This window comes from Lysinibacillus sp. UBA5990, assembly GCF_002429815.1.
Lineage (GTDB): Bacteria > Bacillota > Bacilli > Bacillales_A > Planococcaceae > Lysinibacillus > Lysinibacillus fusiformis.
Genome location: NZ_DJAY01000015.1, coordinates 927,461 through 1,038,362 on the forward strand (window position 1 = coordinate 927,461; position 110,902 = coordinate 1,038,362).

The window sequence follows — 110,902 nt, forward strand, 5'->3', positions numbered from 1 at the left end:
AGGTGCAATTATTTCTAAAGGTGCTGTTTCCTACACAATTACTCGTGGTCAAAAAGAATATGGCTATAATAAAGCGATTCGCCAATTTGACGTAGCACCTGCTTTATTAGAGAATGGTAAAACATATGTGCCGGTTGAATTTGTTGAAGAATTAATGAAATAAAGACGTTGAAGTATCTAGCAAATCGCTAGGTACTTCTTTTTTATATTTTCTTCCAATACAAAATTCAGTACAATAATTAAGAAAAAGTCGCAAATAAAGGAGAATCCTATGAAACAAGCTCTAATCATTATCGATATACAAGAAGCCTTCTTTTTAGACAGCCAACAAAATCTATGGAATGACGAAATGGTCATCAATACTATTAATTCGTTAATTGCATGGGCGCGCTACAATGAAGTACCTATTATTTTTATTCAGCATACGGATGCCGAGGATGTAGACTTCGCTTACGGTCAACCTGGATGGGAGCTATATCATGGTCTTCAACGACAAGCGGAGGATAAGGTGATTCAAAAACCAACATGGGACGCCTTTTATCAAACTGAACTTGCCCAATACTTGCAGGAGCAACATATTGAGCAATTAATATTTGCTGGTGCACAAACGGAGTTTTGCCTTGATACAACGATTCGTAGTGCTTTCAGTCATGGCTATCATCACAATATTTTAGTGGAGGAGGCTCATAGTACATTATCTAATAATGTTCTCGCAGCGCCACAAATCATTCAGCACCATGAATGTATTTGGCGCAATCGATTTGTACGAATTCAGCCAGTTGCGGAGTTCCAGCATGCTGATTAATAGGAGAGACTATCAATATAAAGAATTGTCCTATACGGTCCGCTGTGCCGAACCGGACGATGCACAAGCCTTGTCAGATTTACGTTTACAATTAGATGGTGAAACGGAAAACTTTGACCGAGCACAAGGGGAGGGATTCATTGATCGAGCAGGATTCGAGCAGCTCATTTCCAATGACCTGGCAAGCCCTAAAAATCTATGTTTAGTAGCAGTCGTTGGTGATCAACTTGTAGGATACTCAAGGTGTGAAGGCTCTACATTCATAAAGCTTGCCCATAAGGTTATTTTTGGTGTCGGTGTCAGAAAGGATTTTTGGGGGTACGGCATTGGTAAAGCCCTGATGCAAGTATCTATCGACTGGGCAGATGCTAATGGTATTCAAAAAATGGCACTAGAAGTGTTAGAATCCAATGACAAGGCTGTTCAGCTTTATCAAAAATGTGGCTTTGAGGTGGAAGGTATTTTGAAAAATGATAAGCGCCTTTCAGATGGACAATACTATCACACTATCTTGATGGGCAGATGGAAGGCATAGGGAAGTTAAAGGAATTTACAGTATGACGAATTTTATGTATATATTTTGTTTAATCGTTTGGGGTCTTAATTTTATTGCCGTAAAAATACAAGGGACCCCAGTTAGTTTAGAATTATCGTTAACCTATCGTTTAGTCATAACAGCTCTATTATTTTTAATCCTTGCTTGGTTGATGAAACCACAGGGTAAACCACAAAAGCAGGATATGCCCTTTATCATTGTTTTTGGAGTTTGTAATTTTGCATTCAGTTATTTATGTTTGTATTACGCGACGATGCTAAGCTCAGCAGCCATTGTCACGTTAATATTTTCATTAAAAGTGATATTAACGCCCATTGCTTTACGAATTTTTCTGAAAGAGCCGTTACATCGCCGTGTTCTTCTTGGCGGTATTTTAGGCGTTATAGGCGTGGGTGTATTAATCTATCCAACTTTACATAGTTTTTCAGGATTAGCTGATTTCAAAGGGATTCTCATTGCGTTTTTAGGGACACTACTGACAGCAATCGGTGATGCTAGTTCTGCTAGAAATGCGAAGCGCCATATTGACCCGGTTTATGCCAATGCGATTGGTTTTGCTGTAGGTAGTGTGGTCATGTGTGGGATTGTCTGGATGGAGGGGCAAAGAATGATGATTCCGACATCCTTTACCTATTTATCGGCATTGCTGTATTTAACAGTAATCGCCTCGTTTCTCGCCTGGCTATTTTATTTAAAGCTAGTCGAAAGAATTGGAGGAGCGAAAAGTGGCTATATGGTCGCTTTATTTCCTGTTATTGGCGGCATTGCCTCTGTTCTGATTGGTGAATCTACAGTAAGCATCTATTTGATCGTGGGCTGTCTATCCAGTTGTATCGGAGCGGCGATTGCCTTAGGTTTTAAAATTAAGCCTATTTTACGATGAACGAAAACCCTTATCTTTTCATAAACTAGATAAGAACGTTTGAAAAGGGTGAGGGAGTTGGCATTCGTTCAGAGAAGCACAGAAAAAGATCAGGATCATTGGGATATCGATCGTTGGGAAAATGATGGTGGTAGCAGTTTAGGGGGGAAAGGGAGGCAAATTTGTCTCCCTAAAAATAGTTGAAACCTTTTTCATTTCTGTTCGTATGAATAAGTAGATACGGATTAGATTTGAAAAGGGAGAACTGAAATTTTTGAGCCATTGAACAAAACGATTACTTTTAATTATTTACTTGATTGTCATTGCGGATGCGTACTACACATCATTGTATATTGAACCCAAAACACCACCGCAACATCAAACGATCAAAGCAACGGCTATTTCCGTTAACATACTACGGTAGCAAGCCAAATAAAAAGAAACGGACAACCCGTCGTTTAAAGCCGATGACCATTCTGCCATTTCAAAAGAAATTGATGGACAAAATGGTTATGTTCACAAATAGTTTAGACGTACGTCCATCAGTACTTATATTTTTACGATATCAACAGCTTCGTTGCTGACGCCCTGTCCACTGACAGGGTTTTTTTATGATAAGCATCAGTATGGCATGAATCAAGGGGGAGATGGGCATGACGAAAATTTATTTGATGACCATTACAAAAGGGAATGATGAGCAGGATTACGAGCAACTGATGAACGAAAAAATATTTGAGAAAAAATCAGATCTAAAAGAGTATTTAAACAAAGAAGGCTATTTGGAGGAATCTACCTATCAATATGTGAAAATAGCGGAAGAATCTATATTTGTTGCTGAAATTCAAAAAATTAAACTTAAATAAGAAATTTAGTTTATAGTAACTAAAAAATAGATAGAGCAATCTTCGCTCTTTTCATGTAAAATATGGAAGATATAACATACTTGAAAGAGGTGGCCACATGTTCCCTACTTTAAATACTGATCGATTAGTGTTACGAGAAATTACAGCAAATGACGCGCAAGCTATTTTAAATTGCTTTTCTAACCCTGACGTATTACGTCATTACGGTCAAAATCCATTAACTAGTTTAGAGCAAGTTAAACAAATCATTAATCGTTTTTCAAAAAATTATGAGGAAAGACAAGGTATTAAATGGGGGATAGAACTAAAGGGGCGAGAAGGCCTAATAGGTACTATTGGATTTCAAGAATGGTCAACAGAGCATAAGAAAGCTGAAATAAGCTATGCGCTTTTCCCTGACAGTTGGGGAAAAGGCTATGCACGAGAGGCACTGGATCAAGTAATTTCGTTTGGCTTTCAAGAGATGGAGTTATTGCGGATAGGAGCCATAGTTTTCACAGAAAATGATGCTTCTAACAAGCTATTAACAAAAGTAGGCTTCGAAAAAGAAGGTTTATTAAAGAAATATATGCATCAAAATAATGTGCCATATGATACATATATTTATTCTCTAATCAATATTGAAAAATCATAATCAACGTTCATGAAAAATAAAAGGATTGGGGACATAACCCCCAATCCTTTTACCCATTTAGCCCCAAACGGTAGCTATTTAGCTACACTTCCATCATTTTACGTTCGGATAAATCATTGTAGCTGGATCTACATATTCATCGAACTGTTCTTCTGTTAACAGGCCACTTGCGATAGCTGCTGCTTTTAAAGTAGTACCTTCTTTATGAGCTTTTTTCGCAATTTTTGCTGCGTTTTCATAGCCAATATACGGATTTAATGCTGTTACAAGCATTAATGAGTTTTGTAAGTTATGATCGAGCACTTCTTTATTTGGCTCAATGCCAATCGCACAATGGTCATTAAATGATTTCATTGTATCTGCTAATAGGCGAGTTGATTGTAAGAAGTTATAAATGATTACTGGCTTAAAGACGTTTAGTTCAAAATTCCCTTGAGATGCTGCGAAAGCAATCGTTGCGTCATTACCTACTACTTGTGTAACTACCATTGTCATCGCTTCACTTTGGGTAGGGTTTACTTTACCAGGCATAATGGAAGAGCCGGGTTCATTTTCTGGAATCGTGATTTCACCAATCCCTGAACGAGGCCCACTGGCAAGCCAACGAACATCATTGGCAATTTTCATTAAATCAGCCGCTAAAGCTTTAAGAGCACCATGCGCAACAACGGCTTCATCATGGCTTGTTAAGGCATGGAATTTATTCGCTGCAGAGGTGAATTGTTTGCCTGTTAGCTCACTAATTTCCGCTGCAACACGATCCCCAAATTCTGGATGAGCATTGATGCCAGTACCAACCGCTGTGCCACCAATCGCAAGCTCCTTCATATAGTCAATATTTTGAATAATCATGTGCTCCGATTTTGCCAGCATGGCTGCCCAGCCGCTAATTTCCTGACCTAATGTAAGAGGGGTTGCATCCTGTAAATGCGTACGGCCAATTTTAATAATATCTTTAAATTGAGCTGCTTTGTCTTCCAAAGTAGATTTTAATAATCGAAGTCGTGGTAATAAGTAATCTTCCACTTTTAAAACTGCCGCAATATGCAATGCAGTTGGGAATGTATCATTCGAGCTTTGCGATTTATTGACATCATCATTTGGATGAATGCGATCTGCCTCTCCAGCGTCTTGTAATAGTTGGTTCGCACGGTGTGCAATGACCTCATTAACGTTCATATTTGATTGTGTACCACTACCAGTTTGCCAAACAACTAATGGGAATTGATCGTCCCATTGTCCATTTAAAACTTCATCTGCAGCCTGTACGATTGCATTCGCTTTAATAGCTGAAAGTTTGCCTAATTTGTTGTTCGCGATTGCTGCACTTTTCTTTAAAATAGCCATGGCCTGCACAAGCTCAATTGGCATGTGTTCCGTACCAATTTGGAAATTTTCTTTACTGCGCTGTGTTTGCGCACCCCAAATTTTATCAGCAGGTACTTTAATTTCACCCATAGTGTCTTTTTCAATACGATAATCCATGTCAAACAGCTCCTTTAGTATGTAAAAATCCTCCACATATACAGATAAAAACGGATACTCTTAGTCTGATGTAAGAATATCCGTTTGATACATGCTTATTCAAAAAAGAGGGGGATTCTGAAATAAGCAATTTGGAGAAAAGAAATAATCTATTGATAATGATAATTGTTATCAATTAAAATGTCAACAAATTTGTTTGTAGAAATAATATGGTGAGAATAATTCGCAATAGTAGTATTTATATTCCCGGTTTTGGTGGAAATAAACGTTATTGATTATCTCTTTTTCTTTCCTAAATCTTTAAGAGGTTGCTTTTTAGGAACTTTCTCAAAAATAATCTTCACATGATAATGATTGTCGTCAATTTGAAGCACTTCAGTTACCTTGGCTTTACGCCCTTTAATTCGAATATCCTCTTCGATGGTAGGGAGTTTGACGAGCAATTGGCTTAATACGGACGTTTTATTTTCATAATAATGAGTAACAAACATCGTTCTTCTCCTTCTAACATTTGATTGTTACTCAATTTATGAAAGGAGCCTAGTTTATAGAACTTTTCATGGATGGAAATAGGAACACGGAGCAAATTGTTACTCCAACAGCATGTAACGGAACCATGCCTGCAAGAAAGCTGATTATCTTGGGCGTAATCATAGAACTCCGTTGAATATTGCTGGGAAATTACACTCTTCACAATTGGAAAATTTCATTCATACGAGAGTTGCGCTGCCACTTAATTTTATGAAAATCAAAAATATGACATAATTTTACGAAATGAAATTGCAACTTTCGACATGTTTCTTATTTATTTCTCGGGAAATATCTCTTACATAATGGTGGTGTTGAGTGGGACTACGAGCGTTCGATTTTGCACTATTCCTACTTTGGACTTTCATTGAAAAAATAATGACTTTATGATTTGTTTGACTATTCTTAATTATTTTTCATAAAAGAGGTAGTGCGCTGACGTTTCAGGAGAGGTGTTGTTCGTTATAATAAGAGAAAGGAGGAAATAAAATGTATTTAAAATCATGTAAGATGCTACAGGATACTATTCCTAATAAACAAATGTATCCTTTTAATATCCCAAGCTTGCAGGATTTACAGGAGTTGGAGTTTCCGACAAATGTGACGTTCTTCGTTGGGGAAAATGGTTCGGGAAAATCAACATTACTCGAGGCCATTGCGGATCGGTGCGATTTTAATACGGCAGGTGGTGGCCGCCAAAATCTGTATGAAGTACATAAGGCAGAATCTTCACTGGGTGAATATATCCGTTTGTCATGGATGCCGAAAATTTCAAATGGTTTTTTTCTTCGATCCGAAACATTTTATCAATTTGCTAGTCATATTGATTTGATAGAAGATCCAAGGAGATATAACGCTTTTGGTGGGAAATCTCTACATCATCAATCCCATGGGGAGTCTTTTCTTGCTTTATTTATGAATCGCTTTAAGGGTAAAGCCATTTATTTATTGGATGAGCCTGAGGCAGCATTGTCTCCAACAAGGCAATTAAGCTTGTTAAAAATTATGAAGGACCTTGAGCATGAGGCACAATTTATTATTGCCACACATTCACCTATTTTACTGGGTTATCCAAATGCAACGATTTATAGCTTTGACAATGGAGAAATTGAAACGATTCGCTATAAGGACTCCATTCATTACATTGTCACCAAGCGGTTTTTAGATGCACCACAAACTATTTTAAGTGAGTTATTTGATGAGGAGAGGGAATCATGAATCAACGAAAAGGCTTAGTCATGCGAGAAATTCGATTGGATGAAATGGCACAATCCATTGATTTATTGAATTATGTCTTTCAAATGTCGATGTCTATTCATAAGGACCGTCGTTTTGTGAATGCAAAAAGTAGGCAATTTAATGAGGGACATGCTATCGGATGGTTTGATGGCTCACATTTAGTATCGCAAATTTTAAGTTTGCCTTTTGAGGTCAATGTCCATGGGAAGATTTATGAAATGGGGGGGATTACAGCAGTTGGCACTTACCCAGAGTATTCGGGTCATGGCTTGATGGAGAGCTTGATTATTGAAAGCCTACAAAGTATGCGCAACGAGGGACAATGTATATCCTATTTATTCCCATATTCGATTCCTTATTACCGAAAAAAGGGATGGGAAATTATGAGTGATATCGTAGAATTTCAGGTGAAGGATACACAGCTTCCGCATTATTCCGGACTCAATGGAAAAATTCGTCGTGTCGATCCGAAACATCAGGATGTTGTGGATATATACGCTCGTTATGCGGAAAAAACACATGGTGTGATGGTGCGAAATAGTATTGCGTGGAATGAGAAATTTCAGGAGGATTTCTGGGAAGAGAAATTCATTGACAGTGATGTTAACCTTCAGGCTGCCGTCTACTACGATGAAGGGGATGTGGCGCAAGGCTACATGTTTTATCGTATTATGGAGGAAAATTATTATATTGATGAAATCGTCTATCTACAGGAAGAAGCACGTAAAGGGTTATGGAATTTTGTCTCTGCCCATAGTTCCATGATTTATAATGTCTATGGGAAAACGACAGGTAATGAAGCAGTAGCGTTTCTATTAGAGGATAGTGAGATTATTCAAAAGGTCTCACCTTATTTTATGGCGAGAATTGTGGATGTTAAAGAGTTTTTATTACGCTATCCATTTATCAGTCAGAACTTTGAGCTTCAGCTAGCCGTAACGGATCGGATTGTAGCTTGGAATAATGGTACATTCATCATCAAAATGGTGGATGGTAAGCTGTCTGTCCAAAAGGTGAGCGAGACATTAAATGATAATGCTGTCCATTTAACGGTGCAAACCTTGGCCACGATGCTGCTAGGCTATAAACGCCCAAGGTATTTAGAGAAAATCGAACGGTTACAGGGACGTGCGGAGGAAATTGCCTTACTAGAGGACATATTACCCGTAGGCATACCGACATTCATTGATTATTTCTAGGCACGTAGAACAGGTAATGGAGCTGAACTAATTTTTACTTTAGTTCAGCTTTTAATCATCATACAGATACTCCATATTTGAACAAGGATGTAACTTTATATACATAGATAAACTTGGATTTAGAAGGGGGAATATGAAATGAATTTATTAGTCGGAGTAGCTATTGTACTCATAGTGTTTTTCTCTTCAAGTATAATTGAAAAAAGGTTGAAGTCTATTGAACAACAAAACAATGTGTTATTGAAATACTGGAAGAAATTAGAGATAAAAAATAAAGGGATATACCAATTTGGGGATTTTACTTCAAGTAAAGGGTAAATCCTATTGGAATGGAGTTTATATTACATGGATATATATATTGAAAGATTACAAGTGGCAGATGCCGAAGGATTGTATAAATTCGAACTTGAAAACAGAAAATTTTTCGAAGAAATGGTACCTACTCGTGGAGATGAATACTATAACCCTGAGATTTTTAAAAAAAGACACGAAGCTTTACTTGAAGAACAAGCTCAGGGAAGGTCATATTTCTATTTAATTAAAGATCAAGATAGTTCTATTCTAGGAAGAATAAATTTAGTGGATATTGATAGCTTTCATAAAATCGGTCATCTCGGTTATAGGGTGGGTCAAGAACATACTGGAAAAGGAATTGCTAATAAAGCATTGAAAAAATTAATCGACACAATAACTGATGAAGACATAAAACAAATTAAGGCGGAAACAACAACAAATAACATAGCTTCTCAAAGAGTTTTAGAGAAAAATGGTTTTGAGAAAATATCTACTAGTAGTGAAAATATCGAAATGAATGGTCAGAAATTAAATTTCATTTATTATGCTCTGACTATTTCGCCTTGTTAAACTAACCGAGTGCCTTATTTAAAGATTATAGAGCTGTTTAGACAGCTCTTTTTTATATATTGAACAAATGGAGCAGCTTAGCTTAAGAAGGATTAGTTATGGAAAAAATTTATAATATGGTAATAATTTACTGTGGATGTGTAATATTAAAATAAACAATGCTATAATTCAATTAAAATTTGTATGGATGATAAAAAACTTGCGATAAATCGATATCTCCCCGCATATTTGAGCAAGGGAGTAACTTTATATACATAAACAAACATGGTTATAGAAGGGGGAATAGAAATGAATTTATTAGTCGGAATAGCTATTGTACTCATAGTGTTTTTCTCTTCAAGTATAATTGAAAAAAGGTTGAAGTCTATTGAACAACAAAATAATCGTGTTATTGAAATACTGGAAGAAATTAGAGATAAAAAATAAAGGGATATACCAATATGGGGATTTTACTTCAAGTCAAATTAAAGGGAGAAATAAAATGAGAAATATCGATGTAGATTTAGTTTCGAAGTTAATTAAAAGCCAATTTCCAGAGTGGTCTAATTTGGAAATTAAGCCTGTGAAAAAAGGTGGAAATGATAATAAAACTTTTCACTTAGGCAACAGGATGAGTGTTAGATTACCGAGTGCTGAAGCATATGTCCCTCAGGTTGAAAAAGAGCAGGAATGGTTACCCATTTTAGCCACGCATCTTTCTACACCAATATCTGAACCATTAGCTAAAGGAGAACCAAGTGAGGATTACCCATATCCTTGGTCAGTGAACAAATGGCTAGTTGGAGAGGTATTAACTATGGAAAATATAGAAGATCCAAATCAATTTGCGCATGAACTGGGGAGATTTTTAGTTGATTTACAATCTATTAACGCCAGTGGAGGCCCTTTAGCTGGGGAGCATAATTTTTATAGAGGCGGTGATATAGTTGTTTACGACGATGAATGTAGAGAGGCCATTCATAATAATGAAACGACTTTTAATAAATACCTGTTGAATGAAATTTGGGAATCGGCGTTAACTTCAAAGTGGGTTGGTGAACCAGTTTGGGTCCACGGTGATATAGCACCAGGAAATATATTAATTAAAAATGGTAGCTTAAGTGCGGTTATTGATTTTGGAATATTGGGAGTAGGCGATCCTTCTTGCGATGCTGCCATGGCTTGGACCTTTTTTGATGAAAGTAGCAGAAAAACATTTAAGAATGTTTTGAATTTTGATGAACAAACTTGGAATAGAGCTAGGGGTTGGGCTTTATGGAAGGCTTTAATTACCTACGACTATCATAAACAATCGAACAAAGCAAGTGCAGATGAACAATGGAATATTATTAACGTCATCATGAAGGATTATGAAACTGAAAAATAAAGATTTTTCATAAATTGGTTTTATGTATTAGGAAGAAAGATCACTGCCTTAGTTTTCCTAGATCTTGGCGAACACGCCCCATGGTTAGCAGCTCGACCCCGCCCACGGAAAGCGTCCGCCCGTAGTGGAAATCAACGGCTTTACTTTATTTCATTGTAAAAGAAAAAAGACTATAGGCAAACTCAAAATTCACCGAGTTTGTCTACAGTCTGAGAGCTGTTTAGACAGCTCCTTTTTTTATTTATTGTACAAATGGAGCGGCTTAGCTTAAGAAGGATTGGTTACTGAGTAAACATAAAATATGGTAAAAATTACTATGGGCGTGTAATGTTTAAACAAACAATGGTATAATTCATTTAAATATGAATAGATGATAAAAAACTTGTGATAAATCGATATCCCCCAGATTTATCCGCTAGATGATAGGAGTCAAATTTTAATGAATAGTCCAATCTAATATTCCCCGATTAAGCCAAAAATTGAGTAAAATATCGGGGGATCTATAATGAAATTGAATAGAAATTTTTCTTTATTACTATTAGGTCAGTCACTCGCTAATATAGGCGATGTATTATATATAGTCAGTGTTATAAGTACGATTTTTTTGTTAACAGGTTCTGCAATTGCAGCATCGTTCGTGCCATTTACGATTGCTTCCTCTATGTTTATATCCAGTCTGCTGACACCTCTTTTGGTGGAAAAACTAAATCTTAAATGGTTACTTGCTGGGTCACAAATCGCAAAAACGATTTTACTCTTTATTCTAGGATTTATGGTAATGGGTTTATCAGCAGCTAATTATTATTTTATCTTTTTAATAATAGGATGGATTGCTTTTTTTGATGGATGTGCAAATCCAATAAGACAGACATTGACTCCACACTATGTTAAACCTGAACAGCTACTTCAAGCTAATGGAATTTCCGAAACTATTACGCAGGTCATTCAAGCAGGTATGTGGTTCGTAGGAAGTTCATTGTTAATGATTATGAGCCCTCAACAACTGATTTGGTTAGTAGGATGTTTATTTGTAATGGCAAGCCTACTCCTTAGCCTTTTAGAAAATGTAAACAGTCATGATTCGACGGAGACAAAAGGGAAACTAGAAAAGATTAAAGAGGGTTGGCAAACTTTATCTAATACGCCAGTTTTAAAAAGGATTGCTTGGATAGAATTTTTAGAAACCATCGCTGCAACAGTTTGGATAGCCGCTATTTTATATGTGTTTGTCAACGACGCTTTGAACGTTGATGAAAAGTGGTGGGGATTTATTAATGGAGCCAACTTTTTAGGTCTGATTTTAGGGAGTGCTTATTGTATAAAATTTTCTTCTGTTATAGAAAAGAAAATTGGAACCTATATTTTTGTAGGTTCCTTCGCAAGTTTCATATTGACAATATTATTTAGCATAAACAGCATTGCAATGATTTCCTTACTTTTATCATTTTGTGTAGGGCTTTTTGGACAAATTAAACAAATTCCTCAACAAACAGTGATACAAACTAGTGTGTCAAAAGAACAGTTGTCAACTGTTTATACGTCATTAGGTGCTATCGGAACTGGAATTTTCGGCATTGGCTCTCTTGTTATGGGGGTAATAGCAGATTTAGTAGGAATTAGACTGGTTTTCGTGATTTCGGGGCTATTACTGGCGACAGTCAGTGTAATCGCTCACAAAAATAAGCAATTGTTTGTTAGAAATGCTTTGAAACAATCCAATTAAAGAAGACGTAGGACCATCATATTTGATGGTCCTTTTTATTGAACTAATTGTACTTAAAAGGTGCTACTTTGAGGATCATGGCTTTTATGAAGACCAGGCTTTTTTTAGTAGTTGGACTCCTAATTTAATTTCTTCCATTGTTAACTTGCTAAAGCCTAGCTGTAGCATCGGTTCTATACTTGCTTGATGGAGAAAAAACGGGCTGGTTGGATAAACTTTTATCCCGTGGGACTCTGCTTGGTGGATTAGCTGTTGTTCCGAGAGGGGTAACTTTATTTTCACCAAAATATAGAGTCCTGATTGTTCACCTAAAATCGTGATTTTCTCCCCAAATTGTTGTTGTAGCTCCTGCACAAGGCAATGCATTTTTTGTTTATAGGTCAGGCGCATTCGTTTAATATGGCGGGTCCATTCACCTTGGGCCATAAATTGGGCCATTGTGCGTTGATGTAGGGTGGATGCATTTTGTTCAAAATGAGCAAATTTTTCTTTATAAGGCTGCACAAGGGCAGTCGGTAACACCATATAGCTAATTCGAATGCCTGGTAAAAAGGATTTCGAAAATGTGCCTAAATAAATTACCCGAGAGGGGTCGATGGAAGCAAGAGCAGGGAATGGCTGTTGTGTATAACGAAATTCACCATCATAATCATCTTCGAGTATATAGCCATTCACTTTTTGGGCCCATCGTATAAGTGCTTGTCGTTGTTGAATATTCATCGAGGCACCGTATGGGAAATGGTGTGATGGTGTGACATACAATAGGCGTGAGCGACAAGTTGTCAAGACATCAAGCTGTGCACCTGCTTCGAAAACAGGCAAGGCCTCAATGTCAAAGTTATGTAATTGGAATGCCTCCCGAGCCCCATCATAGCCTGGGTCCTCCAGTAGTATACTAGGGAAATTTTTCTTTAATAAAAACCCAAGATACAGAAGCATTTGCTGTGTACTACTGCCAATAATGATATTTTCATTATTGGTATATAGCCCTCTTGCCTGAAGTAAGTATTGGGCAAGCTGCTCTTTTAGCATAGGTTCTCCAAACAGTTCACCATATTGATAGCAAGTTGGTTCCTGTAAAACCTGATTGGCGATTTGACGCCACATCTTGATGGGAAAGTGTTGTTGATCGACAGCCCCTGCTTGGAAGTTCACAAGTAATGCAGAAGTATCCTTTAGTGGCTTCGATCGAATGGGCTGTGGCTGCTCTTGTAAGAAAACTTGCTCCAACGCATTCACAAAATACCCTTTCCGACCTTCACCACGAATATATCCCTCAGCCACAAGCTGATCATAGGCCGTTAAGGTCGTATTGCGGCTCACCTGTAATGTTTCTGCTAGCTTCCGAATAGAAGGCAGGGAATCATTTTTTTCCAATGTACCTTCCATAATGAGAGTCTTCATTTGCTGATAGATTTGTTTATATTTGGCCTCTTTGTCGGTTAATAAAAAGATGAAATCGTCCATAATGCACCTCTTCGACATGTTGAAATGTTTGAAACTGTCTCTTTTGGAATGTCAGATAATCTACTACCATCATACTAGAATGACAAATAAATTGAAATGGGGAGTGGAATATGAATATTTGTACTGTGTCACTGGCAACAATTAGGGAAGTGGTCCCGTTATTTAATGCCTATCGTGAGTTTTATGGACAACCGACTGATTTAATACAAGCCGAGCAGTTTATCCAAGAACGTGTGGAAAAGGAGCAATCCATTATTTTTCTCGCATACTTGGATGGGGAAGCAGTAGGTTTTGCGCAGTTATTTCCTATCTTTTCATCCGTTGCTATGAAAGGGGCATTTATTTTAAATGATTTATTTGTGGCTGGGCATGCCAGAAAACAAGGGGTGGCAAAGGCATTAATCGAACAATGCTACGTCTATTGCCAGCAGGAGAACGCTCGTTACATGATGCTTGAAACCGCAAAGGACAATGTCAATGCCCAAAAGCTCTATGAAAAAGTAGGGATGACCATAGATGATCATGTGTATTATTACAGTATTTATTGGTGAAAAACGGGGCTGTAGTTTTTAAAAGTCTTTGTTTGTATGAAATTTATATTCACCTGTTGAAAGACCCCGCCATTTAGCTAAATGGTGGGGTCTTACGGTTAGGCGTGGCTCATCCAGCCGGCAAAAAGACCTGAATTGAAAAAGCGTGTAATCTGCTTAAATCCAGCCTCTTTCAATAATTCTTGAATGTCATGATCGGATAGAAAAGAGATATTCATAATGACTTTCCCCATATCCTCGACCTTTGATTTTTTGTATCCTGCATCTAAAAAGAAGCTTTGCCAGATTTTAATGCGATCTTGCAGTTCGTTACTATTTCGATCTCCATAGGCACAAGCGAGGACAAAAGGTTTGCCGGGCTTTAATTGCGCATGAATGTTGTGCAGTAAGTTAAGTTTTTGCTGTCTATCTTCAATAAAATGCAGCACAAGGATACAACTAGCCGCATCATAGGTGAATGGAGAGGGGGGCAAGGTATCAATGGTTCCTTGGAGAAGCTGAACTCGGCTTTCTATAGCTAATTGCTGTGCTTTATACTGAGCAATTTGCAGCATCTCTTCAGACGGGTCTATACCTGTAAATGTCCAGTTTGGATTAGATGGTCCCCATGCAGATAGCTCATTACCGCCCCCAGCTCCTACTACTAGCAGGGAAGTTTCTTGCTCACCTAAATGAGCTCGGAAATAAGCTTGTGTCATGGCGAATAGAGTGTCATAAGCTGGTACAGAGATACGAGTACTTTGTTCATAAATGCGAGCCTTTTCTAATAAATGTGTATTCATCGTCATTACCTCCAACGTATATTGTATATATTACAGACCTTAATTATCTGTAATTGAGTATATAGGAAATTTAACCGAAGCACAATATAGAAACCTCAACCTATTATAATTAAAGTAAAACGATTAATAATTAATAATAAAGATTAATGATTTAACGATTATCATTAAATTATTATTGAATTTAGTAGCTCTTTCTTCTACACTTAACGTAATGAATAGGGGGAGAAAATATGATTAATGCAATTGTGCAAGTGATGTTATTTTCAGTCATACCGTTTGTTTGGTGGAGTTTTACAGCTAAAAAGGAACAACCCTTCCTCAAATGGTTAGGATTTCACAGGCCTGTTATTGTTGATAAGGGGAAATATGCCATATTTTATATGCTTTCTATTGTCGTATTAGTGGTGCCTAATTTCGCTCTTGTCTTTTTTTACATGGATGTTTCCATATTAGCGTCCCATCAATTTGCTGGCCTTGGCTTAGCGGGGGTCATTCCAGCTATTCTATATGCTATGATTCAGACCGGCTTATCTGAGGAGCTATTGTTCCGTGGCTTTTTCTTGAAAAGGCTGGCAAAGTCATTTGGTTTCCAGGTCGGAAATTTGCTACAAAGCCTCGTTTTTGGCTGTATCCATGGGGCTATGTTATGGACGGGATTACCATTTCCAATCATCTTGTTAGTTGTACTATCTACAGGGCTAGCAGGCTATGTGATGGGATGGATGAATGAGCGAGTTGGCGGGGGTTCCATTGTAACGAGCTGGAGTATTCATAGTTTGACTAATTTAATGACTGCTTGCTTATCCATGTTTCAAATTCTATCTTTTTGACTTATTTGCATTTCTTTGTCGTCACTTGCATAATAGGGCAGAGAAGAATTTTCGTGAAGGGAAGTGCAAACATGACAGAATGGCCAAAGGGAGTAGCTAAACCTGCAATTCGTGCATTACAAGCAGCAGGCTATACACAATTGAAACAGCTGGAAAACGTTGACCTTTCCACTTTAGCTCATTTACATGGAATGGGGCCAAAAGCGCTTGCCGCGATTGAGGCGGCATTAAAGGAAAGTAGGGAGCCGCGTGAATAAGCTGACATTATTTTTACTGGCAATGGTGGTCTATTATATAGTCGTTGTCTTCCTCATCAGTAAGCTTTTTATCATTCCTATCATGAAAGTAATGGCACTTGTCTTCTTTATAGGAGCGGGTTTCATCTTTTCACGTAAGATGCGCAGGAAATTGCAGTAGGAGGTATTATGAAAATTGTTCAATTAACAGTCATTTATTTAGCCATTATTTTGCTAGCTATGGTGCTATCTTTATCAGGTGTTCGGCTATCCTTTTCACTCGGTATAATCGCTGTGTTCGTGGTAGCTATTATTTATCGTCATGTACATATTTTATATCGAACAAACAATATGGAAGTTGTAGATAAATGGGTGAAGCGCCGTCAAAAAGAACCAATATTTGCGGCTCTCTATGCATCCGCTTATGGGACGGTAGATGAACATATTTGTGCTATCGATGTCATCATCCACCATTATAAACAGCCAGCCATCAAATATAATTATCTATTTACGAAAGCAATTATGGAGAAAAATCTTGGAGCGGCAAAGGCTGCTGCCCAGCAAATTAATAAGGAGCCGTTATCAAGCTATGCCCTATGCTATATTGCAGCGATGGAAGGTCAAACGGCTGCTATGAGAAGTGACAAGCTGACACAGCCCTGGATGCAACCCGCTGTAGAGGCAGTATACGCCCATAGTCAAAAAAATCAAGAATTATTCCGCCAATGGGCTGATGCTAGCATCGAACAAGCGCGTGGTGTACAAAAATATGGTTTAATACATAATTTTAGACAAATGGAAAGTGAATTGGATAGTGAATAACTATCTAGTATACCAAACAATAGTAATTTCATGTTCGTAAGACGTATTAAAGATCTACTCTTTAATACGTCTTTTTTACCGCTTTTTATTCAATAAAATCCCTCGTACGATCCCCATACTGAAAATACCACAGAGCAAGAAAAGAAAAAGATACGCATGCCATTGTTGTAAAATGCGATCGCGTCCTAATGCAATCGAAAGATCGTTGAAAAGGGAGTAAGTAAAGTACAATAAAATACTATTTTTTATGAGACAAAAAGTCATGATGCCATTTTGACGCTGGCTATGGGACAGCGGCGGTTTATTTCTTCTCATCACAGGATAGGCTGCTTTCATCTCTAAATAATGTAAAAGTAAAAATAGCATGAGTGCGATAAAAGGTAAATAAAAAATAGCTATTTTTGGTCCAAACTGTGCATGGTCACTTGTGAAGCTTTGTAATACGGGAATCGTTGCAGGAAGCTTTCGATATTGAATTAGTGTAGCTGTGAAGCCAGCTAAAAAAATGGTGGCCACGATGACCGTCAGCTGGTGACAAAAGCGTGGTGTTGGTGTTTTTTGTTGTGTTTGCATCCTTGCCCCTCATTTCCATCATCATTCAAAATTACAATCTGTTATACTGTATCATAGAATGATTGCTTTTGTGAGAGAGAAAGAAGGATATGATGGAATACTTGTTATTTTTATTCATTGGCATCATTGGGAATGTCATTGGAACGTTAGTGGGTGGGGGTGGTTTAATCACCTTGCCAACGATGATGTTAATGGGGGTGCCAGTCCATTCTGCAATTGGGGCAAATAAAGTATCCAATATGGTAAGTGCATTTTCGAGCTTTTATACGATCTATAAACGAAAGGAATTAGCATGGTCAGAAATGAGACCAGTCTTATGGGTATCCCTAATTGGTGGAACATTGGGTGGACTTTTTGCTTCATTTATGAGTAGTCAAGCATTGACGTTTATCGCCATCATTTTACTAGGCTTTGCGTTAATTATGTCCTTTATGGGTGGGGCTGATTTTGGCGATAAGGAACTCTTTATTATGAATCGAAAAAATGGTCCAATTCTCCTTGGGGTTGGTTTTTATGATGGTATGTTTGGGCCTGGCAGTAGTACACTAGCCCTTTATACATATGCTCATGAGAAAATTTCTTATATTAAAGCAGTAGGACTCTCAAGGGTAGGGGTATTCGCCATGTGCTCAGGAGCAGCGATTACCTATATCGCTACCGGGAAAATTGAATGGCCACTGACGTTGATTTTAATGGTAGGGTCTACGATTGGTGCGCAAATTGGCATTGTTTTAGCAAGAAAGGTAAAAGCAAATCAAGTCAAACTGCTACTCCGTATTGTAACCATTGTTCTGATCGTACAGCTTGTTTATGATTTTATCCAGCAGCTATAGGAGGCGATTGTCGTGTTTGAAATTACACCGTACCCCACGTTTTCATGGTCACTATCACGTCATAAAACGCTAACAAGCTGTGCCCGTAAATATGGCTATGAATATTATTTTTCCCATAACGGGTGGCTAAGCTACAATGTGGAGCCTTATCATCAACTTGTGTATCGTTTAAAAAAGCTACAACCCATGCCTATTTTATTTGGGCAAATTGTTCACCGCTTTATTGAACAGGCTATTAATGATTATTTACAAACAGGGAAGCCCCCCACACTAGAGGAGCTAATTCATTGGGCTAGAGGACAGCTGAATGCGGCTTTTATTGATTCTACCCGCCATCTTGAATCATGGAGGCAAAAGCCAAATAAATATTATATGATGCAGGAAATATACTATTCCGGCAAACTTCCATCCGATCTAGTACAAGACTATAAAGAACGAATTAAGCTTGTTTTTGAGCATTTTTTGATGAGTGAAACATTTCAACAAATTACATCACAAAAAGGTTCTTTACGTATTGGGGAGCCAGAACAATTTCGCTCGATGAAAATCAACGATATCCAAGTGTTCGTTGTAATGGATTTTCATTATTTTAATGAACTAACTGATAAATGGGTAATTGTGGACTGGAAAACGGGGGGAGAGTCAGATGATGATCGCCAGCAATTAGCTCTCTATGCCTATTATATACAGCAAAAATATGGGGTACCACTTGAGCAAATCGAGGTCTATAATGAATATTTACTAACCGGAAAACGGAAGAAATATAGCTTCTCTGATTTTGATATGGACAATATTTTACATACATTTCAGTATAGTGTTTTAGAGATGAAAAAGTATCAAGCCGATATTTTTTCTAACGAGCCTGTGGAACTGGAAGATTTCGAACAAACACAAGAAAAATGGCATTGTCGAGGATGTAATTTTAGAGAATTATGTGCGCAAAAGTAGAAATGGAGCATCGCCTATTTAAATTTCTACAAGAGGAGGGAGAAAATGATAAAAAATAAAGTGTCGTTTGTTACTTCCATCATCCTTTTAGGAATTTGTATGTGTTTATTTTTCCCATTTCCTAACTATCAAATGGTGAATACTCGAATTTCCTTTATGTCGTTTCCTATCCTCACTGATGATGGCTATGTGTTGCTTGGGTTATTTGGTTCAGCTCTCTTTATCCTTGCTTTGATTTTACTTGTCGAGGGGATGAAAAAATATCACCTCCTATCAATTGGTGTAGTGCTAATCACCTTTACCTTTTTACCTATTCTTTTGATGACAATCTATCAAGAGACTTTCGCTCGTGGCATTATGGCGATTTCCTATACAAAGAATGGTGAATGCCAATTTGATGTAGTAAGCAAGCATGTATTACAGGGGGAATGTCATCTTGAATTACAAAATCGAAGTAATGAAGCAGTGTCATTTGAGCTAGAGTTTTTAGATGATCATTTAACGGGAAAAGGACCCCGTATAGAGTCTCTGATGAATGTAGCTGGCCCTTATTATGTGACAATTGAGCCTAATCGTAATAAGTTCATTCACATAAAGGAATTACTTGATTTATCTGACGTGCCCAATCATATTCAAGGAGGCGGTTCGTCGTTTATACATATTAAAATAATCGACGGGGAGGCTGCACGAATTTTATAAAAAAAGGTATTCAAGTAGGAGAACTTTAAAACAGTTGAAGTGTAGGTAGTAGCTTATGAGTTGCATTAGCAACTCTTTTTTTTATTTAACTTATGAGTAGTTTAGTTGAATAAGAAATAAAATGATTTATGTTAAAATAATGGAAAAAAGAACCAAAGGAGGTGAAGTAATTGTGTTAAGAAAATATTTAAGTATGATTTCATTGTTATTATTTTCTTTGTTCATTGTCTTTGCTTTTATTACCCCCATTGTCGTGAATGGGAACTCTGAAATTGGGGATATTGTGGTCATTTCGTTAATAATAGCGTCATTTCTAGCTGCCCTTTTTAGCCAAAAGGGGAAGCTAAGAATATTGGCTTTAATTGTTTCCTTGATTCCAGTGCTTTTGCTAGTAGGGTTCATGTTACTTCCGATATTTTATTTACTACAGCAATGAATGGGTTTCCTTATGGAAGAATAGACTAGTGGATTAATTCGATAGACAGGTAGCTTTTTCAAAGCAAATGAAAGTTCTAGGTATAAAGATGTCTCTATTTTTTCCGGTAGTATAAAATCAAGCTATTAAACATATATAAGAAAAGCAGCCAATAGAGTGTACAATACCTTTTAAGAATCAAAAAGGGGGATGAAATTGGATAAACAATTAACCATGTTTGAACTTTTGATAACTCCTATGAAAAAAACTTCAGATGATCGTATGAAAAGTGTTGAAAAGCAAAACGTAGTGGCACCACGTAAGGTGGGATATATTGTACACAGATAAAGTACTAATCACCTAACTTCACATGATCGGTTGTAACCCTAAATGAATGTGAAAGCAGAAAACTGAGTTTGCTTTTTTGATAATTTTGTATTAAATTATATTGTATTGATATTTCGAGAGGAGGCAAAAGGTTATGGAAACTGTTTTCAGAATGGCTGCAATTGAAGTAAAGACATTTTTACAATTAACTGATTTCAATTCAACGGGACCAGTCTGTCGTTTTTTAGAAAAACTTCATATAGAATTCAGCAACCGGAAGCTTTTTGCCTTTGTATTTAATAGATAAAGAAGAACCTTTATGTTTGTTCTTTTTAAATACTTTATGCATGTTCTGACGCCGGTTACCTGGCGTCTTTTTGTGTTGTTCAAGAAGATTAATTGAAAATAAAACTTTTGAAAGGGTGAGACGATTGCTTAAAAAGTTAAGACAATTTAGGAATGTTTCAGTGTGCCACGCGCTTCTAATTTAAAAGATTAATTAGAAGCGAGGAATTTTAACATGCAAAAACAAACCATTTTTACTTCAGCATTTCTTTTTTTATTTATTAGTAACTTTTTAACTTTTATAGGATTTGAAATGTTACTACCTATTCTCCCAGCCTATTTAATTAGCATACATGCTTCTCCTTTTCAGGTAGGGTTGGTTACTACAGTATTTACAATAGGCGCGATTATCATTAGACCTTTTGTAGGCTATTATTTAGTCGATCACAAAAGAAAAGGTTTAGCTATTGGTGCAGGGGTTATGTTATTGATGATTACAATCATGTATCCCTTTTTAAACACGATCTGGCTCTTCCTACTATTACGGTTTTTCCATGGAGCAACATGGGGAGTGTCAACAACTGCGAATAGTACAATGGCGGTGGATTTAATTCCAAAAACACGATTAGGTGAAGGTATAGGCTACTTTTCAATATCAACAACAGTGGGAGCAATCATTGCCCCTAGCTTAGGCATCCTAATCTATCATTCTTTTTCTTTCCAACTATTAATCTATTCTTCCGTTATTCTTTGCCTTATGGCAGTGATAGCACTTCAATTTGTTTATTCGGCTGAACCAATTAAGCATGAGAAGCAGCCATTTCGATTTATGGAAGCAGTTTTTGAGAGAGAAGTATGGTTTCAAGCATTACTGACTGTTATGACAACGCTTGGCTTTGGTGCAATCATTACCTTCCTTGTGCTGTACGGTGAACAAAGAGGGTTAGATCAAATTTTTTTATTTTTCCTTATCAATGCGATTGTTTCCACTTTACTACGTCCATTTACAGGAAAATGGTTTGATAAAACCGGGCCATGGTCGATTATCATTGTGTCAGCAGTAGTAGGGTTTTTATCATTGATTGTGTTATCATACGCGACAAATAATGGGTTGCTTATTATCGCAGCCATCCTATTCGGAGCAGGCTATGGAACCGTTATGCCTTGTTTACAAACATGGACTGTTCAAAAAGTAAGTGAGGCAAAAAGTGGTGCAGCTAATGCAACATTTCTTTCTAGTTTTGATATTGGGGTAGGTATTAGCGCATTTATATTAGGGCTTTTAGCTGAATGGATTAGTTTAGAGATGATTTTCCGTGTTGTTAGTATAAGCTTTCTTCTTGTTGCTCTGTTCGTTTATAAAGATGCTAAGAGAACAAGAAAAAATAAACATATGTAGACAATAAAATTTTAGTCTCTGATAGGGATGGCAGGAAATTTTAGGCTGAAAGCAGAAACTAAAATAGGATCACTATTATCTTTTCATGTTGGGCAAAGGGGGCGAATGCTATAGAAATAACAAAAGGTGTAAAGGTACTGGAACTGAATTATCAAGGATTTATTATTCATCCAACGCTTTTGTGGGACCAAGACATGGCTGTTTTAATAGACGCAGGTTTTCCTGGACAAATGGAAGAATTGCGAGAGGCGATGGCACAGGTTGGTGTTTCATTGGACCAGCTAAGGGCGGTCATTCTCACGCATCAGGATGTGGATCATATTGGTTGCCTGCCAGAATTAATACAGACATGTGGACAGCATATGCGAGTATATGCACATGCACTGGAGCAACCGTATATTCAAGGGGAACTACCATTATTAAAAGATGCGCATTTAGAAAGTCCACCAAAGGGACGAGTGGATGTAACCGTGAGTGATGGAGAGGAATTGCCGTTTTGTGGTGGTATTCAAATCATCCATACACCAGGACATTCGCCAGGCCATCTCAGTCTTTATTTGACACAAAGCAAAACATTAATTGCCGGTGACTCACTATACAGTGTAGAAGGCAATATTGCGGGTATCCATGAGCCGTCTGTATTAGATTTAGCGGAAGCACAGGAGTCTTTAAAAAAATACCTAGATCTCGATATTGAAACGGTTATTTGCTATCACGGGGGAATAAGTAGGGGAGCTGTCCTTGATCAGCTTCATCAAGCATTATCATAAACAAGAGACCACTCCAGTAAAAGGGGTGGTCTCTTATTATTATTCGGTAATAGTTTCTTCAAACGATTTTCGCCCAGGGCTTACTTTGTTAATATGAATATCGATTTTACTAATGGATTCCTTGGTTAAAGGGATTTTACCATCCTTCTGTATTTTTTTCCATACCTTTACATTGTCGCGATAGAGATATTCTGACAATCGATAGACGTCTACATCTATGTTTAAGCCTGCCTCAAAAGTAGCCATAATTTCTTTTTTGACTTCACTCTCTACTTTTTTTCTGACCTGACTCGGTGTCACTTTTCCTTTAAAGCCATTCAAAATGGTGTTAAATTTTAAATATACTTCAAATTTTACTTGATTGTTTTGAACAATTGGTTTGACATTGACATCTAATTTTTTAATATCAACGGTTAAGTAATCGCGCTCCTCCGTATTGTCTAATTTAATCGTGATTTCTCCTTGCTTCGTTGCATCATTCATCCATTCAATCCCTCGCGCTGTTTTGCCTTTAATAAAGCCTTTGAAGCTGTTCTTTGACAGAATACCAACACCTGCAAAAACAGTTTCAGTTCGGGATTCCTTTGCTGTTTCCCAGTCTTGATTGATGGAAATGAATGGGACCTTCATTTCGTGGTTCGGCTCATTTAAACCAATGACTAGCTGTCTCAAGTTCACCGGCTCTACAAATGATTCTTGTTTCGAGGTATTTTTAGGATTACTCAATTTAGTCGCAGTTGGCGATTTTTCAAGAATAGGAGATACTAATAAAACTTCCTCGATGGGGTCTTGTGTACAATAAACCCAAATATGATATCTTGTTTCTCGGAAGCGTAGAAAAGTGTCGATAATGGGAATGGCATGCTCACTTTCCATAGCTTTTTCCGAGAAAAGGAGAAAGGTCATATGTCCCCAAAAGACTTCTTGGTCCATTGAACGATACAATTTATAGATAGCTTCTTCAATTGTTTTTCCTGTAGCTTTACCGACTTCAGTTGGTGCAGCTTGTGGGTTCGATTGTTCTGTTTTTGCTACATTGGCAAAGTTCATAAGTTGGATGTACGCTATATATTCATTATCCTTAAAATCAACACCAACACCTTGCACATAATACATACGTTGGGGTTCTGTTACATCCCAACAGCCTGACAAGAGTAGTGTAGTCGTAAGCATTAAAATAACAAGTATTATATTTTTTTGGCTCATATATCTCCCTACTTTTTAAAGTTCCTATTATTTATTTTGCACAACTAATAGGTGTATTATAAGTAGATATTATAAGTATGTAAGGAAAACCAAATAAGAAAGTGCTGCTCGCAATGTGTTTTTGCGACAGCACTTCATTATTAATGAAAATATTTTTCGACACGTTGAACGACGTCATTAGCTGTAAGCCCATTCGCATCAATGACAGGACCTTCTATAACTGGATCACTAATCCCCATGACGTCTCGGTCTTGTCCTGTAATGATACAGGCATCACATTTTTTGGCATCCTCTTCATTGCGAAGCTGGATGACTTCATAGCCTTTCGCTTTTAAAGCCTCTTCAATATTAGATAATGACTCTTCAACACCAATAATTCTAGACATAATTTGTCCACCTCCTACAAGTAATGTGCCATTTCATGTTGTGCATTATTCATATTAATATTATTTTTTTGAAGGTGGATAATGACTGTACAAGTAACAGACAATTATTAAGATAAATCCTCTCTTACTAATGGCTGCGTACTACATCTAAAGGAAGCACCGAAGCTTCGAAAAATTGTAAAATCGATATATATTCTACCGTGATTCCTCTTGTGCTAATTGGTTCCAATCGAAATAAGCGGAATTTCGATGACCGTATAGACGAAGTTCTTCACGAATTGACGAAGCCATTGAATTGCGTTTTTATTCGAAGCTAATCCAGAATTCCCGACGAAAATAGTTTTATCTAACACTAATACATCTCCGCCTTACACGGTACGGCTTCAGAATCTGTCCCTCTGATGAATCAGACTTTGGGATAGAGACATAAAAACACGAATTATGATTGGATTCCTGTACTAATATATGACGCACTGGTAAAATTTCATTGCGCCGATGTGGAAAGCGAAGTGAACCTTCGATTAAAAACGGACCAATCGTGAAAAAAGGGCCTCTTACGAAGAAATTACTATTGCCATTTTCTTTTCCCACTTCTTTTTCATAGGCTGTTAAGCGTCTTGGCATGTACTTCAACACCGTATTTCTCCAACACTTCTTTTAAATTTGTTCGTTTTAATTCCTACAAAGGTGGTGAAGAGATGGGTATGGCAGAAGTATTGACCATTGTTTTTGTCCTATTAAAGCTAACGGATATTATTACTTGGTCATGGTGGCTTGTTTTATTACCGGCCTTATTATCATTTAGCTTGTATGTCATCATAATTGTGGTGAAGCTCATCATGGTAATGGTAGCTGTATTTGCGGTGAAAAAACGAGACGTGGCAAGATAAAAATGAAAAGGGTTGTAAGATTAGTCGAGTATGAGTATGACTAATCTTACCACCTGATTATTTGCTAAGCTCGTAGGTTTTTATAGCTGGAGGTACAAAGCTTTGACATTGATCTAAAAGTGCTGCCGCCTCTGCATCAACGATTAATGCTTCTCGATATTGCGCTTTTAAAAATTGTTCCTGTTGCATATGATCAAAAAATGAAATTAGTAAATCGAAATACTGTTCAATATTGAAAATGGCACAAGGTTTTTGAATGAGGCCGATTTGATTCCAAGTAAACACTTCAAAAAATTCCTCTAATGTACCGGGACCACCAGGTAGGGCAATAAAGCCGTCTGCTTGTTCCATCATTTTACTTTTGCGTTCATGCATTGTCTTGACAACGATCAGCTCTGTTAGCTGTTGATGAGCAATTTCACGCTCCTCTAACAAGGTAGGAATTACGCCAATAACCTTTCCACCTTCTTGCAGCACAGTATTCGCTACTGTTGCCATAATACCAACGCTTGCCCCACCATAAATAAGGGTAATTTGACGTTTGGCTAATTCTTTTCCTAGTTGAATTGCGCCTTCACGATAGGCGTTTGAAGCGCCGATGCTAGATCCACAAAATACTGCGATACTGTTCATTGTTGATTCCTCCATATCTGATGAGATTCTTTTATAGTATAATTTAATTTAAATAGGAAAGAAATGGAGGAAGAGCGAAAATGGAATTAAATGAGTTCCAACAATGGGTAAAGGGCTACTATGAAAGCCGTGGATGGTCAGAGCTCAACATATTTACACGAATTGGCTTTTTAGCAGAAGAAACTGGCGAGGTTGCTAGAGCTATACGAGCATTAGAAATTGGCCGAGATCGACCTGATGAAATAACACAATCGTATGAGGAAAATAAGCATGAGCTTATTGAAGAGCTAGGTGATGTAATAGGGAATATTATTGTTATTGCCAATCACTATGATATACCACTTGAGGAAATTTTCGTGGCGCATCAAGGCAAACTATTGAAACGTTATCAGGATTAGGAGGAACCCTATATCGATACGCACATTTCGATTTTATATGAACAGCATGATGATTTTACGAATTTTTTAAGTGAAAAAATTCGTAGCTATAATAACGAGCATTCACTTCACCATCGGGAAAGTAGGCAGAAGGGAGCCGTTCGTCCTCTCCATTTGATCGTTACTGATCAACATCAGCAATGGGTTGGGGGGCTAACCGCTGAAGTTTATTGGGGATGGGTGGAAATACATAAATTTTGGTTTCATGAAGAGTATCGAGGAAAAGGCTTAGGCAGTAAGTTGCTGGCACAAGCAGAAATAGCTGCACAGGAAATGGGCGCAAAGAAGGCTCTGCTTACAACCTATTCGTTCCAAGCTCGTACATTTTATGAAGAAAGAGGCTATCAAGTGGTGGGAGAAATAAAAGATTATCCGCCTGGCAGTAGCTATTATACGATGGTAAAACTATTTGATGCTGAAGAAGGCTGTCTATAAAAATAGGCAACCGTTTCTAATTGATGTCACCTAAATAAATAGTCGTTTCCAGCCCTTGCTCATATCGCTGAAGTTGTGGAATTAATGCTTTCGGATAAAGTTGGAACTCATGGAGTCTTGCCACCGAGACCCATTCTGTCCCAATTTGGTGACTATCTGGATTAGAGGGCTGGTGCAACTGTTCATGAAGCTGACATAGAAAATAATATTCTACTTGATGAACTTCTGCGTCAAAGGCAGCATGCTCATGATTTTTTCCAATATATTCTCGGATGAAAAGAAGTTCTCCGATATGAACAGATGCACCAATTTCCTCAAGGCATTCTCGTTGAAGTGTCTCATGAAATGTTTCACCATGCTCTTGTCCACCACCAGGACAAATATAAAAATATTCCTCCGAAATTTTATTTTTGATCAGCAATATTTCACCATCAACGAGAATGATGGCTTTGACAGAATTTCTTATCATAGGAACCTCCCTAGGTTTGTTAATTTTTTATGATTATGACTAAAACGCTTCATGAATGTCTACCTTAATAAAAAGGGGAGATGAAGCGTGTATTCAATGTCCAATTTTAAAATACTTGTTGAAAAACAGACTGAGATTGATACAATTTATCAAAATTGTGATAATCTAATCCAATCAACGGTCACGCCGAAACTAGATGCTGAGGTCGATCAGTTTCTACAGCTCGTTGAACAACATTTGACAGAGCAAGGCTTTAACATTACACAAACTTCTACAGGCTTAGTCGCCCATTTTCAAAAGGCGGTCATTAATGTCGATAAACATTCTAAGCATTTGGAACAATGCTTTTTTATCAATTTAAATAGCTACGCAGAGGATCAGGTGTCAATTGTGTTAGACATCTCACCTATCATGCTACCTAAAATTTCAAATCAACTAGATGGCTATACGGATATTATTGAGCAAATGACGGATAAGCTAAAGCAAGCTAAAAGTCTTGAGAAAGCCTGTACGAATCCTAAATTCCTTTATAAGACACAAAGTAATAAAGTGTTTCAATCCGCACAGGAAGTGGTGGATCACTATTTTCAATAAAAGGAGAAGCCACCCTAAGTAAACAGGGTGGCATTTTTGTTTAATTTAGATAAGATGCCCGCTAGCATCCATTATCGAATATATTTTTTTGCACTAAACCACATCATGATCGTTAACACCAAGAAATAAAGTGGCATCGTCAGCAAGGATTCATTGTGAAGCAAACTCATACCAAATGTGATAACACTGACAAGCAAGTAATAGCCGAGACTAAAGATGGCACCGGCTGTTCCAATGACGTCGTGAAAGTCTACCAATGCTAGACTTAAACAATTAGGAAGGGCAATGCCCGTGCCTAACAGCAAGATAAAAACGGTAACCATGATGCTCATGGGTAGCATACTAGTAGGCAATGGTAAAGTACAGACAATCATTAAAAGGAAAGCGCCAATCACCATCACGGAACAACCTACATAAATAATTTGTTGAGGTGGATGCGTGGTGATAAGTCGCTTAGAGATCATAGCCCCTATAATTGAGGCTAGCGCTACGATGATGCCAAGAAAACCAAAGAGACCAGGCGTCATCTGAAAGTGATCAATGAAAATAAAAGGTGCCTCCGCATAATAGCTAAATAACACACCGTTAATGCCCCCAATGAGCAAACCATAGACAAGAACGGTCGGCGAAGCAAAAATGCGTTTGGCGACTGGCCAAATCGCTATTCTTTGCCTAACAGCTGGTTGCGTTGTTTCAGGTAGTCTGGCATAGGCATAGATGAACAACCATATACTCATGACCACTAGGACAAAAAATACTGCCCGAAAGCCAAGTACTTGATCCACCCAGCCCCCAATTAAAGGACCTACCGCAGGTGTAAACGCAATGACTGCGGAAATTTGTGCGAACATTACATGTCGTTTATTACCGGTTACACTTTCACGCAAAATGGTCTGCGTAATAATAGAGCCAGTAGCAGCACCGAATGCTTGAATAAAACGACTTATGATTAGAATGGAGATAGTGTCCGCATAAAAACATAATGCGCTCCCCATTCCATAAAAAACTAAACCGCCTAACATGGCAGGTCTACGGCCAATAATATCAGAAATCCATCCCCAGCAAAAAACACCTAATGCAAATCCAATAAAATAGATGCTTAAGGTTAATTGGACAGAACTATTGGATACACCAAGTGCATCTGCAATGTCCGGTAGAGATGGTGTATAAATGGTTTCACTAATTTGTGGGAACGCCACAAGAACAATCATTAACAATAAAGATGGTACTGCCTGTTTTTTCAACATATTGCCCTCCTACAAGCAAATTCTACTTTGTTAGTTACAAGTAGAAAGCGTAGCTAGGGAACCGGCGGGACCATTATTAGAATACGTTCATAAGATAGCATGTTGAAATCACCTTTTTATGCTTTAAGTAGGAGTGCATAGTCAGCTTTCTATTATAAGCTATTTTTTAATTTTTATATAGTAATAATTGTTATTTCTATTAAAATTTAAGAGAAATAGCTTGTGAAGAAAATGGGAATTTCATAAGATGGAATAAATAGGTTTTCTATAATAGGTAGATGAAATGGGAAAGCTTATGAACAGTGTAGAGATTTATTGTAGGGGAAGGCGCCATTATACTTGATGGTAAAGGATAAGAAATTGTGAGGGGGGAAGACCGATGTTTCCAATGTTAGAAACGGACCGACTTAAGCTAAGAGAACTGACGCAGGCTGATGTACCTGCCATTTTTCATTGCCTTTCAAATGAGGAGCTAACACGCTATTATGGGCAGGAACCTTTTATTGAAAAACAACAGGCTGAACAGTTAATTAAGCATTTTGACAAAAACTACGAGGAAAAAAGAGGTATACGGTGGGGTATTGAGCGTAAAGAAACAGGAGAAGTCATTGGTACGATTGGTTTTCATTTATGGTCTGCTCCACATAAACGGGCAGAAATCGGCTATGAAATCCATCCAGATTACTGGCGTCGGGGGTATATAAAAGAAGCAATTCAGCAAGTAATCGCTTATGGCTTTGAGCACATGAATTTACAGCGTATTGGGGCTGTCGTGTATTTAGAAAATGAAGCATCCAATCAACTGCTACTGAAACTAGGGTTTCAGCAAGAGGGAATTCTAAGAGACTATATGGTGCAAAAGGAAAAACCATATGATACGTTTATCTATTCTTTATTAAAAAAGAACAGCCACATTAACTTCATTTAAATTAGAATCAGTGAGAAATCGAAAGAACAGTTTGTTCATCTATGGGATGTTTCATGGAATAAATAGGGATTGATATGTAACGCTTTCTGGGGGTGATGCTAAAAATGTTTGATATAATTGTAGTCATTATTTTAGCGATGCCATAATATGGGGTATTAATTTGGAGTTATTTCTACCCTCAAGAAAGCTTATTATGGGGAAAGCGATAGATATACAAAGAAGAACTAGAAATAGCAGATGGTGCAATTCGTTATATAAAAGTTGCATCTTTCATCAGTATTATCGGATTGACGCTAGTTTTCATTATTTTAATACTACCTCAATTTAGAAGGTGATTCTTCGTTGAGATTGTGATATGGATGAATAGGAATGTCAAAAGGCTTAAATTGAATAGCAACTCTCAACAATAAGGCGCTTTCCTTGAATAAGGAAAGTGTCCAAAAATTATTTTTCTGTCATATATTCCAATACTAATTATCGTATTATTTCATTTTGATATTGATAGCCGAATTATAATCTCTATGGAGATTTTTAGTAACCATAAAGTTGTTTATTCAACAAACGGGCCATTTAATTGAATAACACTTCTAAATTAAAAATAAGATTTTATGTTAATCTTGATGTGAATTGTGAAACAATGTACTTAAGCTAACGGAGCAGTTTAGTTGAAGAAGTGGAAGATTATTTTAAGCAGGTATACCAAAGTGGAATTTTAAATTTCATCTCTATATTGAATGAATTTTTGATAAAAAATGTACAGTAAAAGATATTTCCTAGAAACTCAGTCATGTTGAAAAATCCCCAGTTTTATACTGGGGAACTAATTATTTGACGGTTTAATCAGGTTTAATAAATACTTATTATTTTTCTGGATGATCTACATGTTATTAAGGCGTAATAGTTTGGCGCCATGCTGTTGCGGATTAAATTGAAGAAAAGCTGCAGCTGTCAACTAGCGCCGCAGCTAAGTGCGTGCGATACACTCAATATTAATATGTGCAATTTAAGGTTATCTATACATAAAAAAGCCGCAGCGAGGGAAGTAGCTGAAGCATAGATATTAACTGAACAATATGAGGAAATTAATAAATATGGTAATCCTCTACCTATTACGAATAACCAAGAATTTGTGAAGAATCATACTTTAACTAACGGAGAGCGATTGCCCAATAAATAGTGGTTGATGATCTCTACGAAATAGTGTTAAGAATCCCCAACACTCATCTTTGTAATTCTTAATTAGTATAGGTTTCGGGAAAGTTACGCAGTTAATCAATAACATGAAGAAAACGGCAACCAGCTCAAAAAAGTTTGGTTTTTTGTCTAAACCTATATAGCCTTTCTCACATTTTGTGGAAGCGGCTTGATGCTTGATCCCTAGAACATGATTTTTTTAACCGATGACCGTCAGAGATAGGAAGATAACATGTAATATACGGATTTTCCCTATGCCTTTTATACGAAAACCCTCTACATTTTAAGATAACATAAGGACTAACAATATCGCAGTAATTCCACTTTTGAATAGTCGTCTTGAAAGTATGTAAAGTAACCACTGTGAAACGTTCAAAAGCGGAGAAAAGTAAATGTATCACTTTTCTCTGTTTTATTTCCGTATAATTTCTGTTGCTTTATAAATTAAATATATTATTTCGTTTTTTCCCGTATTCACATGAAATGAAACTTAATCAGTGGGGCATTCTTCATCACCCATTGATTATTTAAGGAACTTTGGTACGCGGGATAAAAAGACACTTTACTTAAATTTATGAGTTACCATTTTTTCGAGCAGCCGCTTCATCTAAAATCTCTTTTCGAAAACCACTCATACTTTCTTCCCTACGTGCATTTTTATGCTTAAGTGCCTTTCGTTCGTTTTCATCAACGTAAGCCATCATTTCTTCTGCAGCTTCCATATTTTCCTTAGTATTTTTCATCATATCTTGAAGCTTTTCAACATTATCTGATCGATCATCTGGCTTTGGGGTATTTTTCTCCATTTTACTTCCTCCTTCTTTTTTTTTTTATTAAGTCACAAGATTTATCGTCCCCGATTCAACTAAAAATATTCAGTGCAATAAGTGGAATTTTCTTCAAAAACAAATCTTTGTAAGTAATAGGTCCTTACGTTAAGTTGTAAAGAATATAATTCACGATAAATGGATATAATCAGCATGAATAAACGGAAAAAATTATGACTAGATAAAAAGAAAATGAGGCGGTAGTGACATGTCTATGGAATGGTTTAACAGAGTAACTGGTGAGCTTCAAGATCATTTGAAATCGATTTGCGAAGAATATGACCAAATCGGTCATATGAATATCAATCGAGGTTCAAAACATCCCCGAATTGAATTTTTTATCTCGACAGAAGATGACGAGAGGGTTTACTTTTGCACCCTCCTCTTTGATCCGTATAATGAAGAATTTTACTTAGAAAGCTTTGATATGACGCTTCAACAACCTACAAGAATTATTTTGGATGATATTACTGATGTGGTTGAAGCTGTTCATGAAAGTTTTCATGAATTTATTGACGAAGATAGTGAAGTCTTTTATGTAGATGATGAAGAAGAATATGAAGTTCTAGATGATGAAATTACTCTTGAAGAAATTGAAGTGGAATGGGAAACTCCGGAAGTCACGGCTTATCAAATTGAAGATAATCTTGAAGTAACCTATCAGTTTGGGGTAGATAGAGCTAATGGAGATGGCGTTCTGCGAAGAGTCAATCGGATCTGGACAGAAGACGGGGAACTATTCGAAGATGAAAGTACCTTGTCATTTAAAAAAGAAGAGGCAAGTACCATTATCGCCATGATTGCGAGCCATATGGATACTATGACTGGGTATGAAGAAATTATAAACGAATAAGAATAACTGGGCAAAAAGTTGCCCGGTCCTTTTTTGTCTATTTGACTTCAGAGCTTCATCGTTTAAAGACTTAAGGAAAATAGGTCAACAAGGGAAATTGGATAGCTCTTAGACAAGACAATAAGATATATCTTTACTCACCGAATGAAGAAGTAAATAATTTTGAAACTACAAGTACATTTTATCACTTATCTGAAGTTGAGATAGTTATTGGAAACATAGACATGAAAGAACGTAATGATCTTTCATTTTCTGTGGTGTAGTGTTGATTTTTACGCGACATGTGTGGCTAACGGGCGCTTTCCTGGAATATGGAAAGTGCTTTATTCATTAAAGGGCCTTTTAATTGAATAACACATCTAAATTAAAAATGGGGTTTTATGTTAATCTTGATGTGAGTTTGTCAAACAATGTACTTAAGCTAACACAGCTGATTAACATAGACAAAAAAACGAAGAACATTCTAGAGAAGTAAACGAAATGACAATAGAGGAATGGCGAGGGAAACTTGAAGAAAAAGCGAAAAAAGGGGCGAAGAAAAATAAAAAGCGATATAAGAAAATAAATAGCAAAGTAATATACGGCACGACTGCTGAAGAACGATTTAAAGAAATTCACGGAGTAACAATTGAGGAATGGAATGCAAAAAACGAAGAAGAGTTTATAACTAAAACAGGAATGAGTTACGACGAATGGTATATAAAACAGGTTAATTCTTTAACACCAATTGATTATCTTGAAAATTGCAATGGTGCTGTTTCTCAGGACGATGTAGAACTGGTGAAGGATTTACAAAAGTTAGGTTTAAATGATGGTGTAATAAATGTATTACTGGATTATGTGAACATTTTTAATAAAATTGGCTTTATTCACTCGTTGGTAAGAGAAATGGGTGAAAGTTGGCTTAAGAAAAATGTCTTAACTATTGAAAGTGCAATAGCCTTTGTTAGGGAAGAATGTAAGAACTAGAGTCCCATAAATAGATTCTCCAACATCAAATTCCTTATTGAACGGGTGCTTTAGTTCAGCTTTTTATGCAAGGTAAATACATAATTATCATCAATCTTCCATTATATGTATAATTGAGGTGTGTTGATTTTTTTAATGATGTAAGGAGTGAATACAAATGGAAATTTATCCTGATTGCCGTGTTATTACTAAGTCAATTGAGGTTGGTGGACTAACGAAATGGCAGCTTATTAAAAAGTTACAAGAACATTCAATCTCAATGAATCCGTATGGAGAGAAATTATTATCTAATGATAAATTTATTACTTCTGAAACAAAGTACAGCCTAAAAACTGTTGAACTTGCTGTTAGGAATCTTGGTTTTCCTGATGGAGCTACTATGCCTCAGCTTATTAAACAAGCAAACAAACTTGGTTTAGAATTATGTCCACTTGAGGTTGGACCTTACTTAAGACTTGAATATTTAGACCAAGCTGAGGGCGATTCAGGGAATTCTCTACAACAAAATCAAGCTCCTTCTGGGTCCATCACAATAGCATCAGAGATAGTAAGTGATGATGATAATTTTCCTAAAGGATTTTACCTTAGAAAAATAGATGGCGTACTATGGCTACGTGGTTATCTTGCTGACGACTTGCATAGTTGGAATCCTGATGATCAATTTATCTTTAGTAAATCAGAGAAAATGAATAGGAGGGGAGATAAAAATGATGGAATTACGAAAAATAACCGGGAAAAACATAGAAGAAGTCATAGCACTTGAGGTTGGAGAAAACCAGAAAACTTTTTTAGAAACTACGAACCTCAAAAGCTTTGCAGACGCTCATATGTTGAACACGGACGGGATACCAGCGACTCCCGGTTGCCATTTATGTCGATGAAATTGCTGTTGGATTTATGATGTATATTTATGATCCGTTAGATCATGAATCATTTGAAAATGAAGATTTTTACTGAAAGAAGAGCTATTTTATATGGCATATGATGATTGACAAAAGGTATCAGGGGAAAGGATATGGCAAACTTGCCTTTGAAAAAATGTTGATGGATATTGAAAAGATGCCATATGGGGAAGCAAAGTATGTAACGCTCTTTTATCATACAAGCCATGACAAAGCAAAAGCATTATACGCTTCCTTTGGTTTTGTAGATACAGGCATCATTCAGGATCATTCCATGTTGGCGATTAAACATTTAGATGATAAGCAATAACCTTAGCTATCGGAGAGTAATGAAGCTTTCAACGTCTCGACCCATCACCAAGTTTAATATTTATACCCCAATCGGATGCTTTTTGAAAAAGAAAGCATCTTTCTTTTTGAAAAAGGCTCTAAAAACGTCCGCTGACCCATTTTACAATATTTACAGCTATTTCAGTCTAATTACCGATAGCATTTTAAGGGATTATCCTTTATTGTTAATAGGTCGTAAAAGACACTATCAGGAATATCCTGCAAATATTGAAATGATAGGTGGAAAACAATGAATTATCAAGTTTTATTATATTACCATTACACGAAGATTGAAGATCCAGCTGTGTTTTCAGCAACGCATTTAGAAATGTGTAAAGAAATCGGTTTAAAAGGTCGTATTTTAGTAGCCAATGAAGGCATAAACGGTACAGTTTCGGGTACGATTGAGCAAACAGAGCAATACATGGCAAACATGCAAGCTGACCCATTATTTGAAGGCATTGTCTTCAAAATTGATGCGGCAGATGATCATGCATTCAAAAAAATGCACGTACGCCCACGACCTGAGTTAGTAAACTTAGGCTTAGAAGAAGACGTAAATCCGCATGAATTAACAGGTCGCTACCTGTCACCAGAACAATTCCTTGCAGAAATGCAAGATGAAAATACAGTAGTATTAGATGTGCGTAACACGTATGAATACGATGTCGGCCATTTTCGTGGCGCGATTCGACCAGATGTAAAAAACTTCCGTGATACACCGGAATGGGTACGTGCAAACCGCGAGCTATTCGAAGGGAAAAATGTTTTAACATATTGCACGGGTGGCATTCGTTGTGAGAAGTTTTCAGGTTGGATGAAACGTGAAGGCTTTGGCGAAGTCGGTCAATTACATGGCGGTGTTGCAACATACGGAAAAGACCCTGTTGCGAAAGGTCAATTATGGGACGGACAAATGTATGTATTTGATGAGCGCTTAACGGTGCCAATCAATCAAGTAGAGCATGTAATTATTGGTCGTGATCATTATGACGGTGAGCCTTGTGAACGTTACATTAACTGTGCAAACCCTGAATGTAACAAACAAATCATCGCATCTGAAGAAAATGAAGCCAAGCATCTGGGTGGCTGTACAATTGAATGTACAAAGCATGCGCGCAACCGCTACATCGTGCGTCATAATTTAACAGAAGAACAAGTAGCCCAAACGATTGAGGCATTACAAGCATAAGCATGAATAGCTATCTAAACGTATAAAAAATTAAATTTCTTTCATAACCTCTAAAACTATATAGAGGGCGCTTAAAACACTCTATGTAAGTGTTCGAACTATCCATTTCAAAATTGGACTAGTTTGCTCGCTTACATCGGGTGTTTTTTCTTTTGTAGGGAAAAAGGAAGGGGGTTATAGATCTGAAGCTGTTTAGAGTAAATGATCACAGGGTATTCAAAAAAATGTAATGGCATTTAATTAGTCCAAGCTCACAACGTGTTTTTTAATAATTAAACAAAATAGGAGATGATTTATAATGGTAAACCCACATCTAACCGACCCACGTAAGAAATTTCATACGGAAAAATTCCCAGATCAAGAACAGAACACTCCAGCGTTACAGAATGAAATGAGCCCCAAACCTGACTGTGGAGAAGAATCATATAAAGGATACAATCGTCTGGAAGGGCGCAATGCCTTGATTACCGGAGGAGATTCTGGAATTGGTCGTGCTGCTGCTATTGCCTACGCACGCGAAGGAGCAAATGTGGCCATTCAATTCTTCCCGGGTGAAGAGGAAGATGCCAACGAGGTCAAAGAACTAATTGAAAAAGAAGGCAGAAAAGCACTACTGCTACCGTACGATTTGCGGGAAGATGGCACTCCGACAGAGATTGTTACAAAAACAGTGGAAGCCTTTGGTGGATTGGACCTGCTGGTATTAAATGCTGCGCAACAAATCGCACAGCCATCCCTAAGTGACTTAACAATCAACCAGGTGCAAGACACTTTTAAAGTAAACATCATCAGTATGTTCGAGACCGTCAAAGCTGCTGAAGAACATCTGGAACCAGGAAGTGCGATTATTACCACCACATCAGTTCAATCTTTCGATCCGTCCTCTTCTTTAATGGATTATGCCGCTACAAAAGGTGCGATAAGCAACTTTATGGTATCCCTGTCCTCGTACTTTGCTTCTAAAGGTGTACGTGTCAATGGTGTCGCACCTGGGCCAATTTGGACGCCCCTTCAACTGGATAACGGAAAATTAGAAGGAGAAATACCTGAGTTTGGCCAAAATACTCCTCTCGGCCGTGCGGGACAGCCGGTAGAGCTTGCACCCGTGTATGTTCTTCTAGCCTCGGATGAAGGAAGCTATATCACCGGTCAGATATATGGGGTGACCGGCGGCAAGCCGATAGATTTATAAGCTTAAGTAGTTGATAAATAGCCTCCCTCGGAATCAGTGATGTTCCACTGACTACTCCTTAAAGAAAGCAAGGGAATGGGTAATAGATGGTGTCCAAACAGGTAAGATACTATAAAATCCCTCAAAATGGACCATGTGTATTTGTGTTGAAGAAAGTAGTCAAATACGGTAGCTGCTGTTATCAGCGAACTCCGTCTCCTATATGAGACGGAGTTTTTTAATCTTTTGAAAATGGATAATTTACTTATAATTGGAACTTATACTCATTTTGAACGTATTAGAGTAAACGGACTATGTCAGTTCGAAAAGCTACATATAAAAAAAGGAGAAAATGAAATGAATATTTATTTAGTACTATTACCAATGGTTAGTATGTTGATAGGTTTGTATTTAGTTTGTTTGGGACTTTGGGAATTAAGAGTGGGCATAGATAGGAAAAGATTTATAACCTTCTCATTTACAGGGCTATTTTTGATTTTTATATTACCGAATATGTTTAGTTTTTTAAATGTAATGGTTAGTAACTTCTAATAAGTATCTATTAGAGAATTGATTTAAGTAAAAATAGCGGAGCAGGATAGTTGGCAAATGTAAATAATCTTAAAGACATTATTTAGATAGACATGCCAATAAATAGGGGGAGAAATGAGTAATTTTAGAGGGATCATCTTAGAAGGCTACTCGAATGCTGGAAAAACATCAGTCTTAAAAGCGTTGAAACAACTTCACGCAAATGAAGGTGCGGAACGTAGTGTCATAGTTCTCAGTGAGCATTATTCGCAAGTATTACACAAAATAAATAATGAATTAAAGTGGTTAAGTCGAGATGAACACTTACAAGTCTTAAGAGAAAGAGTCACGATGCTAAAAATGTTAAATAAATGGTCAAGAGAAGTAGGACAAACCCAACGTTCAAAAGGTTTATACTTTATATTGGAAAGGTTTCATTTAAATCATCGGGTAGCATTTTCTCATTCAATATCAGATGAAATTAAGGAATTAGAAGCCCAGTTATTTGAAATGGGGGCGAAATGTACTTTATTAACTGTGTCACCAGAGAATTTAGAGCAAAGAATAAGTAGTAGAAATCCCCATGAATGGGAGGGGAAAACCTTGAAAGAAATGAAATTGGCATGTGAATTATTATTAGAACAACAACAAGCGTATAGGAGGCAAGCAGGAAATTCAATCATTCCTACACTTGAAATAAATACTGATAATAAAGATTGGGAATCCTACGCAAAACAAATTTTCTTATTTAACGAATTGGTGCTTTAGTGCGGCAAGCATTTCGAGAACCTTCCCAAAAGGAGCTTAAGAAGGTTTGTGCTTTGTGCTTTGACAACAAATAAATTTGTTAAATGAAACACTATAGGGGCGAGATATGGTTAATATAATAAAACAACTAGCTGAATTGGAAAGTGAATTAAAAAAGCCATTTCCTACTAGGGATATTAATAAAATATGTGAGGATTATCGAACAGATTTTTTGAATTTATCTGTTGACGTAGATTTCTTTGAAGATTTTCGTTACTACTGTGTGAACATATCAGGAACGTTAAGTTATGTTTTAGGCGATGTAATAAATCAAATTCCAGAGGGACAAATTGATATGCTATTTAAGTCTTTTTTCGAATACTATAATCAATATGAATTTTTGGAAGGCCAAATAGCAAACTATCATCATTTTTTTCAAGAATATAAAACCCATGAACAAACGAGAAAACTGTTATTACAACTGTTGTCAAATAACCACTATCCATTTAAACGACAGAATCTATACACAAAAATAAATCTGACCTTTTAGAAATGAACGTGAATTTTAAGTTTAAGTTATCACATTATAGGGAGCGACAATGGAATAAACATTAGATTTTTAAACGATTTTATTGTTATATTCGTTATTGAAAGAAGGGTATTTTGATGAAGTTTGTGAAGTAGTATGGGCATTAGTGAAGCCTGAATAATAAGGAGTATAACACTAGTGATTTGATAAAATCTGGATTATGTTTCCTAAAGCAAAACCCGTGGACATATGATAAACACCCTCATAGTTGTAATGATGAGGGTGTGGCTAATTATTTGACCAATGCTAGTAAAAACTGGTCTCGATCCGTTTCTTCCTGCATTTTACTATCTACTAACATTGCACCTGATTGAACTTTTGTCCTATCATTGTCCACAAGGAATTGCATATTGACCTTTACAACTTTATGATCAATGGAGCAATCTCCTTCGAACTCGACTACATCCTGTCTTTTTTGTGTTTCAAAATAAACCCAATACGGATTTTCACAGGCAGCAGCAAAGCCATTTTCTAAAGTTTTTGTCCTATTTTCATAAGAATAGTTTTTTACATATGTAATATATTCATTGTCTGTAATATCCTTTTGTGGACCATAGAAGTACCAAAACACCCCTAAAATACCGATGGGTACAATCCACAATATATTCCTTTTACTTAATTTCCCCATACCTTGCCTCCCCCTTTATGAGAATATTTTAACATCTTCCTCTGCATTTTTGCTAGCTTACGATAATATTTTCTAAAGTGAGAGTGGTTTCTGTTGATTTCACATATTTTGAATTCATACGTTAGATATGATAACGTTAGCTGGTAGAATGATATGCTACGACTAATGGTTGGATTGAGGAGGTTTTTTCATGCATAAAAGAAGACGTGGCTTTCTCGTATTTCTTGTGCTGATTTTAATGGGTTTGCTCTTTTTTATCGGTATGAAGATGAGACCAGCCACACAAACGACTAGAAATTCGGAGTCACCCCCAGTCCAAGAGCATAGCGATACTGCTACTGAGGGCGGCGATACCGGAAATCTTGACGTAGTCATTCAGGAAATTGTCAGCCTAGCGGGAGAAGGGAAAGTTCCTGATGTGCCATTTACCGCAGGGGAATCAGATAGCCGTACGGTTCATCAGCAATGGGGGGACCCTCAGCAAGTAATGGAGACCACTAATGCACAATACGAAGATTTTCTTCAACGAGAGATAACGATTGGCTTTCAACGTACAAAAGCTTTCGATATCCGTTCGTTTAAAGCAAATATAAGGACTATTCATTTAGCAGATATTAAAAATAAGTTGGGCGAGCCTGATGAGGTCCGCTATTATCAGGATACAAAGACCGATCAAATAATTTTGGTGTATCAAGTGAACGCCAACTATCAACTAAAGTGGATTTTGCCAAAGCCGACTGACAATGATGCCAATCCGGCTGTTCATCACATCTCCGTCTATACAGAAATAACGGATGAAATAGCAGAGACGATCAACCAGATGACATTGGATGAAAAGCTTGGTCAAATGATGTTTGCGGGTGTTTCAGGCACATCCCTTCAGCAAGAGACTAAAAGTTTGATTCGTGATTACAAGGTTGGAGGATTGATTCTTTATGCCAATAATCTTGAAACACCACAGCAAACGGTCTCACTGATGAATGATTTGATGACAGCGAATGGGACTAATCGACTGCCACTATTCTTGGGAACTGATCAAGAAGGGGGAAAAGTAGTCAGATTGCCAGGACCGTTAAAAAATTTCCCGACGAACCAAAAGATTGGGCAAATCAATCAACCGCAATTCTCCTATGAGGTTGGAAAATTGTTAGGGGAACAATTAAAGGCATTTGGCTTCAACCTAGACTTTGCCCCTGTCATGGATGTGAACAGCAATCCGAATAATCCGATTATTGGGGATCGCTCGTTTTCTAATAAGCCTGAAATCGTTAGTCAATTAGGCATTCAGACCATGCAAGGTTTAGAAAGTCAGCAGGTGATTCCAGTCATCAAGCATTTCCCTGGTCATGGTGATACATCAGTAGATTCTCACTTAGAGCTTCCTAAAGTGTCGAAAAGTCTAGACGATTTAAATAAGCTGGAACTTATTCCATTTAAAGCGGCCATTGATAAAGGTGTTGATGTGGTGATGGTCGGCCATATTTTATTACCTAAAATCGATCAACAATACCCTTCATCGATGTCGAAGGAAATTATCACGGGGCTATTAAGAAATCAGCTTGGCTTTGATGGGGTTGTAATGACCGACGATATGACGATGAAAGCCATTACGAATCATTTTAGTATTGGGCAAGCTACTGTAGATTCTGTGAAGGCGGGTAATGATATTATTTTAATTGCCCATGAATTCGCCAATGTCACAGCGGCCATAGACGCATTGAAGGCTGCCGTAAAGAACGGAGAAATTTCAGAGCAGCAAATTAATGACAGTGTCCGTCGAATCATTCAGCTGAAAGAAAAATATCAGCTTGTCAATCAGCCGGTATCAGCAGTTGATCTAAACAAGCTCAATGCACATATGGACCAAGTAATAAATACGTATATGAAATAAGAGAGAAAGGGACATACATATCGATATGTATGTTCTTTTTTGTGAATGGTAGAAAAGGGTGAAGGCATGGATAAGGAATTCAAATTAGCTAGCCAATTATTAACTTTGCTAGATGCTGAGCAAAGATGGTTTACCTTAGCAGAGGTTGAACAAAGCTTACATATTTCTGATAAAACGATACGCAAGTTAGTGGAGGAGATTAGTACGCAATTGCCATCTGCGATGACCATTGACGTGTCTAGAGGAAAGGGCATTTTTCTACAACGTGATGGCCGCAGTACGACGGTTAGTGAAGTGATTGCCAGCATGTTCAGGCAAACGACCTTTTATCGACTCATGGATGTATTGTTTACAAATGAGGAGCAGTGCTCAATGGAGGAGCTTGCAGAAGCCATGTTTATGAGCACCTCCTCTTTGAAGAAATTGATTATGCAATTAAATAATGATGATTTGAAGCCATATCAATTACGAATTTCATACTCGACGCCAGCAGTAAAAGGAAATGAATTGAATATCCGCTATTTTTATTGGAAATTTTATGGGGATGCTTACGAGTTTACGGGATGGCCATTTACGAATAGTGACTTTGAGGATATTCAACAATTAATCACCACTATAGAGAATGAAAAAAATATTGTTTATTTCATCAATTCCAAAAGGAAATTATCCTTTTTAGTAGCCATTGTTCTGGAACGAATGAAAAAAGGGAACTACGTAAAAATGAATGACGGTCATTACCTGTGGGAAAAAGGTATATTCTATTTGCCCGTAAAAAAACTGGCGAAGACACTGGAAGAAAGATTTTCAATGGAATTGCCAAATAGTGAATTGTTTTTCCTGCAAGCGCTATTTAGTCTAAGCCAATACCATTATTATGAAGGATCAGAGATGACCCCAAAGAAAGAAATCGAATTATACAAGAATAGAGAAGAAGATCAAATGGGCCAGCAGTTATTAGCTTTACTGGCAAAGGCTTACCCAAACTTAGATAGGAATGAGCGGTTTATTTTGGAAGTATATGAGTTCCTTGACAAGCTTTTAATCGATAATGCTATTCCTGAATGGATGCTGATTTCAAAAAGTAATTTAACCGCGTATGTTCAACATGAGTGTCAGCAAATTTATCAAGATATGGAGACGTGTCTGCACAAGTGGCAATCAACCTATCCTACTGTTCGATATAATGATTATCATCTAACAAAATTAACATTACTTGTTCGTTCTGGCCTTAACTATAAAAGTAAAAGAGCTTTTTTGGTCATTGGAGAAGAGTTTTCAATCCGCCATTATATAGCGAATCTAATAAAAAATGAAATAGGGGATCAGCTGATTATTAATACGTCCATTTTGAAAGGACTTACTGACGAAATGGTCCAGCAGCAACATATTGATTTTGTTATTAGTAATTTCCCTGTTGACCTAAAGACTGTGCCGGTTGTTATTATTTCAACGATTCCGTCCAAAAGAGATTTAGATAATATACGGAGAGAATTACTTCAGTAATTTGGTCAAATATTTTCCGTACACAACGTAATAATCTGGTCTAGTTCGTCATCGTAAAAAAATCTTATACTCATAGTAGTTTCTGGACGGATTCCTTTTAAGAGGAGTCGGTTAGGAAATGGCTATGGGTATTTTTTTGATGGTAAATGAAAACGGTTACCTAATGGATTGTAGATAAATTTTATGATTTGGAGGAATAGAGATGAGTAGGCATTTAAGTGCAAAAAAGGGAGAGATAGCTGAAAGGGTATTACTTCCTGGTGATCCTTTACGTGCAAGGTTTGTAGCGGAGCATTTTTTAGAAAATGCATTTTGCTATAACGAAGTAAGAGGGATGTATGGCTACACGGGGATGTACAAAGGTGTGCCGATATCTGTTCAAGGGACAGGGATGGGCAATCCATCGATGAGTATTTATGGAACTGAACTGGTAAACGATTATGGCGTGAAGCAAATGATTCGTATCGGCACATGTGGTGCGATGCAAAAGGAAATTAATATCCGGGATATCATCCTCGCCCAAGCAGTATCCTCAGACAGTAATTTGACGGAGAAAATTTTCTTAGGCAATAATTATGCGCCTACAGCAGATTTTTCTTTATTAATGAAGGCATATCAGCAGGCACAAGGTAAAAAAGGAAATGTCTTTGTAGGCAATATATATAACTCGGATGAATTTTATCGTGAAACATTAGACAGGCTTCACAAGTTTATGGAATTCGGTGTGTTAGGGGTAGAAATGGAAAGCACAGCGCTCTATACGCTAGCGGCTAAATATGGGGTAAAAGCATTATCCATTTTGACGGTAGGTAGTCAATTACTAACAAATGAATGCTTAACACATGAGGAAAGTGAAAAGTCCTTTTATGAAATGGTGGACGTTGCTTTGACTACCATTATCGATGAATAGTGCCGTGTAAATGGGAAGAAGAACAGCAAGAAGTGATGGTTGCCATTTTGTCTGGATAGCAGTGGAGGGTATTGATGCTGGTAGCTCCATTGTTATGGCAGATTTTTCTAATTTAACGCCCGAAAAACATCTAGGCTGATCCAGTGGACAAGCTAGGGTTCGTTAAATGTTGATGGTACACATGGAAAGATACGGAGGGGAATAGATGCATTATTTAATTTCTATTGTAGGTTTACTGTTAGTTCTATTTTTAGCATGGGTTGCGAGTAATAATAGGAAAAAGATTAAGTATCGTCCAATCATTGTGATGATAGTCATCCAGCTTATACTAGGATTTCTTCTGCTTAAAACAAGTATCGGAGAATTATTAATTAAAGGATTTGCTGATAGTTTTGCAAAATTACTAGAGTATGCAAACGAAGGGACCAATTTTGTATTCGGTGGGATAGCTAATGAAGGAGCGCATACTTTTTTCCTGTATGTGTTAATGCCCATTGTTTTTATGTCTGCAATAATCGGAATATTGCAACATTATAAAATCCTTCCGTTTATTATCAAGTATATTGGTCTAGTACTAAGTAAAATAAATGGAATGGGAAAACTAGAATCTTATAATGCGGTCGCTGCAGCTATAGTAGGACAAAATGAAGTATTCATTTCGGTGAAAAACCAAATTGGATTTTTACCGAAGCACCGTCTCTATACATTATGTGCTTCTGCGATGTCAACTGTATCGATGTCAATTGTTGGCTCCTATATGACGATGCTAGAGCCAAAGTATGTAGTAGCCGCCTTACTATTAAACTTATTCGGTGGTTTTATTGTGGCCTCTATCATTAACCCGTATGAAGTGAAGGCGGAGGAAGATATAATTGAAGTGCAAGAAGGCGAAAAGCAAACATTTTTTGAAATGCTAGGCGAATACATTATGGATGGTTTTAAAGTAGCCATTATAGTTGGCGTTATGTTAGTAGGCTTTGTTGGGTTAATTGCCCTTATTAATGGTCTGTTTAATGGCATATTCGGCATCTCGTTCCAAGGTATCCTAGGGTATGTTTTCGCGCCAATTGCCTTTCTTATGGGTGTACCTTGGCATGAAGCAGTTAATGCGGGTAGTATTATGGCGACAAAGCTTGTGGCCAATGAATTTGTTGCTATGCTGGACTTCGTTAAAATCCAAGATAGCTTTAGTGAGCGTACAGCAGCCATTGTATCTGTATTCCTTATATCCTTTGCTAACTTTGGCTCCATTGGGACCATCGTAGGTGCCGTAAAAGGATTACATGAAAAGCAAGGAAATGTGGTGGCTCGCTTTGGATTAAAATTGCTCTATGGTGCTTCATTAGTCAGTGTTTTATCGGCAATCATTATCGGTATTGTATTTTGATTGACAAACTATAAAATTAATGAAGGCTTTAAGACGAGACACACCTTGATAGTTAACTATTAAGGTGTTTTTATTTTGGTGGCGTACGATTGAACATAGAAGTGTTTAATACTTAATGAATATGTAAGGAATGAGTAAGAAAAAAGTGATGTTTGACAGCTACAATGAAAATAGATTGAAAGATTGATGAGAAGATAAGGAGGCTATAGGAAATGGGCATGATGATAGGGATTATGACTGGTGCAATAATAGGGGTTGTTTTATTATTCATCAGCTTCATATTATTTTGGATAGGGAAGAGAAAGCAAGAAGAAAACCGATATGCAATATGGGTGATGGTTGCAGGTTTATTAGCGTTAATTACTTCTGGGAGCAATGCTTTAAATTATTTCTTATGAGGAAGTGGGACAAAAAGGGCGGTATCTATGTATCGCCCTTTGATGTGTACCACCTAACATGCTCTATTATTGAGGGAATTTAAAATGTACCTTATGTTCTTTTTCATCCCAAATAAGTTGCGCATTGAAGGTTTTTTGTCCCTTTTTAAACCCTTTGATCATGTCTGTTTCACCAGTGGCAAGTAGCTTTCTTACATTTGTCTGTGAAATGGTTTTACTGAGAATTTTCTTTGAAACTGAAAATTTACAGTTGGCAGTTTTATAGTTGGAACAGCCGTAAAAAGTACCATGATCTATGATAGAGCCGTCGCAAAGAATACACTTTCCGACAACGGTTTTTTCTTTTTTATATTTCTTTTGATAAGGATTATTGGCACTGATTTTTTCGACTTCCTTTTGATCGAATGCCCATACTTTTTCGCGTTCATGCGCATCTGTAATCAATTTATAGGTGAGCTTTTTTACTTGCTCCATAAAGGCTTGAGGAGAAGCATGTCCTTCACCAATTTCAGATAGTCGCTGCTCCCATTTTGCCGTCATCGATGGTGATGTCAGTAGGCTGTTTTCACCTAGTGCTTCAATTAATAACATACCTTTAGATGTAGCAAATACTTGGTTTTTCTTTATTTCAATATAGTTTCTATCTTTGAGTGTACCTATAATGCCGGCTCGTGTTGCTTCAGTTCCTAATCCTTCCGTTTTAGACAAAACCTTTTCTAACTCTGCATCATCTAGATGTTTACCGGCTGTTTTCATTACTGTAATTAAATGACCTTCTGTATATCTATTAGGTGGCTGTGTTGCCCCTTTTTTAACGGTAGCTTGAGCCACAGTCCCGAGCTCATTTTCATGAAGAAGCGGAAGCATTTCTTCTTCTTCTTGAGATGAATTTTCTTTAGCAAGATAAATGACTTTACGCCAACCCTCCTCTATTTGCTCCTTCCCCTTCGAAATGAACTCAGCTCGTTTATCGACAAGCGAATGAATCGTTGTGTACGCAAAAATGGCGTGGTTATAATGTGCTGCAATGACTTGTCTAGCTACTAAATCGTAAATCTTCTCTTCTTCCATGCTTAGCTTAGCAAGATTGGGTATTTGATCTGTCACAATAATCGCATGGTGGTCCGTAACCTTTTTCTCGTTGACATATCTTTTGTTATTCATAATTGAGTTTGTTGGGGGAGGAAGAAGGTTTTTATATTTATCTATTTTGCACAAATTGTTTAATATAGTTGGTAGTGTTTTGGCTTCTTCGCTTGTTAAAAATTGTGAATCAGATCTTGGGTATGAAACTAAACCTTTTACATAAAGCTTTTGTAAAATATCAAGAGTTTTTTGTGGAGAAAACTTAAAAGACTTATTTGCTGTAGCCTGTAACGCGGACAAATTAAATAACAGAGGCGGTGCGTATTCCTTCGTCTCTTTATTTATTTTCGCTATTTCTACATTTTTATGTAGACAGAAATTAGCAATCGCTATCGCTTGTTTTTCCTCCGATACTCTTGACATATTATTTTTATGCCATTTTGCTTTTAACACCTTACCTGCGAAATGAAAGAATGCTTCGACTTCCCAAAAAGGTTCTGATTTAAAATTCGCGATTTCATGTTCTCGATGAACAATTAACGCAAGGGTTGGGGTCTGTACTCTGCCAATGGAAAAGACATCTTTGACACCGTTTTTCTTAAGTAGGACGGTATATAGTCTCGATGTATTCATGCCGATTAACCAATCTGCACAGGAACGACTTAATGCTTCGTAATAAATATCTTTCGTTTTCGCTTCGGGTAGTAAATTAGAGAAGCCGTTTTTGACCGAGTTTTCAGTTAAGGACGATATCCATAATCGTTTCATCGGTTTGTTTACACCACATACCCGTAAAATGGTACGAATGATTAATTCTCCTTCACGCCCCGCATCTCCACCGATTATAATTTCTTGAATGTCTGGTCTTTTAACTAGATTTTTGATGATAGTAAATTGTTTATACTTAGATTTAGAAACTTTATATTCAAATCGATCGGGAATAATGGGCAATGTTTCCAATTTCCACTTTTTCCATGTTGGATCATATTCTTCTGGTGTTTTTAATTCACATAGATGCCCAATTGCCCATGTGATAATTGCTCCATTTGGAAAATATGAGTTGGCTTTGACCTCAAAATATCCTGTCTTTTTAGTAAAAGAAAAGGGAGCAGCTAACTTGGCAGCTTGGTCTGGTTTTTCTGCAATTACTATTTTCATCTATCATTCTCCTGTAACTAATCATTCCAACTCTTGTCATATCATTATAAATTAATATTCAGTATAACTGTTATAACAAGGATTGTGTCGATCTATTTGCTATTTGTCATGAAATCCATATTGAGTGGGTAAATCTTTTATGAAAAATAGTTGTTCCTTTAAGGAGAGGGGATTTATTTTCCCTTCTCTTTTCATTTTGGACTGCCACGAATAATCCATGCTAGTAAAAAAATGCCTACTGCACGAATTTTAAAAGATGAATCGTATTATGAAAAGAAGGAGGCTCGATAGGAAATATGAAAAAGTTTGCTGGCTTATGTGTTCAAGAAATCGTTCAAACATATAGTGACACCTTAATCCGAATTGCTGTGCATCAGACAAAAAATATGGCTGAGGCGGAGGATATTGTACAAGAGGTTTATCTGACTCTTATGAAACAGAGAAAGCCTTTCGATCATGAAGATCATTTAAAGGCTTGGCTCATCAAAGTAACTTTTAATAAATGTAAGGATTACTTTAAGTCTTCCCGTGTGAAGAAGACGGTACCCATTACCGAAGAAATGTCCTTTATCGCCAAAGAGGAGCAGATAATTCTTACGGAAATTTTTGAGCTTAATCCAAAAGAGAGAGTCATTGTTTATTTACATTATTATGAAGGCTATACAACTGCAGAAATCGCCGATCTATTAGGAATGAATGTTAACACGATTGGCTCAAAGCTAAGACGGGCACGAATGAAATTGAAAATTATGTTAGAAGAAGGGAGTAAGGTCTGATGAATGCTTATAAAAACGTGATGAAGCAGATTCATGCTTCCGAAGAATTTAAGATAAAGATGCAAAACGAGATGATGGAATTTCAACAAAAAGAAAAGAGGGTCTTTATGAAAAAAGTACGAATAAGTGTGGGAAGTTTAGTTGCCTGTGCAGTAATAGCTGTAGTCTCTTCTTTAGTCAATGTTAACAATGACACAACAATCGATTTAACAGATAGAATTGTGGTGGACCATGCAGCTCCTGCGGCAAGTGCAGTAGTCAATATCGAAGGAGTGATCACCGAAGTTGGAGAAGATGGACTGAGCTTTACGTTGGAGAACGGCATGGAAGTAGTTGTTACAGATGAGACGAAATTGGGCATAGATGGTCCAACCGCCCCCCCTAAGGAAGAACAATTTTTTGAGCCGACATTTAGAGTAGGCAACCTAATAGGCGGTTTCACAGAAGATACGACTACAGAGCCAGTAACTGCGGCTGTCATTTATACGAACTGGAATTTTGAGAAACCTATCCGCTGAGGTACAGCCAAAATAACCCCCTTTAGAAATCGATCTAAAGGGGGTTAATCATTTAAGGTGCAACGCATATTAGGCTAGGCCACCATTAACGAAGATTATTTGGCCGTTGATCCACCGTGCTGGGCCAGCTAAAAATGCGACGACTTCTGAAATATCATTAGGCTCACCTAGTCTTTCTAATGGCACGGCATTTGCTAAATGCTGAATTTGATGTTCATCTTTTCCATTTAAGAATAAAGGGGTTGCTGTAGGGCCGGGTGCTACTGTATTAACAGTAATATCCTTACCTCTTAGTTCACGAGCTAAAATCATAGAAATCGATTCAATTGCTGCTTTACTGGCTACATAGGCGCCATAGTTCGGAAACTGGCTACGAGTAACAGAGGTTGAAAAATTAATAATGGCGCCTCCTTTGCTAACTCGTTGTGCTGCTAATTGAGAGACAACAAAGGCACCTCGAATATTTGTCCGATGCATCCTATCTAAATCATTTAAATCTAATTCGGCTATTGGGCTAAGTAACATGATTCCAGCCGTATTAATGACAACATCTATACTTCCAAAGGCTTTTTCCACCAGCTCAAAGGCCATACTCATTTCAATTTCATTTGCTACATCGCCACCGACAGATATTGCCTGACCTCCACGCGCCACAATAGATGCCTCTAATTGTTTGGCATTTGTTTTACTTGAAGAATAGTGAATACCAATGGCATAGCCTTCCTCTGCTAATTTTTCTACGACTGAACGGCCGATCCCACCAGATCCACCTAATACTAAAGCAACGCGTTTATCCATCTCTTTTCCCATAAAATAAATCCTCCTAAGCATATGTTTTAGTTACAAAAATTAAATTTTGTAACTTTGTTGTTTTATAGTACACGTGTTATAGTTACATTGTCAACAAAATGTAACCACGAACATGGATTGGGGAGATGAATATGGCCATTCTTTCAGAAGAGAAGATTTTTTCAACAGCAGAGGCAATTATTCTAAGTAAGGGTATAAATAAAACAACATTATTAGATATTGCGAAGAGGCTTGGCGTAACTCACGCGGCACTATATAAACACTTTAAGAATAAAGAAGACTTGTTACAGAAGTTGGCTCTTAAATGGTTGGAAAATACTTCGCGACCATTATTGGAGTGGAGTCCTAAAGAACATGAGGATGCTGAAACTGCTCTACATCATTGGCTATGGCTCCTTAATCTGACAAAGAAAGATCTTTATATCAATCATCAGAAAATGTTTTTATTGTATACAAACTACATCGAAACCAATAGTAGCCTTGTTAGTAATCATTTAAATCATCTAGCTAAAAAGGTGGAGGAAATTAGCGGGTGGGAAAATCAAGGGATGGCAGTTATGACAGCATTTACGTACTTCCACAACCCGTATTTTGCTGAAAGATGGAGCAATAGTGACCATCAAGCATTATTTGAACAGGTATGGTCCGTTATTTGCAAAGCACAATCCAATGTATAGGACAAATAATACGTAGTGAACCAATAAAGCTGGCATATAGGAAATGCCAGCTTTTAAGATTGCTGAAAGGGGTTATCCAAGTAGGGTCCTTTAATGGTAATACGCATTAACTGAGTCGCCATAAATTTTGGCGTATAGGGCATATCATTTTCTAACCACCAGACGATTACCTCCAGAAAGGCAGCGGCATAAAAACGGATAGCCATCTCACGCGGTACGGTTAATTTTTGATCATCAGGCTCCATCAATTGAATGCCACTTGATACAAAATCGATAATTATCTTTTTTAAGCCTGCAGAAAAATAAGGGATATCTTTTTCTGTGAGGTAGACTTTGTAAAGCTTACTATTCAGCGCAATTTGTTCAAACAAATGCATAAATGTCTCATGAGGCTGATCATAATGAGGTAATAAATCAAAATCTCTCTTCTCTTCAAATGTTGGGTGAATACTTCCTACTAATTCATGTAAGATTTCCTCAGAGCTCTGGTACAGTAAATCTAATTTGTCACGGTAATGTAAATAGAAAGTGGCACGGTTCAAGGTTGCTCGTTGAGTAATATCTTGCACAGTAATCTTCTCATAGCCTTGTTCATCAATTAATTCCACAAGTGCATCTCTCAATAGCTGGCGTGTTCTTATGACGCGAGGGTCCATCTTTTTCGACATTTTTAAGCTCCTTGTATTAAATTTATCGTTTACACAACATAGTAGCCTTGCATGTTGTCAATGCATCAATTCATGCTCTTATGTTGTTTGCCCTTTTTGAACAGACAGTTATAATTATATTAACGACACGGTGTCGATAATACAACTAGTTGTTAACGTGTTCACGAATTATTCATTTATCTGATTCAGCTATTTTATATCAAACATACGGAAATGTCCCTTTTCTATGGGGGAGGATGTATGCTTGTGATGCTCTTTTTAGAAGGTGTTCATATATCTGCTGAATCAAAATGAAGCCTCTAGCTTTTATCACGGATTCAAAATATCTGCTGGCATTTGCACAGAGGGAATGGATTAATAAAAGAAAGGGAGTTTTATAGATGGGACGTTTAAATGGGAAAGTAGCCATTATTACGGGAGCAGCGATGGGCATGGGCGCTTCTGAGGCAAAATTATTTGCACAAGAAGGGGCAAAGGTGATTGCAACAGATGTGCAAATCGAGCCATTGAATAACTTAGTGAAAGAAATTAAAGAAAATGGTGGAGATATTATTGGTCTTTCACATAATGTAACGTCTGAGGACGAGTGGAAAGCCGTTATTGCAGAGGCAGTGAAGGCATATGGTAAAGTCGATGTACTCGTCAACAATGCAGGAATTTCATCACCCAAAACGATTGCCAACATGGAAATGGACGAATGGAATAAAGTAATGGACATTAACTTAAATGGCTGTATCATTGGTATGAAATATGTGATTCCAGAAATGCAAAAGGCTGGTGGCGGTTCTATTGTCAATATTTCTTCCATTGGTGGAATCGTGGGAATGGCAGGGACAAGTCCTTATACAGCAGCAAAAGGAGCACTTCGTGTGTTGTCTAAATCGGCTGCGGTAGAGTATGGGAAAGATCATATTCGTGTAAATTCTGTTCACCCAGGCATTATTGTTACGCCTATGACAGCGCCAACGATGGAAGAAGGGGGCGCTTTACCTTTCTACAAAACCTATACACAGCTACCATACTTTGGTGCACCAGAGGACGTAGCCTATGGAGTGGTCTTCCTTGCTTCTGACGAATCACGCTTTATGACAGGCGCGGAACTAGTCATTGACGGCGGATGGACTGCGATTTAAACGAAAATAGCTTGAGAAAACTAGGTTTCACTAAATATATGTGATCCTAGTTTTTTTTGCATGGAAGCGAGAGATTGATAAATTAATCCCCAGTTCAAGTATTTTCGTAATGGAGTTTTACATAGCTGGCAAAAAAGTGATGCAACAATTTTCTTGAAAAACCACTACCCAGAAGTATTCGCCTTCCTACTCAAAACCCTCCTTTCGCCTGCAAATTAGCACAAACACCGAGGATGTTTGTGCATATCATAGTGGGGAGTAAGCGTTTTCCTCTTTATATAGAAGAAAGTCAAAACGGAAAATTTCACGAATCTGTGAATATCACGAAAAAAAATTCATAAAAACCTTAACTATTTCATACGAAATCCGTATAATAAATCAAACAGTACGAAAATTGTCCATATTTCTCAGTAAATTGCGCGAATTTTTTAAATTGTATTGACGTAGGAATCGATAATTTGTACACTGTGTACAGTCAATTGTTTTTTGGAGGAATACAATTAATTTGAAAAAGTTAGGATTTGATAGATATGATCGTGTGTAAATTTGGTGGAACATCTGTAGCAAACGCAGAACAAATTCAAAAAGTAGCAAATATTGTGAAATCTAATCCGGCACGTAAAATCGTTGCCGTTTCAGCACCAGGTAAACGATCTGGTGACGATATAAAAGTAACCGATCTATTAATACAATTAGCAACTGCCGCGTTACAACATGAAGATACCGAAGACAAATTGCATATTGTAGTCGATCGTTTTCGAGCAATTGCAGATGGCTTAGGGTTAGATGATGCCATTTGTGACGTGATTGCGGAAGATTTACGTGAACGTGTACAAGGTGACAAAACAAACGTGGAATTATTCATCGATAGCATTAAAGCAGCTGGTGAAGATAATAACGCCAAACTTATTGCCGCTTATTTTAATGCAATTGGAATGCCCGCACGCTATGTAAGCCCTAAGGATGGTTTAGTGGTCAATGATTTGCCTGAACGAACATTTGCTTTACCCGAAGCGTATGCTAATTTAGCCCCTTTAAAACACACAAAAGAAATTATTGTGTTCCCAGGGTTCTTCGGTTACACTAAAGCGGGCGTATTGCGAACATTTGACCGCGGAGGCTCTGATATTACTGGCTCCATTTTAGCAGCAGCTGTTGAAGCGGAGTTATATGAAAACTTTACGGATGTGGATTGTGTGTTCTCCGCGAATCCGAAAGTAGTCAATGATCCAGTGGAAATTAAAGAAATTACGTATCGCGAAATGCGCGAATTATCATATGCAGGCTTTTCAGTGTTCCATGACGAAGCATTAATGCCTGTCTACAAGATTGGGGTGCCCGTTAACATAAAAAATACAAATAATCCATCAGCCCCAGGTACTCGTATCGTACCAAGTCGTCCTGCAACAGGTCGTCCCGTTACAGGTATCTCGGCAGACAGTGGTTTTTCAACTTTATATGTCTCTAAATATTTGATGAATCGTGAAGTAGGCTTTGGACGAAAGCTACTACAAATTTTAGAAGATGAAAATATTTCTTATGAACACACACCTTCTGGCTTAGACGATATTTCAGTCATTATGCGTTCGAATCAGATATCACCAGATAATGAAGAGCGTATTATTAGTCGAGTGAAAGAAGAGCTACATGCTGAGTATGTAGAAATGCGTCATGGTTTTTCGATGATCGTGATTGTTGGCGAAGGTATGCGCCATAATACAGGTTTAGCTGCCCGTGCTGCTACAGCGATTTCAAAAACTGGTGCAAACATTGAAATGATCAATCAAGGCTCTTCTGAAGTAAGTCTCGTTTTTGGTGTACTTCAGGAATTTGAAAACCGCATTTTACAGGCGTTATATGAAGAATTTTTTGCCCATGCGAAAGCTTAATGACACAATTATCACTAATCCAAGGGTTCTATACTTGGATTAGTGTTTTCTTTTTGCTAAGAATACGGTAAAATCGAGGGCGTACATAGTTGGGAGGGTTTTTCGTGAAGAATTTAACGATTGGTATGCTTTTTTCGGTTGTTGGGATACTTTTTGTCTGTTTAACGATTATGGATATTTTACCATCATCGACAAAAACAATGAAAGTGGTTTACATAGCTATCGGTTGGGTCTTTATCATCATTGGCTCCGTGATCCGCTTTAAAAATCTCAAACAAAAGCAGTAACAACACGTCAAAATGGAATTGTGGCAATAGGCAAACTTATGATACAATTTCAAAGAAAATAAATAATTTGAGTATTATGAAGTTGTTATTCTGTACAAACGTTCAGAAGGTTCAAATTTTAAATAAAGAATCGACAGTACAAATTCTTCTTTGTAAGAATTTGTTTTTTTATGTTCATAATCTATTTATCGTCAGGAGGCGATTGAATGCCCATACTTTCGAAGGATCATATTCAAATTTCTGACCAATATGTAGCACTTCAAGCTGTTTCACCTATGAAGGTTGTATCCTCTGCCATGCATAATCCAGGCTTTGGTTATTTTACTCATCTGATGAATCGGACTGTGCCCATTACTTATGATGATCGACAGCCACATCGTGATTTACAGCATTTTTTGCAGGCGCATGATTTTCCAATCGATCACACAGTGGCGATGATGACGGCTGTCCAAGCAAACTTTGCGACCATTCGTGAATTTACATATGAAGGTATTCATCTAGTTATTATGATTACTGCAGGTCTAGGTAATGCCGTAGATATTACACGTGCTTTTCATCGTGTGGAGCAATACCATGCAGGTACGATTAATACATGGGTGCTTATTAACGGAAAATTGTCTGATGAAGCGTTATTTCAGGCTATGATTTCGACAACGGAGGCGAAGGTGAAAGCGTTAACGGATGAAGGCATAACTGATCCTACAACAGGCACGCAAGCAACCGGAACATCCACTGATAGTTTGCTCATTGCTTCTACAGAAGAAGGGGATTACCATCAATATGCTGGTCCTATCACAATGTTAGGCAAGGTCATTGGCTACGGTGTCTATGAAACGATGCGTGAGGCTATTCGTAAATACAAAAAGGATAAAGAGGAGAAGGCGTTATGATTGCCATAGTGATTGCCTGTATCATAGGGATTATTTTCGATATTTTAGTAGGAGATCCTCCAAAGCTTCCGCATCCCGTGCGATGGATTGGTAAGCTGATTCAATCACAAACAGCTTTATGGAATCAAGGCAAATGGCGGAAATTGCGTGGTATGGTGATGGCACTTGCAGTCGTAGGGACAACGATGTTTGTGGTCACACTTATTTTACTACTCAGCTATCAGGTAAGCTTGATTTTTGGCGTTTTGGTTGAAGGCCTTCTAATTGGCATTGGGCTGGCGCAGCGTAGTTTGAAGGAGGCAGCACTGGCAGTTTATGAGCCCCTTGTAAAAGGTGATTTTGCAGAAGCGCGCGTCAAATTATCATGGATTGTTGGGCGTGATACTGAAAAGCTGGGCGAAGATGAGATTGTGCGTGGTGTAGTAGAGACCGTTTCTGAAAATACAAGTGATGGAGTGACCGCCCCCCTATTTTATGCCTTTTTATTTGGTGCTATCGGTTTATGGGGCTACAAGGCTGTCAATACGTTAGATTCCATGGTCGGCTATAAAAATGAAACATTCAAAGATTTTGGCATGTTTTCTGCCAAACTTGATGATGTCCTGAATTTTATTCCAAGTCGTATCACAGGCTTTCTTATCGTGCTAGGTACAAAAAATGTAACGAGTTACTCATTTGGACAACGATTAAAGCGTTGGGCCCAAGACGCTAAAAAGCATCCAAGTCCTAATAGTGGTTATTTAGAGGCGGCAACAGCAGTGCAGCTTGGCGTCCAACTAGGTGGGAAAAATACTTATCAAGGCGTTGTTTCTCATCGAGCGATTATGGGAGAAAAATTAGTTCCTTTAACAAAGGAGCATATAATGGCATCTATTATTCATATGCGTATTGCCATGGTGCTCTTTACGCTTGTCATGTTAGCAGTGGAGGTGTTCATTTATGCTATTACCTAATCACGGAGCAAATCCGCAAAATGTTTATCAGCAATTAGGTTTAACGATGCCTGAAGAAGTATATGATTTTAGTGAAAATGTCAATGCGGCAGGACCACCATCTTTTGTCGAGGCGCGTTGGCGTACATTTTACCCGCTTATTCAACGCTATCCCGATCCGGATGGAGAGCCCTTTCTAACAAAGGTCGCTGCTTTCCATCAAGTAGCGAAGGAGATGGTTTTACTAGGCAACGGGGCGTCAGAACTCTTTAGTGTTATTGCGAGACGTTATGCGCAAAAGCGCGTCATTGTCGTACATCCTACCTTTTCAGAATATGAGCGAACATTGCGAGCCGCGGGTGCTATTATTATTCCGATTTTGGTGACGGACTTTATCCAATACACGTTGCCAATGGAACGACTTAAACAAGAAATGGTGGAGGCAGACGCTCTCTATATTTGTACACCGAACAATCCAACAGGTGTATTGCCAGAGAAGGAAGATTTACTAGCCTTATTGGAGCATGGTCGAGCTGTCAAATGTGAGCTTGTCATTGATGAAGCCTTCATGGATTGGGTTGATGAGGCGAATTCCCTCATTCATGAAAGTATGGAGAATTCACATGTCCTCGTTGTGCGTTCGATGACTAAAATGTACGCAATACCTGGCTTACGTCTTGGCTATTTAGTTGCTCATGCCTCTATTGTCAGTGAGCTAAAGGACATGCTGCCGCATTGGAATTTAAATGCCTTTGCACTGGTCATTGGTGCAGGCTGTTTGGATGAGCAGCAATATAGTCAGCAGGCAATTGCCTATGCGACAACGCAAAGAGAGCGGTTGCATCGTTATTTACAAGAAAACGGCTGTCTTGTCACTAATAGTGTGACGAATTATGTGTGCTTTTCATTGCCGAAGGAACAGCAGGCGGACGCCTTTTTTACGTATTGTTTAGCACAGGGAGTTGTCCTGCGTCATACGAAAAACTTTAAAGGATTACAGGGCGAATGGTTCCGTATTGGGATTAAAGATATTGCGGCCATGACGTATTTACATAATTGTCTGCAGGCGTGGTTTTACGCAAATAAGGGGAGAGAAAAGTGACAACTTTTTATCTAGTAAGGCATGGGGAAACACAATGGAATCAAGAGCAAAGACTACAAGGATGGTTGGACTCTCCGTTAACGGACAATGGTAGAGAAGCGGCTACAAGATTACAGTTACAACTACAGTCAATCCCATTTGCGGCAGCTTATTGTAGTTCAAGTGGTCGTGCGAAGGAGACGATGGATATTCTGACGGCTCATCGCCAATTACCCGTTTATTATGAGGATAATTTACGGGAAATCTTTTTAGGGAATTGGCAAGGTAAGAGAATTAAGGACATTTTGATGACAAATGGGCTTGATTATGAATTGTATACGAAATACCCAGCGCAATTTATCGCAACCCATACGGAAAGTTTTGGCGCTGTCACAGAAAGAGCGATGTATACGTTGAAAAAAATAGCGGAGCAGCATCGAGATGAGCCTATTTTGATCGTTTCCCATGCAGTGACGATTAAATGCATGATTAATGCTATTTTACAACGCAATATTAGTGAGCTTTGGACAGCTCCTTATATTCATGGGACAAGTGTCACCGTTATTGAACGTCAGGGACAGCAGTGGGTAATCCAAGAAATTGGTACTTTACATCATTTACAATAGGAGGTATTACAAATGCCCCTCATTTTTATTACAGGTGGTGTGCGTAGTGGCAAATCTCATTTTGCAGAACAAGCCGCTATACAGCATTACCAAGTGCAGCCTAGTACAGAAAAACGTTTAATATATATGGCTTCTGGTATTGCTTTGGATGATGAAATGGGCAAGCGAATTGATCGTCATCAAGCCGATCGTCTAGCCCAGCCAATAAAATGGTTAACAGTGGAGGCCCCTTATGACGTTCCCCCGGTATTTGAGACACTCAAGGATGGGGATGTGGTGCTATGGGATTGCGTCACTACTTGGCTGACGAATGCTTTTTATGAAGGCTATGATCGTGGAGCACCCTGTGTAACGCAGCCTGACTGTTTAGCATCCAAGCTAAAGACTGTTAAACAGGCCATCCAATCTCTGCAAACGAAGAACGTGACATTATTAGTGGTGTCGAATGAGCTGTTTGATGAGCCTCCTTATCAGAACGAAGAGGTGGAGCTGTATCGAAGAACTTTAGGACAATTCCACCAATGGTTCGTAGGGGCAGCTCAAGAGGCGTATGAAATGAATTATGGTATCGTAAAGAGATGGAAATAATCGAGAAGGAAGGCAAGACGATGAAAAATTTTTGGCATAGTCTGCTGTTGGCATTTCAATTTTTTACGGTTTTGCCCGTACATAAGGAATTACCTTTAACAAGGTTAACGATTACAGGAATGTTCGCTTACTTGCCATGGGTAGGGGCCTTGATGGGTACTACAGTAGCTGGAGCCCTCTACAGTCTCACACAATGGACTGCCAGTAGCGAGGTCATGCTTGCCTTTATCGTCATCGGGCTGTTTGCTTTATGGACAGGCGGTTTACATTTGGATGGCTTTATTGATATGGGGGATGCGTATTTTTCTTATCGAGATCGGGATAAACGACTTGAGATTTTAGATGATCCTCGGGTTGGTGCTTTCGGAGTGCTATCCATACTATTTTTGTTATTTGGGAAATTTGTCGTTTTACATGAGCTTTTTGTGCAAAACAAATTTGCATTATGGATGGTCGTATTCATTCCTTTTTTAACAAGGGTCGGCATGAGCTTTTATTTTATGTCACTTAACTGTTCAAAGGAAAAAGGACTTGCCTATTTCTTTCAATCGCATATTAACGCGAAACTATTAAAAATGATTATGCTACTGTCTCTTTTATTGGCCATGCCGATTGTACTGATCATCACAAAATTCTCAATGCTACCAATATTATTAGTGATCGTTTTAGCGTTTGCACTTGTTATTTTTCGTCAATTTACATTGCGTAATTTTGGCGGTGTCTCGGGTGATTTACTAGGTGCATCTATTGAAGGGATGGAGGTTGTACTATGGGTGACATTGTTACTGTGTGCTTAATGCGGCATGCGCCCACAAAGGCCAATTTAGAAAAACGTTATCTGGGATGGACGGACGCACCATTAGCTAATATCTCCAAGCTCTCTGTAGTGGATGCAGGTGTCGAAAAGGTTTATGGCAGTGATTTACAACGCTGTCGAGTCACGGCCGCCCATTATTTTCCGAATGCTAGCTATGAAGCAGATGAACGGTTTCGTGAATCAAATTTTGGTGAATTTGAGGGGAAAACCTATGAGGATTTAAAGAAGGATACTCGTTACCGTGCCTGGTTGGACGACCCTATTCATTCTCCACCACCACAAGGAGAGGCTTTTGATGATTTTGTGGCAAGAGTTGTAAAAGGTTTCAAGCTATTGCCGAAGAATGAGGATAGCTATTACTTAGTCGTTCACGGTGGGGTGATTCGTGCCTTACTCGTTGCCTATGCGCCAACAGAGCAGCCGTTTTGGTCATACCAAGTGCCACATGATCATCAATTTAATTTAACATTTACTAGAAAGGCTTGGGAGGAGGGAGCAAGATGCATGTATTTATCGGAGGCGCCTATAGCGGAAAAACCGATTATGTAATGCGTTTATATGAACAGCACGAGGTGGTACTTATTGATGGCGATCTACCGGATGTTGCACCAGCCTGTGAAATCCTAGTCATTCAACATGTGGAAAAATGGCTTATGACACAAAATCTTGAGGAAGATGAGCTTGTGGTACAATCGGTCCTCACCAAATTAACAGCCCTTGCCCAACATTGTTCGCTGGCACTTATTGTGACAGATATGGGCCGCGGTGTTGTACCGATGGAAAAACAAGCACGTTTATTACGTGATACGTGTGGCCGCCTATATCAAGCATTATTTGCTGAAGCGGAGCAAGTCGTACGTATTTGGTACGGGATTGGCGAGCAACTCAAGTGAGGTCAACATACTAACGGAAATGAGGAAATGCAATGGATCGACAAAAATTAATGAAATGGATACTAACGGCAATGGTTGCGGCCATCTGTGCAGTAGGAGCAGCCATTAAAGTACCCGCTTTTATTTCAACGGCAGCTCTTGATTCAGCACCTGCCTTTTTAGGTGTTGTTTTTCTATCGCCATTATTTGCTGGCGTAGCTGGTCTCATTGGTCATTTTATTAGCGCATTAACTGCTGGCTTCCCACTTGGCCCACTCCATGTAATTATTGCTGTAGAGATGTTTATCGTTGTCTGGATTTTTGGGGTCATGCATAAAAAAGGCATGCATGTTTGGAAATGGCCAGTTGCCCTAGTATTAAACGGCATCGTTGCCCCACTGCCATTTTATTTTATTATTAGTCCTGCCTTTTTCTGGGGTGCTTTAGCGAGTATTTTCATAGCAACCGCTATTAATTTAATGATTGTCGCGGTGGTCATGCCCATTTTGTCAAAAGTTTTTGTGCGTAAGGCAGGTCGAGTTTAGTGAGAAATGCTATGAAAGTGGGCACGTTTATTGCGACAATGGATAATGCGGCAGCCATCGGGGAGAAGCCACAAGATGCTGTGCTAGCATCCGATCAATTGACTGCCTATATGACAGCCCGTGTGACATTTCTAGAGCAGCTGGCTGCACAGGCACTTCCTATTCAAATTCTACTCGCTAATTTTTCAGGGGATGCTGCATGGTCAAGCTATGAAAGCGGAATTCAGCAAGTGTTCGAGGAAACGGGCCTTTCCTGCCCAGCCATTGCTGGTAGTTCGGAATCCAATATGCCTACTTTACAGTCTGGTATAGCGATTACTATGCTTGGGGAAATACAACAGCGAAAAGCATTGGAGCTTACACAGCTTAGTTGGTACACATATGGCTTACCACTTGTTGGCGAGGAACTATTAGCACACCCTGGTGATGTGGCGCAGCTGCAACCTGTTTATCAGGCATGGCTGGCGGAAATCGTTCAGCAAGTGTGGCCTGTCGGATCAAAGGGACTTCATGGTGAATGTGTGCGCCTTTTTGGCCAGCAAAAAGTTGAATGTTCACATGATATGACCAAATCAGCCGGACCAAGTACAGTTATTTTACTTGGTGTTAATCCCGAGAAAGAGCAGTTGGCCCACCAAATTTTCCAAAGAAATTTTGAAAAACTACAGATAAGTTCAATGCAATAGGGCTTGTTTTGAGCAAAACGACTGCTTTGAAAATAATCCAACGAGCGGTACAAGAATTATTTAAAGCGACCTCCATGAATAGACGAGGGCACTGAAAAACTTATGTTTTCATAAAAGCGAACCTTTTTCAGATAAAAATAAGGCACTTCTTGTTCAATTTTGAACAGGAAGTGCCTTATTTCTGTCTCACTGGATCTTCTGGTGTCATATCCAAGAAATAGTTGAATGACATATCATACTTTGAGCGCTCTACTAGGTAGACGTCTGATACATCATTAATCGCTTTTAATAATAAGTACTTAAACATGCGAATTGGAGGAATGGCATTACGTCCATTGTCTAAACAATATTTTGTTTTTAGCTCTTCTAAAATGAATGAAAAATCAACAAGTTCATTGATCTGGCGAAGCATATTATCTTTTGGCACAACAATATCGTAGATTGCCATGTATGGACTTAAATTAAGGGTTTCCTGATTTGAAATCATTGGGGCACCACCTGCATATTAATTCTTTTATTATAAAGGAAAGCGTGCCTAAAATAAGAGTATGATACATTGCGTTGTTTGGTGAAGCATCGCTCGACTCCTGCGGGAAAGCGAGACCGACGAGACCCCGCACGAAGCGAAGCGTAGGAGGAGACTCGGCGCTCGCCCGCGGAAAAGCGAGCGGAATGCTTCGGAAAACAACAATAGAGCCACAGTGCCAAATGAAAAAAAGATATGGACTTTTTCAGTGCCCTTTGTATAGGCATGGGGTTTTTTATTTGGACGGATGTCTGCCATAAGCTCCATGATATCTCCTCAATTAGTTAAATCTCAAAGTATTACGAGTCTCGAAAAAATAGTGCCAAATGGGAATAGTTTTCAGTTATAATGAGGAACGAATGGGATTTAAATAGAACGGAGACGAATGTATGCAGGCAATAAAACAATTAGGGCAGTATTTGGAGCCCTATAAATTTTTCACCTTAATAGCGCCCCTTCTAATGGTGCTGGAGGTGACAATGGATTTAATTCAGCCGACGATCATGCAGCATATGATTGATACAGGGATTGCTAATGGAGATCATGCTTATGTAGTAAGCATGTTTGTATGGATGCTAGCAAGTGCGGTACTTGGGCTTGTTGGTGGGATTGGTTGCTCGTATTATAGCTCGAAGGCAGCGATTCATTTTGCTTCGGATGTGCGACAGGCTCTCTATCAAAAAATGATGTCCTATTCAGCTAAAGAGCGTGATGCCTTTACGACTGGCAAGCTAATTACCATTTTAACGAGTGATGTGGAAAGTATTCAACGCGCGTTTATGATGACGTTGCGTATTTTTGTGCGTGGGCCACTACTCTTTATCGGGGCAGTCATTATCGTCTTTGTAACAGCACGGGAGCTTTTTTCAATACTTCTTATCATTGTGCCGATTTTGATTGTGGCTATGTATTTTTTCACGAAGTACTCGGGGGTGCTGTATCGCCGCGTCCAAGAGGCTATTGATGCAGTGAATACGAAGCTACAGGAAAATTTAGCGGGTATCCGTGTCGTTAAAGCCTTTCGCCGTGAAACCCAACAGGTATCCCAATTTAGTGAGCTGAATGATGGGCTGACAAAACGCTTCATCACTGCAGAACAAATTGTAGGGGTGCTTGTGCCATTTACGATGTTCGTCGTTAACCTAGGGATTGTCGCAGCACTTTGGCTTGGGGCCATTAAGGTTGAGGCAGGGACATTACAGGTAGGGGTTATTCTCGCGTTTATTAATTACTTAACGATTATCTTAAATGGTTTAATGTCTTCCAGTATGGTGCTGATGCAAATTGCGCGTGCATTGCCTTCGGGAGAACGAATTGTGGATGTCTTAAATAAGGACATTGCCGTTAAGGAAGCAGAACTTGCATGGACAGATCCTATAAAAGGAGCAATTGAATTTGATCATGTAAGTTATCGTTATTATGAAACGGCAGAGGATGTTCTTAAAAACATTTCATTTTCAGTGAAGCCAGGGGAAACAGTGGGCATCATTGGGAAAACAGGTAGCGGTAAATCAACCCTTGTAAAGCTATTACCGCGCCTATTCGATCCAACAGGTGGAGCCATTTACTTGGATGACAAACCGCTTTCAGCGTACTCTTTATCCACGTTACGGGACCATATTGGATTTACCTCACAAAAGGCTTTATTGTTTTCTGGGGCGATAGAAAAAAATATACGCCTTGGTAATGAACATGCAACGGCAGAGGAAATACAACAGGCATTGGATGCTGCCTGTGCTAGTGAATTTGTAGAGCGGCTCGATAAGGGTATAGCACATGAGCTGTCACAGGGGGCTACGAATCTCTCCGGAGGGCAAAAGCAACGCTTGGCTTTAAGTCGGGCATTCGTTCGAAAGCCAGCTATTCTCGTGCTGGATGATACTACCTCAGCCCTTGATAGTGCTTCAGAAAAACATGTGCAGCAGGCCATAGCCGCCCATTTTCAAGACACGACGACATTGATTGTAGCTTCGAAAATTGCCTCGATACAGCAGGCAAATGTCATTCTTGTCCTAGAGGATGGCGAGATAGTTGGGCAAGGGACCCATCAACAGCTACTTCAAAACAATGTACATTACCAAGCAATTTACGCGTCACAGCAAAAGGCTGGTGAAGAAGGATGAGTCAAAATCAACCAAAGCAAATGAATTTTGGACGTGGACCTCGTATGGGAGGGCCAGCCGAAAAGGCGAAAAATCAAAGGGCAACACTGACAAGAGTTTGGCGCTATGTCAAACAGCAAAAAATAGGCCTGTATATTTCCATCTTCTTTGTCATCGCTTCTACGTTTTTAAGTTTAGCGGGGCCTTATATGATAGGCCATATCATTGATGATTACATGATGAAAAAGGATATTGATGGGACAATCCGACTAGGAATCCTATTAGCCGTGATTTTTACTGTAGCGTCTATTCTGACATGGCTGCAAACCTATGTCATGATTCATGTGGCGATGAAAACGATTCGGATATTGCGTCTGGAACTGTTTCAAAAACTACAAACGCTCACTTTAAGATTTTTTGATCAGCGTGCGCTCGGTGATTTAATGAGTCGTGTCACAAACGATATCGATAATTTAAATACAGCGCTTGCTCAAAGTGTGACGCAAATTGTATCGTCCATCTTAACTGTTGTTGGTGTTAGTATTGCCATGTTCACATTAAGCTGGCCATTAGCGATTGTGACCTTGATCATTATTCCGCTTATCGTTTTCACCACTAAGCAAATTATTAAACGCAGCAGTAAAAATTATGCGGCGCGTCAACGAGATCTTGGTAAGCTAAATGGCTATATTGAGGAAATGATTACAGGCGCAGAGGTACTCACGCTTTTTGGCAAGGAACAGCAATCCATCGATACGTTCCATCAGCAAAATGAAAACTTGCGAAACTCCGCACAACGCGCAGAGATTACGTCAGGCTTATTAGGACCCATCAATAACTTTATGAATAACCTAGGCCTAGCGATAGTCATCGGGACAGGAGCTCTATTAGCGGTGAAAGGTTTTGTGACAGTTGGTATTATCGCTGCATTTGTCACTTATACAAGGCAATTTTTCCGCCCGCTCAATCAATTATCTAATCTGTTAAACACCTTTCAATCAGCTATAGCTGGAGCAGAGCGTGTTTTTGAAATACTAGATGAACCGTCAGAGGTAGCTGATCGTCCTCAGGCTATTGAGGCACCGTCATTAAAAGGCGATGTCGTTTTCAAGCAAGTATCGTTTAGCTATGAGCAAGGGAAGCCAGTTCTTCAAAACATTAACTTCCAAGCAAAGGCGGGGGAAACGATAGCTCTTGTTGGTCCTACTGGCTCAGGGAAAACAACTATTATTAATTTACTAACACGTTTTTATGATGTGGATCAGGGTGAAATTTTAATTGATGGGCACCATATTGAACACTATAAAATGTCTACAATTCGCCAACGGGTAGGTGTGGTTTTACAGGATACCTATTTGTTCTCTGGCACTATTCGTGAAAACATTCGCTTTGGTAAGCTGGATGCGACGGATGAAGAGGTTGTGGATGCGGCAAAAATTGCGAATGCCCATCATTTTATAAAATATTTACCTACACAATACGATACGCCGGTTCAAGCGGGTGGCGCTAATTTAAGTCAGGGACAACGGCAGCTCATTGCTATTGCTCGTGCCATTTTGGAGAACGCGGATATTTTAATTTTAGATGAAGCGACATCCAGTGTGGATACGCAAACGGAAGTCGATATTCAAAAAGGCTTACAGCATTTAATGCAGGGTCGCACAAGCTTTGTTATCGCCCATCGTTTGAAAACCATTGAGAAAGCAGACCAAATACTCGTTATACAACATGGTGAAATTATTGAAAAAGGCAATCATCAAGAGTTGATGGAACAACAAGGGATGTATCGACAACTCCAACAAAAACTATTGTTAGAGCAGGCGGAATAGGGAATAATAGGGATGAACAATCCGATTTTGTGAAGGCGAGGGATACACATGTATGAATTAAAGACGAAAGAAACCGATGCAAGTGTCATTGAATTTATTGAAAGTGTTGATCATCCAAAAAAGCGGGAAGATGCTTATCGACTATTGGACATTTTTACAGAGGTTTCAGGCTATGAGGCTAAAATGTGGGGTCCAAGTATAATTGGGTTTGGTCATTACCACTATAAATATCAAACAGGCCATGAAGGCGATGCACCACTTGTCGGATTTTCCCCTCGCAAGGCAAAAATTAGTTTATACTTTGCCCCAGGTGATCGTGAGCGAGAGCAGCTATTACAGCAATTTGGTAAACACACAACAGGGAAAGCCTGCGTTTATATTAATAAACTCGCTGATGTTGAAGAAGTTATTTTAAAGGCTCTTATTCAACAGTCTATCGTCTTTTTACAGAAAACCTATCCAAATGCATGACTCTAAAAAAGCTCCTACATTATGTAGGAGCTTTTTTCTGTTCATTGATTAGCCTCTCAGCTCATCAAGTAAACATTTCTTCAAAAATTAAGTAGTTATTAATTTTTCACATGTATCCTTACAAGTATCAACGGAGAGGAGAGGCGTATGAAAAAAATCATAAAGAAAATGTTTATTTATTTGGGGGTCATCGTATCGATCGGCATCGTAGCGGTCAGTATGTACCACAATCGTTTGATCCAAAAGGAGGAGGCCATTTTACGAAATGACGGCATGATAGTGAACGTTAATGGTCAAAGCATGAATGTCTATCGAGAGGGGGCTGGGGAGGATACATATGTTTTTATGGCAGGGTCAGGCATTGCAGCTCCTGTTTATGAGTTAAAGGGGCTTTATAGTAAGTTTTCGCAGCACCATCAAATTGCTGTAGTGGACCGAGCTGGCTATGGTTTTAGTGAGATCGCCCATGATGAAAGAGATATTGATACCATTCTTATGCAAACAAGGGAGTCACTTCTGGCAAGTGGGCTTCAGCCGCCCTATATTCTTGTCCCTCATTCTATATCAGGACTTGAAGCGATTTACTGGGCACAAAAATACCCAGAAGAAGTAAAAGGAATTATCGCTCTAGATATTGGCTTGCCTAGTCAGTATGTAAAGCATAAGATGGGTACCTTGGATAGATGGATGGTGAAGGGAATGAGTCTAGCTACTAAGGTAGGTTTACACCGCTTAGTACCCTCGCAGGTGTATAATCCGCAAGTTCTGAGTATGTCCTTTTTAACGACTGAAGAAAAGGAACTCTATCAAGCTTTGTCCTTTAAGCAATTTTTTAATGAAGATATGAAAAATGAGCTGTTACACGTCTATGAAAATAGTTTACAATCAGAACAGCTTCCATTACCACAAGACACCTCAATTATAATAGTTGATGCTATTGCGAAGGAAAATGAACATTCAAAGTATACAGAGCAAAATCGCCAAGATTACGCAGACTTCGCGAAGCAATTCACGCACGCAGAAGTGAAAGAGGTAAGTGGCACTCATAGTATATATCTTTATCAACCAGAGGAAATCTATCAACTAGCGATAGAGTTTATGAAAACGAATGCTGATTAGAGAGGTCGTTAACATGAAAGGATTTAGAATTTTAATTGTAGAAGATGATCCCATGATTGGTGATTTACTTCAAAAGATAATGCAAAGAGAAGGCTATGAAGCCATATGGAAAACAGATGGCAGAGATATAATGAGGCTCATTCAGGAAGTAGATTTAGTCATTATGGATATTATGCTACCAGGAGAGGATGGCTATCAATTAAGCAAAAACATTAAACAATTAGGCTTAAATATTCCTATCATTTTTTTATCAGCACGTAGTGATATTGAAAGCAAGCTAGAAGGTTTAACAGTTGGGGAAGATTATTTGACAAAGCCGTTTGACCCACGAGAACTATTGCTAAGAATCCAAAAAATGCTAGTACAACAATATGGGACGTTTACGCAAATTCAGCATTTATTCATTGATGGAGAGCATCGTAAAGTATTTCATCACCATCTTCAAAACGAAATTTCGTTGACGGCCATAGAACGAAAAATTTTCTTTTATCTATTTGATAACCGTGACAGAGTTTTAACAAAGGACCACTTTTTTGATTATTTATGGCCGTTAGATGAGCGTAACCATAATATTCTCAATGTCTACATAAAAAAGATTCGGACAAAGCTGAACGATTCAACAGGCATTATTTTACAAAATATTTATGGAGAGGGGTATCGTCTAAATACCCATATAAAGAAATGACGTTAAAAACTAAATATAGAACACTGTTGTTGGTAGCGATTGGGAGTGTACCCATCGTATTATTAGGTATTAGTGTGTTCATGTCCATCCTTTATGACAAGGCTTTTAAAACGAAAAATAATGGCATCCCGTTCCATGAATCCTTTGCATATCCTGTTATGCTGCTTGCCTTTGTGCTGTCTTTAGGGATTCTTGCCTTACTATTTTCCACATCCATCCATTCCTTATTAGCTAGAATTACAATGCTCAACCAAACAATACGGGAACTAGCGAGTAATGAACGGATACCCAATACGTTAACGGTAAATAGCGAGGATGAAATAGGACAGTTAATTCAATCTGTCAATCTTTTAATTGAGCGCACGACTTATCGGGAATTAGAGTTAGCTCAACAGCAGGAGCTCCAAAAAGAGCTGCTTCAAAAATTAAGACATGATATCCATACACCATTGACAGCGATACGTTTGCAATTGTTTTACTTAGAAGATCAACTACAAGAGCAACCAAAATTGGTGGAATCGTTAAACGCACAAATTCACTATATTGCGAATTTAACGAATGAACTGCAATACCAGTCTATTGATACGAGCGAAAATGCCTTTGTCGTTCAGGAGGAAGTTCAGCTAGCTTTCCTATTAGAGACGATGATTAAGAAATGGAGTTACTTATACCGCATGCAAAATATTGCACTCCATTTTCATCCAAAAGATGCAGAGGCAATTTGGACAAGTAATGAATTATGGTTACAACGTTTATTTGATAATGTCTTTCAAAATACGTTAAAGCATGCCCAAGCAACAAAACTAATGGTGACGATTAAAGCGGGAGAGGTACTGATGTGTGATGATGGCATCGGCTTTCAGTCAGACGTCAAACATAGTGGTCTTGGATTGAAAATTATCCAAGATATTGCTAGAACATTGAATATTGAAGTCTCTTTACAATCCAGCAAGGATGGTACGACCTTTCGCTTTACTCAGCCATAAAAAAACAACGGCCGTCTTTTGCCGTTGTTTTTTTATTATGCAGACTTTCGTTGTTGGAGTAAAAAGAGGGCAAGTCCTAGTAATATGACGATTATGCCAATCCCTTGTTGAACGGAAATCATTTCATCTAAAATAAAATAAGCTAAAATACATGTGCCAATTGTTTCTCCTAAAATACTCATAGAGATGACTGTTGTACTTAACCATTTTAATAGCCAATTAAATATCGTTTGCCCAAAAATCGTTGCAATCACAGCCAATCCTAGTAGGGACCACCATGTGGATGCAGGATAGTCGAAAAACGATTCCTGCATAAAGAGGGCGTAAATGGCTAAGAAGATTGAGCTACTGCCATATCCGATAATCGAATAGGTAATAAGGGATAAATCCTTCCGTACAGATTGCCCGATAAAAAAGTAGGCTGTAATAATGCCTGCCGCGATAAATGCGAGAATATCGCCATAAAGCGCTTGTCCGCTAATTTGAAAATCCTGCCAGCCGATGATGAAACAGCCGATGATCGCTACCAAACAGCCAATAATTGCCCCTTTTGAAAAGCGCTCTTTAAATAAAAAATAGCTACCTACTAAAGAGAATAACGGCTGTAGTGTGACGATAACCGTTGAACTGGCCACGGATGTGTAGTTTAATGATTCAAACCATAAAACATAATGACAGGACAGAAATAGACCTGATAGAATACCCAGTCCCCACTGTTTTTTAGACAGGTTAGCTAGCTCTTGTCGTAGTCCCCTTTGTGCTAACAAAAAGGGGAGGAGCACGAGCATCGCAAAAAATAATCGATAAAAAGCCGTAATAGCCGGCGGGGCATCAGCAAGCTTAACAAAAATAGCTGATGTAGATAAAGCAAATACTGCCAAAAACAATGAGATGTAATAAAACATGATGTACTCCTATGTATTTAATAATATCAAACCTATTATATTGCAGTATGCGTGAATAATATAGGCTTTTTAAAATATTCGCATAAAGAGCAACCTGAGCTAACGATCATCCAGTTCATTCCTTTCAAGCAAGGATTCTATTACCTGCTTTAATTGCAGTATAGAAGACTGCTTATAGTTTTCCTTCTTATAAATAAAGACAGTCTCAATGACCTTGTTTAACGTCTCCATTTCATAAAAGTGCAGGTCAGGACATGGGTAGAGTGCAAGTAACTTCGTATTTAATACTGCCAAGGTATGCTCGATTTCTAGAAAATCAAGGATACTACTTACGGATTTAATTTCCTTCATCGTAAACGGGACTTTCTTGTGCGTAAGCCATTCAGCTAAGGCCTTTGAATACATACAACCTTTACTTAAAACTAGGAGTGTCACAGGTGTTGGCTTGTCAAAATCGATGATATGGGCAGGGCTCGAGATGACTTCAAATGTTTCTGTTGTCATTAAATCATAGTGTAAATCCGCATAATGTTTTAATGGATTACTCGTTAATGCACAGTCTAATTCCGCCTGATGTACTTTGTGATTTAACGATGTACTCGATTCGACTGTGAAATCCACATCGATCGGACTATGACTGGTTTGTAGCGCATTCATGATGGACGCCCCATATATTTTAATCGTCGTATGGGAGGTTCCAAATTGAATATGGGCTTGAGTGAATCCTACGGTTTGTAAAAATTCTTCATATTCTTGGGCAACCTGCTTTAAAAATTGTAAATAGTGGTCACCTACTTCTGTTAGCTTTAAGCCTTGAGGTGTTCGTTTAAAGACTTCCTGTCCAATTTCACTTTCCATCTTCTTTACCTTCGATGTTAAGGCCGATTGTGTATAGTTGGTGATTTCGGCAGATTTACTTAAATTTTGCCTTTCTAAAAGCTCAATTTTAATGGAAATTTCTTCAATGTTCATGTTATTCGTCACACACCTATTAAATTTTTTGATAGCCGCTATCATTTTCCTCCATTTTACGTAAGCTAGCTGTCAACGTAAACTCAAGATATCTAAGTGTACCGCATAAATAGAGCGGTATATAGCTATGGAGGGTTTACATGCATACATATTATAAATGGATCATTTTACTGGTGGCTACGCTTTCGCAAACAGCTTCCACCTTTGTCACATACGGGATGGGGCCGGTTGCTTCCTTTTATCAAATGGAATGGCACTTAACGTCATTCCAAACGGGATTAATTGTTTCTGCCGTGAATATTGGACCGATTTTCTCAATGCTTTTCTTTGGCTATCTCATGGATAAAAAAGGAGAAAAACAAATTATTGGATGGGGCTCTATTTTACTTGGCGTCTGTACGTTCCTCTTAATTCCTGTGAATCATTATACGACATTGCTAGTCGTATTAATAGTTGTTGGCTTTTGGTATGGTAGTGCCCAAACGGGAGGTAGTACGGCCATCGTGAAATGGTTCCCAGACAAGCATCGGGGTTTAGCGATCGGAATTCGCCAAACCGGTATTCCAATCGGAGGGGCTCTCGCTTCCTTCATTCTTACCTATTTATATCATCATTTCCATCTGTCAGCTGTGCATTGGACACAAGGTGTCATAGCAATCGGTGGCGGTTTCCTATTTTTGTTCATGTATCAGGAGCCAAAACAGCATAATACGGCTGTAGTAACACCGATACCGTTTAAAGAAAAGATGAAGGCTATTAAAGACAATCAAGCGCTCTATCCCATTTTTTTTGTGGGCATTGTGATGATGTCTTTACAGATGATCCTCATCGCCCATTTGATGAGTTATTTACATCAGGAAGGTGGCTATTCCTTAACAGCAGCTGGGAAGTATTTAAGTTTGGTCCTGCTTGGAGGGATGGTAGGAAGAATTGCCCTTGCTTGGCTGAGTGACCGATATTTCGCTCAGAAACGCGAGCACTTACTAATAATTGTTATGCTTGCCACATTTGTGATGGTCGCTTGTATGCCTGTTGTTTTACAGGCTAAGAGCTTAATGATGTTATTTTGCTGTGTGATGGGCTTTTTCGCACTAGGCTGGTATTCCTTATATATAGCCAGTGTAACGGAGCAGTCCGATCCTCAATCTGTGGGACTTACTGTTAGTGCCGCTTTAACGATTAATCAATTCTTTATTGTTTTGGCTCCGGCTATCTATGGTTTACTCGTTACCATTTTTTCAAGTCATCAAATGGCTCTGGATATAGTAGCTATGATGGTCATTGTAGGAGCGTTTTATTTATGGAGAACAACCAATAGTAGCCTCTCTTCGGAAAGTTCAGTAAAATAATAGAAAAACAGGAAATGAGGATGTTGCGGATGAGCAGTTCAATTTGGATTCAAACGGCAGTAGAAAATGTATGGCAAGCGATCACTGAGGAGCAAGCCCTCTCACAATGGTATGCGCCAGACTCAACCTGGGACATCCCTAAACTGGCTGAAGGGGAGAAGATGACCTTTACTTTAATGCCTAATGACCATAATCAGCTAGCAGATCCACTGCCAATGCAGTTAACGATCCAGCAAGTCAAAAAATATGAGATTTTTTCATTTTACTTGGAAGTTCCAGAATCGGTGATCGCGATGTCTTTAGCAGAACAGGACAACGGCACAACGGTTAGCTTCAATATGCAGGGCTATGATGCGTCCCTTGCTAATTTAAAAGGATTGCTAGAGGGTGATGATATTCCACACCAATCGTAACTACTACGTCTCAGGTCTTAGAGGAATTTCAAACGCAAGGTCGTATTTTATATGTTCCACTCCTATATAATGAAATTATTGGTAGAATATATAGCGGGAGGAAATTAAATTGAAAAAATTAGTTGGGTTAGGTGTCATGATGGGCACATCAGTATTCGTCTTGTCGGGGTGCTTTTCGTTTATGCCAAACAAAATGCAAGAAGAGACCATCTTAGTAGAAAAGGATAAAGCGAAGACACTAGAGGTAGATATTGATTTAGGTGTCGGAGAAATGAATCTAACTGGTGGCGCCAAGGAGTGGGTTGAGGGCAAGGCGGACTATAATATTAAAAAGCTAGCCCCTCAAGTTAACTATGATGTTAGTGGCGATACAGGAGAAGTTGAAATTAAACATAAAGGCTCGACGAAGCTAGGCATCTCCAATATTAAAAACAATTGGGCAATCCAATTAAATGACGATATCCCGATGGATTTGACGGTAGAAACAGGAGCTTCCTTAGCCAATCTAGATTTACAGGGACTGCAGCTAGAAAAATTAGATATTGAAGCAGGTGTCGGCGATCTCACAGTCAACTTAGGTGGCGATTGGAAAAAAAGCTTTAAAGCGAATATTGAAACTGGGGTAGGTCAAACGACGGTCATTGTACCTTCAAAGGTTGGTGTCAAATTAACGACAGAAAAGGGCATAGGTTCATCCAATTTCGAGGGCCTTATTTCTAAGGGCAAAGGTGTCTATGTCAATGAAGCGTATGATAAAGCAGATGTTGTGCTAGAAATCACATCAGAAATAGGCGTAGGAGACATTACGTTTAAATTAGATAAATAAAGAAAATCCGGTAGGCTACTATGAAAGAAGTAGTCTACTTTTTGTATGTAATAAAATGCTGCTAAGCACTGACCATTAAGCTTTTGAAATTGAGAAAGGCAAATTTATGATACCGCACAATCTGACGTTTACATTCTTTGAATTGGGCATATATTTTATGTTAGTTTAAAGGAAGCAATTGTTTTGAAGGAGCGAGTCGATTGAAAACCTATACATATAAACAGCCAATGGAAATAGATTCTACAGAGGTGGTCTCTATTTTAAATGAATTAGGAGAGACATCATCAACGGTTCAACGTGTTTATTCTAATGCTCTTAAAAAAGCATTCGATAAGACGATGGATTTTCGTTATTTTGTTCGTTTTGACGTCCATGATCATCATGGCCGACCTTTATTTACTTGTAAAAAAGTATCCCGTCGTGGTCGTGTGCATTTTCGAGGAAAGGATCTAGTGACGGGAAAAGACTATATGATTGCCTATGATGGCTGGCAAATTATGATTCCTGATTTACTTATTACAGATGGAGAGCATCAAATTAAGCTCAGCAAAGAAATGGAAGACTGGTCGATCTTTACATGGAATGAGGAGCCGATAGCACGTTGGCAAGCAACTTTTTGCGAAACTCATTTTGACATTACACTAGAAATTGAAGACAACAGTCCTATTCAGCATGAGGCCTTTTTTATTGCGATTGGCCAGGCGGTATTATTTGTGGGAGCCTAGCAGCAATAAAAATTCGGCATGATATGATGCTGTAGTCAGTGGCATATGTCTTTCGATTATGCTATAAATACAACAAGAAGGTAGCCTTAAATGAGGCTACCTTCTATTATGATGTACGTGAAGAAAGGTTCTGATGTTGTGCTAACTATTTTACCGGCTAAAGAAATATACTTGAAAGGAAATGAACGGGCAGTCTTGCTTTTACATTCCTTTACAAGTCATACAAGAGATATGAAGAAAGTGGCGACGAAGCTACACGAAAAGGGCTTTACCTGTTATGTACCTCTTTACAGAGGACACGGCCATAAGCCAGAACTGTTAGTAAAGTACAAAGTTGAGGACTGGTGGCAAGATGTGGTGAAAGCGCACCAATTTTTGCTGAATGAAGGCTATCAAAAAATTTCTGTTATCGGCTTATCCATCGGTGGTATTTTTACATTGAAACTTGCACAATTAGAAAAGCTAGAGCAAATCATTGTGTTATCGGTACCGATTGATAAGGAACCTGCACAACTAAAACAAAGAATCATTGACTATGCTTATAATTATAAACATATCGAGGGTAAATCAGAGCCGCAAGTTACAAATGAAATGAAGCCGTTTAACGACATGCCATTGGACGCGATGATTGGATTTCAGCAGTTTATTAAAGAAACGATGCAACAGCTTGAGAAGATCATGATGCCAATTGCTATTTTCTACGGCAAAAGAGACGAGGACTTATACGCGCACAGTGCCGACACTATTTATCAGCGAGTTCATTCTGTGAAGAAGCTAAAAAAAGGATTTGAAAACTCCAAGCATTTAATGACATTAGGTCGGGAGCAAGATGAAATTCTTCAGGAAATCATGCAATTTTTAATGTGAAGAACTGACGATTAAAGGGTATTGACTACCTATTAAAAATCGTGTTATTATTATCTCGAATTAGAGATAAATTAAATCGAGATAATAATTTCGTAATAGTACTTAAACAAACACAAACATGTTTTCGCAGTTGAACAAGCATTAATTTAAAAGCATAACAGATAGGAGAATATTCTATGTTAAAGATCGCAGGACACCATCATATTTCAATGATTACGAAAAATGCTCATGAAAATCATCAGTTTTACAACCATATTTTAGGACTTCGTCGTGTGAAAAAAACAGTTAACCAAGATGATCCCAGTATGTATCATGTATTTTACGGTGATTTGATAGGTAGTCCTGGTACAGGCTTAACATTTTTTGAATTATCGCACGCTGGACGGACACATCGTGGTACTGATGCGATTACAAGAATTGGTTTACTCATACCTTCCTATGACAGCTTAATGTACTGGAAAAATCGATTGGATGAATTTCAGATCGAGCACAGTGATATAACAACATAGCACGGATGCGATCTATTTTGAGGACCCAGACGGACTACGCCTAGTGTTATTAAATAATCAGGACAAGCCTATTCCACAAGAATGGACAAAGTGGCAACATTCATCCGTTGAGATGGCTCATCAAATTTTAGGGATGGGCCCCGTGGAACTAACTGTAAGCTCTTTAGAGGATGCTGCGAAAACAATCGTACAATTATTTGGCTACAAAGAACGATCAAAAACTTTAACTGAAGCTGTTTTTCAAGCAGAGGAAGACCAATTACAAGGACAGATCGTCATTGTCGAGCAAAAGGGTCCTAAAGAGAAACCTGGAAGAGGTAGTGTTCACCATTTAGCCATCCGCGTGAGCGATAAGGAGGAGCTTGAGCAGTGGGAACAACGAATAAAAGACTTTGGTTTTCCTATTATTAGGAAAGCAGATCGTTACTATTTTTCAAGTATTTACATGAAAGAAACACATGGCATAATAGTTGAACTAGCGACAGACGGACCAGGCTTTACCGTAGATACGGCTGTGGAGGATTTAGGAACACGTTTAGATTTGCCACCATTTTTAGAGGAACGGCGGCAGGAAATTGAAGAAAAATTAACACCAATTGAATAATAAACTTTCTGTGAGGGGCGTGTTAGGTATGGGGTACCGTGAATATAGAGGAAAAGAGATAACAGTTTATTTCGATAAGGACATGTGTCAACATGCGGCTGAATGTGTAAAGGGCTTGCCAGAGGTGTTTAATGTTAAAGCAAAGCCTTGGATTGCACCAGATGAAGCAGCTGTCAAAAATGTAGTAGAAGTTATCAATCGATGTCCAAGTGGCGCATTAAAATACAAAATTTAAAAGGAGCATTATGCCATGGAAATTAAACAAGGTAACCAATCATTTTATATCGGCAACGAGGAGAATAGTGAGGCAGAGGTACATTTCGTACGTGTAGGGGAAAGTAGAATTATTCTCGATCATACACATGTAGGCGAGCATCTAAGAGGTCAAAATGTTGGACAGCAATTAGTCAAAGCGGCAGTTGACTATGCGAAAAAAGAAAAGTTACTAGTCATACCATTATGTCCTTTCGCAAAAGCTGAGTTCGAAAAGCATCCTGAATACCAAGAAGTAGTAGGCTAAATCAAGTAGACGCACCCCAAACCAATGGGGTGCGTTTTTTTATTTTGAACAATCTGGTAGGAATATGACTATTTAAATTAGAAGGTCCATAGAGAGACAAATTTGAAGGAGTGATTGGATACACAAAAGGAATTACTGGTTTTGAAGCCAACCATTTAATCGAACAAGATATGTGCATGTTTCAATCGATGGTATATTTCAAAAGTGAAACTAATGGAGACGTCATGTTTCATGCTTGGAATTGATTAGGACAAATTACTCATGGTGAAAGATGCTATAAAATACACAAAATTGACTAAGTTATTTCTGGAAATATAGCAAAAATTCCTAAAGCCACCAATCTTTTAATGAAAATGGTAGATTACTTTTTATGGAATAGATTCGAAGAATAAGGAGTTTTTGCATATGTCATTCAAAACAATTAGTAGAAGAATTGTTTTTTCCTTTAGCATTGTCATTACGATAATGGCGTTATATATCGTGTACAACTATTTTGCTATTAAGCAAAGTAACCATGCAACAGAACAAATCGTTCAGCAAGAATTACAGCTATTAACGACTGATTACGAGCAAGCACAAACCATTGACTTAAGAATAGCTGCGGCTAGAGGCTATGTATTGTCTGGCGATGAAAAGTATAAAGATATTTTTCAAGACAATGTAGCACGTGCAGCGAGCAACGAAGAAAAACGATTAGCCATAACAAGCTCTGAAGACTTCAGCAAACTTGCAGAAAAGGCGAAGGAATGGAACCGCTATATTGAACAACAAGTATTTGCTGTATATGACCGAGGTAATGTGGAGCTCGCTATCCAAAACATTACGAAAATGGATGCAACAGCAACGACTATTCGTGAAGGCTATGAAGGTTTAGCAGAGCAACGGAAGCAAGCGATCAATGAGGTAGGCGCTGACATGATAGTTACTGGGGAGAATAAGCAGCTTATTGGCATCGTCGTAGGTTTACTCATTTTTGTCATAGCGATTATTGTTGAGCTATTGAGTGCCCGCGGTATATCAAGACCTATTATGACATTAACGGAGCGGATGCAACAAATGACGAATGGCGATTTAAGCGGTCCTCCTTTAAAGATTCAATCGAAAGACGAAGTGGGCCAGCTAATGGAGGCAACCAACACAATGGCGGATATTTTGAATCGCTTATTGAAGCATATTCAAACGGTATCGAATGACGTAGCGGCCCATAGTGAGGAGCTATTGCAATCAACATCAGAAGTAAAGACGGGGACAGACCAAATCGTCAATACGATGACGGAAATTGCAAGAGGGACGGATGAGCTAGCCAGCCATACGACGGATGTTGCAACTTCTATGAACGACTTTGCAGGAAAAGTAACCTCTGTTCATCAAAGTAATAAAGACGTTCAACACTATTCTCTGGATGTTAAAGCTTTAACAAAGGAAGGACGCGACTTAATGTCCTCCTCTACAAAGCAGATGGGAGCAATTCAACATATTGTGAAGGATGCAGTAGATCAGGTTGACGGATTAAGCAAGCAAACACAAGAAATTTCAAAGCTTGTCACAGTCATTCAAACCATTGCAGCACAAACAAATTTACTAGCGTTGAACGCAGCAATTGAAGCAGCCAGAGCAGGGGAACAAGGAAAAGGATTTGCCGTAGTGGCTAATGAGGTCCGAAAATTAGCCGAGCAAGTGTCATGTTCTGTGGAAGATATTACGGATATCGTCCGTAACATTCAGGATGGTTCCAGTAGAGTGACCGCTTCTCTTGAGCAGGGCTATGGCGAAGTGGAGAAAGGAGCATTGCAAATTACGACCACCAATGCAACGTTCCATCATATTGCCGACGCAATAGAGGCCATTGCTACAAATATTGAAGGAATGTCCTCTGAGCTAGATGATGTCGTTCACAATACGGTCACGATTAATAAATCCATAGATGAAATGGCAGCTATTTCCGAGCAGTCAGCGGCAGGCATACAGGAGACCTCTGCCACAATTGAACAGTCCGCTAGCTCTATGGAAGAAATTAAACAAAGTGCTGAGCATCTAGCAGAGATGGCCGAGCAATTAAATAGTTTAATACGCCGATTTGCACTGTAACGATTTGTCCCGTTAATTTCAAACTTCCATCACATTTAGGCTGTATACTATGTATTGGAAGGTGGAATCATTTTGAGAAAATATTTACTTTTATTACTAATGAGTACTTTATTCATGGCACCTGCTGCCTACGCCCATACGATGGATAAAAGTACACTATTTACGGATGTCCCTGAAACAACCTCAAATATTCAGGACATAATGGTGTTACATAGTATTGGGCTTCTTGGGTATAACGGCAAAGATATGGCCTTAAACCCAACTGACAACTTATCACGCAAAGATTTTGCAAGCTGGGTAGGTGGCTTCTTTGGACTTGAAGGAGCAACAGTGGATGAATTAGCACAAGCAGCACAAAAAGAAGAATACATTTCTTCCTTAGAGGGCGACCTTACATACAAGGAAATAAATACAGCACTTTTTCATCATAAACTTGAATTAGAGAACCCAGATGCAACGATGACGAAGGAGGAGTATATTGCCTTCTTAACGGAACACCTAGACGATGATATGGGCGGCCATACGCTACTTCAAATGGGTGGCTTTGCTGAAGGTCCAACTGGTACTATTGAAGATGTCGTGACAGGTGATGAAACGGGCATTATCATCAACGGTAAAACGTATATGCTGTCAGGACACCCTCGTATTTTTGCAGAATCAACGGATGCTAAAAGCTGGGTAGGCCAACAGCTAGAACGTTCTATTTTTACGACAGCTGGAGATCACCATCATGGACATGATGACAACCAAGAAGGACATGGTGATCATGAAGAAGGTCACGGGGAAGGTCATGATGCACCAGCAACCAATGCAGCTACACTTCAATATGTGCAATTTAGCTCTACTCAGGTAGCAGCAGATGACACGAAAGAGGTACAGTCATCGAATGCCACACCAAGAGAAGAGCAGCAAACGGATGAGACGACATCATCTAACTCAAGCACAGTGTGGGTCATTGCTATCCTAGTAGTGCTTGCGGCTATTTTTGCCTTTGTTTTTGTGAAGAGAAAAAAATAATTGAGCGTAATAAGAACCAACAAAGATGGAAATCATTCTTTGTTGGTTTTTTTCGAATCCATTCATATACGTATACATGAAGGCGTGCCGTGACTGCCATAAACTGTCATAAAATCTTCAATCCTCACAAGCGAATCCACGCATAATCCAGTAATTTTACACAAAATTGAATAACCACAAGCCTGTTCGGTATATAAATAGGATACGATCATTTTTAGGCTGAGGAGTGTGTAAATGGCAACACTTGTAGTAAAGAGAAGTATTATGCATCGGTACCAAAGCATTGGGCAGGCAATTGAAGAGGCTATGCCTGGGGATATGATTGAAATTCGAGATGGTATTTATGAGGAGAGCTTGGATATTTCGAAGCGGCTGACATTGTATGGAGTTGGCAATGTCACAATTAAAGGTGGCGTGTTTATTCGCTACCAGACCCATGTGGATATGCGCAATTTACGTTTTCGCCAAGGACAGGGACTCTATGTGAAAGGAGATCTACAGTTAGAAAATTGTATTATTGAGGAGCAATTGATTCGCACACAGATTATGGTCAGCTATGGTAGCTTACTGATGAAAAATTGTGCTGTGCTTGCTACACCGCTCAATCATTTTGGTCTACGTGTTGCTAATGGTTCCAGTGTTATTCTCGTTGATACAACACTTGAGCATCACGTGAAAGCTCAAATTATTGCGCAAAACTGTGAGATGACATTAAGCAATTGTCTGCTGCTGGAAGGGAAGAAACATGGTATTTTTGCGATTCGTCATGTGAGGATGGTCATGGAAGATTGTGAAATTCATGGTCATGAAAAGGAGCAAATTGTAGCGGCGTCTAGTGAACTGGAAATAACTAATTGCCTGATTCATCAAGGACAGGGGGTTGGTATTCAGCTATTCGATGATACGATTTTACGTATGGATGGCTGTGAGATTAACAATCATCAAGACACGAATATGATCGTACACCGTAGCGAAGTTATGGTATCTGATTCAATTTTTTCAGATGGGCAAGGACTTGGGCTGTACATGGGAGAAAAAACAGAGGCTAAATTTTATGACTGTCAATTTCATCGTCATGTGAAAGCACAAATGCTGATAGAAAATAGCAAGGCAGAGTTTCGCAAATGTCACATCCATAATGGCATGGCGGTTGGTATGTCCATCGTAGATGAAGCAGATGTTTCGATGACCGAATGTCAAATCCAAAACCATCAGCAATTTCATATTATTGTTGATGCAAGCGGACTACAACTCCATCAATCGACTATTCAATTTGGGCAATCAGGTGGTATTTATGGCAATGATCATGCCAAAATTATGCTTCATCATACAAACATTCGTGAACTAGAAAGGCATCATGTTTATATTAACAATGCCCGTTTGTTTACACAGCATTGTACATTTGAACAAATGAAAGGCAACGGAATTACATGTATCGATGCCATTTTTGAGGTAGCCAACAGCCATTTTAAAGACTGTCGGGACAGTACGTATGCGATAATGTGGTCTGATCGCTCAATGGGTCGTATTGAGCATTGCCAAATAGACGAAGCAGCACGCCCATTTTTAGCGTTGTCCAATCAATCTTTACTAGAAATACGTGATACAGATTTAAGTGCCGTAAAGGCTCCTGCGGTGGTACAGGAGAACAGTCAGTTATATGTGCAAAAGCATGTTCAGACAACAACTTGGCATAAGGACACGACTTCTAGAGTATCACAAATAGAGACGGTACAAACAAATTATGAAAGCCATATAGAAATGCTGAAAAATGATATTAAAAAAATAATTTAATAACCGATTATACAACTAAGATAAGTAGTTTCAATTTTGAAATTACTTTTTTTGTGGCAGACATCCACAAGTTTCAATTTTATTTAAACGGGTAAAGTAATATGTTTGTGTCAAAAATGATGAGTTAAACATGCAGTGAAACTCTATAATTCGACAAATTGACTGATTATTTTTATAATGGTATAGACAACTCCTTATCAATTTCTGTAATATTCCGAAATATTAGGAAGCGAAATGGTATAATCTCTTGTAAATGTTATTTTTTATATAATAAAGATTCAAATTGATGTAAAAAAAATATTAAGAAATTATAGATAATAGATTGATTAGTTTCGGTAAATTAGCCTATAATTAGTAAAAATGGTTCATATCTAAAGATGATTATATGTTATTTGTGAAGTGTGTGTAATTAGTTTAAAATAATAATTAAAAAAGGAGTGGAGGTGATAAGAGATGTTTGGGCTGACTAAAGAGGAAATTCTTTTAATGTTAGAGGAAATTGAATTAGCAGAGAAGCAAAAAAGTGCGATTGCTGATATCTTACATCTAAACAATATGCGAATAGAACAACAGCTGGCATTATTGATCCATTTAATTATCGAAGAGCGCGAACGAAATATTTCTAACCATACATATTTAAATTAACCTATATATAGATGCAAAAAATCACAAGGCGAAATCTGAAGCTCTTGTGATTTTTTATTTTCGCTTTTTTTATAATTTTTTAGTAAAACAAATGATACGGTTCGCTTCCATAAATCCGAGTTGTAAATGTACTTGTAGACTTTCAGTATTGTCCCATTCACAATCGCTTGCAAACTCTGAGCACCCCATATGCTTGGCCCATTTTTCGCAATGCACCACAAGCTGTCTAGCATAGCCTTGTTGTCGGTAGTTTTCCAGGACGAATAATCCTTCTAAATAGCCGACTGGACTAGAGTCTGTACCCTCTACATAATCTGTTCGTAGCTGACATTGGGCAAAGCCTATCGCCTTGTCATGGTCGTAAGCTAAGAAAATGGCTGCATTGTCATCCTCCAATACTTGTGTCATGCTTTCAGTAAATTCCTCTACCGTATGATTGGGCCACAATAATAAAGCTAATGTGGCAGCAGTAAGGGCATCCTGTTGCTCTGCTTGTTGAATCATCCAAAACTCCTCCATTCTATTGATTCGATAAAAAACGAAACAAAAATCAATTTTACACGTACAAACTAATAAGAGCTTCTGTCGTTGATGTGCTTTCTATCATTATATACAGGGTATACATGTAAAAAAAGGATAAAATCCACATCGACTTTGAAGAGAGGGGAACCGATATGTCATTATTACAATCGTTAATTGAACAGGCAAAAAACCCAAAAGGATGGATTGGCTCATGGATGCTCCGTATCATGAATATCGCTCATCGTGGCATGAATAGCTGGTTTATTCGACAGGGTGCCATCAATGATGGGGACCGTGTGTTAGACATTGGCTGTGGCGGGGGGAAAACACTCCGGATTTTATCGAAATTGAATCCCAATGGTATAATTTATGGGATTGATATTTCTGCACAGGCAGTACGGGAATCCATCAAAATGAATGAAGCGAATGTCGCAAATGGCAGCATGATTGTTAAGGAGGCAAGTGTGTCTAAAATTCCATATGAAGACCAATTTTTTGATGCAATTACAGCTTTTCAAACCCATTATTTTTGGCCATCATTGGAACATGATGTTGGGGAAGTTTGGAGGGTATTGAAAAATGGTGGGAAATTTATTGTCATAGCCGAGTACTACAAAATGAATTACCATATGGAGGCTTTTCAAACACCGGCAGCTATGAAGGAGTTATTGAAACAAACCGGTTTCCAAACGGTATATATAAGTGAAAAAACAAGTAAAGGATGGCTATGTATCACAGCCATTAAATAATACATAAACATAGGGGGTTTTACGATGAAAAGATGTTCGTGGGTCAAGCTAGATCAACCGTTATATGTAGATTATCATGACAAAGAATGGGGAGTACCCGTCTATGATGATCAGCATTTATTTGAGATGCTTTGTTTAGAGGGAGCACAGGCAGGACTTAGCTGGTGGACGATTTTACAAAAGCGAGAGGGCTATCGAGAGGCATTTGATCAATTCGATGCGAAGAAAATTATACTTTATTCAGAGGACATGCTTTTGGCATTACAGCAAGACACACGTATTGTGCGCAATAGATTAAAAATAGCTAGCGTTGTGACGAATGCTAAAGCTTTTCTACAAATACAAGAAAAATATGGCTCGTTTTCTGAATATATTTGGGGATTTGTCGATCATCACCCAATTGTAAATGATTGGCCAACTATGGCAGAGGTACCAGTGACAACAGATCGTAGTGATCGCATGAGTAAGCAATTGAAGAAGGACGGCTTTAAATTTGTTGGTAGTACTATTTGTTATTCATTTATGCAGGCAGTTGGTATGGTCAATGATCATATAACGGATTGCTGCTGTCGACAACAGGAACTTGCGCATGAGCATTAAACATATCCAATCTCAGCTAGCCAAGCAAGCAACCATATTCCAGACGGGTGGCTTCCGTCCAACCCATGAACTTTTAGAAAGTTGGATTGGCTTTGTGGGATGGTCTTTACTAGAGGAGGATCGACCTTCCGACTTTCAACCACTCGCTACATTATTTTTAAAAGATTTGCCATATGTTCCTCTAGCTTTACAGCCATTTCAATTGGTAACACTATTTGTCCATGAGAATATTTTCGATCATCTAATGGAGGATGATTTGAGCACCTATTTTGAAATAAGAGCCTATACAACTTTAGAAAACCTAGTACAACGGGACTGGCAGCACGACCATATTCGAGCCTTCCCTTTGCAAGCAGAGCATATTCACAATGATTATCCTGTATGGGATGGAGGGGGTATTCCTGCACAAATAGAAGAGGACATACTAAGGTTGGAGCATGAAGAGGATCTTAATTATTTTGACGATATCCTTGAAGACCTGTATCCGCAACACAAAATTGGCGGCTACCCGACCTTTTGTCAAAGTGGCTATAATTTTGGTGAAGATACACCTTTTGTCTTCCAAATTGCCTCAGATGCCAAGGCACAACTGAATATTGTGGATAATGGCAATTTTTATTTCTTTTATAATCCAACAGAACAGACATGGCGCGTCTATTGTGATTTTTATTAACAGTTAAGGCTTAGCCCTAAAACGTATTGTGATATTAATCATGTATTGAATGAAAAATAAACCTAAATACGCGCCTGTCAGTAGAAAAATGGGATTTAAGAAAACAGCGTGAATCGTTGTCATAAAGACCACATCCTCAAGAATAATCTGCGTTATAGAAGTAGCGGCAATATAGCCAAAAAAAATGGCTGATACGACACCTAACGCATTGAAAACAAGGCGCATTTTATCACTTTTTTGCTGAAGATAGACCATGACAGCAGGTATGACAATGATGGTAACCATTATGAATACGTTCATCAACACACATCCTTTTTTCTCAGGATGCCCTTGTTAGTTGGTACATAAACCAAAGATATAGAGGAGGGGAATAAGGTGAGACGGCAAGATGGGGAGATGAAAAAAGTAAAGAAGGTGAAGAAAATGGAGCACAAAACAGTCGTCAAGAATGGCATAGGCTTTGGTTCGGTTTTAGCGATCACGATTTCATGGAGTGTCCATCATTCCATCATATGGGCAATCATCCATGGCTGCTTTAGCTGGCTCTATGTTCTCTATTATGCATTTACTCGCTAAACTTTAAAGCATACCTATCAGCTAAGTATTTGTTTAATCCAAAATAATATGGGGTACAAACAAAGTAACGTTCATAAATATTGACAAACAAGCATAAATAACAAAGTGCTCTTTTTCGAGAGAACAAAATTAACAGTATGAACGTAGAAGAAAGGTTGATAGCATGACACATCAAGTAACGGCATTAAGTAATGTGAATGGAAAAGCTACGGGAGTGGACGGTATTTTACAAAATGTAGCATTTATTTTATCGACGTTTACGGTCTCTTGCCCACAACGAGAATGGAGCATTCGATCAGATATCCGTAAACTCTTCCAACGTATGAAAAAAATGAATACCAAACGTTTGATAGAGTGTATCCAGCGTTTTGAACCGAGAGCAGTTGTAGTGGAAGTTGATTATTTGGGCGATGTTTATCGAGGAAAACTAGAGCCCATCGTGAAAGTAATTATTAATGAATAAGCCTATAAATTCTGCCAGGATTCAACCTGGCAGAAAATAAAATAAATAGTTCTTTAACATTTATCGGAAAGTATAAATTTTCCGATTCCAGAAAGCTTTAAGCAATAGTGCTTCTTCTTATGACAACAATTTGTTGGCAATCAACGATAATTGGAGAAGCTGCTTCATCTGTTACTTCCAAGAATGTTGCACAGCACGTTTTAGGATCTAGGCTGATGAAAAAGACATCAGCTAAGCTAAAACCACCTGCTAACACTACGTCTACAAGTGTGCCCATAGGCAGGCATCTTAATTGATGGCAAATACAGCCCTTACATTCATTTTTGGAACAGCAATCTTTTTCATGGCATTTTTCTTCTTTCTGGCAAGGGCATTTCTCTTCCTTATGTTCGCATTTACACCTATGCTCACATTTTTTCTCCCAGCATTTTTTCGCTTCGTCTTTTTGTTGATCCCAGTTCATATAATGATTATATCTACAATCTTGCATCTTTTAATCTCCCTTATGGTTAATTTTTAGTAGCGGTCGCGCAACCCTTACACTTATAATCTATGAATGAAACAAATGGAGTTCATGGTAATTTGCCCTTTGAATAGAAAAATGGAAACTTTGTCGTACATAACTAACCGTTTTTAGGGGTGAAATACTAGATTTCCGCCTGTTAATATGAAGGTGAAATGGAGCGAGTGTATGAAGAGAATACTTCAAGGTTTCTTTTTACTAATGTTCGCTATAGTGGTGATTTCATGGCTGATTGTAGAAAAACAGCCTTCACCAATACCCGTAAGTTTCTCTAATTCTCCGACCTATGCGGAAGAGTTTAGTGAAAAATTACAAGTGACTAATTTTACACAGAAGATCATACAAGCAATACGAAAGGCAGGATATTCTCCAGACAGTACGGTAGGCTATTTAGTAGATTCCCCCAACCATCAAATCATCACCATCCAATTACACGATGGTAGTGAAATAGAAAAAAGCACAGAAAGTGAAATTCAATCGATTATCAATGAGCTGGCCAATGAAGATAATATGGGAGCATTTATAGTAAATGTTGAGCTATTAGAAATAAAATAGAAAAGCCTGAGACACATATTGCATGTGTCTCTTTTGCATGGTAGGGGCATGTTATAATGGAATGAAGAGGTGAGGGTCTATGAAAATATTAGTTTTGGGTGCAACAGGACGTGTGGGAAGGCAAATTGTTGAGTTCGCGTTAAAAGATCAACACGAAGTAACGACATTTGTCCGTGATCCCCATAAATTACAGCTGGACAATAAGAACTTACATATCTTTCAGGGAAATGTCTTAAATAAGAAAGATCTCGAACAGGCTATGGTGAATGTGGATATAGTAGTAAGTGCATTAAATACAGATGGCAACGATACTTTATCTACTAGTATTTCGCTCATACTTGAGGTTATGGAGCAACATAAGATTAAGAGAATCATTACGATTGGCACTGCAGGTATTTTACAAAGTCGAGTGTCACCAACAATCCTTCGTTATCAATCAACTGAATCCAAACGGAAATCCACGTTTGCTGCTAATGAGCATCAGTACGTTTTTGAACAATTACACGTTTCCAATGTCGATTGGACGATCGTTTGTCCTACCTATTTACCAGATGGATCGTTTACAGGAATCTATCGAGTGGAACGCAATTTTTTACCTGAAGGAGGCAGTGAAATATCAGTAGCCGATACTGCCTACTTTGCCTACCAACAAATCTTTAGCAAGGAATTTGTTAAAACGCGAGTAGGGATCGCCTATTAAAAAGAGGGTAGAAAAATGAGAATCATTCACATTATCATTGGCCTGCTCATTACATTTATAGGGCTTGCCCTTTTAAGTACAACGATGGATGCTGCCATTCGAAATATGATGGTGAAAGTATATGGTATCATCCTTATGTCTATTGGGGTGTTTTATCTTAAAAAAATTGCGAAATTGGGTAAGTATTAACTTTCTTAAGTAATGGGTTCCTTCAATTGACAGGGGTTTAATAGGAATAGCGGATACTTATGCTTCTATGGGTGAGAAAGTATATGGATATTTTCCTTTTTATTGAAGGTTTGCTATACTTTATGTCGAATATATATTATTGAAGAGGTGATTGTATGGACAAAGAGATATCAAACAACTATCAATATCCTGAACACCTAACCAATCAAGATGGAATCGAAAAGACAGAGTTATATGTCATAAAGATAACAAAGGAACAAGTGGATAGGTTGATAGAGGATATCGATCAAACTTTAAAGGCGTCTACCTGACGTCTTTTTTATTGTTCAAAAGGCCCCTTATACAGGGGAGGTGGCCCCAAAAAAAAGGAAAGTTTTTTGAGAAGGCTAGATTTGCTTCTCATTACTATATTTAACTTGAATTGTTAAAACTGATAAAATAAGCTCAACACCTTAGTATCCTGCACTTTTTTCTGAAAGGGGAACTAGACTAGGAATTAGGCAAATGAAAAAATTGACGAGCAAGTAGGAATAGATGCGGAAATTAAGAGGTACCTACATCCTCACCGGTTTAGACATACCTTTGCAACCGAGTTTTTGACAAAAGGTGCTGATCTTTCTTTTATTTGAAATGAATTAACACCGTCCGAAATCGGTTCAAAGGACTTGGTGCTACTAAAGTTGCATACTCCTTTATCGTAGCTGCCTGTATAAAGCAGTTTTTTATTAAGAAAAACTATAGGAATTTAAATAAAAAAATATTTTATCTAGATTATGAAAGGAGCTGAGCTGTTTTATGATTTATAAATTGGATAAAAAAGACTACTACAAAATAAAAAGGTTACTACAAACACCAGATCAGAAGAATGATTTAACATTAAATTCAATAATTAATGGTATGAATAGAGGGACAATTTATGTAGACAATTTGCAAGAACCCAATACAGCTCTAATAGATGTAACAGGAATAAGCAGTATTTTTATTGGGAATGCGACCAATAAACAGTTTATTAATTCTTTACGTGATTTTCTTGATAATGAATTAAAAATTGATACTTATGAATCGTGTGGTGGAACCTGGTTTATTGCAGTCATAAAAGATGAGATATGGGAACAGGTATTAGAAAATGTTATTGCTGATAAAGAATACGAACCAGATTATGAGTTGTATTATCATTTCAATCCAGAAGCTTTCGTTTCTTTAAAAGAGCAATACAAATCTTTACCGGATAATTATCTTATAAAAAAATTGATACCGAAGTCATTAAGAACGATCCAGATGGAATTCTTTCTGAAGTATTAGAAGAGGTTTGGTATTCAATTGAAGACTTTAATACTTATGGACTGGGATATTGTATTATAAAGGGTAATAAAATAGTAAGTGCATGTTTTTCTTGCTGTGTACATGAGAATAAACATGAAATTAGTGTTGAAACATATGACGAGAAACTCATGAATAAAGGATTAGCAACTATAGTGTGTTCTGCATATTTAGATGATTGTATAAAAAATGGACTAATACCCCAATGGTCAACAATGGAAACAAACCTTGAATCTAAACGTTTAGCAAAAAAATTGGGCTTTGAATATGAGTCAAAACTAAAAACATTAGAGTTTGAATGGGAATGAGATACTCTTAAGAAGCCAAGAAATGAATTATAATTTTATGAGTATATTACATATTTAGAAACGGTTCATTTTGCTAGAAAAAATGAAGCGTTTCTGATGTGATTTTAAAAAATCAATCATACAATCAACGACATTGTCACGTTTGTTTCATTGGAATGAATTGGAGTCACTAATACTCAAATAAATAAAATTTGTATGTAATTAATCTATACTTCCTCTGCACAATTTCTTCTTATTTATAGTTTATAGTATAAGTCGTCAGCGTTTTACGACGTAGAAAGAATGAAGAAATTAGAGGTGAATAAAATGAAATTAAAAGCTTTTGCTGTAACTTTGCTTACTACTGTTGTACTAGGTGCTTGCAATGGAGAGAGTTCTAATGACGATAACGCTAGAAAAGAAATGGAGATGCAAAATATTAAGGAGTTGGTGAATGAATATAGCGGGGACAAAACTAAAGACGAATCTGCTTCAATCACATCAAACCAGCTGATTTTAACTGATAAGGAAGGAAAAGAGTCAGAATATGCTTTGCCAGAAGACGAATTTTTTGTTTCTATTGCTCCTTACATAAATGAAACTCACCCTTGTACTAACCATAGCTTGACTGGTTGCCAAGGTGAGCTGGCTAATAAGGATGTAGCTGTCTATATTGAAGACTCAAAAGGTAATGTGCTAGTGGACGAAACCATGAAAACTCTAGCAAATGGATTTATGGATTTATGGCTACCTCGTGACCAAACGTATAACATAAAAATGGAGCACAAAGGCAAAACGGTAGAATCGTCATTTTCTACTTATGAAAGCGATGGCACTTGCATTACAACAATGCAATTAAAATAGAAAAAAGTAGGGTTGTCCAAAAAGTCAGTGAAAGCTGATTATTTGTGGCAACCCTTTACTATTAACATTTTTATAATTCGTTTAGTTTTTGCATTAAAGTTGCAATGTTTATAAAAAAGATATGGTGTTTTTTAGCATATTCTACTTGTATAAATGGAACTCTCATGGCTAATTTATAACTTAAATTTATTTATTTTACTTTGTAAAGACGCGGATTTTTTACTTAAATCTGTAGCGACTAATTTTACTTGTTACATTGTTCCGACTTGCTCCTGAATGGCTATCGTGAAAATTTAAGTATTGGAACTACTTGTGGCAGCTCCCGATGCGATTTCTGAAACAGAAGCAGCAACTTGTTCAGCACTTGCAGAAATTCTTCAGACGTAGCTGAAATATCTGAAATTTGATCTGTCATTGAATGGATCTCCTGGCCTATAGAATTGAATGCTTGACCTGCACTTCCAATAATGCTGACTCTATTCTCTATATTAGAAAATTGAAGAAACATAATGAGGATACTCCCTTTCCTAAAATATTCATGCATTTAAATTAGGGCAGTCAATTGGAGAGATATAAACAGTATTATACATTCATAACAATGATAGATTTAATTAAAGAGAATCTTCATAAACTCATGTATGCAAACTTTGGTTCGAAAGGTTTAACAAGGAGGATATAGCGAGAGGTATACAATAGGTGCTGTGTTGAAGAATAAGTTTATCAAACAATGAACAATGAATATTAACTACAATGGAACTACCTGAATCCCATCCATAGTTGTAGAAATCGGAGCAACTATTATTTTTTATCGGAAAATTAATTAGTCAAATAAAAGGCAGATCTTAAATCTTTTTTTGATATAACCACTAAAATTCTCCGCTTCCCATTCATGAATAGCATGCTGATCTGTCTCCAAAACCTTTTCCATATAAATGATAGTCGTTTCAATCTTTTCGTGTCCCAGGGATTTCATTACACTATACATATCTGGAAAGTATATTTGCCAGCTAGCCATTTGTCCGAACGATAGATAAAAATAACTGGAGTATCTATCTTATGTAAAGCCTCAGTCCTTTTGACATGAAAAGGAATAGTTAAGAGCCAAATAATCACGAATGATTTTAGGATGTCCGCCATTTTCAAGACAAAGTTTACTCGCAATTTTAATTTCCTTCTGATTATAGTGAGATTGCGCACCAATTAAAAATATGCCTGACAGTATCAATAATGTGCCAATCGCCAAAACATATTTTATGACTCTTTTCAATACACGTACCTCCATTTCAAAAGTAATCGCTATCCCTAGTATATGTTGAACGATGAAAGCAATATGTTTATTGACTTATTGTATACACTTGTATACAATGATTTTAAATTAACGTATACGTTTGTATACAAAAAGGAGTGTTTAATAAATGAGAGGTTCAGGTTTTAGAGAGCATATGAAGGAAGGTCATCATCGAGGTGGTCGTCACAGAGGAATGGAGGGAACGGCGACACGTGGAGCAAAAACATTCCGAAGAGGGAGAGCCATTGCCTTTTTAGAAACGTTAAATGTGAAACGTGCAACGATTAAACAGCAATTAGAACAGCCCGAGTTTCAATCCATTCAACAAATTTTAGTAGGTGAGTTAAAGGCCATTGATATGGTGATCCAAGAATTTAGCCAGTTGTTTGATATACATGAAAGCGAGACAGTAGAAACCGCAGTTGACCATTCACAGATAGAAGAAGGAGAACATGTGCATGAAAAAAGTGAATAACTATATAGATACGGTATTTGCCCAGCAGGATCACATTCTTGAGAATGTCTTATCTTCCATTACGGAACAGGGTATGCCAGCCATTTCTGTTTCTCCTTCATCAGGAAAGCTATTGACCATGCTCGTGTCGATTACAGGGGCTCAGGATATTTTAGAAATCGGCGCATTAGGTGGTTATAGTGGCATTTGTCTAGCGAGAGGAATTGAAGATGAGGGCACATTAACCTCATTAGAGTTAGAGGAAAAATATGCACAGATAGCTGCACAAAATCTTGCCAATGCAGGCTTTGCTGAACAAGTGACCTATCTCACTGGGCCTGCCCTTGAAAGCCTTGAAAAACTTGTCGTTGATGGAAAATACTTTGATTTTTTCTTTATTGACGCGGATAAGGAAAATTACGAGCATTATTTAGCATATTGTATAAAACTAGCAAATACTGGTGCATTAATTGTTATGGATAATGTTTTAGCAGCGGGTAGTGTTGCAGACCCAGAAGTGACACCAAAACGATATACAGACATCATGAAGAAATTTAATAGGCTGGTGGCGAATCACCCACAACTCGAATCAATCCTTTTGCCTATTGGGGATGGAATTACCGTTTCGAAGGTAAAAAAATAATAAAGATCAGTCCTCCTTTATGGTAAAGTATGGTTAGTAACCAAAAAAGGAGAGATGCGTTTGAAACAAGCGTTAGTTGTGATTGATGCACAGCAAGAACTGATAGAGGGTAATCAGGAGGAACAAGCTGTTTATCGCAAAGAAGAATTACTAGAGACGATCAATAAGGTAATAAAAAAGGCTATCGAGGAAAAAGTTCAAATTATTTTTGTTCGTGATCAAGATGTGGCTGGTGGGGAAGGAGATGGCTTTCAAGTACATAAAAAAATCCATGTTCCAACGTCAGCTGTCTTTTTTGATAAACTCGCTACTAATGCATTCTACAAAACTGGGTTGCTGGACTATTTAAAGGATCAAGACGTACAGCATTTAGTAATGATGGGGTGTAAAACCGAGCATTGTGTGGATACAGCCGTCAGAGCAGCCACTGTTCACAGCTTCGATGTCACAGTTGTCGCTGATGGACATTCTACGAACGGCTCCAAGCATTTAGTACCGGAAGCCATGATCGCACATCATAATGACATATTACATGGTCATTACAATGTTGACCATTTCTCGCTTGTGCGTCATTCAGACGAAGACTTATTTGAACCTAGCCATTCAAGCTACCGCTAACATAATAATGACCAAGAATTTTAGTTCTTGGTCATTTCTTTCACTTTATAATGATCAAACTACTACATAAAGGACGTTATGATAGAGCGAGGGCTTGTCCCAAAGGATAGAGTTTTTTCAGAAATTGAAATTGATAACACATTTGATATGCTAAAAAATGGAATACAAGCTATGCTTGATCCTTCTTATTCATAGGGCCACTGTGCGAGCAGTGACCCTAAGTATCAAGTCAGGAGGTGTAAGGCTAAAATTAGCTTTACACTATTATATGTATGTGAAAGTAGCTTCGAAAGTTAGTTATCTGCCTGTTCGATAGATTATTTTTTTGAAAGGCGACTAAATCGGGCACAATATGTCGGATGACTCAATTCTATTCTTGCTAATGTTGTGGAAAGGGAGGTTATTCAAGTGGATTCATGCACACGATTGAATGAAGCGGTTGCCTATATTGAGGCCAATTTGATCAATGACATTGATATGAAGGAAGTGGCAAGAAGAGCATATTGTTCTGAGTACCACTTTAAAAGAATGTTTTCATTTCTTGCAGGCATCTCGCTCTCCGAATACATTCGTCGGAGACGTTTGACACTGGCTGCTCTTGAATTGTCGAACTCCTCTATGAGAATCCTGGATATAGCAGTTAAGTATGGATATAGCTCAGCAGATGCATTTACAAGAGCCTTTCAGCACTTACATGGGATTACACCTTCAGAGGCGAGGCAAACTGGCCAAACATTCAAAGCTTTTCCACGGATGACCTTCCAACTTACTATCCAAGGAGGAATTGAAATGAATTACCGACTCGAGCAAAAGGAAGCCTTTCACATCGTTGGCTTGATGAAACGCGTACCAATTATATTTCAGGGAGAAAATCCGGACATTGTGAAATTAGCGCAATCCCTAACAATCACCGATATTGAGCAACTGAAAAAGCTGTCTAATGTGGAGCCTAAGGGCATCATCCAAGTCTCTACAAATTTTTCAGAGGGGCGAATGGAGCAGAAGGGAGAACTCGATCATTATATTGGCGTGGCTACTACAGGAACAAACCCTGGGCACTTTTGTCAACTTGCTGTCCCAGCGAGTACATGGGCTGTCTTTACAGTGGTAGGACCTTTCCCACAAACACTTCAGGAAACGTGGGGCCGCATCTATGCTGAGTGGTTTCCATCTTCTAGCTATGAACAAATTGCTGGCCCTGAAATAGTCAGTCATACGAGCACCGATTTTTCCTCTCCAACCTTTACAAGTGAAATATGGATACCCATTCACAAAAAAGAGCCTCTTGCATAATGCATGGCTCTTTAATGTATTTTTGTTCCATTTGGTACATGCTGATCAGGTGTTAACAGGATGACGTCTCCCTCACCTGGCACTCCACCAATCACTAACACCTCTGATTTAAAGCCGGCAACTCGGCGTGGGGGGAAATTAACAATTGCTACGACTTGCTTTCCGACCATTACCTCTGGCGTATAACGTTTTGTAATTTGGGCCGAAGACTGTTTAATGCCGAGCTCCTCACCAAAATCGATGTTCATTTTTATTGCTGGAACACGCGCTTTTGGTAGCTCCTGTGCCTCCAAGACCGTACCAACTCGTAGATCAAGCGCTGTAAAATCTTCAAATGTGGCCATTATACAACTCTCCTTCATTTCAACTATATTACCATGCTAACATTGTGTGGGAAATTATTCAAAATTAAAAAGAAGAGCACTATAGTGCCCTTCTTTTCTTAACGACGATGCTCTACCAGGTCAATAGCTCCTAACACAATATGAGCTAAACCAAAGCCAAAAATGGTGTTGGCCACCATTTTATTAGAGCCATGCTTTTGCTTCATGGCATATCCTGCCGCTGTGACAGCCGACCCGAGAATAGTTGGGATTAAACCTTCACGAACATTATTCATAAAATTGATCCCTCCGTCGTATGATTCGGTATAAGTTTCATACCATACTTACTATGAACGTTTGGAGCTTATCCTATACGAATAAATAAAAGGATGAAAATATACGACTGTCATTTATTGTTGAATAGGTACTACTTCTATTTGAGCGACCATAAATTCGTTCCTAGTATGATCAAATTTATAGGTAATGTGGAAATCAGCCACATACATAGGAAAGACACTGGCTGCAAGGGTCAATTGTATCTTTTGATTTTCCAAATAGTAAATCGTTATCCCACCAAAGCCCAATTCATCCTGCTGTAATTCTAGCTCAGGATCGACATGATAGTCAAAGTGATATTCCTTGCCCAGTGCTCGGCCCGTAATAGTTAATGTTTCATGATCCTTTTTCACAACGTTTGACTCTATATGTTGAGCAACAATTTCCTCATAATAAGGGACCTTTATTTCTTGTAAGTCCTGATCTACTACATGAATATCATAATTATCTAGCTCTGTTCCTCTGCCAGTTTGAATGATGATAACAGCTTCTTCTTTGCCATCTTCCGTCATATCTATGTAAAACACTTGTGGCTCGGTTCCTGTATCACTAGGGTTGTTCCAATTAAAGTCCTTCACCTTCCCATTAATTTCTAGCTTTACGCCATCTCCTTTCTTATATAGTTTTACTTCTTGATTGTCGGAGGCCCCAATTAATGTGGCATCTATATGTGTTGGGCTGTGGACTTCATTAGAAACTCGTTCTTCTATTGGATCTTCTTTTTGACCTGACTGGCATCCTGAACATATAACTGTACTCAACAATAGCAATGTACCAATTTCTTTTTTCAATTTTTATCTACACCTTTCTTATTCTTTGTAAAACCTAAGTCATTTATAACGAATAGCTGAAAACCAATGGGGGAATAAGCCGATATACATGAGCGAACTATTACTACAGTATTTTGCCTGATTCTACAAAGCGAGCTTAATTGCAATAATTTACAATATAAATAAAATTCCACTTTATATTATATAATTGTTGTAGTGAATATGAAAATTTTGGATTTATTGAAACGGAAATGAAGCATCAACCGTATACTAAAGTAAGGGGGTGCGGAAATGAAATATGTAGGCATCGGACCGATATTGTCCATCCTAGGTGTAGTATTTTCAATCCTAATATGGGGTACAGAAAAAGCGCATTTACTTTCTGGATTTATAGGTGGAATATTCATAATATTCGCTCTGTTGATGTCGGGATCAATGGGTAGTGGTGATAGAATGCGTGCTAACTTTGCAACAGAAACAAAAGAAGATAGGGACGAACGCAATCATAGTATGAATAACGCTTTATTGTTAGCATTACCGAATATTATTGTCGCTATCTTTGCGTATTATATGTGAAAATACCAGCTCAATCGAAAGGATGTTGCGTACCTTGGATAAAAAAAAGATTATTATTCAGAAGCATCTAGATATACACTTGCAGTTGTTCTCTTTACACTCATTATTTGGGGCATCTATGATTGGCGAAATGCAACTCCCAGTGGTTTTCAATTTTTATTGATAAACGAAATTGTTATCACTCTTGCGATTACACGCTACATTTTGAGGAAACGAGATCAAAGAAGAAAGCACTCTTAATAATCTTTACATAGATAATCAATAAAAGTGTCACATCTACCCTAGGTGTGGCTTTTTTTGTTGCATTTAATAGTTAGGAGTACATTTGCAATAGAGAGGTGGTACTATGCAATTAACAGATGGTACACGGACATTTGAAACGGATATAATTGATGAAGCTGCTAGAAAAAAAGAACGTGATGAGCAGGAGCGAGAGATGCTTAATGCATTTGCGCGCTATGCATATCTTCGATACAAGCAAATACGGGATAAGGTCAATCCGCGTAAATGCAAATATATGTATATCCATCAAGTTCGCCAACAATTAACTTCGCCAGCAAGATTGCAACGTGTTTGCAATCTTGTAGGCATGACTGATGAAGAAGTACTTTATATTGTAGAATTTGTCCGCAAGTATTTGAAATACGTCAAATAAAAACCTCATCATTGAATGGGGTTTTTTTACATAATTTCTAGGGAGAATTGTTTCTCAATAACCCACTCCATATAGTATGATGAACGTGGATAAAGGAGTGAAGCGAATTTGAGATTCATTAAATGGTTAGTTGTTTTTATTATTTTCATGGGTATAGTTGGCTATGGTGTATTACATTTTGGCACGAAATTTGCGTCCGAAAAAATTGTCAATACACTCTCAACAGAATTAGAGAATAGTGGACAAATGGAAGAAATAAAAAATACGATTGAAAATGATCCAGAGTTAAAAGCCTATATGGAAGAGGCGAAAACGGTTGATAGTAGTACGTTACCGTTTACATCAAAAGAAGATGCTACGAAAGTAATCATTCAAAAGGTTGGCATTACAGAGCTCAATGATATTCGTGTGAAATTACAAGATGGCTCCATGACGAAAGAAGAGGCATTGCAACAGGTAGAAGGAAAATTATCAGATGAAGAAATAGCTGCATTGAAAGTTATTATTTATAAAGAACTGTACGAATAACAAAGCACACTCAAAATGGGCAGTTAGCCTTGCAGTAGAGACACTTACTAAATGGTAAGTGTCTTTTTTGTTGTACATGTATGCAGAAGGCCATCCTCTGGAAACGACCATTTTTTAGCGAATTAGAAAAAATTGTCCCTTTTTACAGTATGCACTTGTATATAGATAGTACAGAGATTAATTGTGAAGGAGATGGATAGCCATGATCTACAGAGTTGTGAAGAACGAAAATTTTGTCGTATTGGACAAGGGCTTTTTAAATGATGATCAATTAAGCTGGAAGGCAAAGGGGTTACTTGCTTATATGCTGTCATTACCGGATGATTGGGATTTTTGTCTGACCGATTTAGCGACACGTAGTAAATGTGGACGTGAAGCAACTGCTAGCATTATTAATGAACTGATTCTGGCAGGTTATCTTCAAAAGGTACAGGAGAGAACAAAGGATGGGAAATTCAGTAAGGTGGAGTTTGTCGTTTTTGAAGCCTCAAAACGTGCTGCTCAGCCGTCAACGGGTTATCCGTCAACGGCCGCGCCACAAACGGAAAAGCCCACACAACTAAATAATAAATTACTAAATAACCAATTACTAAAAAATAAAGATGATGATCAACAATCACATACAGCCTACTCCTTTTACGAACAACAAGGCTTTGGCTCTCTGTCGGCATATATGACTGCAAAAATTCATTCCTGGCTCAACATTTTTTCAGAGGAAATAGTCATCCATGCGATGAAGCTAGCTGTGGAACACAATGTATTGCGCTGGCGGTATGTTGAGAAAATATTGCAAAATTGGCATCATAAACAACTAAAGACCATGGCAGATATTGCTTCAGATCAAATGCGCTTTCATGCCCAGAAGATAAAAGTGAAGGACATGCCAGCCAATAGACGTCAAGAGATTATTCCGCAGTGGTTTTATCATCGTCATGAAGAGGAACGGCTACAGCAGCCAACCATTAATTTTGAAGCAGAAAGACAAAAAATATTAGCGCTGCTCGAAAGTGGTTAAACGTCCTGTTGATCGGCATACCATAAAGGCTTAACGGATGAAAAGTAATCATGATCCTGTAAAATTAGCTGAATTCTGGTTAACGCATCGTCAAACGATTGCGAATCATATTGGCGTGTCCAAGCAATGGTTGAAATGACATTCATGGCTGCATATAAGGCATAAAGTCGCCAAAACTGATCATCTGGTGGCTGGGTGAAATACCCATTTATTTGCCCGACACAAAAGGGGACACTATGCCCTCTACTAAACAAGGCTAGATTATAAAAATCATGATAGGGATCCCCGGCATCATAGCCATTGAAATCAATAATCCCGTTGAAACTATTTTGGTGGCAAATAATGTGACCAAGATGGTAATCATCATGAAGAAGCGTAATAGGGCGTTGTCTTAATAGCGGCCAATGTTCTTCGATAAAGCTCAATAATTTAGCCTCTTTCGGGATTTGATAAGAATCCTGTTGATAGGCTTGTAAATAATTAGTAAATTTCTCTTTTTGTAACGTCTCCCATTGGACAGTTTTTGGAGCTTTCACCTGATGAATTTTTCTTAATTCTTTCCCAGCCGCAAGACCGAGATGGAACTGCTCTGTGTCCGAAAGCTGAGGAATGATTTCATCCGCAGGGGTGCCTATTAAATAGCTCATAACCATCGCTGAAAGATTGTTGTCAGGGAGGACCATATATTCAATGGCCTTATGTGTTTGAACTCCCTGTAGCTCTAAGTTCTGCAGCAAAGTAAATTCAATCCATCTTTTGTCGTGGTGTGCGAGATCGGATAGGCGTACAAAATAAGGTGTATCATCAACTGTTACGACATATTTGATATCAGGGGAATAGCCTTTGTCGATTTTTTTAATAGCAGTGTAACCGTGTAAACTAGTTAATCGATTCATGGTATTTTCTACAACCACTTTATTTCTCTCCTTCAATCAGTTTAGAAGATACAAAATACTATATGGAGCTGTCCTTTGTCAATGTACCTGTTGAAGTGAAATGATCATTTATTCATCATTTTAAATAATAGTCATGAGCACAACTCACTAGAAAAAATAGTGTAGCTTGCATTTACTAGAATAAGTGAATGTTATTTCATTCACGGTCATTAGCTTGACATGTGTAGCAGCAAAAAAGGTGAAATAGAGCAGTCACCCATTCAGCCCCATCAGTCAACCATGGCAAATAGTTAGAATATCGCCCTATAACTAGTTGTTGATTCTCCCCTAAAATCGACAGTACTAATGAATAACATGGTTGTCATTCGCAAAAAAATGGTAGGAAAGGATGGTGCATAATGAGTTTTGTTATTGAAATGCAAATAATGTCAGGTTTACCGAATCAGCCGCTCACCGCTATCAAGTACGTGGTAGCGCATGAATCAGGTAACAGCACAAACACAGGTCCAAATGCATTAGAAAATGAAATTGCCTATATGAATAAAAATAAAGCCAATGCCTTCGTTTCTCACTGGGTAGGGGGAGGTGGACGTATTGTGCAAGTAGCCCCTGTTAACCGCGTCCAATATGGCTGTGGACCAAAAGGGAATCCATATAGCTATGCCCAAGTAGAGCTAGCGCGGACTTCCGATAAGGAACAATTTAAAAAGGATTATGCGGCTTATATTTGGTTATTACGCAAAATGGCTATAGAAGCAGGAGTACCAACTATTTTAGATGGTACCGGCAACAGCATTAAATCCCATCGATGGATTGCCGATAATTTGGGCGGCACCACACACAAAGATCCGTTTGCCTATTTAATGAGTATGGGTGTTACCGAAGCACAGTTCCAACAAGATATAAAAAATGGACTGGAGGAGGAGTTAACCGTGTCACAATATAATGAGTTGAAGCAGGAAATAGAGGCTTTAAAAAGTCTATTAGCAACTAAAGCCAGTTTACAATCCGACCGAGAAGTTGGCGCATCTTATAAAGAAGCATGGGATTGGGCTATTCGAGAAGGTATTATCCGAGGAGATGGTAGTAAAACTATGAATCCAGCAGGCGCTCTCACGCGGGAGCAAATGGCTACTATGCTCAAACGATATTACGATAAATTTGTCGATAATAAATAACTATGCTATAATATAGAAAGGATAAAGTTCGTTGAAACAGCGTGCTTTATCTTTTTTTTTTTAAGATCTTTAGAACTTTTGTCGAAATAAATAGAAGAGAGGCGGGGGTTAGGATGTTAACAAAAATAAGAAAAGTAAAATTTGAGCAGGAACGAAAAAATCCGTTATATAACGTGGTCATGGAGTGTCCAGAGGGAAAGCAATTATATGTAAAATTTGATTATACTTATAAGACTAAAAACTTCTGGCCATTAGAAGTAAATTATAATAAGAAAAATTATGGCGCTAAATTGGCATGGTATACAAATGAAGTAGAAAATATGACAGTTGCTGCCTTTTTAGAGAAAATTGCTAATAAAATTAATAAAAAATATCAGTTTGAGTTAAAACAACACTAAAAAAGCAGCATCCTTTAGGGAAGCTGCTTTTTGCTTGTCCATTATTTTGTTGTAATATAGACCGTTAATTTAGCTTCATCAAATGTTACCTCTGCGCCAAGTGCTTGACTAACAAAACGTAAAGGTACCATTGTTGTTCCTTGATAAACTTCAGCAGGGTGACTGAGGCTAATGGTAGATGTCGTTCCATTGTCATCAACATAGGCTGTTTTGTTACCAACGCCGATGACAATTTTCTTGCTGTTCTTCGTCGCAGTTACTTTTTTAGTAGCACTATCATAAGAAACTGTAGCACCAAGTGCTTCAAAAATCGGTTTCATCGGTACCAATGTTGTACCATTTTTCATGTAGGCGCTTGGTGTATAACTTTGTTTTACATTATTCAAATAAACGGCTACTTTTGTCAATGCTGGTGCTTGTATGGCTGTTGTGGGCTGTGTATAGTTGCTTTGACCACCTGAGGACGAACTCCCACCCTCATTCCCATTATGATAATGGTAGCCTGTACAAAGACCTTTTGCCTTTGACTTCTCTGAACAATTATGGCCACCATTCTTATCTAGACGCCCTGGATGCGCGTCAGCAATCGAGGTAGTAGTGAAGAAGAGTGTCATCATTGCTAAAAATAAGACCAATTTTTTCATATGTATCCTCCTATTATCAAAATATGTAATTATTATACTATAAAAAAGTAAAATTTGGAATGTTTTTATAGTAAATTAGTAGTGAATGACAATGAAACTGTTACATGCACAAAATGGAAGGCACTAACAAATCAATTGTTAGTGCCAACTTGTTTTAAACGGTTAATTCATTTTCAGATTGCAACTCCACTGTTTTTTGTAATAGACGATGAAGGACAGTTGCAAAGATTGCTATGGTACTGGATACAAATATACTAATCAGTGCCATCATAATAATTCCAGTCATATCTTCTTTACCATAAAAAAGTATCATAGACAGTGTAATACCAGTAAGTAGGAAGAAAACGATGGTCATTGCACACTGTTTGATCTTTTTTAGCACACGAACAGAAGAATCTGAGAAGGCCTTGTTCTGATCGATATTTGTTAAGAGGCGATACGCTTGATATAAAGCCATAAGGTAGGGAATACAAAGTGTATAGGTATAGATGAAAAAAAGATAGGACAAATAGGCGGTCTCGGGATGTGCCGCAGCATCTCTTTGAACCATATCTGGTAACCAAATTATCCCGACAGCACAAACGGGGATAGCCATTAAAATAAGAACAATCTTTAAGAAAAAGGTTGTTTTTTGTTGTCGTTTCATAAAAGCACCTCATTCATCATTGGTAAATTGATTCTAAAACAAAATTTATCGATAATCAATAAAAAAATAGTGAAAAGCAATATTTTTTTATTTAAAAAGGCATTCATCCATATTGGATCAATGCCTTTTATGTTTCATTAACATCTTACATATTTACGTTTAAAACCGAGCTTCCCTCGATCGAGTTCCTTTTGAATATTTTCATAGGCATTCAGTGTCGTGCTTTTTTTATTGTCACGCTTCATTTCCACAGGACCGACTGCCTGTGCTGTTGCCACTGCTTTTTCGTGAAGGGGTATATAAGAAATAGCTACTGTGTAAAGGAAATTATTCATCGCAGATTTTGTTCGTTCGGGTGCAGTGTGAATCGTTTTATTCACGACATCTAGCATGCTCGCTAATTTGCTCTCAGAAAACTCGCTATCTTTTCGATTTCCTAAAAGCCAACAATAGCAGCTCCAGCCCGCTGACATTTTCAGTTCCTCACCACTTGCAATCCATGCATCTGCCACCTCTTGTGCTATAGGGGATTCCGCTAAAGTGACTGCCACTACATAATCAGATAGCATATAAAAGTAGGCAGAATCCATCCATCGATCAAAGTCAGCCGCCGTCATCATTTTTGGATCGGCAATGATACCCGCAAAGTACATAGCATCATAGTTGCCAGTAGCATAAAGCTCTTCTGCTAAAGCTTGATCGATTTTAATTTTTTTAGCAATTGGCTTCATCGCTCCAGTTGCCACGCCAAAAACTGGTTCATGTGCCCCATTCGACATATACATTTTCTTCGTACGTTCTTTACCTAGCTCCTCCAGCTCCTGCATCACCATTTCTGCATTCATAGAAGCACTTCCTTTTATCTAATTTCAACGCCATCCCTTATTATCCTATATGGAATGCCCTTTTGTCATGGCTGAACTAGTTTCGTCAGGAGTAGGAGAGTGTGTGCTAATGCTTCCATGCGATTAGTATAAAAAAATCCCTATTTAAATATAGTTGGTTCACTTGAATGGATTAAAGCCTATTCCAAATAAACATAAATTGTGCTGCATCCGCTTCAAGAGCTAGTTGGTGATACTCTGTTGACTCATCCTCAGTAATTAAGCGACCTTTTTGAACATTTAAAATGGCATGCTTAACAGAATCGGGATGTTCAACGGAATAGTAAGAATCCTTTAGGAGCGTCAGAGCAGATCGACATTTATGTTTATCAATACGTTCATTTTTTCCTTTGAAATATAGTTTTATAAGGTAGGGGGTATCATCGATGATTAATCCAAGCTCTGGGTTTGAACGCACGATAAGGTCATCACAAACCCAATTAGATTTACCCGGTTCAAACCACTGCACATTTTTGTTTTTAAAAAATTTTAAGTAAAATTTTATAGCTTCTTGATAATTTTTCTGACGAGCAGGGAGGGCATTGTCTACAATATCGAGAAGGTAGGAGTCATTAAAATGATGCTCATGGTATTTTTTTAATCCCTCGCGTAATGCTTTCCAATAATCCTTAATTGGATGATAATCCCCCTGATATTTAATATCTTTCACAAACTTCGTCTTGGCGGCACTTCCCTTCATCGTGAAGTCCGTAAATTGTGTTAAGCCAATAGATGGCTTTGTCAAAATCGTCATTTTCACATCACCCTTCCTTCAAAAAATTACAATGTTATAGATTAGTATTATATTGAAATGAGTAAATTTATATGATTGCTCAAAGCCTGATGAGCGCTAGGATTGAAAGGTTCTCTGCTATAGAAAAATCATTTTTTGAAAAAAAGGATGTTTAGATAGGATGAAGCTGGGAATATAAATAGCGAGCTAGTCAATAGCTCAAAAAAAAATTAGGAGGAATAGAAAATGGCTAACAAGCAAAACAATCGCAACAGAAACAACAATGAAAACATGACTGTCGAAGAAGCGGGACGTAAAGGCGGAGAAGCTACCTCCAGAAATCATGATCGTGATTTTTATGAAGAAATAGGACGTAAGGGTGGCGAGGCTACGTCTAAAAATCATGGACATGAATTTTATCAAGAGATTGGTCAAAAGGGTGGAGAAGCTACAGCTGACAACCACGGCGAGGATTTTTATGAAGAAATAGGTCGCAAAGGCGGAGAGGCTCGCAGCAAACAGCGTAGTAATAACACCAACAACAACGGTAACCAAAATCGCCAAAATAACAATAATCGCTAATAACTTTAAAAATAAGATAAAACCCTTCACACACGGGGCGTTTGTAGTTTTTACTACAAGCGCCTTTTTTGTTGAGCATTTTCTCTATATCAATAGGATAAATTTGTTGAATTTATATGAATTGTAGTATATATTTAATCCGCTTCTATTATAATTACATGAGAATGTTTGCAGAGGAAATGAGGAAGGTTCATGACCAAACAACTTAAAGAGAAAGATCTATATGAAATCATCAACTCCGTTGTGCAGGCTGTTGGCATGACGATGTCTATAAAGCAGGACCATTCAGGAGTTAATATGAGTTATAACTTTATTGGGGATTATGTAGGTTTTGATGCTGAACGTTTAATCGAGGCAAAGAATGAGCTGCAATATCCACCTTCACTTGAAGTGTATGTAAAAACAATGACCTTACATGAACTGGGTCATGCGGTGGATCGTGAAGCATTACAGTCATCGCTTCCGCGTACCATTGAAATTTTTACAATGAAAAAACAACATACCTTACAGGAAATTTATCTTCATGAGCATCTGTTATCTATGTTGCTGGAAGAACATGACATGAATATTCAATTTGAGCAAACAGCATGGGAAAATGCTTGGGCTCTCAATCGCAAACATCACTTCGTATCTGAAGAGGATTTTAATTATATAAAGCAGCATAGCCTAGCGACCTATAAAAAAATATATGAGCAAGATTTACAAGCATATCACCATCTTTTGAACCAGCTTGTACCTCAATTAGCATAGCTAGAAATGATTATTTCATACCTTTCCAAGAATGAGATCAAACCAATTAGGGCAATGTAATATTACTTGGAGGTGATCATTTTGACAAAGGGCAAGCAATATAAACGTCAGTCAGAGTTGGCGGAATTAGCGACAGATTTAAGTCCAGATGATTTAGATGTGCGTGAAGATAATGCTTTAACAAAAGAACAAAAGAAAAATTCAAACGATACTCATTGTTCGAACGAATCATCATCACGTAAATCTCAATCATAATTCACACACCACAATCCATTCGATTGTGGTATTATTTTTGACTGTCATTTCATCATAGGTAAACTAAAGCTACAAAAGATGGATAGAATCATGACATAAAATAACATAGAGACATTTCATTTTCATTCGGAATGGTTCCTAAAACGACCTTTCCTGTTAAGATGTATTGGCGAATTCTACATATATTAAGAACCATCACTTTTTTTGTAAACACAATGTTATAATCTTTGTATCGAAAGAGGGGGTTGGAAAAAATGGGATTTTTTATTATGTTTATAGGCATCATCGTAGTCGTCAGCATTATCAGTAATGTTAGCAAAAAATCTAACGAATCCAATGAGCAGACACATGATCTACATTCAACAAATGATTTCAATGGTCATCATTCGCCTACTACTATTCAGGAGAACCATCATTGTGCTGACTATAGTTCAACAACTAATGATTCGTCATGTGGTCCTTTCAGGGGATTGATCAATGAGTTGAATGGAAGAGGATTAAAAAAGCCTAATGATAAACAATTATCATTAGGCAAATTCATATTTAAGATTGATGTGCTTGAATGGACTGTCTTTGATGTAGTTTTTTCATCGCAAACCGAGCAATAGGCTGTGCTAATAAAAGTTCAATCCAAAAGCCACAGCAAAATTTCTTGGCCAAATATGAAAAAAATGTCGAAATGGCTCTTTCTGTAAGCAGCGTCCAAAGCTAAATAAGCCCTTCCGACTAACTAACCATAGATTATTACCATCATAAGGTTGTAAAATAAGGTATAGATACAGAGAGAATTTGGAGGGAAAAGATATGATACGATTTGAAAATGATTATGCAGAAGGCGCCCATCCGCAAATTTTGAAAAAATTAGTGGAAACCAATGAGGAGCAATCACCAGGTTATGGGATGGATGAGCATTCGGAAAGAGCTAGAGGGTATATCAAAAAAACGATAGCGGCTGAACAGGCAGACGTTCATTTTTTAGTTGGTGGCACCCAGACGAATACAACTGTGATCTCCTCCATCCTACGTCCTCATCAAGGTGTTATTGCTGCAACTACAGGCCATATTGCTGTCCATGAGACGGGGGCAATTGAAGCGACCGGTCATAAAGTGCTTACTTTGCCTAGTGATGATGGCAAAATTACGGCCGCACAGGTTAAAGCATGCTATGACGCGCACTGGCATGATGGCACACATGAACATATGGTACAGCCAGGCTTAGTGTACATATCACATCCAACAGAAAATGGAACAACATATAGTAAAGCAGAATTAACTGCATTAAGTAAAGTTTGCCGGGATTGTGGATTGCCATTGTTTCTAGATGGTGCCCGTTTAGGCTATGGTTTAGTAGCACAGAATAATGATTTATCTTTAGCAGATATCGCTCAGCTTTGCGATGTATTTTATATAGGTGGTACAAAAATGGGTGCACTATTCGGCGAAGCGGTCGTAATCGTGAATCCTGCCTATCAACGAGATTTTCGCTATATGATCAAACAAAGAGGTGGGCTGCTTGCAAAAGGTAGATTACTAGGTCTTCAGTTTGAAACATTATTGGAGAATCATCTTTATTTGGATATTGCCCAACATGCGGTAGAGATGGCAATGCTTATTCAGCAAGCATTTATCAATAAAGGCTTTGCATTACGCTATGATTCGAAAACCAATCAGCAATTCCCGATTTTGCCGAATGATTTACTTAAGACATTAGGCGAAAAATATTCATTCTCTGTTTGGGAATCATTCGATGAAACACATACGGTTGTTCGCTTTTGTACAAGCTGGGCGACAAAAAAAGAAAATGTGGAGCGTTTAATAAAGGACATTGAGCGTCTAGCATAAAGATTAAACTGCACGGGGACTTCCTAGGTGCAGTTTTTTCCTATTATTCCCTAATTATTGTTGTTATAATGAGATTAGGGAGAAAGGTGGGAGTGTATGATTAACTATGTAGCATTACTGAGAGGGATTAATGTAGGTGGACATAACAAAATAAAAATGGCTGACTTAAGGGAAGCTCTAATACCGCTAGGATTGCAAAACATTCGTACCTATATTCAAAGTGGAAATATTCTTTTTCAATCGACCGAATCAGAGGAAGTTTTGCAGAAGCAAATTCATGAAACAATCCAAATAAATTTTGATATTACAAGTACAGTCATCATTAGAACCGCTGAAGAATTTCAGCATATCGTCAACAATTGCCCATTTTCACCGCAAGACATCGCTGAAGCAAGTGCCACAGCAATTGGGGAAAGCCTACATGTTGCCTTATTACCTGCTGCCCCTACAAAAGAAAATCGTGATAAGTACTTATCATATGAAAATGATCAAGAGCGTTGTGTCATCATTGGCAGAGAGGTCTATCTTTTATTTTACAATAGCATCCGCAACGCCAAACTTAGCCAACAATTGCCCAAGCTCGAAGTGCCCGCAACGGTTCGTAATTGGAAAACTATCATGAAGCTTTCGTCAATGTTTGAATCATGAAACGAGCTCAATTAGGTTATTTTCTTTATCCAATTATCTACTTCCTTGTAAGAACGATCAATCAATGGAGGAAAGAATTATCTATTACATGGGGCGAAAACGTGACAATGATGATAATCACGATGGTCATCATATATCTCTTTATTCTGCTGTGGAATTGGTCAAAAAAGCCGTATCAATGGGGGAAGAAAAATAATAAGGGAACATAAAAACGGGAGCAACTTTCATTTCTTTTGAAAGGATGCTCTCGTTTTATTTTTTTCAAAACGGTTTACTTAGGAAAGGGCTCGTAATGGCTGTGTTAATAAAGTAAACGATCACATAAAAAAGCTGTAGCGAGGTTATTTGCTACAGCCAAGAATTGGTTGACCCTTTGAGGTTTTCCAATGTATTATAGCATAATTATTTATTTTTTGCATAGAAGGGGAGGAATTAAGTGTTTCGCATTGTAACACTTCATCGATCTTCCACCATCCACTGTCTATCGATGAGCAGATAAAAATAAACAATTATCTCATTTTGGTCTTTAACCTATTCGCTACCTTATTTAAATTTCTCTGGCTTAGCTACTTTGATGGATGCAGCTTCCCCGCATTTTGTGCAGAACGTTAAAATAAGTGGAGATCCAGTAGCCATAATTGAACCGACCGGCCGTATATTTCCTTCACTCGTGAAACTGCCAATTTGTCCTGACGCAAAGGCATCGTTTCCACAAGCTTTACAATTTACTTTATTATTTTCCATATGAACACCTCTTTATGTAATATATGTAAATAGTAACATAAAAGAGTTGGCGCAGGTAATCAATGAGCTAGTCTTTTTAGTTTAAAAATAAATAGTTTAATGTTAAACTATTTTACGGAAAGAAAGAGTTGGTTGCTCTTTTTTGTTAGAAGGAGGAATTAAATATGAATCGTGTACAAAATAAAGTAGCATTAGTAACAGGTGGCGCATCAGGAATTGGTTTATCTGCAGCTACCTTATTAGCCAAGGAAGGCGCAAAGGTTGTTATTGCGGATTTCAATATAGATGGTGCTCAAGAAGCGGCACATTGTTTAGTGAAAGAAGGTTACGAAGCTTCAGCGATTTTCCTTGATGCAGGGGATGCTTCTTCGATTGAAACGGCGGTGAACTTCACGGTTGAACAATACGGCACAGTAACAGTACTGTTTAACAATGTTGGTTTAACAAACTTGCAGAAGGATTTAGACGTTGTGAATATCGACTTAGATGAATGGGATCGTTTAGTCAATGTGAATTTAAAATCCATTTTACTCGGAAGTCGTTTTGCAATTCCACATATGCAAAAGGCAGGTGGGGGCTCTATTATTAACACAGCTTCGATGGCTGCATTCGCTAGTGATCAAATCCGTACAGCTTATGGTGCTACAAAGGCAGGAGTGGTAAATATGACGAAGAACATTGCCACTCAATATGGCAAAGATAAAATTCGCTGTAATGCGGTCGCACCAGGTCTCATTTTAACACCAGCAGCAAAAAATAATATGCCAGATGAAATGCTAGCGATCTATTCTAAATTTAATGCCCTACCATACCATGGCGAAGCAGATGATATCGGTCACGCAGTGGTATTTTTAGCCTCGGACGAATCGAAATTTATGACAGG

Annotated in this window: 140 protein-coding genes and 3 pseudogenes (2 of these 143 cut by a window edge); 109 read left to right on the forward strand and 34 right to left on the reverse strand. The window is 38.0% G+C overall.

The window, feature by feature from the left end:
- The 6 genes from B3D94_RS17000 to B3D94_RS17025 form a co-directional block, all read left to right on the forward strand.
- Positions 1 to 163, forward strand: partial view of a copper amine oxidase N-terminal domain-containing protein gene (locus B3D94_RS17000; protein ID WP_291758589.1) — the final stretch only. It extends 788 nt beyond the left edge of the window; only the last 163 of its 951 coding nucleotides appear in the window; its start codon lies beyond the left edge, outside the window; the stop codon is at positions 161 to 163.
- A 108-nt stretch (positions 164 to 271) separates the two neighbouring features.
- A complete protein-coding gene (locus B3D94_RS17005) occupies positions 272 to 805 on the forward strand; it encodes a cysteine hydrolase family protein (protein ID WP_291758591.1) in 534 nt (177 codons plus the stop codon).
- Positions 795 to 1,340, forward strand: coding sequence for a GNAT family N-acetyltransferase (locus B3D94_RS17010; protein ID WP_291758594.1), 546 nt, complete (start codon positions 795 to 797; stop codon positions 1,338 to 1,340). The genes B3D94_RS17005 and B3D94_RS17010 overlap by 11 nt, the downstream gene beginning before the upstream one ends.
- 22 nt (positions 1,341 to 1,362) lie before the next feature.
- Positions 1,363 to 2,244 (forward strand): DMT family transporter, encoded by an 882-nt coding sequence (locus tag B3D94_RS17015; RefSeq protein ID WP_291758596.1) that lies wholly within the window; start codon positions 1,363 to 1,365, stop codon positions 2,242 to 2,244.
- A gap of 632 nt (positions 2,245 to 2,876) precedes the next feature.
- Entirely contained in the window at positions 2,877 to 3,086 is a 210-nt protein-coding gene (locus tag B3D94_RS17020) for a hypothetical protein (protein WP_291758598.1), read from the forward strand.
- A gap of 97 nt (positions 3,087 to 3,183) precedes the next feature.
- Entirely contained in the window at positions 3,184 to 3,720 is a 537-nt protein-coding gene (locus B3D94_RS17025; protein ID WP_291758599.1) for a GNAT family N-acetyltransferase, read from the forward strand.
- Positions 3,721 to 3,813: 93 nt separating this feature from the next.
- On the opposite strand, the gene fumC is transcribed toward B3D94_RS17025, so the two are convergent.
- Positions 3,814 to 5,205, reverse strand: a complete 1,392-nt coding sequence (gene fumC, locus B3D94_RS17030) for a class II fumarate hydratase (RefSeq protein ID WP_069480995.1) — start codon at positions 5,203 to 5,205, stop codon at positions 3,814 to 3,816.
- 275 nt (positions 5,206 to 5,480) lie between these two features.
- Positions 5,481 to 5,696 (reverse strand): hypothetical protein, encoded by a 216-nt coding sequence (locus tag B3D94_RS17035; protein ID WP_025114870.1) that lies wholly within the window; start codon positions 5,694 to 5,696, stop codon positions 5,481 to 5,483.
- 526 nt (positions 5,697 to 6,222) lie between these two features.
- Here B3D94_RS17035 and B3D94_RS17040 point away from each other — a divergent pair.
- From B3D94_RS17040 to B3D94_RS17070, 7 genes are all read left to right on the forward strand, one after another.
- On the forward strand, positions 6,223 to 6,951 hold the full coding sequence (locus B3D94_RS17040) for an AAA family ATPase (RefSeq protein WP_025114869.1): 729 nt from the start codon (positions 6,223 to 6,225) through the stop codon (positions 6,949 to 6,951).
- The gene (locus B3D94_RS17045; protein ID WP_291758603.1) at positions 6,948 to 8,171 is read left to right on the forward strand and encodes a GNAT family N-acetyltransferase; all 1,224 of its coding nucleotides are present in this window, start codon (positions 6,948 to 6,950) and stop codon (positions 8,169 to 8,171) included. The genes B3D94_RS17040 and B3D94_RS17045 overlap by 4 nt, the downstream gene beginning before the upstream one ends.
- 138 nt (positions 8,172 to 8,309) lie before the next feature.
- On the forward strand, positions 8,310 to 8,489 hold the full coding sequence (locus B3D94_RS17050) for a hypothetical protein (RefSeq protein ID WP_069480997.1): 180 nt from the start codon (positions 8,310 to 8,312) through the stop codon (positions 8,487 to 8,489).
- A gap of 27 nt (positions 8,490 to 8,516) precedes the next feature.
- Entirely contained in the window at positions 8,517 to 9,035 is a 519-nt protein-coding gene (locus B3D94_RS17055; protein ID WP_291758605.1) for a GNAT family N-acetyltransferase, read from the forward strand.
- Positions 9,036 to 9,323: 288 nt separating this feature from the next.
- Positions 9,324 to 9,461, forward strand: coding sequence for a hypothetical protein (locus B3D94_RS17060; protein ID WP_175423010.1), 138 nt, complete (start codon positions 9,324 to 9,326; stop codon positions 9,459 to 9,461).
- Between the two features lie 55 nt (positions 9,462 to 9,516).
- Complete coding sequence (locus B3D94_RS17065; protein WP_069480999.1) at positions 9,517 to 10,401, forward strand: aminoglycoside phosphotransferase family protein; 885 nt, start codon at positions 9,517 to 9,519, stop codon at positions 10,399 to 10,401.
- Between the two features lie 505 nt (positions 10,402 to 10,906).
- A complete protein-coding gene (locus B3D94_RS17070; RefSeq protein WP_291758609.1) occupies positions 10,907 to 12,124 on the forward strand; it encodes an MFS transporter in 1,218 nt (405 codons plus the stop codon).
- Between the two features lie 84 nt (positions 12,125 to 12,208).
- On the opposite strand, the gene B3D94_RS17075 is transcribed toward B3D94_RS17070, so the two are convergent.
- Positions 12,209 to 13,591, reverse strand: a complete 1,383-nt coding sequence (locus B3D94_RS17075) for a PLP-dependent aminotransferase family protein (RefSeq protein ID WP_291758611.1) — start codon at positions 13,589 to 13,591, stop codon at positions 12,209 to 12,211.
- Between the two features lie 110 nt (positions 13,592 to 13,701).
- Here B3D94_RS17075 and B3D94_RS17080 point away from each other — a divergent pair, with 110 nt between their 5' ends.
- A complete protein-coding gene (locus B3D94_RS17080) occupies positions 13,702 to 14,142 on the forward strand; it encodes a GNAT family N-acetyltransferase (protein ID WP_291758613.1) in 441 nt (146 codons plus the stop codon).
- A gap of 98 nt (positions 14,143 to 14,240) precedes the next feature.
- Here B3D94_RS17080 and B3D94_RS17085 read toward each other — a convergent pair whose 3' ends face one another.
- Complete coding sequence (locus tag B3D94_RS17085; RefSeq protein WP_291758615.1) at positions 14,241 to 14,924, reverse strand: class I SAM-dependent methyltransferase; 684 nt, start codon at positions 14,922 to 14,924, stop codon at positions 14,241 to 14,243.
- 230 nt (positions 14,925 to 15,154) lie between these two features.
- On the opposite strand from B3D94_RS17085, the gene B3D94_RS17090 reads away from it, so the two are divergent.
- From B3D94_RS17090 to B3D94_RS17105, 4 genes are all read left to right on the forward strand, one after another.
- Complete coding sequence (locus B3D94_RS17090) at positions 15,155 to 15,754, forward strand: CPBP family intramembrane glutamic endopeptidase (RefSeq protein ID WP_291758617.1); 600 nt, start codon at positions 15,155 to 15,157, stop codon at positions 15,752 to 15,754.
- A 71-nt stretch (positions 15,755 to 15,825) separates the two neighbouring features.
- A complete protein-coding gene (locus B3D94_RS17095) occupies positions 15,826 to 16,011 on the forward strand; it encodes a hypothetical protein (RefSeq protein WP_008175871.1) in 186 nt (61 codons plus the stop codon).
- Positions 16,004 to 16,171, forward strand: coding sequence for a hypothetical protein (locus B3D94_RS17100; protein ID WP_008175876.1), 168 nt, complete (start codon positions 16,004 to 16,006; stop codon positions 16,169 to 16,171). Before B3D94_RS17095 ends, B3D94_RS17100 begins: the two co-directional genes overlap by 8 nt.
- A gap of 8 nt (positions 16,172 to 16,179) precedes the next feature.
- Positions 16,180 to 16,812, forward strand: a complete 633-nt coding sequence (locus B3D94_RS17105) for a hypothetical protein (protein ID WP_291758624.1) — start codon at positions 16,180 to 16,182, stop codon at positions 16,810 to 16,812.
- Positions 16,813 to 16,887: 75 nt separating this feature from the next.
- Here the strand turns inward: B3D94_RS17105 and B3D94_RS17110 are convergent, their stop codons facing one another.
- Complete coding sequence (locus B3D94_RS17110) at positions 16,888 to 17,385, reverse strand: hypothetical protein (RefSeq protein ID WP_069481006.1); 498 nt, start codon at positions 17,383 to 17,385, stop codon at positions 16,888 to 16,890.
- Between the two features lie 92 nt (positions 17,386 to 17,477).
- Between B3D94_RS17110 and B3D94_RS17115 the strand changes: the two genes are divergently transcribed.
- The 8 genes from B3D94_RS17115 (at position 17,478) to B3D94_RS17150 (ending at position 23,061) form a co-directional block, all read left to right on the forward strand.
- On the forward strand, positions 17,478 to 18,218 hold the full coding sequence (locus tag B3D94_RS17115) for a sulfite exporter TauE/SafE family protein (RefSeq protein WP_291760612.1): 741 nt from the start codon (positions 17,478 to 17,480) through the stop codon (positions 18,216 to 18,218).
- 12 nt (positions 18,219 to 18,230) lie between these two features.
- Positions 18,231 to 19,166: a PD-(D/E)XK nuclease family protein gene (locus B3D94_RS17120; protein ID WP_291758626.1), complete on the forward strand. Its 936-nt coding sequence runs from the start codon at positions 18,231 to 18,233 to the stop codon at positions 19,164 to 19,166.
- Between the two features lie 45 nt (positions 19,167 to 19,211).
- Positions 19,212 to 19,865 carry a hypothetical protein gene (locus B3D94_RS17125; RefSeq protein WP_193831658.1) on the forward strand — a complete coding sequence of 218 codons (654 nt, stop codon included), beginning with the start codon at positions 19,212 to 19,214 and terminating at the stop codon, positions 19,863 to 19,865.
- Positions 19,866 to 20,037: 172 nt separating this feature from the next.
- Positions 20,038 to 20,301 (forward strand): histidine kinase, encoded by a 264-nt coding sequence (locus tag B3D94_RS17130; RefSeq protein ID WP_291758629.1) that lies wholly within the window; start codon positions 20,038 to 20,040, stop codon positions 20,299 to 20,301.
- Positions 20,302 to 20,496: 195 nt separating this feature from the next.
- On the forward strand, positions 20,497 to 20,628 hold the full coding sequence (locus tag B3D94_RS17135) for a hypothetical protein (RefSeq protein ID WP_258268711.1): 132 nt from the start codon (positions 20,497 to 20,499) through the stop codon (positions 20,626 to 20,628).
- Between the two features lie 133 nt (positions 20,629 to 20,761).
- Positions 20,762 to 20,914: a hypothetical protein gene (locus B3D94_RS17140; protein ID WP_175423011.1), complete on the forward strand. Its 153-nt coding sequence runs from the start codon at positions 20,762 to 20,764 to the stop codon at positions 20,912 to 20,914.
- Positions 20,915 to 21,127: 213 nt separating this feature from the next.
- A complete protein-coding gene (locus B3D94_RS17145) occupies positions 21,128 to 22,291 on the forward strand; it encodes an MFS transporter (protein WP_291758631.1) in 1,164 nt (387 codons plus the stop codon).
- Positions 22,292 to 22,401: 110 nt separating this feature from the next.
- A complete protein-coding gene (locus B3D94_RS17150; RefSeq protein WP_291760615.1) occupies positions 22,402 to 23,061 on the forward strand; it encodes an MBL fold metallo-hydrolase in 660 nt (219 codons plus the stop codon).
- A 39-nt stretch (positions 23,062 to 23,100) separates the two neighbouring features.
- Here B3D94_RS17150 and B3D94_RS17155 read toward each other — a convergent pair whose 3' ends face one another.
- The 4 genes from B3D94_RS17155 to B3D94_RS17170 all read right to left on the reverse strand — a co-directional run bounded on the left by B3D94_RS17155 (position 23,101) and on the right by B3D94_RS17170 (position 25,289).
- Positions 23,101 to 24,267, reverse strand: a complete 1,167-nt coding sequence (locus tag B3D94_RS17155; RefSeq protein WP_291758633.1) for a Ger(x)C family spore germination protein — start codon at positions 24,265 to 24,267, stop codon at positions 23,101 to 23,103.
- Positions 24,268 to 24,407: 140 nt separating this feature from the next.
- Positions 24,408 to 24,653 (reverse strand): YkuS family protein, encoded by a 246-nt coding sequence (locus tag B3D94_RS17160; RefSeq protein WP_025115695.1) that lies wholly within the window; start codon positions 24,651 to 24,653, stop codon positions 24,408 to 24,410.
- A gap of 215 nt (positions 24,654 to 24,868) precedes the next feature.
- Positions 24,869 to 25,006: a hypothetical protein gene (locus B3D94_RS17165; RefSeq protein ID WP_254664252.1), complete on the reverse strand. Its 138-nt coding sequence runs from the start codon at positions 25,004 to 25,006 to the stop codon at positions 24,869 to 24,871.
- Positions 24,996 to 25,289, reverse strand: coding sequence for a hypothetical protein (locus tag B3D94_RS17170; RefSeq protein ID WP_291758636.1), 294 nt, complete (start codon positions 25,287 to 25,289; stop codon positions 24,996 to 24,998). Before B3D94_RS17170 ends, B3D94_RS17165 begins: the two co-directional genes overlap by 11 nt.
- A gap of 62 nt (positions 25,290 to 25,351) precedes the next feature.
- Here B3D94_RS17170 and B3D94_RS17175 point away from each other — a divergent pair, with 62 nt between their 5' ends.
- Positions 25,352 to 25,543 carry a transmembrane Fragile-X-F protein gene (locus B3D94_RS17175; protein WP_069481013.1) on the forward strand — a complete coding sequence of 64 codons (192 nt, stop codon included), beginning with the start codon at positions 25,352 to 25,354 and terminating at the stop codon, positions 25,541 to 25,543.
- A 57-nt stretch (positions 25,544 to 25,600) separates the two neighbouring features.
- Here B3D94_RS17175 and B3D94_RS17180 read toward each other — a convergent pair whose 3' ends face one another.
- Entirely contained in the window at positions 25,601 to 26,176 is a 576-nt protein-coding gene (locus tag B3D94_RS17180) for a TIGR00730 family Rossman fold protein (protein ID WP_291758638.1), read from the reverse strand.
- 80 nt (positions 26,177 to 26,256) lie between these two features.
- Here B3D94_RS17180 and B3D94_RS17185 point away from each other — a divergent pair, with 80 nt between their 5' ends.
- Complete coding sequence (locus B3D94_RS17185; protein ID WP_291758640.1) at positions 26,257 to 26,574, forward strand: MazG-like family protein; 318 nt, start codon at positions 26,257 to 26,259, stop codon at positions 26,572 to 26,574.
- Between the two features lie 78 nt (positions 26,575 to 26,652).
- Positions 26,653 to 27,048 carry a GNAT family N-acetyltransferase gene (locus B3D94_RS17190; protein ID WP_291760618.1) on the forward strand — a complete coding sequence of 132 codons (396 nt, stop codon included), beginning with the start codon at positions 26,653 to 26,655 and terminating at the stop codon, positions 27,046 to 27,048.
- A gap of 16 nt (positions 27,049 to 27,064) precedes the next feature.
- On the opposite strand, the gene B3D94_RS17195 is transcribed toward B3D94_RS17190, so the two are convergent.
- Positions 27,065 to 27,517, reverse strand: coding sequence for an NUDIX domain-containing protein (locus B3D94_RS17195; RefSeq protein ID WP_291758642.1), 453 nt, complete (start codon positions 27,515 to 27,517; stop codon positions 27,065 to 27,067).
- A gap of 96 nt (positions 27,518 to 27,613) precedes the next feature.
- Between B3D94_RS17195 and B3D94_RS17200 the strand changes: the two genes are divergently transcribed.
- Positions 27,614 to 28,111, forward strand: a complete 498-nt coding sequence (locus B3D94_RS17200) for a hypothetical protein (RefSeq protein WP_175423116.1) — start codon at positions 27,614 to 27,616, stop codon at positions 28,109 to 28,111.
- A 71-nt stretch (positions 28,112 to 28,182) separates the two neighbouring features.
- On the opposite strand, the gene B3D94_RS17205 is transcribed toward B3D94_RS17200, so the two are convergent.
- Positions 28,183 to 29,355 (reverse strand): multidrug effflux MFS transporter, encoded by a 1,173-nt coding sequence (locus tag B3D94_RS17205; protein WP_291760622.1) that lies wholly within the window; start codon positions 29,353 to 29,355, stop codon positions 28,183 to 28,185.
- Between the two features lie 382 nt (positions 29,356 to 29,737).
- On the opposite strand from B3D94_RS17205, the gene B3D94_RS17210 reads away from it, so the two are divergent.
- Positions 29,738 to 30,286: a GNAT family N-acetyltransferase gene (locus B3D94_RS17210; RefSeq protein ID WP_291758644.1), complete on the forward strand. Its 549-nt coding sequence runs from the start codon at positions 29,738 to 29,740 to the stop codon at positions 30,284 to 30,286.
- Between the two features lie 1,766 nt (positions 30,287 to 32,052).
- Here the strand turns inward: B3D94_RS17210 and tlp are convergent.
- Positions 32,053 to 32,286, reverse strand: coding sequence for a small acid-soluble spore protein Tlp (tlp, locus tag B3D94_RS17215; protein ID WP_069481020.1), 234 nt, complete (start codon positions 32,284 to 32,286; stop codon positions 32,053 to 32,055).
- A 229-nt stretch (positions 32,287 to 32,515) separates the two neighbouring features.
- On the opposite strand from tlp, the gene B3D94_RS17220 reads away from it, so the two are divergent.
- From B3D94_RS17220 to B3D94_RS17255, 8 genes are all read left to right on the forward strand, one after another.
- Positions 32,516 to 33,160 (forward strand): hypothetical protein, encoded by a 645-nt coding sequence (locus tag B3D94_RS17220; protein ID WP_291758645.1) that lies wholly within the window; start codon positions 32,516 to 32,518, stop codon positions 33,158 to 33,160.
- 480 nt (positions 33,161 to 33,640) lie between these two features.
- On the forward strand, positions 33,641 to 34,129 hold the full coding sequence (locus tag B3D94_RS17225; protein WP_291758647.1) for a DnaD domain protein: 489 nt from the start codon (positions 33,641 to 33,643) through the stop codon (positions 34,127 to 34,129).
- Positions 34,130 to 34,286: 157 nt separating this feature from the next.
- A complete protein-coding gene (locus B3D94_RS17230) occupies positions 34,287 to 34,892 on the forward strand; it encodes a helicase (protein WP_291758649.1) in 606 nt (201 codons plus the stop codon).
- Positions 34,893 to 35,101: 209 nt separating this feature from the next.
- Positions 35,102 to 35,341, forward strand: a complete 240-nt coding sequence (locus B3D94_RS17235; protein WP_291760625.1) for a GNAT family N-acetyltransferase — start codon at positions 35,102 to 35,104, stop codon at positions 35,339 to 35,341.
- A 270-nt stretch (positions 35,342 to 35,611) separates the two neighbouring features.
- Positions 35,612 to 36,553 (forward strand): rhodanese-related sulfurtransferase, encoded by a 942-nt coding sequence (locus tag B3D94_RS17240; protein WP_069481027.1) that lies wholly within the window; start codon positions 35,612 to 35,614, stop codon positions 36,551 to 36,553.
- 298 nt (positions 36,554 to 36,851) lie between these two features.
- Complete coding sequence (locus B3D94_RS17245; protein ID WP_291758652.1) at positions 36,852 to 37,745, forward strand: SDR family oxidoreductase; 894 nt, start codon at positions 36,852 to 36,854, stop codon at positions 37,743 to 37,745.
- Positions 37,746 to 38,390: 645 nt separating this feature from the next.
- Positions 38,391 to 39,023 carry an AAA family ATPase gene (locus tag B3D94_RS17250; RefSeq protein WP_069481029.1) on the forward strand — a complete coding sequence of 211 codons (633 nt, stop codon included), beginning with the start codon at positions 38,391 to 38,393 and terminating at the stop codon, positions 39,021 to 39,023.
- A 106-nt stretch (positions 39,024 to 39,129) separates the two neighbouring features.
- The gene (locus B3D94_RS17255; protein ID WP_291758654.1) at positions 39,130 to 39,552 is read left to right on the forward strand and encodes a YxiJ family protein; all 423 of its coding nucleotides are present in this window, start codon (positions 39,130 to 39,132) and stop codon (positions 39,550 to 39,552) included.
- 271 nt (positions 39,553 to 39,823) lie between these two features.
- Here B3D94_RS17255 and B3D94_RS17260 read toward each other — a convergent pair whose 3' ends face one another.
- A complete protein-coding gene (locus B3D94_RS17260) occupies positions 39,824 to 40,219 on the reverse strand; it encodes a glucosamine 6-phosphate synthetase (RefSeq protein WP_291758656.1) in 396 nt (131 codons plus the stop codon).
- 190 nt (positions 40,220 to 40,409) lie between these two features.
- Between B3D94_RS17260 and nagZ the strand changes: the two genes are divergently transcribed.
- From nagZ to B3D94_RS17290, 6 genes are all read left to right on the forward strand, one after another.
- On the forward strand, positions 40,410 to 42,110 hold the full coding sequence (gene nagZ / locus B3D94_RS17265) for a beta-N-acetylhexosaminidase (RefSeq protein ID WP_291758658.1): 1,701 nt from the start codon (positions 40,410 to 40,412) through the stop codon (positions 42,108 to 42,110).
- A gap of 66 nt (positions 42,111 to 42,176) precedes the next feature.
- Positions 42,177 to 43,613, forward strand: a complete 1,437-nt coding sequence (locus tag B3D94_RS17270; protein WP_291758660.1) for a helix-turn-helix domain-containing protein — start codon at positions 42,177 to 42,179, stop codon at positions 43,611 to 43,613.
- A gap of 202 nt (positions 43,614 to 43,815) precedes the next feature.
- Positions 43,816 to 44,523, forward strand: a complete 708-nt coding sequence (gene deoD / locus B3D94_RS17275) for a purine-nucleoside phosphorylase (RefSeq protein ID WP_008175971.1) — start codon at positions 43,816 to 43,818, stop codon at positions 44,521 to 44,523.
- A gap of 10 nt (positions 44,524 to 44,533) precedes the next feature.
- A complete protein-coding gene (locus tag B3D94_RS17280) occupies positions 44,534 to 44,662 on the forward strand; it encodes a hypothetical protein (protein ID WP_291758663.1) in 129 nt (42 codons plus the stop codon).
- A 66-nt stretch (positions 44,663 to 44,728) separates the two neighbouring features.
- Positions 44,729 to 45,910, forward strand: a complete 1,182-nt coding sequence (locus tag B3D94_RS17285) for a NupC/NupG family nucleoside CNT transporter (protein ID WP_291758665.1) — start codon at positions 44,729 to 44,731, stop codon at positions 45,908 to 45,910.
- A gap of 212 nt (positions 45,911 to 46,122) precedes the next feature.
- Positions 46,123 to 46,308, forward strand: coding sequence for a hypothetical protein (locus B3D94_RS17290; protein ID WP_291758667.1), 186 nt, complete (start codon positions 46,123 to 46,125; stop codon positions 46,306 to 46,308).
- Positions 46,309 to 46,374: 66 nt separating this feature from the next.
- Here B3D94_RS17290 and B3D94_RS17295 read toward each other — a convergent pair whose 3' ends face one another.
- Entirely contained in the window at positions 46,375 to 48,552 is a 2,178-nt protein-coding gene (locus B3D94_RS17295) for a DNA topoisomerase III (RefSeq protein WP_291758668.1), read from the reverse strand.
- Between the two features lie 296 nt (positions 48,553 to 48,848).
- Here B3D94_RS17295 and B3D94_RS17300 point away from each other — a divergent pair, with 296 nt between their 5' ends.
- Together B3D94_RS17300 and B3D94_RS17305 are read left to right on the forward strand one after the other, a co-directional pair.
- Positions 48,849 to 49,328 carry an RNA polymerase sigma factor gene (locus B3D94_RS17300; RefSeq protein ID WP_291758670.1) on the forward strand — a complete coding sequence of 160 codons (480 nt, stop codon included), beginning with the start codon at positions 48,849 to 48,851 and terminating at the stop codon, positions 49,326 to 49,328.
- Between the two features lie 107 nt (positions 49,329 to 49,435).
- Complete coding sequence (locus B3D94_RS17305; RefSeq protein WP_291758672.1) at positions 49,436 to 49,846, forward strand: hypothetical protein; 411 nt, start codon at positions 49,436 to 49,438, stop codon at positions 49,844 to 49,846.
- Positions 49,847 to 49,915: 69 nt separating this feature from the next.
- On the opposite strand, the gene B3D94_RS17310 is transcribed toward B3D94_RS17305, so the two are convergent.
- Positions 49,916 to 50,656: an SDR family oxidoreductase gene (locus B3D94_RS17310; protein WP_291758674.1), complete on the reverse strand. Its 741-nt coding sequence runs from the start codon at positions 50,654 to 50,656 to the stop codon at positions 49,916 to 49,918.
- Positions 50,657 to 50,787: 131 nt separating this feature from the next.
- Here B3D94_RS17310 and B3D94_RS17315 point away from each other — a divergent pair, with 131 nt between their 5' ends.
- Entirely contained in the window at positions 50,788 to 51,333 is a 546-nt protein-coding gene (locus B3D94_RS17315) for a TetR family transcriptional regulator (protein WP_291758676.1), read from the forward strand.
- A 53-nt stretch (positions 51,334 to 51,386) separates the two neighbouring features.
- Here B3D94_RS17315 and B3D94_RS17320 read toward each other — a convergent pair whose 3' ends face one another.
- Entirely contained in the window at positions 51,387 to 52,001 is a 615-nt protein-coding gene (locus tag B3D94_RS17320) for a TetR/AcrR family transcriptional regulator (RefSeq protein WP_008175985.1), read from the reverse strand.
- 380 nt (positions 52,002 to 52,381) lie between these two features.
- Between B3D94_RS17320 and B3D94_RS17325 the strand changes: the two genes are divergently transcribed.
- From B3D94_RS17325 to B3D94_RS17385, 13 genes are all read left to right on the forward strand, one after another.
- Complete coding sequence (locus B3D94_RS17325) at positions 52,382 to 53,134, forward strand: SDR family NAD(P)-dependent oxidoreductase (RefSeq protein ID WP_025115647.1); 753 nt, start codon at positions 52,382 to 52,384, stop codon at positions 53,132 to 53,134.
- A gap of 530 nt (positions 53,135 to 53,664) precedes the next feature.
- Positions 53,665 to 55,023 (forward strand): aspartate kinase, encoded by a 1,359-nt coding sequence (locus tag B3D94_RS17330; RefSeq protein ID WP_069481042.1) that lies wholly within the window; start codon positions 53,665 to 53,667, stop codon positions 55,021 to 55,023.
- A 104-nt stretch (positions 55,024 to 55,127) separates the two neighbouring features.
- Positions 55,128 to 55,310 (forward strand): hypothetical protein, encoded by a 183-nt coding sequence (locus tag B3D94_RS17335; protein ID WP_025115645.1) that lies wholly within the window; start codon positions 55,128 to 55,130, stop codon positions 55,308 to 55,310.
- Positions 55,311 to 55,516: 206 nt separating this feature from the next.
- A complete protein-coding gene (locus B3D94_RS17340) occupies positions 55,517 to 56,200 on the forward strand; it encodes an adenosylcobinamide amidohydrolase (protein ID WP_069481043.1) in 684 nt (227 codons plus the stop codon).
- Positions 56,197 to 57,153, forward strand: coding sequence for an adenosylcobinamide-phosphate synthase CbiB (gene cbiB / locus B3D94_RS17345; protein WP_291758681.1), 957 nt, complete (start codon positions 56,197 to 56,199; stop codon positions 57,151 to 57,153). The genes B3D94_RS17340 and cbiB overlap by 4 nt, the downstream gene beginning before the upstream one ends.
- Positions 57,140 to 58,234, forward strand: coding sequence for a pyridoxal phosphate-dependent aminotransferase (locus tag B3D94_RS17350; RefSeq protein WP_291758683.1), 1,095 nt, complete (start codon positions 57,140 to 57,142; stop codon positions 58,232 to 58,234). Before cbiB ends, B3D94_RS17350 begins: the two co-directional genes overlap by 14 nt.
- The gene (locus tag B3D94_RS17355) at positions 58,231 to 58,839 is read left to right on the forward strand and encodes a histidine phosphatase family protein (protein ID WP_069481046.1); all 609 of its coding nucleotides are present in this window, start codon (positions 58,231 to 58,233) and stop codon (positions 58,837 to 58,839) included. The genes B3D94_RS17350 and B3D94_RS17355 overlap by 4 nt, the downstream gene beginning before the upstream one ends.
- Positions 58,840 to 58,851: 12 nt before the next feature.
- The gene (locus B3D94_RS17360) at positions 58,852 to 59,427 is read left to right on the forward strand and encodes a bifunctional adenosylcobinamide kinase/adenosylcobinamide-phosphate guanylyltransferase (RefSeq protein ID WP_069481047.1); all 576 of its coding nucleotides are present in this window, start codon (positions 58,852 to 58,854) and stop codon (positions 59,425 to 59,427) included.
- A 20-nt stretch (positions 59,428 to 59,447) separates the two neighbouring features.
- Positions 59,448 to 60,224 carry an adenosylcobinamide-GDP ribazoletransferase gene (gene cobS / locus B3D94_RS17365; RefSeq protein ID WP_291758686.1) on the forward strand — a complete coding sequence of 259 codons (777 nt, stop codon included), beginning with the start codon at positions 59,448 to 59,450 and terminating at the stop codon, positions 60,222 to 60,224.
- Positions 60,197 to 60,793, forward strand: coding sequence for a histidine phosphatase family protein (locus tag B3D94_RS17370; RefSeq protein WP_069481048.1), 597 nt, complete (start codon positions 60,197 to 60,199; stop codon positions 60,791 to 60,793). The genes cobS and B3D94_RS17370 overlap by 28 nt, the downstream gene beginning before the upstream one ends.
- Positions 60,745 to 61,137, forward strand: a complete 393-nt coding sequence (locus B3D94_RS17375; protein ID WP_069481049.1) for a bifunctional adenosylcobinamide kinase/adenosylcobinamide-phosphate guanylyltransferase — start codon at positions 60,745 to 60,747, stop codon at positions 61,135 to 61,137. Before B3D94_RS17370 ends, B3D94_RS17375 begins: the two co-directional genes overlap by 49 nt.
- Positions 61,138 to 61,169: 32 nt before the next feature.
- Positions 61,170 to 61,661, forward strand: a complete 492-nt coding sequence (locus tag B3D94_RS17380; RefSeq protein WP_291758689.1) for an ECF transporter S component — start codon at positions 61,170 to 61,172, stop codon at positions 61,659 to 61,661.
- Positions 61,661 to 62,347, forward strand: coding sequence for a hypothetical protein (locus B3D94_RS17385; RefSeq protein WP_291758691.1), 687 nt, complete (start codon positions 61,661 to 61,663; stop codon positions 62,345 to 62,347). The genes B3D94_RS17380 and B3D94_RS17385 overlap by 1 nt, the downstream gene beginning before the upstream one ends.
- Before the next feature lie 187 nt (positions 62,348 to 62,534).
- On the opposite strand, the pseudogene B3D94_RS17390 reads toward B3D94_RS17385, so the two are convergent.
- Positions 62,535 to 62,834 (reverse strand): annotated as a pseudogene (locus B3D94_RS17390) (transposase); the annotation flags it as partial.
- Positions 62,835 to 63,262: 428 nt separating this feature from the next.
- Here B3D94_RS17390 and B3D94_RS17395 point away from each other — a divergent pair.
- The 6 genes from B3D94_RS17395 (at position 63,263) to B3D94_RS17420 (ending at position 70,065) form a co-directional block, all read left to right on the forward strand.
- Positions 63,263 to 64,996, forward strand: coding sequence for an ABC transporter ATP-binding protein (locus B3D94_RS17395; protein ID WP_291758693.1), 1,734 nt, complete (start codon positions 63,263 to 63,265; stop codon positions 64,994 to 64,996).
- Positions 64,993 to 66,804 (forward strand): ABC transporter ATP-binding protein, encoded by a 1,812-nt coding sequence (locus B3D94_RS17400; RefSeq protein WP_069481055.1) that lies wholly within the window; start codon positions 64,993 to 64,995, stop codon positions 66,802 to 66,804. Before B3D94_RS17395 ends, B3D94_RS17400 begins: the two co-directional genes overlap by 4 nt.
- Positions 66,805 to 66,852: 48 nt before the next feature.
- Positions 66,853 to 67,275, forward strand: a complete 423-nt coding sequence (locus B3D94_RS17405; protein WP_069481056.1) for a DUF1801 domain-containing protein — start codon at positions 66,853 to 66,855, stop codon at positions 67,273 to 67,275.
- Positions 67,276 to 67,422: 147 nt separating this feature from the next.
- A complete protein-coding gene (locus B3D94_RS17410) occupies positions 67,423 to 68,394 on the forward strand; it encodes an alpha/beta fold hydrolase (protein WP_291758696.1) in 972 nt (323 codons plus the stop codon).
- Between the two features lie 13 nt (positions 68,395 to 68,407).
- Positions 68,408 to 69,079 (forward strand): response regulator transcription factor, encoded by a 672-nt coding sequence (locus tag B3D94_RS17415; RefSeq protein ID WP_069481058.1) that lies wholly within the window; start codon positions 68,408 to 68,410, stop codon positions 69,077 to 69,079.
- Complete coding sequence (locus tag B3D94_RS17420) at positions 69,076 to 70,065, forward strand: sensor histidine kinase (RefSeq protein WP_291758698.1); 990 nt, start codon at positions 69,076 to 69,078, stop codon at positions 70,063 to 70,065. The genes B3D94_RS17415 and B3D94_RS17420 overlap by 4 nt, the downstream gene beginning before the upstream one ends.
- Positions 70,066 to 70,100: 35 nt before the next feature.
- Here the strand turns inward: B3D94_RS17420 and B3D94_RS17425 are convergent, their stop codons facing one another.
- Positions 70,101 to 70,970 carry a DMT family transporter gene (locus tag B3D94_RS17425; RefSeq protein WP_069481060.1) on the reverse strand — a complete coding sequence of 290 codons (870 nt, stop codon included), beginning with the start codon at positions 70,968 to 70,970 and terminating at the stop codon, positions 70,101 to 70,103.
- Positions 70,971 to 71,069: 99 nt separating this feature from the next.
- A complete protein-coding gene (locus B3D94_RS17430) occupies positions 71,070 to 71,942 on the reverse strand; it encodes a LysR family transcriptional regulator (protein ID WP_291758700.1) in 873 nt (290 codons plus the stop codon).
- 140 nt (positions 71,943 to 72,082) lie between these two features.
- Here B3D94_RS17430 and B3D94_RS17435 point away from each other — a divergent pair, with 140 nt between their 5' ends.
- The 12 genes and pseudogenes from B3D94_RS17435 (at position 72,083) to B3D94_RS17490 (ending at position 83,299) form a co-directional block, all read left to right on the forward strand.
- The gene (locus B3D94_RS17435; RefSeq protein WP_291758702.1) at positions 72,083 to 73,291 is read left to right on the forward strand and encodes an MFS transporter; all 1,209 of its coding nucleotides are present in this window, start codon (positions 72,083 to 72,085) and stop codon (positions 73,289 to 73,291) included.
- Between the two features lie 29 nt (positions 73,292 to 73,320).
- Positions 73,321 to 73,704, forward strand: a complete 384-nt coding sequence (locus tag B3D94_RS17440; protein ID WP_291758704.1) for an SRPBCC family protein — start codon at positions 73,321 to 73,323, stop codon at positions 73,702 to 73,704.
- 109 nt (positions 73,705 to 73,813) lie between these two features.
- A complete protein-coding gene (locus B3D94_RS17445) occupies positions 73,814 to 74,530 on the forward strand; it encodes a toast rack family protein (protein WP_069481063.1) in 717 nt (238 codons plus the stop codon).
- 200 nt (positions 74,531 to 74,730) lie between these two features.
- Positions 74,731 to 75,255, forward strand: coding sequence for a tubby C-terminal domain-like protein (locus B3D94_RS17450; RefSeq protein ID WP_291758706.1), 525 nt, complete (start codon positions 74,731 to 74,733; stop codon positions 75,253 to 75,255).
- Positions 75,256 to 75,363: 108 nt separating this feature from the next.
- A complete protein-coding gene (locus tag B3D94_RS17455) occupies positions 75,364 to 76,122 on the forward strand; it encodes an alpha/beta hydrolase (protein WP_291758707.1) in 759 nt (252 codons plus the stop codon).
- A 176-nt stretch (positions 76,123 to 76,298) separates the two neighbouring features.
- Positions 76,299 to 77,235 (forward strand): annotated as a pseudogene (locus B3D94_RS17460) (VOC family protein).
- A 28-nt stretch (positions 77,236 to 77,263) separates the two neighbouring features.
- The gene (locus B3D94_RS17465) at positions 77,264 to 77,470 is read left to right on the forward strand and encodes a (4Fe-4S)-binding protein (protein ID WP_069481066.1); all 207 of its coding nucleotides are present in this window, start codon (positions 77,264 to 77,266) and stop codon (positions 77,468 to 77,470) included.
- Between the two features lie 15 nt (positions 77,471 to 77,485).
- Complete coding sequence (locus B3D94_RS17470) at positions 77,486 to 77,755, forward strand: GNAT family N-acetyltransferase (protein WP_025117018.1); 270 nt, start codon at positions 77,486 to 77,488, stop codon at positions 77,753 to 77,755.
- 405 nt (positions 77,756 to 78,160) lie between these two features.
- Complete coding sequence (locus B3D94_RS17475; protein ID WP_291758710.1) at positions 78,161 to 79,843, forward strand: methyl-accepting chemotaxis protein; 1,683 nt, start codon at positions 78,161 to 78,163, stop codon at positions 79,841 to 79,843.
- A gap of 72 nt (positions 79,844 to 79,915) precedes the next feature.
- Entirely contained in the window at positions 79,916 to 80,860 is a 945-nt protein-coding gene (locus tag B3D94_RS17480; RefSeq protein WP_291758713.1) for a hypothetical protein, read from the forward strand.
- Positions 80,861 to 81,094: 234 nt separating this feature from the next.
- Positions 81,095 to 82,654, forward strand: a complete 1,560-nt coding sequence (locus B3D94_RS17485) for a right-handed parallel beta-helix repeat-containing protein (protein WP_291758715.1) — start codon at positions 81,095 to 81,097, stop codon at positions 82,652 to 82,654.
- A 453-nt stretch (positions 82,655 to 83,107) separates the two neighbouring features.
- Complete coding sequence (locus B3D94_RS17490) at positions 83,108 to 83,299, forward strand: hypothetical protein (protein ID WP_069481070.1); 192 nt, start codon at positions 83,108 to 83,110, stop codon at positions 83,297 to 83,299.
- Positions 83,300 to 83,368: 69 nt separating this feature from the next.
- On the opposite strand, the gene aac(6') is transcribed toward B3D94_RS17490, so the two are convergent.
- A complete protein-coding gene (gene aac(6'), locus B3D94_RS17495) occupies positions 83,369 to 83,803 on the reverse strand; it encodes an aminoglycoside 6'-N-acetyltransferase (RefSeq protein ID WP_291758717.1) in 435 nt (144 codons plus the stop codon).
- 170 nt (positions 83,804 to 83,973) lie between these two features.
- On the opposite strand from aac(6'), the gene B3D94_RS17500 reads away from it, so the two are divergent.
- Genes B3D94_RS17500 through B3D94_RS17510 form a run of 3 tightly spaced genes read left to right on the forward strand, consistent with a single transcriptional unit; the run spans position 83,974 to position 85,843 of the window.
- Positions 83,974 to 84,570, forward strand: a complete 597-nt coding sequence (locus B3D94_RS17500) for a class I SAM-dependent methyltransferase (protein WP_069481072.1) — start codon at positions 83,974 to 83,976, stop codon at positions 84,568 to 84,570.
- A 24-nt stretch (positions 84,571 to 84,594) separates the two neighbouring features.
- Entirely contained in the window at positions 84,595 to 85,170 is a 576-nt protein-coding gene (locus B3D94_RS17505; protein ID WP_291758719.1) for a DNA-3-methyladenine glycosylase I, read from the forward strand.
- Positions 85,160 to 85,843, forward strand: a complete 684-nt coding sequence (locus B3D94_RS17510; RefSeq protein ID WP_291758721.1) for a DUF1963 domain-containing protein — start codon at positions 85,160 to 85,162, stop codon at positions 85,841 to 85,843. Before B3D94_RS17505 ends, B3D94_RS17510 begins: the two co-directional genes overlap by 11 nt.
- Before the next feature lie 3 nt (positions 85,844 to 85,846).
- On the opposite strand, the gene B3D94_RS17515 is transcribed toward B3D94_RS17510, so the two are convergent.
- Entirely contained in the window at positions 85,847 to 86,143 is a 297-nt protein-coding gene (locus tag B3D94_RS17515) for a transposase (RefSeq protein ID WP_291758723.1), read from the reverse strand.
- 75 nt (positions 86,144 to 86,218) lie between these two features.
- Here B3D94_RS17515 and B3D94_RS17520 point away from each other — a divergent pair, with 75 nt between their 5' ends.
- Complete coding sequence (locus B3D94_RS17520) at positions 86,219 to 86,419, forward strand: hypothetical protein (protein ID WP_025117029.1); 201 nt, start codon at positions 86,219 to 86,221, stop codon at positions 86,417 to 86,419.
- Between the two features lie 163 nt (positions 86,420 to 86,582).
- Complete coding sequence (locus B3D94_RS17525; protein ID WP_193831708.1) at positions 86,583 to 86,882, forward strand: hypothetical protein; 300 nt, start codon at positions 86,583 to 86,585, stop codon at positions 86,880 to 86,882.
- Positions 86,883 to 86,979: 97 nt separating this feature from the next.
- On the opposite strand, the gene B3D94_RS17530 is transcribed toward B3D94_RS17525, so the two are convergent.
- On the reverse strand, positions 86,980 to 87,372 hold the full coding sequence (locus tag B3D94_RS17530) for a hypothetical protein (RefSeq protein WP_069481077.1): 393 nt from the start codon (positions 87,370 to 87,372) through the stop codon (positions 86,980 to 86,982).
- 201 nt (positions 87,373 to 87,573) lie between these two features.
- On the opposite strand from B3D94_RS17530, the gene B3D94_RS17535 reads away from it, so the two are divergent.
- From B3D94_RS17535 to B3D94_RS17565, 7 genes and pseudogenes are all read left to right on the forward strand, one after another.
- A complete protein-coding gene (locus B3D94_RS17535) occupies positions 87,574 to 87,960 on the forward strand; it encodes a hypothetical protein (RefSeq protein ID WP_069481078.1) in 387 nt (128 codons plus the stop codon).
- Between the two features lie 79 nt (positions 87,961 to 88,039).
- Positions 88,040 to 88,660 (forward strand): NAD(P)-dependent oxidoreductase, encoded by a 621-nt coding sequence (locus B3D94_RS17540; protein ID WP_291758730.1) that lies wholly within the window; start codon positions 88,040 to 88,042, stop codon positions 88,658 to 88,660.
- A 15-nt stretch (positions 88,661 to 88,675) separates the two neighbouring features.
- Positions 88,676 to 88,849: a hypothetical protein gene (locus B3D94_RS17545; RefSeq protein WP_175423013.1), complete on the forward strand. Its 174-nt coding sequence runs from the start codon at positions 88,676 to 88,678 to the stop codon at positions 88,847 to 88,849.
- Positions 88,850 to 89,004: 155 nt separating this feature from the next.
- Complete coding sequence (locus B3D94_RS17550; protein WP_175423014.1) at positions 89,005 to 89,160, forward strand: hypothetical protein; 156 nt, start codon at positions 89,005 to 89,007, stop codon at positions 89,158 to 89,160.
- A gap of 219 nt (positions 89,161 to 89,379) precedes the next feature.
- Positions 89,380 to 89,478 (forward strand): tyrosine-type recombinase/integrase, encoded by a 99-nt coding sequence (locus tag B3D94_RS17555; RefSeq protein ID WP_291760628.1) that lies wholly within the window; start codon positions 89,380 to 89,382, stop codon positions 89,476 to 89,478.
- 268 nt (positions 89,479 to 89,746) lie between these two features.
- Positions 89,747 to 90,477 (forward strand): annotated as a pseudogene (locus tag B3D94_RS17560) (GNAT family N-acetyltransferase).
- A gap of 306 nt (positions 90,478 to 90,783) precedes the next feature.
- Positions 90,784 to 91,320 (forward strand): CueP family metal-binding protein, encoded by a 537-nt coding sequence (locus B3D94_RS17565; RefSeq protein WP_069481080.1) that lies wholly within the window; start codon positions 90,784 to 90,786, stop codon positions 91,318 to 91,320.
- 280 nt (positions 91,321 to 91,600) lie between these two features.
- Here the strand turns inward: B3D94_RS17565 and B3D94_RS17570 are convergent, their stop codons facing one another.
- The gene (locus B3D94_RS17570) at positions 91,601 to 91,735 is read right to left on the reverse strand and encodes a hypothetical protein (protein ID WP_291758735.1); all 135 of its coding nucleotides are present in this window, start codon (positions 91,733 to 91,735) and stop codon (positions 91,601 to 91,603) included.
- Positions 91,736 to 92,386: 651 nt separating this feature from the next.
- Complete coding sequence (locus B3D94_RS17575) at positions 92,387 to 92,587, reverse strand: hypothetical protein (protein ID WP_036125393.1); 201 nt, start codon at positions 92,585 to 92,587, stop codon at positions 92,387 to 92,389.
- 148 nt (positions 92,588 to 92,735) lie between these two features.
- Between B3D94_RS17575 and B3D94_RS17580 the strand changes: the two genes are divergently transcribed.
- The 4 genes from B3D94_RS17580 (at position 92,736) to B3D94_RS17595 (ending at position 95,616) form a co-directional block, all read left to right on the forward strand.
- Positions 92,736 to 93,083, forward strand: coding sequence for a hypothetical protein (locus B3D94_RS17580; protein WP_069481082.1), 348 nt, complete (start codon positions 92,736 to 92,738; stop codon positions 93,081 to 93,083).
- Positions 93,067 to 93,705 carry an O-methyltransferase gene (locus tag B3D94_RS17585; RefSeq protein WP_069481083.1) on the forward strand — a complete coding sequence of 213 codons (639 nt, stop codon included), beginning with the start codon at positions 93,067 to 93,069 and terminating at the stop codon, positions 93,703 to 93,705. The genes B3D94_RS17580 and B3D94_RS17585 overlap by 17 nt, the downstream gene beginning before the upstream one ends.
- 60 nt (positions 93,706 to 93,765) lie before the next feature.
- Positions 93,766 to 94,323 (forward strand): isochorismatase family protein, encoded by a 558-nt coding sequence (locus tag B3D94_RS17590; RefSeq protein WP_069481084.1) that lies wholly within the window; start codon positions 93,766 to 93,768, stop codon positions 94,321 to 94,323.
- A gap of 408 nt (positions 94,324 to 94,731) precedes the next feature.
- Positions 94,732 to 95,616 (forward strand): AraC family transcriptional regulator, encoded by an 885-nt coding sequence (locus tag B3D94_RS17595; RefSeq protein ID WP_069481085.1) that lies wholly within the window; start codon positions 94,732 to 94,734, stop codon positions 95,614 to 95,616.
- 11 nt (positions 95,617 to 95,627) lie between these two features.
- Here the strand turns inward: B3D94_RS17595 and csaA are convergent, their stop codons facing one another.
- The 3 genes from csaA to B3D94_RS17610 form a co-directional block, all read right to left on the reverse strand.
- Positions 95,628 to 95,960 carry a chaperone CsaA gene (gene csaA, locus B3D94_RS17600; protein WP_069481086.1) on the reverse strand — a complete coding sequence of 111 codons (333 nt, stop codon included), beginning with the start codon at positions 95,958 to 95,960 and terminating at the stop codon, positions 95,628 to 95,630.
- Positions 95,961 to 96,058: 98 nt separating this feature from the next.
- Positions 96,059 to 96,235, reverse strand: coding sequence for a hypothetical protein (locus B3D94_RS17605; protein ID WP_008179752.1), 177 nt, complete (start codon positions 96,233 to 96,235; stop codon positions 96,059 to 96,061).
- 114 nt (positions 96,236 to 96,349) lie between these two features.
- On the reverse strand, positions 96,350 to 97,066 hold the full coding sequence (locus B3D94_RS17610; protein WP_069481087.1) for a hypothetical protein: 717 nt from the start codon (positions 97,064 to 97,066) through the stop codon (positions 96,350 to 96,352).
- Positions 97,067 to 97,336: 270 nt separating this feature from the next.
- Here B3D94_RS17610 and B3D94_RS17615 point away from each other — a divergent pair, with 270 nt between their 5' ends.
- The 4 genes from B3D94_RS17615 to B3D94_RS17630 all read left to right on the forward strand — a co-directional run bounded on the left by B3D94_RS17615 (position 97,337) and on the right by B3D94_RS17630 (position 99,819).
- Entirely contained in the window at positions 97,337 to 97,621 is a 285-nt protein-coding gene (locus tag B3D94_RS17615; protein WP_291758756.1) for a DUF5316 domain-containing protein, read from the forward strand.
- A gap of 346 nt (positions 97,622 to 97,967) precedes the next feature.
- Complete coding sequence (locus B3D94_RS17620; RefSeq protein ID WP_008179743.1) at positions 97,968 to 98,276, forward strand: hypothetical protein; 309 nt, start codon at positions 97,968 to 97,970, stop codon at positions 98,274 to 98,276.
- 108 nt (positions 98,277 to 98,384) lie between these two features.
- Positions 98,385 to 98,804 (forward strand): hypothetical protein, encoded by a 420-nt coding sequence (locus B3D94_RS17625; protein WP_241603168.1) that lies wholly within the window; start codon positions 98,385 to 98,387, stop codon positions 98,802 to 98,804.
- Between the two features lie 202 nt (positions 98,805 to 99,006).
- Complete coding sequence (locus B3D94_RS17630; RefSeq protein ID WP_291758762.1) at positions 99,007 to 99,819, forward strand: DnaD domain protein; 813 nt, start codon at positions 99,007 to 99,009, stop codon at positions 99,817 to 99,819.
- On the opposite strand, the gene B3D94_RS17635 is transcribed toward B3D94_RS17630, so the two are convergent.
- Complete coding sequence (locus tag B3D94_RS17635) at positions 99,816 to 100,733, reverse strand: phosphotransferase family protein (RefSeq protein ID WP_291758765.1); 918 nt, start codon at positions 100,731 to 100,733, stop codon at positions 99,816 to 99,818. The two genes, B3D94_RS17630 and B3D94_RS17635, sit on opposite strands and share 4 nt — an antisense overlap.
- A 380-nt stretch (positions 100,734 to 101,113) precedes the next feature.
- Between B3D94_RS17635 and B3D94_RS17640 the strand changes: the two genes are divergently transcribed.
- Together B3D94_RS17640 and B3D94_RS17645 are read left to right on the forward strand one after the other, a co-directional pair.
- Positions 101,114 to 101,893 carry an N-acetylmuramoyl-L-alanine amidase gene (locus B3D94_RS17640; protein WP_291758767.1) on the forward strand — a complete coding sequence of 260 codons (780 nt, stop codon included), beginning with the start codon at positions 101,114 to 101,116 and terminating at the stop codon, positions 101,891 to 101,893.
- Between the two features lie 113 nt (positions 101,894 to 102,006).
- Positions 102,007 to 102,291, forward strand: coding sequence for a hypothetical protein (locus tag B3D94_RS17645; RefSeq protein WP_036125418.1), 285 nt, complete (start codon positions 102,007 to 102,009; stop codon positions 102,289 to 102,291).
- Between the two features lie 41 nt (positions 102,292 to 102,332).
- Here B3D94_RS17645 and B3D94_RS17650 read toward each other — a convergent pair whose 3' ends face one another.
- The 4 genes from B3D94_RS17650 to B3D94_RS17665 form a co-directional block, all read right to left on the reverse strand.
- The gene (locus tag B3D94_RS17650; RefSeq protein WP_291758772.1) at positions 102,333 to 102,935 is read right to left on the reverse strand and encodes a copper amine oxidase N-terminal domain-containing protein; all 603 of its coding nucleotides are present in this window, start codon (positions 102,933 to 102,935) and stop codon (positions 102,333 to 102,335) included.
- 154 nt (positions 102,936 to 103,089) lie between these two features.
- Positions 103,090 to 103,581: a DUF2975 domain-containing protein gene (locus B3D94_RS17655; RefSeq protein ID WP_291758774.1), complete on the reverse strand. Its 492-nt coding sequence runs from the start codon at positions 103,579 to 103,581 to the stop codon at positions 103,090 to 103,092.
- Positions 103,582 to 103,718: 137 nt separating this feature from the next.
- Positions 103,719 to 104,426, reverse strand: coding sequence for a DNA alkylation repair protein (locus B3D94_RS17660; RefSeq protein ID WP_069481095.1), 708 nt, complete (start codon positions 104,424 to 104,426; stop codon positions 103,719 to 103,721).
- Positions 104,427 to 104,598: 172 nt separating this feature from the next.
- Positions 104,599 to 105,219 (reverse strand): hypothetical protein, encoded by a 621-nt coding sequence (locus B3D94_RS17665; RefSeq protein ID WP_083244785.1) that lies wholly within the window; start codon positions 105,217 to 105,219, stop codon positions 104,599 to 104,601.
- A 270-nt stretch (positions 105,220 to 105,489) separates the two neighbouring features.
- Here B3D94_RS17665 and B3D94_RS17670 point away from each other — a divergent pair, with 270 nt between their 5' ends.
- From B3D94_RS17670 to B3D94_RS17700, 7 genes are all read left to right on the forward strand, one after another.
- The gene (locus tag B3D94_RS17670) at positions 105,490 to 105,780 is read left to right on the forward strand and encodes a KGG domain-containing protein (protein ID WP_414674012.1); all 291 of its coding nucleotides are present in this window, start codon (positions 105,490 to 105,492) and stop codon (positions 105,778 to 105,780) included.
- 192 nt (positions 105,781 to 105,972) lie between these two features.
- Positions 105,973 to 106,530 (forward strand): integrase, encoded by a 558-nt coding sequence (locus tag B3D94_RS17675; protein WP_291758782.1) that lies wholly within the window; start codon positions 105,973 to 105,975, stop codon positions 106,528 to 106,530.
- Positions 106,531 to 106,602: 72 nt separating this feature from the next.
- A complete protein-coding gene (locus B3D94_RS17680; RefSeq protein WP_230584799.1) occupies positions 106,603 to 106,785 on the forward strand; it encodes a hypothetical protein in 183 nt (60 codons plus the stop codon).
- A 254-nt stretch (positions 106,786 to 107,039) separates the two neighbouring features.
- A complete protein-coding gene (locus tag B3D94_RS17685; RefSeq protein ID WP_291758784.1) occupies positions 107,040 to 107,393 on the forward strand; it encodes a hypothetical protein in 354 nt (117 codons plus the stop codon).
- A gap of 196 nt (positions 107,394 to 107,589) precedes the next feature.
- Positions 107,590 to 108,627, forward strand: coding sequence for a threonine aldolase family protein (locus tag B3D94_RS17690; RefSeq protein WP_291758787.1), 1,038 nt, complete (start codon positions 107,590 to 107,592; stop codon positions 108,625 to 108,627).
- 96 nt (positions 108,628 to 108,723) lie between these two features.
- Positions 108,724 to 109,275 carry a DUF1697 domain-containing protein gene (locus B3D94_RS17695; RefSeq protein ID WP_069481100.1) on the forward strand — a complete coding sequence of 184 codons (552 nt, stop codon included), beginning with the start codon at positions 108,724 to 108,726 and terminating at the stop codon, positions 109,273 to 109,275.
- A gap of 64 nt (positions 109,276 to 109,339) precedes the next feature.
- Positions 109,340 to 109,471, forward strand: coding sequence for a hypothetical protein (locus tag B3D94_RS17700; protein WP_291758790.1), 132 nt, complete (start codon positions 109,340 to 109,342; stop codon positions 109,469 to 109,471).
- Between the two features lie 347 nt (positions 109,472 to 109,818).
- On the opposite strand, the gene B3D94_RS17705 is transcribed toward B3D94_RS17700, so the two are convergent.
- Positions 109,819 to 110,019, reverse strand: coding sequence for a hypothetical protein (locus B3D94_RS17705; protein WP_069481101.1), 201 nt, complete (start codon positions 110,017 to 110,019; stop codon positions 109,819 to 109,821).
- Between the two features lie 164 nt (positions 110,020 to 110,183).
- On the opposite strand from B3D94_RS17705, the gene B3D94_RS17710 reads away from it, so the two are divergent.
- A protein-coding gene (locus B3D94_RS17710) for an SDR family NAD(P)-dependent oxidoreductase (protein WP_291758795.1) crosses the window boundary here: on the forward strand, positions 110,184 to 110,902 show its 5' portion. 85 nt of this gene lie beyond the right edge of the window; 719 of the gene's 804 nt are visible here — the first part of the coding sequence; it begins with the start codon at positions 110,184 to 110,186; its stop codon lies off the right edge, out of view.

Excerpts from the sequence above, each read along its gene's own strand:
- csaA (WP_069481086.1), bottom strand. The coding sequence starts at position 95,960 with ATGGCCACATTTGAAGATTTTACAGCGCTTGATCTACGAGTTGGTACG.
- B3D94_RS17185 (WP_291758640.1), top strand. The coding sequence starts at position 26,257 with ATGGAATTAAATGAGTTCCAACAATGGGTAAAGGGCTACTATGAAAGC.
- B3D94_RS17500 (WP_069481072.1), top strand. The coding sequence starts at position 83,974 with ATGTCATTATTACAATCGTTAATTGAACAGGCAAAAAACCCAAAAGGA.
- B3D94_RS17290 (WP_291758667.1), top strand. The coding sequence starts at position 46,123 with ATGGGCATGATGATAGGGATTATGACTGGTGCAATAATAGGGGTTGTT.
- B3D94_RS17070 (WP_291758609.1), top strand. The coding sequence starts at position 10,907 with ATGAAATTGAATAGAAATTTTTCTTTATTACTATTAGGTCAGTCACTC.
- B3D94_RS17475 (WP_291758710.1), top strand. The coding sequence starts at position 78,161 with ATGTCATTCAAAACAATTAGTAGAAGAATTGTTTTTTCCTTTAGCATT.
- B3D94_RS17125 (WP_193831658.1), top strand. The coding sequence starts at position 19,212 with ATGATAAAAAATAAAGTGTCGTTTGTTACTTCCATCATCCTTTTAGGA.
- B3D94_RS17105 (WP_291758624.1), top strand. The coding sequence starts at position 16,180 with ATGAAAATTGTTCAATTAACAGTCATTTATTTAGCCATTATTTTGCTA.
- fumC (WP_069480995.1), bottom strand. The coding sequence starts at position 5,205 with ATGGATTATCGTATTGAAAAAGACACTATGGGTGAAATTAAAGTACCT.
- B3D94_RS17405 (WP_069481056.1), top strand. The coding sequence starts at position 66,853 with ATGTATGAATTAAAGACGAAAGAAACCGATGCAAGTGTCATTGAATTT.
- B3D94_RS17240 (WP_069481027.1), top strand. The coding sequence starts at position 35,612 with ATGAATTATCAAGTTTTATTATATTACCATTACACGAAGATTGAAGAT.
- B3D94_RS17225 (WP_291758647.1), top strand. The coding sequence starts at position 33,641 with ATGACAATAGAGGAATGGCGAGGGAAACTTGAAGAAAAAGCGAAAAAA.
- B3D94_RS17490 (WP_069481070.1), top strand. The coding sequence starts at position 83,108 with ATGTTTGGGCTGACTAAAGAGGAAATTCTTTTAATGTTAGAGGAAATT.
- B3D94_RS17270 (WP_291758660.1), top strand. The coding sequence starts at position 42,177 with ATGGATAAGGAATTCAAATTAGCTAGCCAATTATTAACTTTGCTAGAT.
- B3D94_RS17395 (WP_291758693.1), top strand. The coding sequence starts at position 63,263 with ATGCAGGCAATAAAACAATTAGGGCAGTATTTGGAGCCCTATAAATTT.
- B3D94_RS17035 (WP_025114870.1), bottom strand. The coding sequence starts at position 5,696 with ATGTTTGTTACTCATTATTATGAAAATAAAACGTCCGTATTAAGCCAA.
- B3D94_RS17375 (WP_069481049.1), top strand. The coding sequence starts at position 60,745 with ATGCATGTATTTATCGGAGGCGCCTATAGCGGAAAAACCGATTATGTA.
- B3D94_RS17605 (WP_008179752.1), bottom strand. The coding sequence starts at position 96,235 with ATGAATAATGTTCGTGAAGGTTTAATCCCAACTATTCTCGGGTCGGCT.
- B3D94_RS17320 (WP_008175985.1), bottom strand. The coding sequence starts at position 52,001 with ATGTCGAAAAAGATGGACCCTCGCGTCATAAGAACACGCCAGCTATTG.
- deoD (WP_008175971.1), top strand. The coding sequence starts at position 43,816 with ATGAGTAGGCATTTAAGTGCAAAAAAGGGAGAGATAGCTGAAAGGGTA.
- nagZ (WP_291758658.1), top strand. The coding sequence starts at position 40,410 with ATGCATAAAAGAAGACGTGGCTTTCTCGTATTTCTTGTGCTGATTTTA.
- B3D94_RS17675 (WP_291758782.1), top strand. The coding sequence starts at position 105,973 with ATGACCAAACAACTTAAAGAGAAAGATCTATATGAAATCATCAACTCC.
- B3D94_RS17510 (WP_291758721.1), top strand. The coding sequence starts at position 85,160 with ATGAGCATTAAACATATCCAATCTCAGCTAGCCAAGCAAGCAACCATA.
- B3D94_RS17285 (WP_291758665.1), top strand. The coding sequence starts at position 44,729 with ATGCATTATTTAATTTCTATTGTAGGTTTACTGTTAGTTCTATTTTTA.
- B3D94_RS17065 (WP_069480999.1), top strand. The coding sequence starts at position 9,517 with ATGAGAAATATCGATGTAGATTTAGTTTCGAAGTTAATTAAAAGCCAA.
- B3D94_RS17295 (WP_291758668.1), bottom strand. The coding sequence starts at position 48,552 with ATGAAAATAGTAATTGCAGAAAAACCAGACCAAGCTGCCAAGTTAGCT.
- B3D94_RS17685 (WP_291758784.1), top strand. The coding sequence starts at position 107,040 with ATGGGATTTTTTATTATGTTTATAGGCATCATCGTAGTCGTCAGCATT.
- B3D94_RS17585 (WP_069481083.1), top strand. The coding sequence starts at position 93,067 with ATGAAAAAAGTGAATAACTATATAGATACGGTATTTGCCCAGCAGGAT.
- B3D94_RS17250 (WP_069481029.1), top strand. The coding sequence starts at position 38,391 with ATGAGTAATTTTAGAGGGATCATCTTAGAAGGCTACTCGAATGCTGGA.
- B3D94_RS17660 (WP_069481095.1), bottom strand. The coding sequence starts at position 104,426 with ATGAATGCAGAAATGGTGATGCAGGAGCTGGAGGAGCTAGGTAAAGAA.
- cbiB (WP_291758681.1), top strand. The coding sequence starts at position 56,197 with ATGATTGCCATAGTGATTGCCTGTATCATAGGGATTATTTTCGATATT.
- B3D94_RS17140 (WP_175423011.1), top strand. The coding sequence starts at position 20,762 with ATGGAAACTGTTTTCAGAATGGCTGCAATTGAAGTAAAGACATTTTTA.
- B3D94_RS17645 (WP_036125418.1), top strand. The coding sequence starts at position 102,007 with ATGTTAACAAAAATAAGAAAAGTAAAATTTGAGCAGGAACGAAAAAAT.
- B3D94_RS17210 (WP_291758644.1), top strand. The coding sequence starts at position 29,738 with ATGTTTCCAATGTTAGAAACGGACCGACTTAAGCTAAGAGAACTGACG.
- B3D94_RS17485 (WP_291758715.1), top strand. The coding sequence starts at position 81,095 with ATGGCAACACTTGTAGTAAAGAGAAGTATTATGCATCGGTACCAAAGC.
- B3D94_RS17005 (WP_291758591.1), top strand. The coding sequence starts at position 272 with ATGAAACAAGCTCTAATCATTATCGATATACAAGAAGCCTTCTTTTTA.
- B3D94_RS17160 (WP_025115695.1), bottom strand. The coding sequence starts at position 24,653 with ATGTCTAGAATTATTGGTGTTGAAGAGTCATTATCTAATATTGAAGAG.
- B3D94_RS17420 (WP_291758698.1), top strand. The coding sequence starts at position 69,076 with ATGACGTTAAAAACTAAATATAGAACACTGTTGTTGGTAGCGATTGGG.
- B3D94_RS17400 (WP_069481055.1), top strand. The coding sequence starts at position 64,993 with ATGAGTCAAAATCAACCAAAGCAAATGAATTTTGGACGTGGACCTCGT.
- B3D94_RS17015 (WP_291758596.1), top strand. The coding sequence starts at position 1,363 with ATGACGAATTTTATGTATATATTTTGTTTAATCGTTTGGGGTCTTAAT.
- B3D94_RS17340 (WP_069481043.1), top strand. The coding sequence starts at position 55,517 with ATGCCCATACTTTCGAAGGATCATATTCAAATTTCTGACCAATATGTA.
- B3D94_RS17080 (WP_291758613.1), top strand. The coding sequence starts at position 13,702 with ATGAATATTTGTACTGTGTCACTGGCAACAATTAGGGAAGTGGTCCCG.
- tlp (WP_069481020.1), bottom strand. The coding sequence starts at position 32,286 with ATGGAGAAAAATACCCCAAAGCCAGATGATCGATCAGATAATGTTGAA.
- B3D94_RS17280 (WP_291758663.1), top strand. The coding sequence starts at position 44,534 with ATGGGAAGAAGAACAGCAAGAAGTGATGGTTGCCATTTTGTCTGGATA.
- B3D94_RS17435 (WP_291758702.1), top strand. The coding sequence starts at position 72,083 with ATGCATACATATTATAAATGGATCATTTTACTGGTGGCTACGCTTTCG.
- B3D94_RS17545 (WP_175423013.1), top strand. The coding sequence starts at position 88,676 with ATGAGAATCATTCACATTATCATTGGCCTGCTCATTACATTTATAGGG.
- B3D94_RS17310 (WP_291758674.1), bottom strand. The coding sequence starts at position 50,656 with ATGGGAAAAGAGATGGATAAACGCGTTGCTTTAGTATTAGGTGGATCT.
- B3D94_RS17155 (WP_291758633.1), bottom strand. The coding sequence starts at position 24,267 with ATGAGCCAAAAAAATATAATACTTGTTATTTTAATGCTTACGACTACA.
- B3D94_RS17415 (WP_069481058.1), top strand. The coding sequence starts at position 68,408 with ATGAAAGGATTTAGAATTTTAATTGTAGAAGATGATCCCATGATTGGT.
- B3D94_RS17540 (WP_291758730.1), top strand. The coding sequence starts at position 88,040 with ATGAAAATATTAGTTTTGGGTGCAACAGGACGTGTGGGAAGGCAAATT.
- B3D94_RS17550 (WP_175423014.1), top strand. The coding sequence starts at position 89,005 with ATGGACAAAGAGATATCAAACAACTATCAATATCCTGAACACCTAACC.
- B3D94_RS17255 (WP_291758654.1), top strand. The coding sequence starts at position 39,130 with ATGGTTAATATAATAAAACAACTAGCTGAATTGGAAAGTGAATTAAAA.
- B3D94_RS17180 (WP_291758638.1), bottom strand. The coding sequence starts at position 26,176 with ATGAACAGTATCGCAGTATTTTGTGGATCTAGCATCGGCGCTTCAAAC.
- B3D94_RS17705 (WP_069481101.1), bottom strand. The coding sequence starts at position 110,019 with ATGGAAAATAATAAAGTAAATTGTAAAGCTTGTGGAAACGATGCCTTT.
- B3D94_RS17580 (WP_069481082.1), top strand. The coding sequence starts at position 92,736 with ATGAGAGGTTCAGGTTTTAGAGAGCATATGAAGGAAGGTCATCATCGA.
- B3D94_RS17175 (WP_069481013.1), top strand. The coding sequence starts at position 25,352 with ATGGGTATGGCAGAAGTATTGACCATTGTTTTTGTCCTATTAAAGCTA.
- B3D94_RS17465 (WP_069481066.1), top strand. The coding sequence starts at position 77,264 with ATGGGGTACCGTGAATATAGAGGAAAAGAGATAACAGTTTATTTCGAT.
- B3D94_RS17650 (WP_291758772.1), bottom strand. The coding sequence starts at position 102,935 with ATGAAAAAATTGGTCTTATTTTTAGCAATGATGACACTCTTCTTCACT.
- B3D94_RS17640 (WP_291758767.1), top strand. The coding sequence starts at position 101,114 with ATGAGTTTTGTTATTGAAATGCAAATAATGTCAGGTTTACCGAATCAG.
- B3D94_RS17615 (WP_291758756.1), top strand. The coding sequence starts at position 97,337 with ATGAAATATGTAGGCATCGGACCGATATTGTCCATCCTAGGTGTAGTA.
- B3D94_RS17425 (WP_069481060.1), bottom strand. The coding sequence starts at position 70,970 with ATGTTTTATTACATCTCATTGTTTTTGGCAGTATTTGCTTTATCTACA.
- B3D94_RS17330 (WP_069481042.1), top strand. The coding sequence starts at position 53,665 with ATGATCGTGTGTAAATTTGGTGGAACATCTGTAGCAAACGCAGAACAA.
- B3D94_RS17380 (WP_291758689.1), top strand. The coding sequence starts at position 61,170 with ATGGATCGACAAAAATTAATGAAATGGATACTAACGGCAATGGTTGCG.
- B3D94_RS17195 (WP_291758642.1), bottom strand. The coding sequence starts at position 27,517 with ATGATAAGAAATTCTGTCAAAGCCATCATTCTCGTTGATGGTGAAATA.
- B3D94_RS17115 (WP_291760612.1), top strand. The coding sequence starts at position 17,478 with ATGGAATACTTGTTATTTTTATTCATTGGCATCATTGGGAATGTCATT.
- B3D94_RS17085 (WP_291758615.1), bottom strand. The coding sequence starts at position 14,924 with ATGAATACACATTTATTAGAAAAGGCTCGCATTTATGAACAAAGTACT.
- B3D94_RS17350 (WP_291758683.1), top strand. The coding sequence starts at position 57,140 with ATGCTATTACCTAATCACGGAGCAAATCCGCAAAATGTTTATCAGCAA.
- B3D94_RS17305 (WP_291758672.1), top strand. The coding sequence starts at position 49,436 with ATGAAAAAAGTACGAATAAGTGTGGGAAGTTTAGTTGCCTGTGCAGTA.
- B3D94_RS17325 (WP_025115647.1), top strand. The coding sequence starts at position 52,382 with ATGGGACGTTTAAATGGGAAAGTAGCCATTATTACGGGAGCAGCGATG.
- B3D94_RS17075 (WP_291758611.1), bottom strand. The coding sequence starts at position 13,591 with ATGGACGATTTCATCTTTTTATTAACCGACAAAGAGGCCAAATATAAA.
- B3D94_RS17670 (WP_414674012.1), top strand. The coding sequence starts at position 105,490 with ATGACTGTCGAAGAAGCGGGACGTAAAGGCGGAGAAGCTACCTCCAGA.
- B3D94_RS17515 (WP_291758723.1), bottom strand. The coding sequence starts at position 86,143 with ATGAACGTATTCATAATGGTTACCATCATTGTCATACCTGCTGTCATG.
- B3D94_RS17370 (WP_069481048.1), top strand. The coding sequence starts at position 60,197 with ATGGGTGACATTGTTACTGTGTGCTTAATGCGGCATGCGCCCACAAAG.
- B3D94_RS17570 (WP_291758735.1), bottom strand. The coding sequence starts at position 91,735 with ATGACAGATCAAATTTCAGATATTTCAGCTACGTCTGAAGAATTTCTG.
- B3D94_RS17525 (WP_193831708.1), top strand. The coding sequence starts at position 86,583 with ATGACACATCAAGTAACGGCATTAAGTAATGTGAATGGAAAAGCTACG.
- B3D94_RS17410 (WP_291758696.1), top strand. The coding sequence starts at position 67,423 with ATGAAAAAAATCATAAAGAAAATGTTTATTTATTTGGGGGTCATCGTA.
- B3D94_RS17095 (WP_008175871.1), top strand. The coding sequence starts at position 15,826 with ATGACAGAATGGCCAAAGGGAGTAGCTAAACCTGCAATTCGTGCATTA.
- B3D94_RS17050 (WP_069480997.1), top strand. The coding sequence starts at position 8,310 with ATGAATTTATTAGTCGGAGTAGCTATTGTACTCATAGTGTTTTTCTCT.
- B3D94_RS17665 (WP_083244785.1), bottom strand. The coding sequence starts at position 105,219 with ATGACGATTTTGACAAAGCCATCTATTGGCTTAACACAATTTACGGAC.
- B3D94_RS17025 (WP_291758599.1), top strand. The coding sequence starts at position 3,184 with ATGTTCCCTACTTTAAATACTGATCGATTAGTGTTACGAGAAATTACA.
- B3D94_RS17010 (WP_291758594.1), top strand. The coding sequence starts at position 795 with ATGCTGATTAATAGGAGAGACTATCAATATAAAGAATTGTCCTATACG.
- B3D94_RS17260 (WP_291758656.1), bottom strand. The coding sequence starts at position 40,219 with ATGGGGAAATTAAGTAAAAGGAATATATTGTGGATTGTACCCATCGGT.
- B3D94_RS17535 (WP_069481078.1), top strand. The coding sequence starts at position 87,574 with ATGAAGAGAATACTTCAAGGTTTCTTTTTACTAATGTTCGCTATAGTG.
- B3D94_RS17655 (WP_291758774.1), bottom strand. The coding sequence starts at position 103,581 with ATGAAACGACAACAAAAAACAACCTTTTTCTTAAAGATTGTTCTTATT.
- B3D94_RS17020 (WP_291758598.1), top strand. The coding sequence starts at position 2,877 with ATGACGAAAATTTATTTGATGACCATTACAAAAGGGAATGATGAGCAG.
- B3D94_RS17060 (WP_175423010.1), top strand. The coding sequence starts at position 9,324 with ATGAATTTATTAGTCGGAATAGCTATTGTACTCATAGTGTTTTTCTCT.
- B3D94_RS17110 (WP_069481006.1), bottom strand. The coding sequence starts at position 17,385 with ATGCAAACACAACAAAAAACACCAACACCACGCTTTTGTCACCAGCTG.
- B3D94_RS17430 (WP_291758700.1), bottom strand. The coding sequence starts at position 71,942 with ATGAACATTGAAGAAATTTCCATTAAAATTGAGCTTTTAGAAAGGCAA.
- cobS (WP_291758686.1), top strand. The coding sequence starts at position 59,448 with ATGAAAAATTTTTGGCATAGTCTGCTGTTGGCATTTCAATTTTTTACG.
- B3D94_RS17090 (WP_291758617.1), top strand. The coding sequence starts at position 15,155 with ATGATTAATGCAATTGTGCAAGTGATGTTATTTTCAGTCATACCGTTT.
- B3D94_RS17230 (WP_291758649.1), top strand. The coding sequence starts at position 34,287 with ATGGAAATTTATCCTGATTGCCGTGTTATTACTAAGTCAATTGAGGTT.
- B3D94_RS17220 (WP_291758645.1), top strand. The coding sequence starts at position 32,516 with ATGTCTATGGAATGGTTTAACAGAGTAACTGGTGAGCTTCAAGATCAT.
- B3D94_RS17315 (WP_291758676.1), top strand. The coding sequence starts at position 50,788 with ATGGCCATTCTTTCAGAAGAGAAGATTTTTTCAACAGCAGAGGCAATT.
- B3D94_RS17440 (WP_291758704.1), top strand. The coding sequence starts at position 73,321 with ATGAGCAGTTCAATTTGGATTCAAACGGCAGTAGAAAATGTATGGCAA.
- B3D94_RS17245 (WP_291758652.1), top strand. The coding sequence starts at position 36,852 with ATGGTAAACCCACATCTAACCGACCCACGTAAGAAATTTCATACGGAA.
- B3D94_RS17690 (WP_291758787.1), top strand. The coding sequence starts at position 107,590 with ATGATACGATTTGAAAATGATTATGCAGAAGGCGCCCATCCGCAAATT.
- B3D94_RS17630 (WP_291758762.1), top strand. The coding sequence starts at position 99,007 with ATGATCTACAGAGTTGTGAAGAACGAAAATTTTGTCGTATTGGACAAG.
- B3D94_RS17360 (WP_069481047.1), top strand. The coding sequence starts at position 58,852 with ATGCCCCTCATTTTTATTACAGGTGGTGTGCGTAGTGGCAAATCTCAT.
- B3D94_RS17045 (WP_291758603.1), top strand. The coding sequence starts at position 6,948 with ATGAATCAACGAAAAGGCTTAGTCATGCGAGAAATTCGATTGGATGAA.
- B3D94_RS17055 (WP_291758605.1), top strand. The coding sequence starts at position 8,517 with ATGGATATATATATTGAAAGATTACAAGTGGCAGATGCCGAAGGATTG.
- B3D94_RS17470 (WP_025117018.1), top strand. The coding sequence starts at position 77,486 with ATGGAAATTAAACAAGGTAACCAATCATTTTATATCGGCAACGAGGAG.
- B3D94_RS17300 (WP_291758670.1), top strand. The coding sequence starts at position 48,849 with ATGAAAAAGTTTGCTGGCTTATGTGTTCAAGAAATCGTTCAAACATAT.
- B3D94_RS17200 (WP_175423116.1), top strand. The coding sequence starts at position 27,614 with ATGTCCAATTTTAAAATACTTGTTGAAAAACAGACTGAGATTGATACA.
- B3D94_RS17700 (WP_291758790.1), top strand. The coding sequence starts at position 109,340 with ATGGAGGAAAGAATTATCTATTACATGGGGCGAAAACGTGACAATGAT.
- B3D94_RS17145 (WP_291758631.1), top strand. The coding sequence starts at position 21,128 with ATGCAAAAACAAACCATTTTTACTTCAGCATTTCTTTTTTTATTTATT.
- B3D94_RS17530 (WP_069481077.1), bottom strand. The coding sequence starts at position 87,372 with ATGCAAGATTGTAGATATAATCATTATATGAACTGGGATCAACAAAAA.
- B3D94_RS17040 (WP_025114869.1), top strand. The coding sequence starts at position 6,223 with ATGTATTTAAAATCATGTAAGATGCTACAGGATACTATTCCTAATAAA.
- B3D94_RS17620 (WP_008179743.1), top strand. The coding sequence starts at position 97,968 with ATGCAATTAACAGATGGTACACGGACATTTGAAACGGATATAATTGAT.
- B3D94_RS17455 (WP_291758707.1), top strand. The coding sequence starts at position 75,364 with ATGATGTACGTGAAGAAAGGTTCTGATGTTGTGCTAACTATTTTACCG.
- B3D94_RS17565 (WP_069481080.1), top strand. The coding sequence starts at position 90,784 with ATGAAATTAAAAGCTTTTGCTGTAACTTTGCTTACTACTGTTGTACTA.
- B3D94_RS17505 (WP_291758719.1), top strand. The coding sequence starts at position 84,595 with ATGAAAAGATGTTCGTGGGTCAAGCTAGATCAACCGTTATATGTAGAT.
- B3D94_RS17695 (WP_069481100.1), top strand. The coding sequence starts at position 108,724 with ATGATTAACTATGTAGCATTACTGAGAGGGATTAATGTAGGTGGACAT.